78 protein-coding genes (2 of these 78 cut by a window edge) are annotated in these 115343 nt (G+C 36.7%); 35 read left to right on the forward strand and 43 right to left on the reverse strand.

What is annotated here, in order from left to right:
* Window positions 1-136, reverse strand: the beginning of a protein-coding gene (locus tag OLM58_RS19790; RefSeq protein ID WP_264530298.1) for an N-acetylmuramoyl-L-alanine amidase. The gene continues 782 nt to the left of window position 1, outside the view; the window shows 136 of its 918 coding nt (coding positions 1-136); the start codon lies at window positions 134-136; the stop codon falls past the left edge of the window.
* A gap of 950 nt (window positions 137-1086) precedes the next feature.
* Between OLM58_RS19790 and OLM58_RS19795 the strand changes: the two genes are divergently transcribed.
* The 5 genes from OLM58_RS19795 (at window position 1087) to OLM58_RS19815 (ending at window position 5115) form a co-directional block, all read left to right on the forward strand.
* On the forward strand, window positions 1087-2127 hold the full coding sequence (locus OLM58_RS19795) for a PD-(D/E)XK nuclease family protein (protein ID WP_264530299.1): 1041 nt from the start codon (window positions 1087-1089) through the stop codon (window positions 2125-2127).
* Between the two features lie 193 nt (window positions 2128-2320).
* Window positions 2321-2797 carry an ATP-binding protein gene (locus OLM58_RS19800; RefSeq protein WP_264530300.1) on the forward strand — a complete coding sequence of 159 codons (477 nt, stop codon included), beginning with the start codon at window positions 2321-2323 and terminating at the stop codon, window positions 2795-2797.
* A 48-nt stretch (window positions 2798-2845) separates the two neighbouring features.
* A complete protein-coding gene (locus OLM58_RS19805; protein WP_264530301.1) occupies window positions 2846-3412 on the forward strand; it encodes a hypothetical protein in 567 nt (188 codons plus the stop codon).
* Window positions 3413-3421: 9 nt separating this feature from the next.
* The gene (locus tag OLM58_RS19810) at window positions 3422-4330 is read left to right on the forward strand and encodes a DUF5655 domain-containing protein (protein WP_264530302.1); all 909 of its coding nucleotides are present in this window, start codon (window positions 3422-3424) and stop codon (window positions 4328-4330) included.
* Between the two features lie 113 nt (window positions 4331-4443).
* Window positions 4444-5115: a hypothetical protein gene (locus tag OLM58_RS19815; protein ID WP_264530303.1), complete on the forward strand. Its 672-nt coding sequence runs from the start codon at window positions 4444-4446 to the stop codon at window positions 5113-5115.
* 225 nt (window positions 5116-5340) lie between these two features.
* Here the strand turns inward: OLM58_RS19815 and OLM58_RS19820 are convergent, their stop codons facing one another.
* Window positions 5341-7662, reverse strand: coding sequence for a glycoside hydrolase family 20 protein (locus OLM58_RS19820; protein WP_264530304.1), 2322 nt, complete (start codon window positions 7660-7662; stop codon window positions 5341-5343).
* A 105-nt stretch (window positions 7663-7767) separates the two neighbouring features.
* Window positions 7768-8226, reverse strand: coding sequence for an RNA methyltransferase (locus OLM58_RS19825; RefSeq protein WP_017496800.1), 459 nt, complete (start codon window positions 8224-8226; stop codon window positions 7768-7770).
* 137 nt (window positions 8227-8363) lie between these two features.
* Here OLM58_RS19825 and OLM58_RS19830 point away from each other — a divergent pair, with 137 nt between their 5' ends.
* From OLM58_RS19830 to OLM58_RS19865, 8 genes are all read left to right on the forward strand, one after another.
* Window positions 8364-9053: a DUF4386 domain-containing protein gene (locus tag OLM58_RS19830; RefSeq protein ID WP_264530305.1), complete on the forward strand. Its 690-nt coding sequence runs from the start codon at window positions 8364-8366 to the stop codon at window positions 9051-9053.
* 207 nt (window positions 9054-9260) lie between these two features.
* The gene (locus tag OLM58_RS19835; protein WP_264530306.1) at window positions 9261-9815 is read left to right on the forward strand and encodes a DUF2975 domain-containing protein; all 555 of its coding nucleotides are present in this window, start codon (window positions 9261-9263) and stop codon (window positions 9813-9815) included.
* A 3-nt stretch (window positions 9816-9818) separates the two neighbouring features.
* On the forward strand, window positions 9819-10022 hold the full coding sequence (locus tag OLM58_RS19840; RefSeq protein WP_017496797.1) for a helix-turn-helix domain-containing protein: 204 nt from the start codon (window positions 9819-9821) through the stop codon (window positions 10020-10022).
* Window positions 10023-10157: 135 nt separating this feature from the next.
* Window positions 10158-10562 carry an HYC_CC_PP family protein gene (locus OLM58_RS19845; RefSeq protein ID WP_264530307.1) on the forward strand — a complete coding sequence of 135 codons (405 nt, stop codon included), beginning with the start codon at window positions 10158-10160 and terminating at the stop codon, window positions 10560-10562.
* Between the two features lie 74 nt (window positions 10563-10636).
* Entirely contained in the window at window positions 10637-12022 is a 1386-nt protein-coding gene (locus OLM58_RS19850; protein WP_264530308.1) for a TolC family protein, read from the forward strand.
* Window positions 12023-12032: 10 nt separating this feature from the next.
* On the forward strand, window positions 12033-15179 hold the full coding sequence (locus tag OLM58_RS19855; protein ID WP_264530309.1) for an efflux RND transporter permease subunit: 3147 nt from the start codon (window positions 12033-12035) through the stop codon (window positions 15177-15179).
* A gap of 3 nt (window positions 15180-15182) precedes the next feature.
* Window positions 15183-16271 carry an efflux RND transporter periplasmic adaptor subunit gene (locus tag OLM58_RS19860; protein WP_264530310.1) on the forward strand — a complete coding sequence of 363 codons (1089 nt, stop codon included), beginning with the start codon at window positions 15183-15185 and terminating at the stop codon, window positions 16269-16271.
* 4 nt (window positions 16272-16275) lie between these two features.
* The gene (locus OLM58_RS19865; protein ID WP_264530311.1) at window positions 16276-16710 is read left to right on the forward strand and encodes a hypothetical protein; all 435 of its coding nucleotides are present in this window, start codon (window positions 16276-16278) and stop codon (window positions 16708-16710) included.
* A 414-nt stretch (window positions 16711-17124) separates the two neighbouring features.
* On the opposite strand, the gene OLM58_RS19870 is transcribed toward OLM58_RS19865, so the two are convergent.
* The 11 genes from OLM58_RS19870 to OLM58_RS19920 all read right to left on the reverse strand — a co-directional run bounded on the left by OLM58_RS19870 (window position 17125) and on the right by OLM58_RS19920 (window position 36247).
* The gene (locus OLM58_RS19870) at window positions 17125-17346 is read right to left on the reverse strand and encodes a heavy-metal-associated domain-containing protein (RefSeq protein ID WP_264530312.1); all 222 of its coding nucleotides are present in this window, start codon (window positions 17344-17346) and stop codon (window positions 17125-17127) included.
* A 1132-nt stretch (window positions 17347-18478) separates the two neighbouring features.
* The gene (locus OLM58_RS19875) at window positions 18479-20899 is read right to left on the reverse strand and encodes a heavy metal translocating P-type ATPase (protein WP_264530313.1); all 2421 of its coding nucleotides are present in this window, start codon (window positions 20897-20899) and stop codon (window positions 18479-18481) included.
* An 84-nt stretch (window positions 20900-20983) separates the two neighbouring features.
* Entirely contained in the window at window positions 20984-21550 is a 567-nt protein-coding gene (locus tag OLM58_RS19880; protein WP_264530314.1) for a helix-turn-helix domain-containing protein, read from the reverse strand.
* Window positions 21551-21654: 104 nt separating this feature from the next.
* On the reverse strand, window positions 21655-22092 hold the full coding sequence (locus tag OLM58_RS19885; protein WP_264530315.1) for a hypothetical protein: 438 nt from the start codon (window positions 22090-22092) through the stop codon (window positions 21655-21657).
* Window positions 22093-22554: 462 nt separating this feature from the next.
* Window positions 22555-22920 carry a hypothetical protein gene (locus OLM58_RS19890; protein ID WP_264530316.1) on the reverse strand — a complete coding sequence of 122 codons (366 nt, stop codon included), beginning with the start codon at window positions 22918-22920 and terminating at the stop codon, window positions 22555-22557.
* 37 nt (window positions 22921-22957) lie between these two features.
* Window positions 22958-26542 (reverse strand): DUF6443 domain-containing protein, encoded by a 3585-nt coding sequence (locus tag OLM58_RS19895; RefSeq protein WP_264530317.1) that lies wholly within the window; start codon window positions 26540-26542, stop codon window positions 22958-22960.
* Window positions 26543-26585: 43 nt separating this feature from the next.
* Window positions 26586-31145, reverse strand: coding sequence for a DUF5977 domain-containing protein (locus tag OLM58_RS19900; protein WP_264530318.1), 4560 nt, complete (start codon window positions 31143-31145; stop codon window positions 26586-26588).
* Between the two features lie 28 nt (window positions 31146-31173).
* Entirely contained in the window at window positions 31174-32838 is a 1665-nt protein-coding gene (locus OLM58_RS19905; RefSeq protein ID WP_264530319.1) for a T9SS type A sorting domain-containing protein, read from the reverse strand.
* 389 nt (window positions 32839-33227) lie between these two features.
* A complete protein-coding gene (locus OLM58_RS19910) occupies window positions 33228-34775 on the reverse strand; it encodes a peroxidase, FMP-type (RefSeq protein ID WP_264530320.1) in 1548 nt (515 codons plus the stop codon).
* 169 nt (window positions 34776-34944) lie between these two features.
* Window positions 34945-35394: a hypothetical protein gene (locus OLM58_RS19915; protein ID WP_017495730.1), complete on the reverse strand. Its 450-nt coding sequence runs from the start codon at window positions 35392-35394 to the stop codon at window positions 34945-34947.
* Window positions 35395-35611: 217 nt separating this feature from the next.
* Window positions 35612-36247 carry a hypothetical protein gene (locus OLM58_RS19920; RefSeq protein WP_202703067.1) on the reverse strand — a complete coding sequence of 212 codons (636 nt, stop codon included), beginning with the start codon at window positions 36245-36247 and terminating at the stop codon, window positions 35612-35614.
* A 492-nt stretch (window positions 36248-36739) separates the two neighbouring features.
* Between OLM58_RS19920 and OLM58_RS19925 the strand changes: the two genes are divergently transcribed.
* Both OLM58_RS19925 and OLM58_RS19930 read left to right on the forward strand, forming a co-directional pair.
* Window positions 36740-37525, forward strand: coding sequence for a hypothetical protein (locus OLM58_RS19925; protein ID WP_264530321.1), 786 nt, complete (start codon window positions 36740-36742; stop codon window positions 37523-37525).
* A gap of 171 nt (window positions 37526-37696) precedes the next feature.
* Window positions 37697-38125: an META domain-containing protein gene (locus OLM58_RS19930; protein WP_264530322.1), complete on the forward strand. Its 429-nt coding sequence runs from the start codon at window positions 37697-37699 to the stop codon at window positions 38123-38125.
* A 181-nt stretch (window positions 38126-38306) separates the two neighbouring features.
* Here the strand turns inward: OLM58_RS19930 and OLM58_RS19935 are convergent, their stop codons facing one another.
* The 10 genes from OLM58_RS19935 to OLM58_RS19980 form a co-directional block, all read right to left on the reverse strand.
* A complete protein-coding gene (locus OLM58_RS19935; RefSeq protein WP_264530323.1) occupies window positions 38307-39176 on the reverse strand; it encodes a DUF4249 domain-containing protein in 870 nt (289 codons plus the stop codon).
* A gap of 5 nt (window positions 39177-39181) precedes the next feature.
* Entirely contained in the window at window positions 39182-41794 is a 2613-nt protein-coding gene (locus tag OLM58_RS19940) for a TonB-dependent receptor (protein WP_264530324.1), read from the reverse strand.
* A gap of 386 nt (window positions 41795-42180) precedes the next feature.
* Window positions 42181-43023: a FecR family protein gene (locus tag OLM58_RS19945; protein ID WP_264530325.1), complete on the reverse strand. Its 843-nt coding sequence runs from the start codon at window positions 43021-43023 to the stop codon at window positions 42181-42183.
* A gap of 12 nt (window positions 43024-43035) precedes the next feature.
* A complete protein-coding gene (locus OLM58_RS19950) occupies window positions 43036-43245 on the reverse strand; it encodes a hypothetical protein (protein WP_017495723.1) in 210 nt (69 codons plus the stop codon).
* 46 nt (window positions 43246-43291) lie between these two features.
* Window positions 43292-43813 carry an RNA polymerase sigma factor gene (locus OLM58_RS19955; protein ID WP_202703073.1) on the reverse strand — a complete coding sequence of 174 codons (522 nt, stop codon included), beginning with the start codon at window positions 43811-43813 and terminating at the stop codon, window positions 43292-43294.
* 399 nt (window positions 43814-44212) lie between these two features.
* Entirely contained in the window at window positions 44213-46039 is a 1827-nt protein-coding gene (locus tag OLM58_RS19960) for an alkaline phosphatase (RefSeq protein WP_264530326.1), read from the reverse strand.
* A gap of 302 nt (window positions 46040-46341) precedes the next feature.
* The gene (locus OLM58_RS19965; RefSeq protein ID WP_264530327.1) at window positions 46342-47877 is read right to left on the reverse strand and encodes a RagB/SusD family nutrient uptake outer membrane protein; all 1536 of its coding nucleotides are present in this window, start codon (window positions 47875-47877) and stop codon (window positions 46342-46344) included.
* Between the two features lie 21 nt (window positions 47878-47898).
* Window positions 47899-51288, reverse strand: coding sequence for a SusC/RagA family TonB-linked outer membrane protein (locus OLM58_RS19970; protein WP_264530328.1), 3390 nt, complete (start codon window positions 51286-51288; stop codon window positions 47899-47901).
* Window positions 51289-51476: 188 nt separating this feature from the next.
* Window positions 51477-52397: a FecR family protein gene (locus tag OLM58_RS19975; RefSeq protein WP_264530329.1), complete on the reverse strand. Its 921-nt coding sequence runs from the start codon at window positions 52395-52397 to the stop codon at window positions 51477-51479.
* 220 nt (window positions 52398-52617) lie between these two features.
* Window positions 52618-53175 carry an RNA polymerase sigma-70 factor gene (locus OLM58_RS19980; protein ID WP_264530330.1) on the reverse strand — a complete coding sequence of 186 codons (558 nt, stop codon included), beginning with the start codon at window positions 53173-53175 and terminating at the stop codon, window positions 52618-52620.
* 757 nt (window positions 53176-53932) lie between these two features.
* Here OLM58_RS19980 and OLM58_RS19985 point away from each other — a divergent pair.
* Entirely contained in the window at window positions 53933-54487 is a 555-nt protein-coding gene (locus OLM58_RS19985) for a phage tail protein (RefSeq protein ID WP_264530331.1), read from the forward strand.
* Between the two features lies 1 nt (window position 54488).
* On the opposite strand, the gene OLM58_RS19990 is transcribed toward OLM58_RS19985, so the two are convergent.
* Window positions 54489-55508, reverse strand: coding sequence for a hypothetical protein (locus OLM58_RS19990; protein ID WP_264530332.1), 1020 nt, complete (start codon window positions 55506-55508; stop codon window positions 54489-54491).
* An 87-nt stretch (window positions 55509-55595) separates the two neighbouring features.
* Between OLM58_RS19990 and OLM58_RS19995 the strand changes: the two genes are divergently transcribed.
* From OLM58_RS19995 to OLM58_RS20020, 6 genes are all read left to right on the forward strand, one after another.
* On the forward strand, window positions 55596-61691 hold the full coding sequence (locus tag OLM58_RS19995; protein WP_264530333.1) for a T9SS type A sorting domain-containing protein: 6096 nt from the start codon (window positions 55596-55598) through the stop codon (window positions 61689-61691).
* A 53-nt stretch (window positions 61692-61744) separates the two neighbouring features.
* Window positions 61745-62596, forward strand: a complete 852-nt coding sequence (locus OLM58_RS20000; protein WP_264530334.1) for a PorT family protein — start codon at window positions 61745-61747, stop codon at window positions 62594-62596.
* A 511-nt stretch (window positions 62597-63107) separates the two neighbouring features.
* Window positions 63108-64025 (forward strand): bestrophin family protein, encoded by a 918-nt coding sequence (locus OLM58_RS20005; protein WP_264530335.1) that lies wholly within the window; start codon window positions 63108-63110, stop codon window positions 64023-64025.
* A 30-nt stretch (window positions 64026-64055) separates the two neighbouring features.
* Window positions 64056-64739, forward strand: a complete 684-nt coding sequence (locus OLM58_RS20010) for a response regulator transcription factor (protein ID WP_264530336.1) — start codon at window positions 64056-64058, stop codon at window positions 64737-64739.
* Window positions 64740-64954: 215 nt separating this feature from the next.
* Entirely contained in the window at window positions 64955-66322 is a 1368-nt protein-coding gene (locus OLM58_RS20015; protein ID WP_264530337.1) for a HAMP domain-containing histidine kinase, read from the forward strand.
* Window positions 66323-66616: 294 nt separating this feature from the next.
* Complete coding sequence (locus tag OLM58_RS20020; RefSeq protein WP_264530338.1) at window positions 66617-69832, forward strand: TonB-dependent receptor; 3216 nt, start codon at window positions 66617-66619, stop codon at window positions 69830-69832.
* Window positions 69833-70261: 429 nt separating this feature from the next.
* Here OLM58_RS20020 and OLM58_RS20025 read toward each other — a convergent pair whose 3' ends face one another.
* The 8 genes from OLM58_RS20025 to OLM58_RS20060 all read right to left on the reverse strand — a co-directional run bounded on the left by OLM58_RS20025 (window position 70262) and on the right by OLM58_RS20060 (window position 82335).
* The gene (locus OLM58_RS20025) at window positions 70262-71695 is read right to left on the reverse strand and encodes a glycosyltransferase family 2 protein (RefSeq protein ID WP_264530339.1); all 1434 of its coding nucleotides are present in this window, start codon (window positions 71693-71695) and stop codon (window positions 70262-70264) included.
* Between the two features lie 12 nt (window positions 71696-71707).
* On the reverse strand, window positions 71708-72529 hold the full coding sequence (locus OLM58_RS20030; RefSeq protein ID WP_264530340.1) for a hypothetical protein: 822 nt from the start codon (window positions 72527-72529) through the stop codon (window positions 71708-71710).
* Window position 72530: 1 nt separating this feature from the next.
* Window positions 72531-73745 (reverse strand): YaiO family outer membrane beta-barrel protein, encoded by a 1215-nt coding sequence (locus OLM58_RS20035; protein ID WP_264530341.1) that lies wholly within the window; start codon window positions 73743-73745, stop codon window positions 72531-72533.
* Window positions 73745-74110 (reverse strand): response regulator transcription factor, encoded by a 366-nt coding sequence (locus OLM58_RS20040; RefSeq protein ID WP_264530342.1) that lies wholly within the window; start codon window positions 74108-74110, stop codon window positions 73745-73747. Before OLM58_RS20040 ends, OLM58_RS20035 begins: the two co-directional genes overlap by 1 nt.
* Before the next feature lie 88 nt (window positions 74111-74198).
* Window positions 74199-76187, reverse strand: a complete 1989-nt coding sequence (locus tag OLM58_RS20045; protein WP_264530343.1) for a GAF domain-containing hybrid sensor histidine kinase/response regulator — start codon at window positions 76185-76187, stop codon at window positions 74199-74201.
* 172 nt (window positions 76188-76359) lie between these two features.
* A complete protein-coding gene (locus OLM58_RS20050) occupies window positions 76360-77490 on the reverse strand; it encodes an efflux RND transporter periplasmic adaptor subunit (RefSeq protein ID WP_264530344.1) in 1131 nt (376 codons plus the stop codon).
* Window positions 77491-77494: 4 nt separating this feature from the next.
* The gene (locus OLM58_RS20055) at window positions 77495-81874 is read right to left on the reverse strand and encodes a CusA/CzcA family heavy metal efflux RND transporter (protein WP_264530345.1); all 4380 of its coding nucleotides are present in this window, start codon (window positions 81872-81874) and stop codon (window positions 77495-77497) included.
* An 83-nt stretch (window positions 81875-81957) separates the two neighbouring features.
* Window positions 81958-82335, reverse strand: coding sequence for a hypothetical protein (locus OLM58_RS20060; protein WP_017495700.1), 378 nt, complete (start codon window positions 82333-82335; stop codon window positions 81958-81960).
* 694 nt (window positions 82336-83029) lie between these two features.
* On the opposite strand from OLM58_RS20060, the gene OLM58_RS20065 reads away from it, so the two are divergent.
* The 8 genes from OLM58_RS20065 to OLM58_RS20100 all read left to right on the forward strand — a co-directional run bounded on the left by OLM58_RS20065 (window position 83030) and on the right by OLM58_RS20100 (window position 94275).
* Window positions 83030-83662: a nitroreductase gene (locus tag OLM58_RS20065; RefSeq protein ID WP_264530346.1), complete on the forward strand. Its 633-nt coding sequence runs from the start codon at window positions 83030-83032 to the stop codon at window positions 83660-83662.
* 32 nt (window positions 83663-83694) lie between these two features.
* Window positions 83695-85215, forward strand: a complete 1521-nt coding sequence (locus OLM58_RS20070; RefSeq protein WP_264530347.1) for a pyridoxal phosphate-dependent decarboxylase family protein — start codon at window positions 83695-83697, stop codon at window positions 85213-85215.
* The gene (locus OLM58_RS20075) at window positions 85193-87634 is read left to right on the forward strand and encodes a GNAT family N-acetyltransferase (protein WP_264530348.1); all 2442 of its coding nucleotides are present in this window, start codon (window positions 85193-85195) and stop codon (window positions 87632-87634) included. The genes OLM58_RS20070 and OLM58_RS20075 overlap by 23 nt, the downstream gene beginning before the upstream one ends.
* A 17-nt stretch (window positions 87635-87651) precedes the next feature.
* Window positions 87652-89004 (forward strand): lysine N(6)-hydroxylase/L-ornithine N(5)-oxygenase family protein, encoded by a 1353-nt coding sequence (locus tag OLM58_RS20080; protein WP_264530349.1) that lies wholly within the window; start codon window positions 87652-87654, stop codon window positions 89002-89004.
* A gap of 22 nt (window positions 89005-89026) precedes the next feature.
* Entirely contained in the window at window positions 89027-90859 is a 1833-nt protein-coding gene (locus tag OLM58_RS20085) for an IucA/IucC family protein (protein WP_264530350.1), read from the forward strand.
* Window positions 90859-92265: an MATE family efflux transporter gene (locus OLM58_RS20090; protein ID WP_264530351.1), complete on the forward strand. Its 1407-nt coding sequence runs from the start codon at window positions 90859-90861 to the stop codon at window positions 92263-92265. The genes OLM58_RS20085 and OLM58_RS20090 overlap by 1 nt, the downstream gene beginning before the upstream one ends.
* 361 nt (window positions 92266-92626) lie before the next feature.
* Window positions 92627-92869: an acyl carrier protein gene (locus OLM58_RS20095; protein WP_173964189.1), complete on the forward strand. Its 243-nt coding sequence runs from the start codon at window positions 92627-92629 to the stop codon at window positions 92867-92869.
* A gap of 17 nt (window positions 92870-92886) precedes the next feature.
* Entirely contained in the window at window positions 92887-94275 is a 1389-nt protein-coding gene (locus OLM58_RS20100; RefSeq protein ID WP_264530352.1) for an AMP-binding protein, read from the forward strand.
* A 380-nt stretch (window positions 94276-94655) separates the two neighbouring features.
* On the opposite strand, the gene OLM58_RS22100 is transcribed toward OLM58_RS20100, so the two are convergent.
* Window positions 94656-97043: a TonB-dependent receptor gene (locus OLM58_RS22100; RefSeq protein ID WP_319802355.1), complete on the reverse strand. Its 2388-nt coding sequence runs from the start codon at window positions 97041-97043 to the stop codon at window positions 94656-94658.
* A gap of 456 nt (window positions 97044-97499) precedes the next feature.
* Between OLM58_RS22100 and OLM58_RS20120 the strand changes: the two genes are divergently transcribed.
* From OLM58_RS20120 to OLM58_RS20130, 3 genes are all read left to right on the forward strand, one after another.
* On the forward strand, window positions 97500-98606 hold the full coding sequence (locus OLM58_RS20120) for a PepSY-associated TM helix domain-containing protein (protein WP_264530353.1): 1107 nt from the start codon (window positions 97500-97502) through the stop codon (window positions 98604-98606).
* A 211-nt stretch (window positions 98607-98817) separates the two neighbouring features.
* Entirely contained in the window at window positions 98818-99378 is a 561-nt protein-coding gene (locus tag OLM58_RS20125) for a hypothetical protein (protein WP_264530354.1), read from the forward strand.
* Window positions 99379-99692: 314 nt separating this feature from the next.
* A complete protein-coding gene (locus OLM58_RS20130; RefSeq protein ID WP_017495688.1) occupies window positions 99693-100277 on the forward strand; it encodes a helix-turn-helix domain-containing protein in 585 nt (194 codons plus the stop codon).
* Window positions 100278-100666: 389 nt separating this feature from the next.
* On the opposite strand, the gene OLM58_RS20135 is transcribed toward OLM58_RS20130, so the two are convergent.
* The 7 genes from OLM58_RS20135 to OLM58_RS20165 form a co-directional block, all read right to left on the reverse strand.
* Window positions 100667-102349 carry a DUF4983 domain-containing protein gene (locus OLM58_RS20135; RefSeq protein WP_264530355.1) on the reverse strand — a complete coding sequence of 561 codons (1683 nt, stop codon included), beginning with the start codon at window positions 102347-102349 and terminating at the stop codon, window positions 100667-100669.
* Between the two features lie 199 nt (window positions 102350-102548).
* The gene (locus OLM58_RS20140) at window positions 102549-103229 is read right to left on the reverse strand and encodes a phosphonatase-like hydrolase (protein WP_264530356.1); all 681 of its coding nucleotides are present in this window, start codon (window positions 103227-103229) and stop codon (window positions 102549-102551) included.
* A gap of 173 nt (window positions 103230-103402) precedes the next feature.
* A complete protein-coding gene (locus OLM58_RS20145; RefSeq protein WP_264530357.1) occupies window positions 103403-104560 on the reverse strand; it encodes a TIGR03364 family FAD-dependent oxidoreductase in 1158 nt (385 codons plus the stop codon).
* 129 nt (window positions 104561-104689) lie between these two features.
* Window positions 104690-105973: a DUF5690 family protein gene (locus tag OLM58_RS20150; RefSeq protein ID WP_264530358.1), complete on the reverse strand. Its 1284-nt coding sequence runs from the start codon at window positions 105971-105973 to the stop codon at window positions 104690-104692.
* 147 nt (window positions 105974-106120) lie between these two features.
* Window positions 106121-108997, reverse strand: coding sequence for a TonB-dependent receptor (locus tag OLM58_RS20155; RefSeq protein WP_264530359.1), 2877 nt, complete (start codon window positions 108995-108997; stop codon window positions 106121-106123).
* A 942-nt stretch (window positions 108998-109939) separates the two neighbouring features.
* Window positions 109940-110299 carry a YegP family protein gene (locus OLM58_RS20160; protein WP_017495681.1) on the reverse strand — a complete coding sequence of 120 codons (360 nt, stop codon included), beginning with the start codon at window positions 110297-110299 and terminating at the stop codon, window positions 109940-109942.
* Between the two features lie 59 nt (window positions 110300-110358).
* Window positions 110359-111873 (reverse strand): sensor histidine kinase, encoded by a 1515-nt coding sequence (locus tag OLM58_RS20165; protein WP_264530360.1) that lies wholly within the window; start codon window positions 111871-111873, stop codon window positions 110359-110361.
* Window positions 111874-112326: 453 nt separating this feature from the next.
* On the opposite strand from OLM58_RS20165, the gene OLM58_RS20170 reads away from it, so the two are divergent.
* Together OLM58_RS20170 and OLM58_RS20175 are read left to right on the forward strand one after the other, a co-directional pair.
* Window positions 112327-113622, forward strand: a complete 1296-nt coding sequence (locus OLM58_RS20170; protein WP_264530361.1) for a hypothetical protein — start codon at window positions 112327-112329, stop codon at window positions 113620-113622.
* Window positions 113623-114084, forward strand: coding sequence for a hypothetical protein (locus OLM58_RS20175; protein ID WP_264530362.1), 462 nt, complete (start codon window positions 113623-113625; stop codon window positions 114082-114084).
* A gap of 442 nt (window positions 114085-114526) precedes the next feature.
* On the opposite strand, the gene OLM58_RS20180 is transcribed toward OLM58_RS20175, so the two are convergent.
* Window positions 114527-115177 carry a response regulator transcription factor gene (locus OLM58_RS20180; protein ID WP_264530363.1) on the reverse strand — a complete coding sequence of 217 codons (651 nt, stop codon included), beginning with the start codon at window positions 115175-115177 and terminating at the stop codon, window positions 114527-114529.
* Window positions 115178-115267: 90 nt separating this feature from the next.
* A protein-coding gene (locus OLM58_RS20185) for a sensor histidine kinase (RefSeq protein WP_264530364.1) crosses the window boundary here: on the reverse strand, window positions 115268-115343 show its 3' end. 1676 nt of this gene lie beyond the right edge of the window; only the last 76 of its 1752 coding nucleotides appear in the window; its start codon lies beyond the right edge, outside the window — the gene reads right to left on this strand; the stop codon is at window positions 115268-115270.

The following is a 115343-nucleotide window of genomic DNA, read 5'->3' on the forward strand; positions in this document are numbered from 1 at the left end:
CCGATGCTTTATCGCCTGCAGTATAATGTATGATTAAATATTTTGGCGAAATTTGATATTGAAAATTCGAGGTGGGGTCTTTTACTATTTTTTCTGCTTGGCTTTCCTGAACAAGCCAGTTTTTGTCAATTTTCATAAGGATTTGTTTTTTTAGGGTTTGAAATAAGATAGTTTTTAAACAACACCTTCAATTTGCATTTACGGATGATAAAATCACAAATACGAACCTCTTTACGCATAAAATCAATAGGCCGAAGTCATTGTTTAGGATTAAAAATGAGTAGTAGCGTTCGTTGCTTATCGTTTTATAAGCAACATCATTCAAAACATTAAATCCTATCAAATATACTGACAATCAATATTTTACAAGCAAGTGTTTATACGTGATTTAAGGAACGTATTTATCGCTGAATTAATTTGTGTTCTCATTTTACTTTTCAGGTAATTCATTCGTAATTCAGTTCTTTGCGGTTGGGCTTTTGCCCTTTCAGGGCGATATTTGTCATGAATTTAGATTATAGTGCGTTGCACTATACTATTGCTAAAGCTCTTTCAGAGCAATTAGCTGTGTAAATCGCAATTTAATACTAGTATGTACTTACTTCAAAGTAGTACCGGATTACAACTAAAACTCTAAGACCAAGCAGGCTGAAAGCCTAAAAACAATAGCATAGTGCAACACACTATCAATAGTGATTCGTATTGTTTTCGCCCTGAAAGGGCAAAAGCCAATTTAAATTCTAGTATGAAAACACTCCCTCTTCTCTAAAAATAAAAAAAAGGGTTGCCTAAAATGATTCTCAAATCGATACACAATGCGTATATATACTGGTTTTCATATTGCAACTTTTGCTTAGTTTTGCCACTCCATTTTTTTTAAACACACCAACAAATATAAGAGCAAATAACAGAATAAATCAATTTAACAATACGAGGATTCCAAAAACAATCGCTTCTCAAATCCTAACAGAAAGTCAAGCCAATAACAATGATGCTAACAGAATCTTTGCGTTAATCTAATTACTCTAAAGTCGAAAAAAAATCTGGATGCTTAATAACTAAGTTTTTGAATAATCAATATAACTAATGAAATATCAACCTAATATTTTCGATTACGCAACAAGCGAATTAACTCAAGACGCCTTCATTATATGGTTACTGCATTGGGCAAATCCAATTTACAAAACAGAAAACAAACCATTACATGAGTTAGGCACATCATTTTTACAATCTTTACTTGCTTTTAAGAACATCATAATTGGAGATATTTCTGAACTAGATATCAAACCACAATATCATAAAATAGATATATTTCTCAAATTTAAAATGAATAATTGCACTTATGGTGTTATCATAGAAGATAAAGTACACACAAATAATCGCAAAAACCAATTAGAAGTTTATAAGAACAAAATTATAGACTTAAAAATTTGTGATACTTTGGTTCTAATTTATTTCAAAACAGGGTATCAAGTTGATTTATCCCAAATCAAAGACAATGGTTACCATTATTATTCCATAAAAGATTTTTTGAAGATTATAGCTCAGGAAAAAATTACTCAAATAAACAATGATGTCCTATCGCAATATTATGACTATTTGTTAAAAAGAGAAATTGATTATGATATGGCACATATTGAAGCTAATAATTATTTAACAAAACCAGTAAGGTATTGGACCTGGTGGACTACCTCACGCTTTTTTCATGAATACAAAAAACGCTTTGATGGGAACTGGGGAGAGGTTCCTAATAATAGAGAAGCGTTACTAGCATTCTGGTTTGGAGGTAAAAAACTAACTTCAATTGATGAAAGAATAGGAATCTATATGGATATTACTTTTAAACATAACAAGCTTCACGTGAATTATAGGCTCTCTCTAAAAGACGAAGTAGAAATCAATATTCAAATCCGAAACGATATCTATAATAATTTTACTCTAATCCTACAAAAAAATGGAGTTGAAACACGCAAACCAAAATATTCTAAAGCAAAAGAATCAATGCTTTTAGCTGAAATTACAAACATAGACGATGAACTAAACCATATCGAGTTTGCAAAAAAAATTGATTTCTATCAAAGCGTACTTAACGAATATGTAGATAGTATAAACCCTATTTTGATTTAAAGACTAAACTTCCAAAAATAATTTTATGAAACAAGCCACTATAAAGTAATTCCTCTGTTGACATAATGTCACATGCTTACGTATGCAAACCACATCTCGCTGCGAAGTCGAGTTAATTTGCAAAATGAGTTTTGTTGAGGGAATGATGGCTTAGGAATAAAACAAATAAAAATAAAAATAAAAAACATAACTTATGAAATTTTTAGTCATTTCAGGCGCACCGCAAACAGGTAAAACTACTTCCATAAATAAAATTGCCGAATGGCTTACCACTGGTCTTACAGCAGATATAAATGGAAAACCATTTCCTTCTTTTTTAATAAATACCAAAGGAAAATACAACGATTTTTCTATTGTCATTAATCGACATGGAAGAAAGATTATCATTCACTCCGCAACAGACGATGAGCATTGTATGGATGATCTACTAGAGAAACTGAAAAAACATCCCGATACAGAGGTGGTGATAACTTCTTGTAGAGATATCGATAAGGAAAGGACGTATTTTACCACTCATATAAAACCTTATGCTACTTTTTTTCTGGAGTCTCCTCTTGGCAAAATTAACCGAAAAAATAAGGACAGGTCTCGTGCTTCCCATAAATGGTACGGAGACACCTTATTACTCTTGCACCAACATATTCTATCAAATAATCCCTATAATTTATAGTAAAAATATATTTGTTTACAGAAATTAAAAACAGTTTAACTACTTAAGATGAAGCAAAAAATAAATTCGATTTTCAAAAAAATAGCCGAAGTTGCTGAAAGGAACTCTGATGCATTTCACGAAAATCAACCTCTTATAATTAGTTCTACTGTTTTTAATAAAATGTATTGTGCAGATTCAAATGTTACACGTTGTGCGGAACAACAGCATATCTTTAGCGATTTAGTAAAATTAAAAAAAAGACCAGTTCTTTATTGGTTTTCAATTGACGACACTATTAGTAATGCCAAACATTTAAGAGAAGAATATGCCGCATTTAGAAACTCCCGACAGCCCAGAAGTACTGCATCCTATAAAACCTACTTCGATATAAATTCTAAAACATTGTATGTTGGTAAAGTAAAAGAAGGATTTCATTTAAGATTGGTAACTCATTTAGGATATTCTAAAAATCCAAACACTGCTGGCATGCAATTGTTTCATTGGTATTATCCTGAAGAATTTGGAAATCTTACACTTAACTATATGGTGTTTAATGAAGAAATGAGTGATTTGATAACGATTCTGGAAATGGAACTGGCTAGAGAATTAAAACCAATAATTGGGAAATATTAAAACTGTAATATGAATCTTTATCACTCTAAAAACACCAATAGTCTTAGCGTATTAAAAGAAAAACCTTTTAAACTGGAAAAGGAAATTCAAACCTTGTTTGAGGCTAATCTTTTTGATTTGATGGGTTTAGAAATGGTCAAATCAGAATTTGTAATTAAAGGGAAGCGCATAGATACGTTAGGATATGACCCACAATCGAAAGCATTTGTTATTATTGAGTATAAAAGAGATAAAAATATAAGTGTCGTCGATCAGGGTTTTACTTATTTAAGTTTAATGCTCGAAAACAAGGCCGATTTTGTTTTAACTTATAACGAAACCTTAAAAAAAGCCATTCACAGTACTTCGGTAGATTGGTCGCAAACAAGAGTTGTTTTTGTGTCTCCCGGCTTTACCGAAAACCAGCGTTTGGCTACTAATTTTAAAGATATAGCCATCGAATTATGGGAAGTGAAACACTATGAGAATGATTTGATTAGCATTAATCCCATCAAAAAAAACAAATCGGCCGAAAGTATAAAACCTCTAACTAAACAAAGTACTGTTATTAAATCGGTAACCGATGAAATTAAAGTTTATACGGAAGAAGATCATTTAAACGGCTCATCGGAGGAAATCATTGAATTGTATGAAAATTTTAAAAATGCTATTTTAAACTTAACCAATGACATCGAAATTGTTCCTAAAAAGTTATACATCGCTTTTAAAAAGAATAAAAATATAGCGGATATGGTTATTCTAAAAAAAGGAATTAAAATTTTTATCAATCTGAAAAAGGGAGAACTAGACGATTCTAAAGGTTTGATGAAAGACGTTTCGGAAAAAGGCCATTGGGGGAACGGAGATTACGAGATTATCGTAAGTGATACTCATAACCTCGAGTACATTATGAGCTTAGTTAAACAGGCCATTCAGTAATTAAAAACATCGAAAGACTAAACCCCAAAAGAAATCCGTCAATAGGTTACCATTCAGTTGAAATTTTTAATTCGATGATCGTATTGCATTCTTACCAATAATAAAACCAAACTATGAACTATTACGCACCATTTATAACTTTACTAATTGCACTATTAGTATTCCATTTTTTATTGATCAAATATTTTCCTCAAGGAAAGCGATTTTGGAAAAAAGTTGATTATGCCTGGGTTTCTTTAGGAATAATTGGAATATTTGGTGCCACTTTTTCATTAAACAAGGAATACTTTACTGCACTTACACCCTGGCATAAAAAATCACTGGAATTGGTATATGCTGAATATATGGAAAGGCTTGAAAATAAGCGAGACTATTTCTTAAACAAGAATGGCTTTGACTATGAAAAATTTAGTAACCAGGAACAAGCGAAAAGATTTATTCAGGCAGGAAAAATTTATGATAGTCTTTTAAAACTGTCTCAGAATTATCGAGACAAAATACTGGTTGAAGAAGAGTTTGCTTATGTTGATACTCTTTCCAGAAAGCACAATAATGCCTTTGCAAATATCTCTGATAAAGATGGGTATTTAAAAAGAAATCATGAGTTATCTACTATGATGGTAGATCGAATAGTGGAAGAATCCAAAGAAATATCGGTGGCTAAAGAGCAATCTAGAAGAGGTACCTTTAGTTGGATGTTATTGTTTATCTCTCCGTATCTTTTTGCATTGGCCATAGCAATCAGAATTACAAAAGTTACCGCTGAGTTAAAAGAAATTAAATAACAATTACTATTACCCTACTATACGAAGTCGAGAGGCTTCTAAAAGGGAGATTTTAGATTGAAGATTAACGATTGTAGATTTCTGATTTGGTATTGGTAAATACCGGGATTGCCTATTCTATACATCTGAAATCAAAAATAGTTAATCAAAAATCAGCAATCCTTTGAACTGTTTCTCTTAACTTAATGACATGATTATTCTATACTTCAAAATAAATAAAACAGCTTAATCCACCACAATTTCGTCTACAAACAGCCACGAACTTGAACCAGTTGGGCTCTTTTTTAAATTCGTAGCGATTACTTTTACAAACCTAACCTCTTGTTTTTCAAAATTGATTTTAAAGTCTTTCAACTCCGAATTGACATTCACCGCAAATGGGCGTAGTATCTTTCCAGCTTCTTTGTAATTAGTTCCGTCCTTAGAGACTAAAATGGTTACTTGTATTGGAAAATAAATTCCGGCGCCCTGACTTTCTAAAGTCCCAACGCTCACTTTTCCGATGTTTTGTTCTTTTTCAAGATCAATCACAATTTCCATGTCCTTGACCAGCCATGCCTGCCATTGACCGTCATGAAAGTTTTTAGACCCTCTGATGGTATTGACCATTCCGAGAGGTCCGTCGCCTTTGTAACTGTCATTATAAGGGGTTACATAATTGACCTTATGCCCTACTGCTTTATGAAATACGATCGTATCGGTAAATATTCTTCCAACCGGTTTATTATTCTGAAATAGAGACGCTTTTAGAATCGTAGTTTCCTTAACTGCAATAGGTTTTGTATATTTTATGGCCTTATCGTCTGTGTTTTTATCTCCTAAAACATAACGAATATCGGAATTTGGAAATTCATTTTTAAGCGTAACGTTAATCACCTTTTTGTCTAAATCAGCCACAGCCGAAGAAGTAACCAAATAAGCGCTTTTGGCGTAATTGATCCCTAAATAATCGTAGCGTTGCAACAAAGAAGGTAATCTGGACGTAAAATTATTCCAATCGCGATTTTCTTTTGTACTCCACAACACTTCAGACAAAGCGGCCAATCGCGGAAAGATCATATACTCTGAAGCTTCTGGAGTGGTGATATATTCTGCCCATAAATTGGCTTGTCCGCCTAGAACATGGCTGGCTTCTTGTGGAGTCATGGTATCGACAACAGGGTCAAACGCGTAGACTTTGCTTAACGGATTAAAGGCATCAAAAGCCAAAGGCTCTTCGTTTTGAGGGCCCTGATAAAAATTAAAATAACAAGGTGATTCGGGCGACATGATGACGTCATGACCTTGCTTTGCGGCTTCGATCCCTCCTACTGTTCCCCTCCAGCTCATTACTGTAGCTTCGGGAGCTAAACCGCCTTCGAGTATTTCGTCCCAGCCAATTATTTTTTTGCCTTTAGAATTGATGTATTGCTCCATTCTTTTTACAAAATAGCTTTGCAGTTCGTGAGCGTCTTTCAATCCATTGTCTTTCATTCGCTTCTGGCAATTCGGGCATTTATCCCAGTTGGTTTTGGTAGCTTCATCACCTCCAATGTGAATGTATTTCGAAGGGAAAATTTCAATAACCTCCTCTATTACATTTTGCAAAAACTCAAAAGTAGTTTCTTTTCCGGCACAATAAATATCCGTAATAGGCCATAATCCACCCGACGGAACTCCGATTCTCTGATTGAAACAAGCCAGTTCAGGATAAGCCGCAATGGCAGAACTCACGTGTGCCGGCATTTCGATTTCGGGAATGATTTCTATATTTTTTGTGGCGGCATATTTTACAATTTCCTTTAGCTCTTTCTGAGTCAGAAAGCCGCCATACGTTCCTTTTTCGTCCGGATTGGTTAGCTGTCTCGCGTTCCAGGGTGCATTTTCCTGATCGACTCTCCAGGCACCTACTTCGGTCAGTTTTGGGTATTTTTTAATTTCGATTCTCCACCCCTGATCGTCGACCAAATGCAAATGCAAAACGTTCATTTTAAGCATTGCCAATCGGTCGATAGTCTCAAGTATATAGTTTTTATCAAAAAAATGACACGATAAGTCCAGCATTAGTCCTCGCCATTGAAAACGGGGTTCATCAGTAATTGTAAGAGTTGGAATCTCCCATTTAACCGGTTTAATTCTGCTTTTACTTTCAATACTTTCGGGTAGTAATTGTCGGATGCTTTCTAAACCATAAATAAAACCTGCATTCCCTTTTGCCGTAATTGTGATGTTTTCTTTATTTACCGCCAACAAGTAAGCTTCGTTCTTTAAAGTTGCATCGACTTTAAACTGAACGTAATTACTTTTGGGAATCTTATTTGAAATTTCAGGGCGGAATCCTGCTGCACTTCCGAATTTGTTTATTAAAACCGTAGCGATTTCTTTTTGAGCGTCATCACTTACCACAAATTTAGTCGTTGCAGAAAACTGAAAATTACCTTGTTTAAGAACCAATTGTTTTGGTTTCGGAATGATTTGAATCCCTTTTTCTCTATTTACTTTTTGACTGTAAGCATTGCTTAAAAGGGTCAAAAAAAACACAATAACAACTGGTTTTAGTATTCTCATTCTTTATTTATTTTAAAAAGGATAACATTTTAAACTGATAAAGATAACCTTTGTCTTTAGTAAATCAAACTGAAGAATCGTGTCGTAAAACAAGCTATCTGCGATTTAAGATCGTGGTTTCGGTAAATTTCTGTCGTACATAATGATGGTTCCTGCCACTGCAACATTTAAACTCTTCACCGATTTAAATTTTACTAAATGATGGCATTTCTCCATTACTTTTTTGGACAGTCCATGATCTTCTGCACCCAATAAATAAACGCAGCGTCTTGGATGTTCGTAAGTCTCTAAGTCGGAAGCATTTTCGTTTAGTTCAACACCCACTAAGCGCGCTCCTTTAGGCAAATTCTCAAGAAAAGCTTCAAAGGTATCGTAATGAAAATACGGAATTGCTTTTACCGCATCGTGGGTATCACAGGCTTGCTTGGCATATCGGTTGCCAATAGTAAATATAAAAGTAGCTCCCAGATTTTGAGCGGATCGCCACAGTACACCCAAATTCTCAGGCGTTTTACCATTTTGTATTCCTATGCCAAAATATTCGTTTGTAAAATTATCATTCATAAGGGCAAAAATACAAACTGAAAGTACATGAATCAATTTTTTATTGCGATGAAATAAAGCCTCTATGTCAATTATTAACTAAAACCAATTGTAACAGAATCAAATAATTGTCGTCTTATTTTAAACCCAAAACCAAAATGACGACAAACCAAAAAACAGCCCGAATTGCAGGTTTACTTTATTTAGCAGTAGTCCTGACCGGAATATTTAGTTTAGCCTATGTTCCTTCAAAATTGATTGTATGGGATGACTTAGCCACAACATATCATAACATCAAGGCATCAGAATCGCTTTTCAGACTTGGAATTGTAGCCGGATTATCCTGCTATCTTTTCTTCCTTTTCTTAGTACTGCAACTTTACAAACTATTCGAACCTGTCGACAATGGTTGGGCAAAAGTGATGGCACTATTAGCTATTCTAAGCGTACCTATTTATTTTTTGAATGCTCAAAATCAATTCAATGTGCTTTCTCTACTAACAGATAACAATCTTGGTTTATCATTGGAGCAAATCAAATCGCAGGTTATGTTAAATCTCAATCAATACGATAACGGCATGCGAATAGTACATATCTTTTCAGGACTTTGGTTATTTCCTTTTGGTTATCTGGTTTACAAGTCCCGTTTTTTGCCCAAATTTTTCGGCATTTTACTGATGATGGGATGTTTTGGGTATCTGATCAACTTTTTAGGCAACACTTTAATTGCAGATTATTCAACTCTTGGAATTTCTAAATACATCAGCATGCCTGCCACATTTGGAGAAATTGGAATTTGTTTGTGGCTATTAATTTTCGGTATAAAACAGAAACAATCCGGGAGATGAAATAGAGCAAACATTGCTAGAAAAAGCTTTTTTTATAAATACAATATCCTCAACGGCAAAATAGTTGGGGATTTTTTTATTCTAGAAGCATTAATTTGATTAGTCTTTAGAAATATTTTTCTTAAAATTAATTATTTCTCAATATTAATTTATTGTTTATCAATAAATATTTATTATTTTAGCATTGAAATTTTTAAACTTAGAACCATGGAAATTAAAATTAGTACCACAACCATTCTGAAAGTACTACACGTGCTTTCGTGGATTATTTTTGTTGGATTATGTATCGAAGCCGGAGGAATACTTACCAAAACAATTGCTACGCTAACACTGGATCCTGCTGATGCCGCCAAATTTTGGAGATCGATTGATTTAACTGAAGTGTATCAGTTCAATCAGAGCCGATACATCACCCTTAGCAGTGTTATCATTATTGTTGCTTTATTAAAAGCAATATTGTTCTACTGCATTATAAAAATTTTCATGAACAAGGACCTCAACTTTTCGGCGCCCTTCAATAACCTGTTCAGAAATTTTATTCTTACACTGGCTTATTTATCCTTTGGCATTGGTTTCTTTTCTTCCTGGGGAATAGAATTGGTAAAGGTTTTGTCCGATAGCGGTCTTAAACTACAAAACATTCAACAATTGCAAATTGCCGGTGCAGATGTCTGGTTGTTTATGGGGGTAATATTGCTTGTTGTTGCTTATATCTTCAAAAAAGGAATCGAATTACAAGAAGAAAACGAATTAACAATATAAATTATGGCAATCATTGTAAACCTCGATGTGATGATGGCAAAACGAAAAATGTCATTGAATGAACTTTCCGAGAAAGTAGACCTAACCTTATCCAATCTTTCGATATTGAAAACCGGAAAAGCAAAAGCCATAAGATTCAGCACCTTAGAAGCCATTTGTAAAGTACTGGATTGCCAGCCAGGGGATATCCTTGAGTTTAAAGAATAAAAAACACCCTGAGTGGTGAAAACTCTTAAGCAATTAGCCTCAAAAAAATCAAGGGAAGATTTATAAATTTTACAAATTTCATCCAAAATTTTGCAACAGGTATATGGCAAAATAAGGTCACCTTTGCAATTGATTATGAGAAAAGCACTTCTACTACTTCTTTCTGTTTTTTATCTGGTACTGTCGTCAGGCTTTACCACGATAACTCATTTTTGCAAAGGTGTACCACAAGAAACCAATCTGTTTGGTGATATTCCGGTTGGTAAAGTTTGCCCAAAATGTGTGGCGAAAAAACAACAAAAAAACAAAGACTGCTGTAAACATAAAGCACAGTTTCATAAAGCGACCGAAAAGCTACAACAAACAGCTCCCGGTGACTTAGTTCCTAAATTCTTTGGAATTGCAGTACCTTTTCATTTTTACGAAACTGTTTTCAACTCTTATACTTCTAAGGAAAAGAAAACCGAATATTCTTTTTTCCCCTTTATTCCTATTCGGAATAATCCCCTTTATATTTTCTACTGCGTTTACCGTATTTGATTTTAGACAATTGATCGAACTGTAGCATTTAAAGATGCTATGCGATTTCTATTGTTTAATTTTAAATACATCCTATGAAAATGCAATATTTTGCGTTGGCTATGTTCTGTATGGTTTCCGGAAATCTCTGGGCACAAACGGTAACATTATCCAATGCTCTTGAACGCTCTATTCAAAATTTTGAAAAAATAAAAGCCAAAGAAGCCATCCTCAATGCTTCGAAAGAGAACACTACCTATCAAAAAAGCCAGTACCTACCTGACTTCACCTTAATGGCACAACAAAGTTATGGTACGATCAATGCGCAAAACGGTCCTTTGTACAGTTATGGCGGACTGGGCAGTGCTGCGACCTCAATGCCCTTACAAGATCAAAACTGGAATGCCGCTTTTGGGTCCTTGTATCTGGCCAATATCAATTGGAATCTTTTCACTTTTGGCAAAATTAAAACACAGGTTGCCATTGCCAAAGCTGACGAAAATGTAGCCCAAAAAGATCTGGTACAAGTAAAATTTCAACATCAGGTAAAAGTAGGTGCTGCGTATCTGAACTTACTTGCTGCTCAGCGCATTAAATTTGTGCAGGACAAAAATCTGGAACGTGCCCAAGTGGTGGAAACTACAACCAAAAGCCGTGCAGAGAGCGGTTTGATTCCGGAGGTCGATTATTCTTTAGCAAAAGCCGAAGTAGCCAATGCTAAATCGGCTGTGATAAAAGCTTATGATATGGAACTGGATCATTCTAAATCACTTGCTGTAATGTTGGGTGAAGAATATCAGGTGTATCAACTCGATAGCGTGTTTACTACTAAAACACCTGTTATTCTTTCGGAAGCTGTAACAGAAACAAGTCAACATCCTATACTGGAATGGCGAAAAAGTGATATTCTGAAAAATGAGCAGCAGGAAAAATTACAGTCTGCACTGGCTTTACCAAACCTATCTGCTTTTGGAGTCATGCAGGGACGCGGTTCGGGTTTTGACTGGAATTATGTACAGGACAATACTGCTTTCTCAAAATCGTATGCCGATGGTGTTGGAATCGATCGCAGCAATTATATCGTTGGAATCAATTTAAGTTGGAATCTAACCAATATCTATCGTCAATCTTCTAAAAAGCGGGAACAAAAATTTGTTACCCAATCGCTTCAAAACGAATATGAATACATGAATCAGGAATTGATTGCCCAGCAAAAACTTGCGAATGACAAACTGAAAAATGCTTTTGAGAATTTTAAAGAAACCAAAACACAGGTAATCGCTGCTACCGACGCTTATCGTCAACACACTGCTTTGTATGATAACGGCCTTACCACTATTGTTGATTTAACACAATCTTTCTACACCCTTAACCGTGCAGAGATTGATTATGAAATTGCCCAAAACAACATTTGGCAAGCCTTATGGATTAAAGCTGCTGCCACAGGCAATCTAAACATTTTACTCAACGCGATACACTAAACCCGGAATTATGAATTTAATACGTTTTGCCTTGCGCAGGCCCATCTCTATCATGGTGATGGTGCTGGGGCTTTTATTCTTCGGGATTAAAGCTTCAAAAGAAATAAAGGTCGACATCTTACCTGATATGAATCTTCCTGTGGTATACATTGCCCACTCCTTTAATGGTTATACCCCTCAGCAAATGGAAGGTTATTTTACCAAAATGTATGTCAATATGATGCTGTTTACGAGCGGTATTGAAAGCATTGAAACCAAAAATACTCAAGGGCTTACCTTAATGAAAATTAATTTTTATGAAGGTACCGATATGGGGCAGGCAATTGCCGAAATCAATGCGCTCTCGAATCGTTCACAGGTATTTTTACCACCGGGAGCTCCGCCTCCGTTTATCATTCGGTTTGATGCGTCCTCTCAGCCTGTTGGTCAGCTGGTCTTTAAAAGTAAAACCAAAACCAACAATGAGCTACAGGATATCGCCAACTTTACGGCACGTCCGTTTCTTATTAAAATACCCGGTTTAACGACAGCTCCGCCATTTGGAGGAAGTCCGAGAACCATCGAAATCAACATCGATCCGAATAAACTGCGTACCCATCAGCTAACGCCGGAGCAGATTGTGGAATCGATTAGCCGAAATAACATTACATCACCATCAGGTAATATTTATGTGAATGATATCAACTATCTGACGCCTACAAACAATACTATTAAAGAGGTGGCCGATTTCGGAAATATTCCAATTTTTAAAAACGGGGTCGATAATGTCTACATCCGTGATGTGGCTACCATAAAAGATGGTGCCGATATTACTACCGGTTATGCTCTTATTAATGGTACGAGATCCGTATACATTAACATTGCAAAATCGGGTAATGCTTCTACCTGGGACGTGGTAAAGAATCTTAAAAAAGCGATTCCTGCCATTCAGAATAATCTACCGGATGATGTTGCGATTTCCTACGAATTCGATCAGTCTGTTTATGTAATCAATGCTGTTAAAAGTTTAATTACAGAAGGTGTTTTGGGAGCGATGTTAACAGGATTAATGGTGCTTTTATTTTTACGTGATCGAAGAGCCGCTTTAATCGTAGTACTTACCATTCCGATCTCTATTATTTCGGGAGTATTGTTCCTTAAATTGTTTGGGCAAAGTATCAACATCATGTCGCTATCCGGACTGGCATTAGCGATTGGAATTTTAGTGGATGAGAGTACAGTTACGATCGAAAATATTCACCAGCATTTAGCCATGGGCAAAACGAAAGCCAAAGCCATTCTGGACGCCTGTCGTGAAATTGCGTTTCCTAAACTACTGATTTTGTTATGTATTCTTGCGGTTTTTGCACCTGCCTTCATGATGACCGGTATACCTGGATCATTGTTTATGCCCTTGGCTCTGGCTATTGGTTTTTCTATGTTGCTGTCTTTTATGCTGTCACAAACGTTTGTGCCTGTAATGGCCAACTGGTTAATGAAAGACAAAGAAAACCATGAGCATATCGAAGATAAATTCGATGGATTCAAAAATCGTTTTGTACAGTTTTTACAATCGATAATGAGTAAACGCAAACCAATTTTAATTGTCAGTTTTATTTTGGTTACCGTTGGAGCATTTTTAATGTACAACAGTACCGGTAAAGACGTATTGCCGACTGTAAATTCAAGTCAGTTTCAGGTACGTATTAAAGCGCCGGAAGGTACCCGTATCGAAAAAACGGAACTCAAAATAAAGCAGGTTTTAGGCGAACTGGAAACTATTATTGGTAAAGATCATATTGCCATATCGTCGGTATTTATTGGTCAGCATCCCTCCTCTTTTGCAGTGAGTCCAATTTATTTGTACAATGCAGGTCCGCATGAAGCCTTGATGCAGATTGCCTTAAAAGATTTTGACGGAAATACCAATGAGCTGAAAGAAATCATCCGCAAGCACATGAAGGAAAAGATGCCCGAACTGCATTTCTCTTTCGAGCCTATCGAACTTACAGAGAAGATTCTGAGCCAGGGAACCAATACTCCGATTGAGGTTCGCTTTTCGGGAATGATGAAAAAAATGAACGTGATGTATGCCAATAAACTTTTGGCCAAGCTAAAAGAAATTGATTATTTAAGAGATCAGCAAATTCCGCAATCCTTAAACTATCCGGCATACGAAATAAATATCGATCGAATAAGAGCGGCACAACTGGGTATCGACGCACAGGATATCGCTCGCTCTTTGGTTCCTATAACGGCCTCTTCACGCTACACCAGTAAGAACATGTGGGTTGGCGGAATGATGGGAATTGCCTACGATGTACAGGTACAAACACCACAAAACATTTTAAACAGCAAAGATGAGTTGATGAATGTTCCGTTAGGAAAAAACTCAGACCGACCTGTTCTGGGTGATGTAGCGACAATTACTCCCACAAAAGTATTGGGTGAAAGTTATAATCTGGGAACCATGGGTTACACACCGGTAACGGCAAACATTCATAATACTGATTTAGGAAAAGCACAGAAAGACGTACAGGCTGCTATCGATTCGCTTGGTGAATTGCCTAAAGGGGTCAATATTCAGGTATCCGGAATGGTTCCGGTGCTCGAGGAAACCATGAATAGTCTGGCAACAGGTTTACTAATTGCAGTTATTGTTATTTTCTTAATGCTGACGGCAAATTTTCAATCGTTTAAAGTGTCCTTAGTGATTCTGACTACTGTTCCTTTTGTAATTCTGGGTTCATTGATTTTAATGAAACTAACGGGTTCTACCCTGAATTTACAATCTTATATGGGAATTATTATGTCTGTCGGAGTTTCTATTGCGAATGCCGTTTTGCTGATTAGTAATGCTGAGTCTCTGCGTTTAGAAAATGGCGATGCCCTTAGTTCAGCTATTCAGGCAGCCGCTTTGCGTATACGTCCTATCATTATGACCACACTGGCTATGATTGCGGGTATGCTTCCAATGGCTATCGGACACGGCGAAGGCGGTGATCAGGTGGCACCATTAGGAAGAGCTGTAATTGGCGGACTAATTGCGTCTTCCTTTAGTGTATTGATCCTATTGCCTCTGGTATTTGTGTGGATACAAAACAAAACCACTACCCAATCACCATCCTTAGATCCTGAAGACGAAAACAGTATTCATTTTATAACGTTAGAAAAATAAACCATGAAATTAATCTATTATATCCTTATCGGAATTGCAGTTGCATCTTGTAATTCAGAAAACAAAAAAGAAGAGAAACCGGCAGCCATGCCCATGATGATGATGCAGAATTTTGAAACGGTTTCTCTGAAAAAGAGCAATCCGCTGGTTCCTCTGAAACTTGCCGGAGAATTGGTTTCCGACAAAGAAACGGCCATCTATGCCAAAGTAAACAGCTACGTAAAAAAACTGTATGTCGACATAGGTTCTCCTGTAACTGTCGGACAGATCATCATGGTTTTGGAAGCACCCGAGATTCAGGCGCAGCTGGCAGCGGCAAAATCCAAATGGAAAGCACAGGAAGCCATTTACATTGCTACCAAATCGAATTATGACCGAATGTTTAAAGCCAATGAAACCAAAGGCGCTATTGCGAAGGATGCCTTAGACCAGATCACAGCCAGAAAACTATCCGACCAGTCACAACTAGAAGCTGCAAAATCTGCTTATCAGGAAATACAGGCCATGAATGATTATCTGATCATCCGGGCACCTTTTAACGGAATTGTTGCCGAAAGAAATGTAGATCCGGGCTCTTATGTAGGTCCAATGGGCAAAGGTTCCGACAAACCTTTACTGGTACTTCAGGACAATAAAAAACTGCGCGTTTCACTTTCTATTCCGGAGGCCAATACTCCCTATTTAAACTTAGGCGATTCAATACATTTTAAAGTAAGCTCGCTTCCGCAGAAAAAGTATATGGCTAAAATTTCGCGTAAATCGGGAGTTTTAGATTTCAAATTACGTTCAGAGCGCATAGAAGCCGATATTATGAAAATACATCCCGAACTGAAGCCTTTGATGGTGGTGGAAGCAATGCTTTCGTTACAAGCCAGTGAAGCTACCTTTTTTATTCCCAAAACTGCCTTAGTAGAAAGTAATATGGGAATGTACATTATTCAGGTGATCGGGGGGAAAACCAAAAACATTCCCGTTGCGAAAGGACGTGCGCTGATGGATCAGATTGAAGTGTTTGGTGCACTAAAGGAAGGCGACAACATTTTAATGAAAGCCACTGAAGAAATAACAGAAGGAACAAAAATTAAAAAATAAAACAATGAAAATACTTGGCCGCTATTTCCTTATTGCCGCAATGGCTGTAGTAATGATCTCGTGTAAAGATCAGGAAAACAAACCGCAGAATGAGGTATCAGACCAAAAGGAACTAACTGTAAAAGATAGTAATATTGCATCAAAAGGAACTCCTGTGCCCAATGATGAAGTTTGTATGGTAAATGATCTGCACATGGGTAAAAAACAAATAGAAGTTCCGTTTGACGGAAAAATGTATTATGGCTGCTGCAACATGTGCGTAGAACGTATCCCAAGCGATGAAAGTGTCCGTCAGGCAATTGATCCACATACCGGAGCAAAAGTTGACAAAGCTTCGGCATATATCGTTTCACTGAACAAACAGGGAAATGTAGCTTACTTTGAATCCGAAAAGAATTATCATAATTTCATTCAGGCCAACGAAGAACTGAAAAAATAAACTCTGAAAAAACAGATTCACTTTTCGAGTGAGCGTACCAAAAGGGCTGTCCGAATTATCACCGGACAGCCCTTGCTTTTTTAAGCTAAAAATTACTTTACTATTTTTCTTAAAACAAAAAAATAGTTTTTTCTAAAATCTAATATCAAAATTTAATATCTATTCAATTAATCGAGAACATAAATTAATAAAATACAAGTTATTAAAATACTTTATTTTAACGATTAATTCAACTAAAAATCACCCTGTTTTTATTAGTAATCAACCATATACACGATAATCATTACTATCTTTTACTTAAAGTATTACTTTTAAAAAAATAAGCCCGATAAAACATCGGGCTTACTTTCAATTCGGTAACGATAAGCATTAACTTTTGTTTAAAATCTGTAATCCAACAGAAGTCTTAAAGGATTAAATTTCTAAAGGTTCTGCTTTAAATCCTTTCGCTTTAATAATTGCAATTATTTCTTCGGCAGTAGCACCATCCGATTGAACGGTAAGTATTTTATCTGCATTAGTAGTGTCTACATTCCATTCACATATCCCTGCTGCATTGTCCAGGTCTGATTGTACTTTAGAAACACATCCACCGCAGTTCAGGTTTGTTTTAAATTGAAAATCTTGCTTTTCCATTATGTTGATGTTTTAATTGTTATTTTATACTACAAATTTCCGTCAATTAAACCGTAATCCTTATACACTATTCTGTATTAGATTTATGAAATTTACTGATTGCAGTATCTTGTTTTACTTAATTCATTCATTCAAATTGCCAGTTGGCAGGTATAAAAAAAAAAACACGCGGATTAAACCGATTCGCCAGGCGAAAACACAGATCAGAACAGATTTTTTTATTTACAGGCGTGGAAATTGCTATTGCCCTTTCAGGGCGGTATTTACTTTAATTTAACACATAGTGCTTCGCACTATGCTGATGCTTTTGCTCTTTCAGAGCAATACTCCTCATACTACTCTATTAATTATAGATAAGAAGGTTTCTTTCTTTAAATATTCTCTTTATCACAGACTGCGTTAGGGATGAAAGCACCTTGCTGATGCTTTTGCTCTTTCAGAGCAATACCCCTCATAATACTCTATAAATTATAGATAAGAGGGTTTCTTTTCCTTAAATATTCCTTCTATCGCAGACTGCGTTAGGGATGAAAGCACCATGCTGATGCTTTTGCTCTCTCAAAACAATACTCCTCACACTACTCTATAAATTATAGATAAGAAGGTTTCTTTCTTTAAATATTCTCTTTATCACAAAATGCGTTAGGGATGAAAGCATCTTGCTGATGCTTTTGCTCTCTCAAAACAATACTCCTCATAATACTCTATTAATTATAGCTAAGAAGGTTTCTTTCTTTAAATATTCTCTTTATCACAGAATGCGTTAGGGATAAAAGCACCATACTGATGCTTTTACTCTTTCAGAGCAATACTCTTCATAATACTCTAATAAATTATAGATAAGAAGGCTGTTTTCTTTTTAAATATTCTCTTTATCGTAGACAGCGTTAGGGATGAAAGCGGTATCCTTTTGTGATTCCTGTTATTTTTATGCCAGACAAAAAATCTCTATCGCAAAAGATTTAGCGGACAGCCCGACCCGGAGGGGAACGCCATAATAATTAACCAGAAATCTGAATTAATTAGTCTGATGCCTTTTCCAGGGATTAAAATGATTTCAGTCAAATGATGTACCTATAAAAACGGCGGCCCATAATCTTTGGAACCGCCGTTTGACAAACGCATCAAGAGTTTATTTTTTCCATTTCAGACGCAAGCTGTTGCTCACTACGCTCACGCTGCTCAAAGCCATGGCAGCTCCTGCAATCATAGGGTTTAGTAAAAATCCATTTATCGGATAAAGTACCCCCGCAGCAAGTGGAATACCGATTAGATTGTAAATAAATGCCCAAAACAAGTTCTGTTTGATTGTTGCAACCGTTTGTTTAGACAGGCGAATCGCCTGAGGTATTTTGGTCAGATCAGAGGAGATAATCGTCATTTTTGCTACATCCATTGCAATATCACTTCCCTTGCCCATCGCGATACTGACATCGGCAGTTGCCAGTGCTGTACTGTCGTTGATACCATCACCTACCATTGCCACTGTTTTACCTTGTTGTTGTAATTCTTTTATAAAATCAGCTTTGTGTTGTGGCAGCACCTCTGCTTTATAATGTTTGATTCCCGTTTGTGTGGCAATCGCTTTTGCAGTCGCTTCGTTATCTCCCGTCAGCATATACAGCTCAATATTCATCTCCTGCAATTCTTTGATCGCCTGAACAGAGGTTTCTTTGATTTTGTCGGATATCGCAATAACCGAAAGTGCCTGCTTGCTATTGGTAAACCAAATCACAGTCTTGGATTCCTTACCCCATTCTTCTGCCTGAATCAATAGTGATTCTGCAATGACAATGCTATTTTCTGCCAGCAGTTTTTTGTTCCCCACATAATAAGTTTCATCGGCATAAACCGCTTTCGCACCTTTACCAGTAATACTGTCAAAATTGGATAAAACTACACCTGACACTCCTTCCAGACTTTTCACTACCGCTTCTGCTAGCGGATGTTCTGATTGTTTTTCAATACTTAGCAGAATATCTTTGGTAGTGTCCACGTCTTTTAGCCATTTTATACCGGTCACTTGTGGTCTTCCTTCGGTAATGGTTCCTGTTTTATCGAGTACAATAGCCGTTACTTTTCTGGCCAATTCTAAACTCTCAGCATCTTTGATTAATATTCCGTTTTCGGCGCCTTTACCTACACCTACCATAATCGCAGTTGGTGTGGCCAGACCTAAAGCACAAGGACAAGCAATAACCAATACGGTAACCGCTGCCATCAACCCTTGCACTACAGCGTTGTCTCCACCCAAAACCATCCAGGCTATAAAAGTAAGAAGTGCAATAACCATTACAATCGGGACAAATATACCTGCAATTTTATCGACCAATTTCTGCACCGGAGCTTTACTTCCCTGAGCATCCTGGACCATCTTAATAATCTGGGCAAGCATGGTTTCTTTACCTACTTTAACGGCTTTAAATTGAAAACTTCCTTTTTGATTAATGGTTCCTGCAAACACTTTTTCGTTTTCTTTTTTCAGTACGGGAACCGGTTCACCGCTTAACATACTCTCATCCACATAAGAATGACCCGAGATAACCATACCATCGACCGCAATTTTTTCACCCGGCTTTACCAAAATAACTGCTCCCGCATTTACTTCCTCAATAGCAACTTGTTTTTCAGTCCCGTCGGGTTGAATAACGATCACGGTTTTAGGCTGCAGTCCCATTAGTTTTTTAATAGCCGATGACGTATTTCCTTTTGCTTTTTCTTCTAATAATTTCCCTAGCAAAATAAACGCAATTACTACTGCCGCAGCTTCAAAGTATACGTGCGCATGCAATCCGCGCTGGTGCCAGAAATCTATGAATAACATATTAAAAACGCTAAACAAGTAAGCAATTCCGGTACTCAGAGCTACCAGCGTATCCATATTGGCCGAGCGATGTTTGGCCTGCTTCCAGGCATTTACAAAGAAGTCTTTCCCCAGCCAAAGAATTACCGGCGTTGAAAAAAACCACATGATCTCATTGGCATAAGGAATATTCATGAAGAACATCCCTATCACCACTACAGGCAATGACAATACCACAGCCCAGATGGTTTTGTTTTTTAATCTTTTGAAATTTTCCGCATGAATAGTCTCTAAAGACTCTTGTTGTTTCGCTTCATCTAAAATAAGCAAGTCGTAGCCAACGCCCTGAACTGCTTTTTGTAATTTAGAAGCATCTGTAAGGTTGGGAAGATATTCAACAGTAAGGTTTCCTGTTGCAAAGTTTACCGAAGCATCCACTACTCCCAATTCATAAGTTACAATACTTTCTGCACTGCTGGCACAAGAGGCACAGGTCATTCCCAGAACTGGGAACGTATTTTTTACGGTTGGTACACCATATCCAAGGTCTTTAATAGCCTTTACAGCGTTACCAACAGTTTCATTACCTTTAACCGTTATCGCGGCCCTACGGTTGTTAACTTCCACCTTGTGAGTTTCAATTCCCTTAACCTCTGCCAATCCTTTCTCTACGATTAATGCACAGTGCTCGCTGTTTACATCTTCTAACGGAATGTAAATTGTCTCCTTATTATTATCAGTTGTTGCCATAATTCAGTTGTTCTTTTATACCTGCAAAGTTGGCAAGAATAGCGCTGAATTGTATTGTGGAATTATGGATTTGATTTGTAATATTTACTTCACCTCATCCAGAGGTTTTCTTTTCTCAGCCCGAATTTGCTTGAAATAACTTGGAGTCAGGCCGGTTACTTTTTTAAACTGATTGCTCAGATAAGCCACACTTGAATAATTCAGGCGTAAAGCGATCTCGCTAAGTGATAACTCATCGTAAACCAGAAGTTCTTTTATTTTTTCAATTTTTTGCGCAATAAAATACTTCTCTATTGTAGTTCCTTCTACTTCAGAAAATAAATTGGAAAGATAATTATAGTCATGATTGATCTTTTCGCTCAGGATATCCGACAGGTTATTTTTGGTATCATTATCCTGATGGTGTACCAAATCAATAATGATGTTTTTAATCTTTTCGATGATTCTGCTTTTTTTATCGTCGATCACTTCAAATCCAAGAGAAACCAGTTCCTGCTCCAGTAAAGTTCTTTCTGTGGCACTCAGTTCTTTTGCCAAGGTAACCTCCCCAAGCTTTATGTTGCTAAATTCCAGTCCAAGTTTTTCAAGTTCGTTCTGAACCACCATAATACAGCGGTTGCAAACCATATTTTTAACAAATAATGTGCTCATAATCTCGTTTAATCAGAATTTTTAATTCAGTATGCATCTACAAACTTAGCATTAAAATTCAATTAACCATACATCCAAAGACCTAACAAATGATATACAACAAGCTAAAGAAGATTATAAATCGCGATAAAGAAAAAAATCACACCTAATCCAAATGAAATTCCGCTTAGAACCAAGAAAATATTTGACAACTTTAATGCTCTATACATACCTTTCCTTTCTTTATCTATTTTAACAATATCATCATTCTTCTGAGTTCTTAATAAACTAATAAACCAACTCATTGAGTCTGTGGCAAAAAACCTGTGACACATACAAGCGCCTGAACAAAAAACAAAACATACTAGCGCGATAATAAATCCGGAGTAATCCAATTCAGCCCCAAATCCTTCTCTTTTCATTTTCGCAACGAGTAGTGTACCAAACCCTCCAATGGCTAACAGAGAAAGCCGAAGTAATTCCCCCGTAAATTTGATGTAATTTTCAGAAATTATGAAGTCCGCTTTATAATCCGATTCGTCAACTCCGTATACTTTTACCATAATAATTAATCGTTAATTGGTTAATCTCTTTCTTTAAACTTATCGCGACCAGCTGTCAATACTGAAATCAAGAAGTAAAAAACAGATCAAATATACCAAACCCAAAAACATAAAAATCAAGTATTTATACTTGATTACTATAATCATAACACCCTACTCGCTGAAGTATAATCAATCTGTTATCTTTTTTAACAAAAACAACATTTATAACGCTGATTTCCGTTAGATTGAAATCCATTTTTTATGCATTCGCCATTGCAGCAATTACACTTTATCTTAATGACCTAATTTGAAACACTAAGTTAAAGTAAAAGCATTTTAAGGCTTATTAAAAGACAAAAAACAAAAGAGACGACCAACCGATCGTCTCTTTTTCTATTCAAAAATTAAAGTTTATATTCTTTTTCAGATCATTACGTCATTATTTTATAAAAACACCTAATCTGTAACATTAGCAAATAATTAATTGTTTTTATCGATGATAAATTTAAAGATATTGTAAAAAACGTGCCAACTATTTTCTTCTAAAAACAATTTAAATTGATTAGAATTTGTAAACAAGGTTAATTCAGTATTTTCCATTTTTGATAATGGATTATTTTTAATATTTGGAAAATCAATTTTTGTCAAATCTGATAAACTAATAAATTTATTTTCAACAGGAATAATTAACCTCATGTTTGTTAGGTACCAGCTATAATTATTGTCTCTAGTAAAATAAATAATACATTTTTCATTTGCTTGAAAAACAAACAAATCTTTTGGATTAACTTGATGCGAATTTTCGTCAAATATAAAAGTTGATTTAAAATTTAAACCACTTCTCATAAATTTAGCTTTTATTACCGATATACTTAACATAATTTTACAAATTTTTATAAATTCTTACGGAGTGTTGTTCAATCCTCTCAATAGTATAGCCAAGTCTTTCCCAAGCTTTAGCATTTAATAGTTTTGTTTCAACTACTCCCTTTCCTTCAATTATTAATTTTGTAGCTCCTGAGGCTTTAGCTTCAGCTTCCATTGTTTTTAAAAGCTTTATGGCACTTCCTGCCGAAGGAGCTTCATTTATCAATGTACCTATTTGAATTTCAATTGTGCCTCCTTTAACATATGTTTTAAACCACATCCAAAAGCTTCCAATTTGAGTACATCTAAATTCTGATGCTAAAGGATTACCAACATACCAAGGAAGTTCAAGCATAATTGGTTTTGCTGGTTTATTAAGGTATTTCATATTTGCTATTCCGTCAGAAAATAAAACATTATAATTAGTTAAATCAGCCTGAACGATTTTGTTACCTACTTCATACTTTACACCTAGACGTTCTTTACCAACTATTTCTCCACCACGTTTATTTAAATATATATTATCATCACCATCATCCTTGTAATCAATAATTTCTCCTCTCCTATTTACTACAGTAGATGCTAAGTAATTTGAACTCTCTGGAGCTAGTCCTGTTGGATCAGAATAAACTACAGGATTATTATTTGAAAAATTATAAGGTGAATTTACATAAAAAATTTCAGACAACTCATCCATATTACCCCAACGACCAACATCTGGCATATAATTTCGGGCTTCCATGTCATACATGTTAAGCCCCAGCTCGTCTTGTAATTCTTTCCCGTTGTACTTATACTTATTATTAGTAGCTACATAATCATTATATCCTTTATGTTTCAATCCAAAAGAATAATAATTACTCTCTTCAATAATAGCAAGAACTTGCGTTGCTGGATTTTTAGCATAACTCAATCGTATGTTCCCCAAATGATCCTTGTACTGATAGACATACTTTTTGCTTATTTTATCATAATAGCCTTCTGCTGTCGGTAAAAACTCCAACGTTGGTCGCGACGGAACAGCCTGACTTGACGACTGTACTGCGAAGGCACTGAAACGATTGGCTTCCCCTGGTGGATCTTTTACAGGATCTGTACCATCAATAGGTGGATCGGTATTTCCCGGATCATCCGGTGCAGGAGGATCTCCGCCGTCGTCATTGCCTCCACCTTGATTTCCACCGTCCTGCCCCTCACTGTACTTATACTGGAAACCAACCAGGTAATCAGTATGAACTGTACCGCTCGTCTCTTTTACAATTTTCTCCAGTTTTTGACCCGCTGCGTTGTAAATATACTCAATCCTACCACTTGTTCCAAATGTAATTTTCTTGGGTAAATTGAGTTGGTTGTATTGTATTTCGGTGATGTTTTTGTTTTTATCCGCGATCATGTTGCCATTGGCATCATAGGTAAAATCATCCCCTGTTTTGTTTCCATCTTTAAAGCCTTCGTTGTCATTTCCGGCAGGACCGTCAGTTACTTTAGTCAAACGGTTCGAGTTTTCATTCAAATACCCGTAAGTCAAATCGTCGGTCTGAAAAACAATAGACGGAGCATCACTGGCACCATAGCGCTGTAAGAACTTGATGTTTCCATTTTTATCGTAACTCAAACTTTCATTATACGCCCCCGATACCGGAATGGCATCATTGGGCTTACTGTAAATTGCACTGGTCAGACGATTTAGATTGTCGTACTGATAGCCATAAGAACGCTTGGTCACATCGGTGTTGGTCTTCCAATAGGTCTCGGAAATATTTCCGTTGTACAAGGCCTGAACCTGTGAGTTGCCCGGCTGTTTTTCATAATTAATTTTAAAGGCAAACAGATCTTTCGGATCTGTGTCCTGCTGTAGCTCTTCGACATTGTTGATTCCGGTTAGCCATCCTCTGATGTTATAGGTATACTGTACTTTCTGCAAAGGATTTGCCGCGTTGTTCCCTACATTTTTAACGATCAATTGGCCCAGATCATCATAGCTGTTCTCTGCCAAAAGCTCTACTTGACCTCCGTTGACCTGATGCGTATGCGTCAGCAAACGGTCTTGTGGCGAATAGGTAAAATCTTCTCTTACGATTAGCTCGGTATCTCCTAAGGTTCGCTTGTGTTTGGTGATGGTATAGAGTGACTTTCCAATAAAATCAAGTTTACTATCGGTACTGGTATAACCGCCCAAATGATTTTGAGTTCGGGTATTTATGGCTCTGGCTTTTCTGTCATAAAAAATAGTAGAAGTTTCTCCAAATGTTGCCGTTGCGGTGGTTAAGGCTCTTGTCCAGCTTCCGGTCATCAAACCTTTAACGTTGTCTAAAACGGGCTGATCTTCAATAGCAGCAGGTTTCGCAGGCGCATTGGGATAGCTATAGTCGTCGTAATAGGTAACCGTTAAAAGTTTAAAATTGGTAGGAGCAATATTGTTGCTGTAGTTTACCAATATATTGTCTATGCTTCCAGAGGTCTGTTTCGTTTCAAATATAACATTGGCTGTATTTTGAGCATCCTGTAATGCTTTTCTGGTGACCGCATTGGAAGGCTGACCGTTCCAGCCGGTATAAATGGGTCTGCTAAAAGCATCGTATTTGGTAATCAGCCAGCCTTCGGCAGTTTCGTCTTTAAAAGGCGAGAAAGCGGGTCCTGTGGCTACAGGGCGATCGAGTTTATCGTACACAATAAACTCCCATTGTTTTCCGGGCAGTTTTTTCTCGGCCAGACGGTTGCGGTTGTCGTATTTGTATTGATAACATAACCCTTTTAGAACTTCATCATCGACAACAGCCGGTACTTTTGGAGGCAATACATAAGTCAGATTGCCATAAATGTCATAAACATAATACGTATCGTGTCGATTGCCTGAATTGTAAGTTCTCTTTAAAACAACCTTACCTTCGGTATTTTTAAATTCTACTGTAGCACCGGCACTTTCACTTGGATTTGCTGTTGTATTCTCGTCGTAGGTCACCGTTTTATACAATTTCCCTTCAGCATAGGTTCCTTCATCTAAAAAACTAATGTTGTACAATCCTAAGCCTGCCTGCCAAATAGCATTGGCTTTGTACTTTTTTACGGCATCGGCTGTAGTATTGGTCTGATAATCGATTTTGATTTCATGGCCTTTACCCATTTCCCATGAAGCTCCCGGAGCAGCTTGTTTGAGAACACGGTTTAGAGGCGATGGTTCAAATGCTTTCTGTGAGAAAGGATTAGGAGTGTTGTCATATTTTGCAGCGCTATAAATGCCTTTTGCGGTAGCTATGGCTGTATTGGAGTCAATTCTGGGATAACTGCTGCCTCCATTAGCAGCCGGATAGGGCAGGTATTCTTTTACTTGTCGTCCAAAACCGTCATACTCCATAGGCGTTACAAGGTCTTGTCCGGCTGCTCCCTGACCAATGGCAATGGTTTGTATCGGGCGTCCCAATCCGTCAAAATACGTCACATTCTGACTCATTTCGTCTTTCGTAAGCGAATTTAAGTTTGCTGCCTTAACCTCTTTTTTGGGGCTAAGGGTGTACACAAAATTATCATTGCTAAGGGTTTGGGCTTTTAGATCTATACTTGCTAATAACAAAAGAGCTATAATTAGTATGTTTTTTTTCATCTGAATCTCTTTTAAAAATGATTTAATATCTAAAATCTTTGTTTTACTCCTCTACCTCTCCGTGTCTAAGACATATTCCATTGGCATTAGCGTATGCCTGCGCATTAGCACTAACATCTACCCACGCTTTATTATCAGCATCTACCTGTGAAATTTCTGAGTGATACTTTCCTTGCTCCACAATATAATAGACGTATGGAAAAGTAGTGCCGGGCGGGCAATAATCATCTTTATAAATTTTGTAAACTACTCTCTGACTTAAATAAGTACAAGTACCTCCATATTCTGCCTGCACCTTTCCGTAATAATTAAGCTGTTCTAATGCCTCGGCATCTGCTTCTGCCTGAGAAACTTTTGATTTTCCTGCCCCATATCCAAGAGAATAAACATCAGTGGAACCAATCCCTCCGGGTGGACAATTGGTCTTTGTAAAGCTTCCGCTTATGGGGGCACTGTAGTAAAAACATTCCCCTACTGTGTTAGCATGATTTGGTCCATCGGTATTGAATTTGACAGCCGCAAGTTCATCAGCATTGGCTTGTGAAATTTTAGAAGTTACAGCCCCTCTGCTCTGCTCGAAATAAATAGGACCAGATGTGCTGACTGTTCCTGCAGGACAGCTATTTTTTAAAAAATATCCCCCTAAAGGTGCACTATTAAAAACACAACTACCTGCGGTATTAGCATAGATTTGTCCCTCTGCAAGAAATCTCAAGGCTGCTTTATGATTTGCTTCTCCCTGAGAAACTTCTGATTTCTCTGCCCTGGCTGCCAGAGTATAATAATGACTCGTCCCCGTTCCAGTTAATCCACATTCATCATTTGTAAAAATATCGCTGTAAGCAATACTATAAAAAAAACATTTACCATTAGCATTGGCATAAGCCTGCCCCTCTGTATTAAATTTAGCTAATCCCTTACTGTCGGCTTCTGCCTGTGAAGAAAAGGAACGTTCAGCTCCATATATTTGGCTATAAGGAACACTAGAGCCTTCTCCGCCCACGGCGCAATCATTCTTTGCAATTGATCTGCTTATTGCTGCACTATAAAAAGTACAATAACCATCTGCATTCGCATAAGCCCGCCCGTCTGTATTAAATTTATCAAGCCCATGACTCTCTGCATCAGCCTGAGAAATGGTCGAGATATATGCCCCAGCAGCTTGACTGTAAGGAACACTTGAACCTGTTCCTCCCGCAGCACAGTTATTTTTGGTAAACACCCCACTTCTGGCGGCACTTTTATAGAGGTACTCAGCGGTTGACGTATTATCACTGCAATCAGCCTGCTGCCCTTTATAGTTGTAGCAGTACTTTTGAAGTATATTTAAGTCCTGATCTTTTATAAATTTTAGTCTGCCAAAGGAATCGTACTCGTAATAAGAGGGTATTCCTTTTGAGTCTGTTACACTTGTTACACCAACCAGTGGATTGTAAGTATAAGTGGTAATAAAAGCATTTTGAAAAGTATTTCGCAATGTATTCAATTCATTTCTCAATAATTGTTCCGTACAATTCTCTGACATACAATTGTCATCGTCTTCATTTGAACGGCTTTGCAAATTACTGATGATTCCTGCTGAGATTGAATTATAAATAACATTCTCAATCTTGGCTATAGGCTGTGTTTTATTATACCCCCAAATGATCGATACGGGAGTACCACTTTCTACCGTATATTGCAAAACATTGCCTTTTTCATCATATTGATTATAGGTAATTTTCTTCTCTAAATTCCCAATATTGGCTAAATTTTGCAAATCATTCGGGAATTTTGATGAATAAATCTCTTTTGGCAATAGCAAATTACCTGTTGTTGGATCTTTAGTATAAACCGTTTTATTTTTTGAAAGAAGCGTACCATCTTTGTATCGCTCTGCAATGATTGGTAGGCTAATTCGGTTAGCCACTTTTAATTCAACCATAAAAGGCTCATTTAATAAATCATCAGGATAGTAATATTTGGTTTCTAACTCTTTCTCTTCATTTAAGTTTAAAATACTTTCTGATGTTAGCTGTAGATGAGCATTATTAGTATAATCGTATAAGGTTGTTACTGACACAGGATTTTGCCCCATAATATCAAATGAGGATACTATTTTTTTTGATAAATAACTAAACCTGCTTGTAATCGAATATTGATTTATTACATATAACACGAAATTTTTAGCGCTATAATAAGGTATTCCTACAAAATTATTTTTACTGTACTCTAACTCCGGTTTAACATCATAAAAATATTGTTCAACTGATATATTTTTTACTAAGCCATTTTCTTTTTTAAAGATTTTCTTCTTTACTGGTTTTCCATTTAAATGAGAATTAGAATAATTAACATTTCTAATAATTTCCTGACATAGCATTATTGGTTCAATATCGCTATTAACATCAAAAATATTTTCTATACCTCCATTTTCGAAATGATCTCCTCCCCAGCTTTCTACTACAGAACGATATCCTATTGCTGTTCCATCAAATGAAGTAAGGGAACTTTTTGGACTGGAAGTTACAGTGAAGGTTCTAACAAAATCTCTAGTAGATACATCTCCTGTATACTGCCCTAAGTCGATTAAGTCTACATCCGAAACATCTATATTCTCTGTTATGTAGGGATCAATTGTCGTAAATGCCCCTGAAGATGTTGCCAAATTGTCCAAAGTACCGTAATAATATCTTTTTGTATTGGCAGTTCCATTATTATCATAATCTGTAGTACGCATAACTCGTACCCCCGCCATTGGAGTTTCTTTATTTTCCCAATGGGGTTCCATTCCTGTTGGAAAGAACTTAATAGATGCATTACCAAAAGAACACTTTGAAGCTTTTACTGTAATTTTATACCACCCTGCTTCAAGACATACTTCTTTATTTATCACCCTTTCCTGGGTATTATCGAACGAATACAAAATAGCATCTGTAGACGCATCGAGAATTTTAACAAAAACTTTTTGCCCTGTTACGTGATGTGGCGCTGCAAAATAATTTTCACAAAGTCCTTCTTCATCATCCATTCCAACATTACCAGAAATAGCAACAATCTGCCTCTTACCTATTTGGAAGGGAATTGAAACACCTGTAGTACTATTTTGACAATCCACCGTGACAGTTGAAGTATTTTTCCCTTTCATAAAAACATTTGCAACGAGTTTATTTGATTCGTACTCCAAAACTGTCTTTCCTTTAGTTGGGTAATAAATAGATTTCAACATCCCGAAGTAGGTATATAAATCATTAGGGGCTCTCAATGAGCCAATACTTTTATACGCACTAAATAATGGAGAAAAATTACATTCATTTCCGGGAGCTGTGCTAGTAGAAATATTATTAAAAATAAGGTCATTTACTCCATTACCTCCATTAAAATAACCGTATAAATCTTTTGCAAATGAATGCCTTGCCGGAAGTTTTTCGGGCTGATAATAATCAAAGGAGTATTTAACAAATTCAGCGGATGAACTTTTTCCTTGTTCACGTACCTCTTTTAGAAATATTAATTTCTGGTCAATATCGGTATACCCATTAGCTCCAATATTGGACGGTGTTATTTGATCGTAATTAAAATCGATTTTTTTAATAAGCGAGTTTGCTAAATTGATAGTGTCATTATAAACCTTAATAGAAATTAGTTGTTTTGAATTATGACTCTGAAATTCAGCCGGAGGATTTTTATAATCATAATCAAAAATTATTTTCTTATTATTAATTTTTATTTCTTTTAACAATGATGTTTTATGATATTGTTTATTCTTATAGGTCTGAGTTCTTGGTTGAGAAATACTACTCATATAACCAGTACTACGAATATTCTGTTGGGTTGATACTGATTTTTGAAAATAAGAGCTATAGAATCTCATCCATTCTTGAGAATAGGAAAAAATTACCGGTGATACCCCACCTGTTTTTTGAATTTTAGTAAGATACCAGGCTGTGTTGTAATGTACTGGAGGAACGGGACCTGAAACTCCTTCATTTCTGCTGAGTGACTCCTCAACAGCATTCATTCCTCCAAAAGTATATACAGTTCCATCGACGTCTACAACAGTAAAAAAACCACCTTCGTAAACAATTTTAATTTTACTCTGTTCGATTTGTATTGTATTTCTTCTATCATCTGCTAATATAAATTTGACAGATAACCCAAATGCATTCAGATTAAAAACATCTTTTTCCGTATCAACCTGATTTGAGCCTCCTATATTCTTTGCTGTATCATTTGGACTACAATCAATCAATGAAGCATTAGCATCATAAAAAGATATTTCTTCATCCGGCTGATCCATTACACTTCTCGTAATTACCCCAGTAGCAATTAAATTCCAATCTATACCAAGTTGTCTGGGTATTGCGTCTACTTGAACCCCATTCGAATTATAAGACATCGATAGAGGAATTGTATTTCCACCCTCTTTAAGTGTATATAATTCTAAATTTACTGCAGGTGAACCTGTAAAAAGTCCAACAGGAACATTACCATAATTCCCTAAATCAGCAGTTCCAGGATAGGGAGGTGTAATTTGGGGTTGCATAATAGCATCATTCTGTGCTGCTGTTTTCGAGATACATAATAAAACGAAAATCAAAAAAGGAATGAAGGATTTTTTCATTTGCATATCTTATTGATTTTTTGATTATTTAATTTACCGATTTAATCACTTTTACAGATTCTGTTTTCACATCTGTCCTAACTTTAATAATATAGATTCCCTCAGGATATTGGCTTAGATTCACCGGCACAGTCCTGCTGTTGATGTCAAATTCCTGCAAAGTACGTCCGGCGATGTCGATCAAAGTGGCCGTACCTTCTTTAAAATCATAGCCTATGATAATATTGGTGTAAGTGGATGCAGGATTCGGAATGGCTTCGATACTGGATTTTACTTTTTCTACTTTTGTTTTGTCTTTGAGCTTTACCACCCAAAAATCATTGCCTCCTATACTGCCGTTTTTATCTCTTGAGGCAGTCGAATTGGAGGTTCCTGCCATGAGATACCCTCCGTCTCGGGTTTCGATTAACTTCCTGAGAATATCTTCTCCGGCACTGCCTACGGTTTTGTTCCAGATTTCTTCTCCTTTATCGTCAATTTTCATCGCGATATAGTCGTTGATACCTTCTTTTTCTTTACTGACGGAGTTAAGTGCTTTGGCCACGATCCCTTCACGCGGACGCCTGCTTTCGCTTTGGGCGTAACCGCCTATGAGATAACTCTGGTCTTTGTTTTCTACCAATGAGGTCAGGATGTCTGTTTTTCCGAAATCATAGGTTTTACTCCATACCACACCTCCGTCTTTATCGAGTTTCAGAATCCAGTAATCGGTTCCGTTCCCAACTATACCGCCCATAGTGGTCAGGGCATTTTTACTGTTGGAGTTTCCGCCCGCAATATAACCGCCATCGGCAGTCTGATGGATCACATAGGGCTGATCGTCTCCTTCGGCTCCATAGGTACTTTGCCATTGAATTTCACCGGTATCCGTTATTTTAAGAATCCAGTAATCGCCTATTCCTTTGTTGTTTTCTGTTTTGTCACCTGAAACGGGTGAGTTGGAATAGCCCGCCAGAATATAGCCGTTGTCTGTGGTCTGCTCCATACTTCTCAGTACGTCGCTATAACTTCCTCCATAAGTCTTTTGCCATTCGACATCACCCTGTTTGTCCAGTTTGACAATCCAATAGTCCATGTTGCCACGGCATTTCTCTGATTTATTAAACTGAGCAGCTTTTGTGGTGGGTTTGGCCATTCCGTTTGTAGCAGCAAGTGCATTACCGGAATAATCAGAACTTGAGGAGCCTCCTAACATATAACCTCCATCTTTGGTTTGAAAAGCACATAAAAGTTCGTCCTTCCCTGCACCTCCAATCGTTCTCTGCCATTGCTCACTGCCCGAAGCATCTAATTTGATAACCCAAAAATCAGTAAGGCCTTTGCATTTTTCATTCTTTTGAAAACCTCTTCCTGAACTAGAAGTTCCTGCAAGTATAAATCCGCCGTCTCTGGTGTTTTTAATACTCTGGAGTAAATCAAAGCCGCTTCCTCCAATGCTTTTCTGCCAGACCAGATCTCCTTTTTCACTCATTTTCCAGATCCAGTAATCCAAATCTCCATGATTATCGTCGTCTTTGTTTCCGGTTTTGTCAGACAAAGAACTTCCTGCCAGAATAAAACCGTAATCGGCTGTGGGTTGTGCGTCAAACAAATAGTCGGCATGCTGTCCGCCGTATGATTTCTCCCAGAGAATGTCCTGAGAATGGGCAAAAATGGGTACCATCAATAAAAGTAACAGGTAATTCTTTTTCATAAGATATTCTGGTTTAATCTTTTGGGTAATTTAATTGTGGCGCCAAATCTAATACTCTGTTTTGTATTTTCTTTACGTCTTTCCACATTGCACTAATATTTACGCAAAAATTATCCCAATAAAACAAACTATTATCAGTAAAACCAACAACTGGCAGTATAATGTAATAAATACCTACATATAGATAATACTTGGTAGTATAGTAAGAAAAATGCCACATATTAGCTCCAAAATTCTAAACAACAGGAAAGTTTTATAACTCTTTAAGCTCTATTTATCCCACAAAAAAAGTGCAATGATTAAAAATCATTGCACTTTCTAAACTGTAACGCCCTACGGCACTACCCTATCTTTTAATTCATTTATTGCTTGTCAAAATTTACAGTAATTTACTCTTTATGATGAGGACAGCCCGAAGTCTCCCCGGAAGATCCCATTTTATAAGTACCCGGAAACTGTTCTTCTATTAATCGTTTCTGCTCAGGTGATACATCTTCCATTTTACGGAGTGTATTGACCTGAATATGTGGCCAGCTTGTAGTACCGCCATCATCTCCGAAATCAAACTCGAAAAATATGACCTGTTCGTATTGCAACTGAAGAATTTCTTTTTTGTTTTCGACAACGGTTTCAATCCACATTCTCATGTTCATTTCGACCGTAGGAACAAAACGATTGACAAACGGAACATTTAGTATTCCTCCCTGTGCTCCGGTTTTATTTTTAGAGGACATCTCGATCACTACATGATTTTTTACCACATCACTTTTAAGTGTATCACGAAGACGTAAATCTGGTCGTACCGAATATGGATATAAATGATGCGCTAATATTCGTTGCGTATAAATTTTATTTTCACGTTCATCGTTTTTATCATCCAATGTCTCAAATACCCAAGGTGGTGGAGGTGCATCCAGATTTATAGGCTCATTGCTCGCATCTGCTCCCCCCATTGTTTGCGAAATAGCAAGATGTTTATAGTCCCAGGCCGCGAATCCTTCCGGGTACTGTGGAGCACCACTAATCAAATAACCTGATTTATTTGGCTTTAAATCTCCCAGTAATGTAATTGTACTTCCATGCGGAATTACGCCACTTCTCGAAATCGAATAATCGGGTATAAAATAAGGTCCGGTTTGTCCTGCTCCTGCTTTAAGTTCTTTTGAAGCAATAATCTCGTAATATTTTCTTCCGTTTAAGTTTTCCAGCGTTACATACTCTTTGTTTCCCTGATCGTTCATGATTAAAAACAGGGTTTCATCCTGATAACCGCTTTTGTATAAATCTTTATTTGGATTGTTGGGTGATATGGCATGAATACCACGGTCTTCACTAATCGTTTTTTCTGTCGCTGCATAGTTAAAGATATCACTCAGCCACAAGTACATCCCGTTCTCTTCGTGAATTGGAGTGTATTGCAAAGCGTCCTGACCGGTTACACGGTTTACACTTTTGATGCTTTGTTCGTATTTCACTGCTCCGCAAAATTGCTCGTTTGCACCGCCACGGTTTCGAACACCACCCGGCACCAGATTAAAAGTAAGTTTTTCGATATATTCTTCACACTCAAAACTGTATTTTCCGGGAATGGTTCCTGCGTTGGTTCCCGGCGAAGGCATGATGGTGGTATGGATACCGCTGCCAATCAATTTTTTCTGACTCTGATCGTCACTGTTATTATTGTAGCTTACCCAGGTACCTTCTAATACCTGTAAAATACCATAATCTACATTTTTTACAATTTTTTGAAGGTCTTCTTCATAAAAAGGTCTAATCGGATCTTCAATCAGAACTTTTTGATATCCGGACATCAATTTATCCAATACACCATTCTCTTCCTGAAGTGCTTCGAATATGGCCTCATTCGCCTGTTGAGCAAAACCAGTGGTCAGCTGATTTAAATTCCCTTCTTCATCAGGGTTTTTACGTTTTAGCATGATAAACTTTTTTTAGCGTTAATAACTTGTGCAATCAAAGTAACCCAATTTATGGTGATTGCATACCCGTATTAATACCCGTTTTATACTGTTAAAACCAAAAAAAACCTCCAAAATCAAATGACTTTGGAGGTTTGTATTTTTTCAGGAGTAAGATCCTGCTAATTTTTTAGTTCATGATATCATTGAACTCGTGTAATGATTTCAATGTGCTTTCGTAGAATAAAATTGCAGCAATTAAATTTCCTTTATCTGAGTAAGGCATCATTTTTCTTTGAAACTCTACAGTAGTATCCAAAAATACTGTTGTTCCTTCTGCCTGACCGTCTAACACTTTTTTGTGCTCACTATCGTCCGGAATACCTAAGTCTGCCATAGTAACACCTGGTTTAGTAACCAAAGCGATATAAGGAAGTGTTTTTACTAAAACTTTAATACGCTCGATGTATAATTCCAAAAGCTCCCCTTTTTGCATACCGCTCAATTCTTTTTGATCATGGTATTTGCGGATAATAGCTGTTGTACTGATTATACTTCTTGGAGCATTTTTTGCCTGTGCTGAAATAGCCCCAGTTGCAAAAAAGAAAAAGAAACTTACTAGAATTATTTTACTTTTCATTTTACTAATGTAATTGGTTGTTTGAGGAACACAAAAGTATACAAATTAACTTAAGCCACAACTTTAATGATTCCTTTTTTTAAAAAAAAAATAACATTTTATTTTATGTCAATCTATAAGACAATTCTGAGGTACTGGAGAGCACATTTCAGGAATTTAATGATGGTTCGTTTTTTTATAGAAATGCAGATATTTCGCAGTAAATCTTTACTTCTGCTTACGATTTAATGACTCTGAAACGTCCCGGATACTTGATCCAGATGCTTTTTTTATTGCCATAATAGTCCATGAAATCTTCACAAACGAAAACGGCATGTGCAGTAGACCACGCCACAACTCCACAGTATTCACTTCCGGATTGTCGTTTTAGCTTTAGTACTTGTTTACCTTCTTTGAATCCTAAATATTTGTAAATGGTAGGAGTATATACTGAACCATCTTCTAAATCTTCTAATGCTTTATCAAAAGTATCGACCTTATCAATAATTTGTTTGTATTTTGCCATTACGGCATAGGTCAGTATCGCATAATCGGTAATTTTTTCACTTTCGGGATTGTCCTTAATATAGATAAAACCGGCTGATATTTTAGCTTTACTGATTTCGTCCTCCTGCAGATTGAATGATGCATTATTTTTTAAGGTGATTTTATGAGTGTTTTCACCTGTCTTTTCGTTTACAAAAAGATTGTCTAATCCATAGACATTTAAAGAGGCTTTAATAAAGGCAATCGACGAACAATTGGTCCGTTCTCCCTGTTTAAAACTTTCGAATATTTTATCTGAGCTTAACTGTGAATAAGAATTTGAGTAGACAAATATTAAAAATAAAAATAGTGAAGTAACCGCTTTCATTGTCTTAGTATTTTATAATTAATCCCAATCCATTTTTGGGCATATATTGATTCTACAAATCTATAAAAATCAACGCAAAATTGTTTTTTACTTCTTAGTTTTTATCAAAAAATGTTGCGAATACTCTAAGTAAATCCTTTTGAAAGGGTTACGATTGCATTACCTTAAAACTTTTCTGTTTTCTAAAAAATGAAATAGAACTGTTTTTTCCTTCTGACGACTTTAACTCTACATTTATAACTTTCGCACCTATGTACTCTTATAAAAAACGACTCCATACCTTCTATCATCGTTCGATACCCGTTTCTTTTTTCAATAGCCAATACTCCTCTTCGTATTTTATCAAAAATAATCCTGACCACCATTCCACAAACAAGTATAAACACCTGTTTTTAAACACCTTAAAACAAAAATAAAGTTTTTTAACTAACTTTATACTATCTAAATCTAACGAATCAGTTGAATAGAACTCAACACTAACAAACTATAATTATGGCAACAACAGTACCCCCTGACAAAAAAAACAATTACGAAAAATTGTTTGCATCCTGCGTCATAAAAGAAGCTAAATATCCTGAAATTGATGCATTGATAGCTAAAATAGTTTCAAACAAAAGCAGATATCAGTCTGTTGGTGATCCCTTAAACATTCCCTGGTACATGATTTCTATTATACATTGTATGGAAGGAAGTCTGAACTTTACTACTCATTTGCACAATGGCGACCCGCTTAATAAGCGTACAGTTAACGTTCCTGCAGGCCGCCCGAAAGCAGGAAATCCGCCATTTACTTGGGAAGTGAGCGCAAATGACGCCTTGATTTACGACAAGCTAAATTCATGGTCGGACTGGAGCATTGCCGGAATTCTTTACAGACTTGAACTTTTTAACGGATTAGGATATTACAAGCAGGGAATTAACTCGCCTTATTTATGGAGTTATTCTAATCAGTACACTAAAGGTAAATATGTTCAGGACGGCAAATATGATCCCAATGCGGTTTCGAAACAATGCGGTGCCGCTGTTCTGCTGCGCCGTATGATGGAACAGCATCTAATTACACTGCCCAACACGCATATTGTAGAACAAATCATAGCGCAGGGAAACAAAACTATGTATTATTCCGGGAAGGTTACAAACGAAGCTACCGAGCTTCAAAAACTTCTTAATACTGCCGGAAGTGTTCTTAGAATTGACGGGAAAGCAGGAGAAAGAACTTCAACCGAATATTTTAAATTTAGTAAAACTTACTTAAAAGGAGATCCAAGAAGGGTTTAACAGGTAAAGTAAATTCCTGATTTATGTTTTGCTTTTTAAAATACAATCATGATTCCGACTGTTTTTTCAAAATATTACTGTATGATAAAGCTTTAATTTTTTAAACTAAGTTCTATCCTAAAAATGATTATTCTAACCCAAAACTTGTTAATTTTATCTTCAAAAAAACATATGAAAAACTACGTAACACTACTGCTTGCTGCAATTGCTCTATTTTTTAATTCCTGCACCACTACAAAGGATACTACAAAAAACACCGCTCTTTTTGACACTACCTGGGAACTGGAATATATTTCGGGTCCGAGAATTGCTTTTGAAGGTTTGTATCCCAACAAAAAACCTTTTATCAAGTTTGACCAGAATACCGGTCAGGTTTTCGGAAATGCGGGCTGTAATGGGTACAGTGCTCCTTATACTTTAAAGGGAAAAACGATCAGCTTTGGCGAACAGGGACCTACCACGATGATGTTTTGCGAAGGCGGCGGTGAGCAAACTTTTACTGAAATGATCCGAAAAATCACCTCTTATAATATTGATAAAGAAGGTAAACTAAACTTATTACTTAACGATGTTCCGATGATGCGTTTTAAAAGAAAGTAGTCCAATAACTTCTTGATTCGTCTAAATCTTAGTTAAAAACAGCTGCCTCTTGTATCGAATTTAAAAAAAGGATTTTAACAAGATCCTTTTTTTTATACCCTAAAATTACTGCATAAAAAAACATCTGACATAACTATTTATATGCCAGATGTAGTCACAAATCAACCTTCAATTAAAATTTTTACTTTCCCGGATACACAACATTATCGTTCTCTTGTACGGTATAGGAAAAGGTATCTGCTTCACAAAGCCTGAAATAACCAAAAGCAAAATTATTAGCATTTGTAGTGTTTACAATATTACCTCTGATATTTCCGGGAGGAATAGAAAAAGGACTTCCTCCATATATCTCTAAAATTAAACTCATATAGTTGTAAAAATTCTTAGAAATACCTCGATTTATAACCGAAAGACTTTTTCCCGGTTTCAAATCGGGATCTGAAAATCTCGGATATATTTCATTTCCATTAAACAATTCATCATCTAACAACGTGTATGAAGGAAGACGAAAAACATCACTCTTATAATCTGTAAGGTAAAAATTGACCTGATCCGCCGGGTCTTTAAAATAAAAAGATATCTCATACAGATCGTCTCCGGCTACATCCGGAACTCGCTTCTGCTCTATTCTATCAATAGGTGATACTGAAATTAACTTTTCGGCAGCCGTAAAAGTTTGCCCTTCTGCCTCCACAGAAAGCACATAATCCATGTTGATCACAGGTACAAAATTAGTACATACATAAAGCCCTGGCCCTGTTTCATTAAAAGTAAAGACATCTCCTTTGCTATTCGTCACTTTTACTTTAGCTCCTGAGACTTTTGGAGTTTTATCGTTGTAATAAGGAGCCGTTTTACTCACCTTGATGACCTGCTCACTACCGGACGTTCCTTTTTTCCAGATAATTTCGGCGTCGACTACGATTCTCGTTTCACCAGTTTCTAAATCAAGTTTTACCACATCATCACAAGAGGAGAAAAACAGTACCAAAACAAAACCTAAAATAGCTATTGTATTCTTCTTTATCGTTTTTATATCAATCCTTTGCATATTCATTAAAATTTAAAATTATAAGAAACTCCCGGTACTACTCCAAAAATAGAAAGCCTTTTAGTCTCATTCATCCCTGTATCTTCATTTGTTGCAAAAGTCATCGCAGCTGCATTCTTTCGGTTGTACACATTATAAAGACTAAATACCCAGTAGCTCTGCCATCCTTTCTTTTTATCCGGTTTTGGCGTATAAGTTGCTGCCAGATCCAGATGGTGGAAAAGAGGCAATCTGTTTTCATTCCTTAAGGAGAAGTTCGGAACATTAATACCTCCAAACTCATAATACCCATTAGCATACGTTACCGGCTGACCTGACTGCAAACTGAAATTTGCATTAAAAGACCATTTTTTACTGTATTCATAATTTCCTACAATACTCAAATTGTGCAGTTTATCATACCCTGATAAATACCACTTACCATTTGCGACTCCGGGTTCTTCGGGTGTTCTGCCAGGTGTTTTTTGTTCAGCTCTGGATAAGGTATACGAAACCCAACCGGTAAATGCTCCTGTATTTTTTCGCAACATTAATTCCATACCGTATGATCTGGCTTTACCATTCAAAATCACCTGTTCTATATTGTTATTGGCCAAAATATCGGCTCCGTCTATATAATCAATACGGTTTTTGATTTTTTTATAAAACAACTCTCCTTCGAAAGAGTATTCATTATCTTTAAAGTTCTTAAAATAACCTACGGCATACTGATCCAAAAGCTGCGGTTTTGTAAAAGGACCGCTTGGTGTCCAAATCGTTGTTGGCAAGGGAAACTGCGTATTCGACAACATGTGAATGTACTGTGCCATTCGGTTATAACTCGCTTTTACCGAAGTAGTCTCATTAAAAGCATACGATACTGCAGCACGAGGTTCGAAATTATCAAACTTACTGATGGTCGCTCCTTTTTTATAAGTGATACTCCCCGTTGGAGTTCCTTCTTCGTAAATTTTATACAACGGATTAAAAACTACTGCTTTCCCATCTTCATAAGTATTGATTTCTTCCCCACCTAAACGATAAAACATACTGTAACGAAGTCCGTATCGAAGGTTCAGTTTTTCTGTAATCTGATGCTCAAAGTCCAGATAAACAGAAGATTCAAAAGCATACTTTTTATCCAACTGTTTGTAGTTAAACTGTGAAGTTGTGTTGGTAGGCTTTACGGTTCCGGGATTAAAATCGTAATATTGACCGTCTATTCCGTAATTCAGTTTTAATTTTTCTGATACGTTCTGACTCCAACCATATTTAAGGCCATAAGTCTGAATGTTATTGTTCCATTTAAAGCCTTCTCTATCCAGATCCAGATTAAACTTATAATCACTAAAGTAAACGGACAAGTTGGTATTTAAATTCTCGGAAAACTTATGCTTCCAGCTTAAAATCCCCATTGTATTTCCGTAAGTACTATTAAAAAAATTATTAAGATCAAAAAGGTCATTCCCAAAATACCCTGAAAAAGACAATGTATTATTGGCTCCTAAACGATAATTGAACTTAGCATTTAAATCATAAAACATAACGGAGTTTTTGCTATCAGCCAGTTTCATGAATAAATGGGCATACGAAGCACGTCCTGCAATAATAAAAGATCCTTTTTCTTTTTGAATAGGTCCCTGCACCAACAAGCGACTTGAAATCAAACCGATACCTCCGTTAACTTTGTACTTTTCAAAATCCCCGCTTTGCTGTGTGATATCCAGAACAGAAGAAACTCGTCCTCCATATTTAGAAGGAATTCCTCCTTTATATAAATCTAATCCACTCACAATATCAGGATTAAAAATTGAGAAAAAACCAAACATGTGAGAATCAGCATAAACCGGACCACCATCTACGAGAATCAGGTTTTGATCGGCCGCACCACCGCGGACGTTAAAACCCGACGAAAGTTCTCCGGCGTTGGTTACTCCGGGTAATGTCAATATCGATTTTAAAGGATCAGCTTCTCCCATTGCAACCGGAATTCGTTTGATCTCGGCCATCGAAAGTTTGTTTACACTCATTTGAGTATTTTTAACATCCACAGCCTTATTGGTGGTTACTACTACCTGCTCCAGCTCATGACTGTCTGAATCCATATAAAAATTGATTCTTGAATCGTCAGAAACTACAATTTGTTTTTCGTTGTTTTTCAAGCCCAGATAGCTGATCAATACGGTGTAGTTTCCTTTATCCAGTGATATCGAGAATTTTCCGTCTGCATCAGTTGTAGCACCGGTAGAAAGTTCTTTTATGAAAATATTTGCTCCAATAACCGGCTGCTTGTTCTCGTCAAAAACCTGACCGCTCAGCTTATTTTTTTTTTTAGGTGCTTTGGTTACTTTTTGCTTTACAAAAATATTATTGCCAACGATAGAAAACTGAACCGCTGCGCTTTTATTAAGTTCATTGACCAATTCTTTTACGCTGATATTTTTATAAGTCTTTGTTTCGGTAAAATACTTTTGATTGGTATTGATTTGGTCTGTATGCGCAAATTTGAAATCACTCTGACTTTCAATTTGTTTAAAGAATTCTTTTAGTGTTACTGATTTATCAACAGTTATGGTTACGTTTTGAGAAAACACTCCCCAGCTGAATAAAAAAAAGCACGCTGAAATTATATGCTTCATGAAATTTTGTATTTTTGATATTATTAAATGAGATAGTTTCCTGCTATCCTGATCATGAGGAGGATGTTTAGTTTCGCGGCTAGTGCATCCTTTTTCTTTTCTATTGAAAAGTAATTACTTTTAATTCTTCATTTATTTCAAAGTTTAGGTTATACATTTTAGATATTAATTGAATTGTTCTTTTAAAATCCTCTTTTTTATTAATTCGTATAGTAATACGATGGTCATAATATTCCTTTGGGAATTTCAATGTATAACAAAAACATGCTGAAATGATATGTTTCATAAAATTTTGTATTTTTGAACATTATTAAATTGGATAATTCTTGTTATCCTGACCATGAGAAGGATGTTTAGTTTCGCGGCTAGTGCATCCTTTTTCTTTTCTATTGAAAAGTAACTTCTTTCAATTTTTCATTTATTTCAAAATTTAGGTTATACATTTCGGAAATTAACTGGATAATTATTTCTAAATCTTCTTTTTTATTGATTCTCAATGTAATGTGCTGATCGTAATATTCCTTTGGAAATTTCACCGTGTAGCCATAGTTTGTTTTAATGTAGGCGGCAAGAACGGTTAACTTTTCATTTTCAAAATCGGTAAATCTTTCAAATTCAGACACCTCAACAGTATTATTGGCATACGTAAATTTTTCACCGGGTACGAGTATCCATTTTTGAGTCTGGTCTTTTACGCTCATCTCAACGCTTCCTTCAAAAAGGGCTACCGAGACTTCCTTTTGGGTGTATCCTTTTACTAAGAAAGATGTTCCTAAAACAGTGGTTGTCGTTTCATTGCAAAAAACCTGAAAGGGATGTTTTTTATCTTTTGTTACATGAAAGTAAGCTTCTCCTTTAATCTCAATTTTACGGTTAGTCTTAAAATTATCGGCATACTCGATTCTGGAATCAGGACTTAACTCCACTTTAGAACTATCCGGTAAAAAAATCGTTTTTACAATTGAAGTAGTATTTTCAATTACGTTTGAAGTCAATTTAATTTCCTGCTGGTTCTGCTCTTTATTAAAGAAAAGTCCCACTCCGATAAACGCAAAAAGTAAAACGGCTGCCGCTGCGGCATAATGCCATGCTTTAAATCTTTGTTTTTTTGAAGGAAAGGCTTTGGATTGAAATGCTTCCCACGAAGCCTCTTTTTCTTCATCAGAATGCGAAATGGGGACATCATCCCAAATCTTCTTCAATTCTTCTTCTACTTTTTTATCATTCATATCTTTGGGGCGTTAAAGTTTCTGACAATAAAATCCTTGCTTATTAAAAACACCATACACCATATCCTTAATCTCCCTGTTGGTTTCGATTGTCAGAACATGATTTTTGTCTTCTACATCAAAATTCATGATACAATCAGAAATAACAAATTGAAGCAGCGCTACAACAAATTTTGCTTCTTCCTTTGTGGTAACGTCCGTTTTATAAGTTTCAATATTCATTTTATGTTCTCATTTTTATAGATAACAAACGAGAACAAAAAAGTTCCTAATGGTTTTCGACTTTTTTTCGAATAAATTTACTAGCGAGATAAATATGATTGGCTATGGTCTTTTCAGAAAGATCCGTTAAAGCTGCAATCTCCTTATAACTAAGGTTTTCCAGTTTATGTAAAGTATAGATTTTTTGCTGTTGTTCAGGAAGCTCATTTATTAAATTATTTAGTATTTCCTGTCTTTCCTCAAAAATTTCATGATCGTTATCCTCTTTTTCCATCACAACATGTGAAGGTTCGAGTTGTACTATTTTATTTTCTCTGTTGAGATGATTAAGGATGATGTTTTTGCAGATCACAAATAATTGTTTGTCAAATAAAACATCTTCATGAAGTAATTCTCTTTTATTGTATACTCGTAAAAAAGTCTCCTGAACAAAATCCTGTGGGGTAAGTACTGTAAAATTAAAGCGTTTGGCAATGTTTATCAGTTTATCGTAGTAATTAAGGTATGCTTCCCTGAAAGCGGCCTCATTCCCTTTTTTTAAACTTAAAATAAACTTCCTGTTATCCATAACGCAAATATGATAATTAGTCTAAACTCGATGTCTAAAATAATATTGTGGTGTCAACCGAATCACTTAAGACTTATTTAATCTTTTTCTTAAGCAATCTTAAGGTACAAAGAACAGCAATTTTCTTGTAAAAGTTTTTAACAGAAAAAGAAATTAATCCTAAAGAAATGCTAATTTACTACATTTAAATTTAATCTTATTTTTCTTATAACAAAAAATTAACAGAAGCCAAGCCAAGCAAAATCAAGACTTTATAATCCTGACAAAAATATTGTTCTTTCTCAAAATTTCACTTTTAACAAACGTGACGCTTACACTTGTTAAAAATATAAAAGCAGCGACAAAACATTTTGTCGCTGCTTTTAGTATATCTCAACTATCAAACTAAAGTGGTATCTGTTATTTGATTAAAAGCGCTTCGAGTATTTTAGAGTAGATTTCTGTGTTTTGATAGACTCCCATAAAATTGGCAGCTCCGGGTCCATATGCAAAAACCGGAACAGGTACCGCTGTGTGATCGTTTGTACTAAAACTGCCCTGTACATAACCTTTTTCGATGCTTCCATCAATTAAGGAAAGTCCTCCGGTTTCGTGATCTGCTGTTACGATTAAAAGTGTTTCCTGGTTCTGATCGACAAATTCCATGGCTTGTCCTACCAGTTTATCAAAATCAAGCATTTCACGAACCACATATTCCAGGTCATTTTTATGTCCGCCATAATCAATTTGTGCACCTTCAGCCATTACAAAAAAGGGATTTTTTGTTTTTGAAAAAACGGTTGTCGTCTTCGCCAAAGATTTTGCTAAAAAATCACCTCTTCCCTCTTTCATCGAAACTACCGAAGCATCATCTACTACTATAAATCGTGAATTTTTAATGGTGTCCAGACTTTTAAACTGATCTGAAAAAGTATAGCCTTTCTCCGTTATCATTTTAGACAGGTCTCTACCGTCTTTTCTGTTATTAAATTCTTTTGTGCCTCCTCCAATCAAAATATCAGACGGATTAGCAAGAAAATCTGCAGCAATTGGTTCACTTAAAGTTCTTTCAGATTGATGCGCGTAAAAAGCTGCCGGGGTAGCATCCGTAATATTTCCTGCCGAAATAATAGCCGTTTTATACTTTTTCCTGGCCAGTTGCTGAGTGATTAGTTCCAACCCTTTTCCGTTTTCATCGACACTGATAAATCGGTTATTGGTTTTATGACCTGTTGCCATTGCTGTAGCTCCCGCAGCCGAATCGGTAATATAACTGTCTGACGATTTAGTGATCGACAATCCCTGAGTCGGAATATTAAAAAGGTTCAGTTGTCCTTTATTGGCTGTATAACCGGCGTAAATCTGAGTAAGTCCCATTCCGTCGCCAATAAGCAGAATTACATTTTTCGGACGGCTGTTTTTAGAAAATAAAGCTGTATTCTTAGGTTTATAGGCCTGATAAAATGACGTGTTCTGATAAAAAGTAGTTTTTATTTTCTGAATGAACTGTGTCAATGCCGGCACATTATCAGTACCTATATAATCGACTTTTAAATTCATTAAAGTCATCCAGGTGTTTACATTATCGGATGTTGACCAGAACCTGATTTTTTTATTCTGTGCATGAACTTTTTTAATGACCGACTGTACTTTTTCTAAATCAGCCTGGGTCATTACTCCTTTTCCGTTCCAAACGGTGAGTTCTTTTAAATCTTCGCTAATCATTTCGACACGTGACAATTGCTCCGGAGAATAGGTTTCATTTCTTCTTCCGTCAAAATAGATAAACTCAGGATATTGATTCCAGTTTAATGGTTCAGGTCTGTTTCCTGAAATAACTACTTTTAGATTTTTGTTTGAAGTCAAATCGGGATACGTTTTAAGCTGTTGCACAATCACTTTAAGTGTAGTATCAGCTTCTGATTTTATATCGATCATTAGGATTAAAGGCTTATTCTCAGGGTAAACTTTACCTTCTAAGTTTTTTATCTTCTTCGACAAAGGGTCCAAATAAAGACTTCGCAGTGTATTGTACGTTTTGATTTCGGCTGAAGTATGTGCTACCAAAAGCTCATTATTGCTCAGAAAAACATCCGCTTCGATAACGCCGGCTTCATTGGAATAGGCTTCATAAAAAGGCAATTTACCTGCATTATCATTGTGCGAATGAATATTAGCAGAACTGTATTCCTGTGCCTGCGCAAACAGAAAAAAATGAAGGCTAAAAAGTATAATTATTTTTTTCATTACAAATAAAATTAATTCAATTCTAAAATGGTCTTCAAGAATTAGAAGATAAGCCACAGATTAAAAAGATCTCCACAGATTTCTTTAACCCGTTGCGTGTACTTAATACAAAAATCATTTAACACATCGTCCCGATGCATTGGGATAGGTCTATAAAAGAATATAAGAAGAAGCGTGTTTCGTACACATAGCTTTAAACCTAGCTAAAATATGTAGATTGTTTGCATTTTCTTTACAACTGCAAGCTCCACAACTGAGCCTGCAGCGTAAAAAAAAATAAACAAACAAAATGAAACTATTACTTACCAGCCTTTGTTCTGAAAAAGGGCTCCTTTACTCACGGCAATTTCATCCGGCGGTATTGGCCACACATGATGAATGGCAGGATTAAAATTACGGGCAGGATAAATCACTGTTCCGTTGTAATGGTGTAAAGGTTTTGCATAAGTCGCCTGAGCATCGCCCCAGCGTACTAAATCGAAATGACGGTCAGTCCATTCTCCTGCCAGCTCACAACGTCTTTCTTTTTTCAGATCTGTTAGTGTGGCTCCTCCAATGCTTGGTAAACCGGCACGATTTCGAATCATGTTTATTTCGGTATCAGCACTTAGTCCTTTCATTAATTTTGCCTCAGCCAACATCAGGATTACATCCGCATAACGCAAAAGAGGCAGGTTTAAAGCTGTTGAAGGTTTGTCTCCGTTTGCATTTACATAACGAATATCAATTCCGCCCGAAGTAGTTTTTGGATAACCGAAGGGCTCCATGTATTTTTTAAACTGATAACCGGTTCTGTTACTTGAACTGACAATATATTTTCCTTCATTAAAAGTGGCTAATTCACCAAAGTACATAAACTTGTCTCCTTTTTGAAGAATTGTGGCACTTCGTCTTTTATCAGCAGAATCATACGTATCGAACAATTCTTTAGTAGGATAAAAATTTCCCCAGCCGTTGTAAACTCCCCAGCCTTTATCTTCCAGACATACTCCCGGAAAAATAGATCCTAAGCTTGTGTTTTCGGCACTCGAGGTTACGGACCAAATGTACTCTGACGACCAGTTGTTTTTAATTTTAAAAACATCTTCGAAATTATCCAGTAATTTGTGTTTTCCACTGTTGACAATCATATTAGCATACTTAATCGCATTGTCCCAGTCTTTTGCATACAAATAGGTACGCACCAAATATCCCCATGCTGCAGTTTTATGAGCACGTCCGTAATTGTCTGAACTAAGTTCACTGAAATAAGGCAATAAATCGGCAGCTTTAATGAGATCGGCAGCGATATAGGCGTAGTTTTCGGCTACGTTTTTAGCACGCGGCACATATACATTGGTTGGATTTTCTCTGTCCTGAATTGGAATCCCGGCACGGTCATCTCCGTAGTGATAGGCCAATTCCAGATGCATTACAGCATGATTGAAGTAGGCTTCTCCCAACATCATGTTTTTTGTTTTATCGTCTAAAGAGATTTTCGGAATATTGCGAATCACATCGTTACAACGTTTCATTACTTCATAGTGAAGTCTCCAAATGTCTTTGGTATCTGATTCTGCTCCGTCTACAATAAAATTTTTGATTCGTTCCGCATTTTGTCTTGGTTTCGTTCCGATATCATCACTTGCATTGTTCAGCCAGAAAAATCCGCGACCGTACATATTATCATCTGAATAGAGTGCATAAATCGCATTCACTCCTGCTTTTGCATCAGCAGGTGTTTTCCAGAAATTACCACTTGAAGGTGCTCCCTGAGGTACTAAATCAAGTTCATTTTCGCAAGCCGACATGCTCATTAAAAGCACAAAACTCCATAGTAAAAGACTTAAATTTTTCATTTTATAGGTATTATATTTTTTTTAAAAAGTTGCGTTTACACCCGTCATATAAATACGGGATAATGGATATTTTCCTAAGTCTAAACCAAAATTCTTAAGTCCCACTTCCGGATCCATTCCTGAGTAATTGGTAATGGTAAAAAGGTTTTGCCCCGAGATAAAAAATCTAAGTTTTGCTTTTCCGTGCAGCCATTGTTCTTTCACTGTATATCCAATCGAAACATTTCTTAATCTCAGGAAAGAAGCATCTTCAATATAAAAATCAGAGATTCTTCCGAAATTATTATTGTTGTCTGTTGACGAAAGCACCGGAATATTGGTATTGGTATTCGTAGGTGACCACGCGTTTTTAGAATCGGCTAATAAATTATAACCCGGGAAAGAAGCATTCACACCTGTATATTTTACGGCATTAAAAACTTTGTTTCCGGCCGTTCCGCTAAGGAAGATGTTCATATCAAATCCTTTGTATCTGAAATTGGTGTTTAAACTGAAGGTGGTTTTCGGAAAAGGACTTCCAAGCACTACTCTGTCACTGTTATTGATTACACCATCGCCATTTACATCTTTAAATTTAATGTCTCCGGCAACTGCATTGGGCTGATACACTACTCCTTTATCATTTACATAGGCTTTTGCTTCGGCATTACTTTGGAACAATCCGTCTGTCGAATACCCGTAAAATGCTCCAACAGGACTTCCTACCTGATAGATATTAGCCAAAGGCAAACTACGAACACGGCTAAGGTTTAAAGGTTCTAAGGAAGTTAAATCGTCTTTGATCGAAACAATTTTATTGCTTAAGAAAGCTGCATTTGCTGTTACATCAAATTTGAATTCGCCACGTGTTTTCTGATAGGTCAAACTTGCTTCAATTCCTTTATTTTCAACATTACCCGAATTTACGATTCTTCCTAACGGAGTTCCTGAAACTCCCGGAAGCTGATCGCGAACCAACATGTCCTTATTGGTTTTAATGTAAGCATCTACAGATCCTGATAAAGCATTGTTAAACATGGTAAAATCCAATCCTACGTTACTTTGTTCTGAACTTTCCCATCTTAAATTAGGATTCGACAATTCGCTCTCAGAATAACCGTAAGAGATTACCGGACTGTTTCCAATTAAAGCTTGTGTCTGCGTTAAAGGCACACTAAACTGGTAAGGTCCAAGATTTCCTAAGTTTCCAATCTGTCCCCAGCTTGCACGTAATTTTAAGTTGCTTACTAATGGGTCTATGCTTTTCATAAATCCTTCTTCCGAAATCAACCATCCGGCAGAAACAGAAGGATATACTTTCCAGCGGTTGTCTGAAGTTAGTTTTGAAGTACCGTCACGGCGTATAATTCCTGAAATCAAGTACTTTTGATTAAAGTCGTAATTCAGCCTTCCTACATAAGAAGAAATGATTTCTTCCGACATTCCCGCTTCTACCTGCTGTACTAACTTGGCATTTAACAAATAACGCTGTGATGGATCTTCATTATCAAAGCCTGTTCCCTGTACGGTATAAAAATCTCTTTTGGTTTGCTGATAGGTATATCCGGCAAGTGCTTTAAAATTGTGCTTTCCTAATGATTTTTCATAAGAAAGCGTCTGCTCACTTAATAAATCAGTTGTGGTGGAAGAAGATTTTGTTAATCGGTTAAAGTCAAATATTTTACCCGGCTCTGTTATTTTTACCGCAAAATCGGTTGCGTTGTTCTGAATTCTGGTATATCCCCAGTTCGATTTAAATTTTAAACCTGATACGATTTCCCATTCTGCATAAGGATTAATCAAAACAGTCGAAATCGGATTGCGGTTGTCCAATCTTTTTAAATACGCCACCGGATTGATTACGTCTCCATAAGAGCCAATATATTTTTCAGGAACACCTCCAAACTTTCCTGAACCGTCTTCTCTATAGATAGTCGCATTTGGCGGATAAAAAATCGCTGCTAAAATGGCTCCTGTATAACCACTTGTTGTATTGGCTGCCTGACCGTCTGTTAAGGAATACGACAGATTTTCACCCACTGTAAAATTAGGTGCCAGTTTAAAAGAGGAATTGGCTCTCGCCGTATAACGGGTTCCGTAGGTGTTTAACAATATTCCTTCGTTTTTGCGGTAACTTCCGGAAATAAAGAAATTAGATTTCTCGGTTTTACCATTTACCGAAATAGACAAATCCTGAATTTCGCCGGTACGGAAAATTTCATCCATCCAATTGGTCTTTGTGGTTCTGGCTGTTGGTTCAAATGCGGGGTCAAAAGCCGGAATTCTCGGCATACCTGCATTGTCTCTGGCGGTGTTCATCGCATCTGCATATTCAGCTGCATTTAAAACGTCTAACTTTTTAGCTACGTTTTGAAAACCTCCCTGATAATTTACATTAATATTAATGCGTTCCGAAACTCCTTTTTTAGAAGTAATTAAAATAACTCCTCCTGAAGCTCTTGCTCCATAAATTGCTGCAGAAGCCGCATCTTTTAAAACGCTTATCGAAGCAATATCATTTGGGTTCAAGGTGTTTAAAGAACCGCTGTAAATAATTCCGTCCAAAACAATCAGTGGTGTTTCGGCGTTCAAAGATCCGATACCTCTGATATTAATTGTAGGCTCCGCAGTTGGATCACCCCCATTATTAATTACAGTAACACCTGCCACTGTTCCTTGCAGTAATTCTGCGGCACTATTGTAGGTTCTGCTTGATGTTTCTTTCATCGAAACGGTTCCTACTGATCCTAAAACTTCATTCTTTTTTACACTTCCGTATCCCATTACAACAACTTCCTGCAGTTGTTTCATGTCAGCCGCCAATTTTACACTTATGTTTTTATCTGATTGTGTCACTTTTACTTCCTGCGTCACATAACCTACATAAGAAAAAACAAGTACTGCCGCAGACGAATTGATTTCGATTTTAAAAGTTCCGTCGAAATCTGTTGTGGCTGTTGCATCCGAATCTTTGTCTTTGATTCCAACACCCGGTAATGGCATTCCGTCATCACCGCCAAAAACAGTTCCCGAAATGCTTATTTTACCCTGACCGACGTCTGAAACTTTTATGCTTTTCTTAATCACAATATTGTTGCTGACAATTTCATATCTCAGCAACAAATTGCTGCATATTTTATCCAAAGCCTGTTCCAGAGGTACATTATTGAGTTTTAAACTAATCTTTTGATTGGTATTGACCTGATTGGTTTCGTACATAAAATGCACGTCGATTTGTTTTTCAATCTTCTGAAAAACACTCTTTATACTTTCATTTTCTACTTTTAAAGTTACTCTTTTACCGATATCAAAAGGAGCCGCTTTTACGGTTAATCCGATAAAAAATAGAGCCACGAAAAGCAGTGCCTTCACTAGTACCGATTTTTTAATGCTCTGAGCCTTTACGACATACCGCATTTGCTTTTTATTCATGATTGTGTTTTTTTTAATTGTTTTTGATTGTGGAACGGTTTTCTACGTAGATTTTTTAATTTGATTTTTAAGGGAATTGTATTTCAGCTGATCGAAACAAGAATTAGAGATTTTAAAAATTCTCCTAACTCTGTCAGTCCGCATTGCGCTATGCGAACTTTTTTTCTCTCCGCTGTATTTTTTAAAACTTAACGGATGACATAAGTCCCCGATTCTATTTTGTAATCTGCATTGATAATATTGCACACTAAAGCAACGACTTGTCCTGCCGGAAGTTCTTTGAAATAAGCACTAATTTTTAAGTTGTTTAAATTTTTGTTTGCAATCTGAACCGTTACGTTATAATTTCGATTGATCGTTGCAATGACTTCCGGTAAAGGGGCATCTTCAAAAACGATAATATGCTTTCGCCATAGTGAGATTGAGTTCATTGGGATATCCTTAAACGCCTGAAGTTTGTTACTGTGCGATTTAAAAACCACTTTTTGTCCCGGAGTTACATATACATTTTCTTCGGTCACAGTTGATTTGACATTCACTCTTCCTGTCAGTACCGAAACTTCCTGAGTAGTCTGATCCGGATAAGCCTGCACGTTAAAACTCGTTCCCAGTACTTTGGTGTCCATTTTATCGGTATGAATGATAAAGGGATGTTTTTTATCTTTGGCTACATCAAAAAAGGCTTCTCCGGTTAAATAGATTTCTCTTGTATCCCCTTTAAAAGTAACCGGATACTTTACGAGACTTCCTGCATTAAGCCATATCTGAGTTCCATCACTTAAAACTATTTTAGCATGTTCTCCCGCTCTTGTTGCATATTGTCTGGTAATGGTTTTTAGCGAGGATAAATAAATGAAACAGGACAAGCTAATTGCAAATAACAAAGAAGCTGCTACCGCCCAATTTCTATTTGGAAGAGAAATAACCTTGTTCGTTTTTTTTATGTTTTGAATTTCCTTTTTTAACTTCGATCGGTCTGATGTGATCAATGCTATCGTGTCGAATATTTCTTCGGGATGATCGTACCAGTTATTCCATAGTTCTTCCCCATTTATAGAGGGCTTCCCTTCTAAAAAAAGTTTTATATCTTGATGTAATTTTTCAGGCATTATAATGTGTTTATCTCTTTAATAGTATGTCTTAGAAATAGTAATTTCAGGTAGGTGCTTAAGGTTACGCTTTTGTTAAGAAAAAATGCGTAATCTTAAATTATATCAATTTTACTTAAATTTTAGTCCGATGCTTTCTGATATAATGCCGATGTAATATGAAAATAGTACAATGCAATTGGACTATATTGAATATACATTCGGTATTAGCGATCTGTTATTAGTTAAATTCGCCCAGGTAGTTTCGCATAAACTTTAATGCGTAGGCAATGTGATACTTTACAGTTTCGTGCGAAACATTAAGTTCTTCGGCTATTTCTTTGTTGGTGTAATGTTTGATTCTGCTGAGAATAAAAACTTCTTTGGATTTTTTAGGAAGCAATAACGCAGCCTTATCAACGGCTTCCTGTAGTTCTTCATAATAAATAGAATCTTCGGTGGTGTTGCTGCCGTCGCAATCATTGGTGTTTCTGTCTATAACCTCTCTAACATATTGATCGGTGATGGTATGCAATTTTATATAATCTAAAGTGGTATATCGAACAGAGGTGTAGATATAAGCTGAAAATTTCTTTTGAATAACCAAATCCTTTCGTCGTTCCCAAATCGTTGTAAAAACTTCCTGAACAATCTCTTCGGAAACCGGAACCGACTTCATTCTCACATAAACAAACCGAACCAATACATCCCGATATCGGAAATACAATTCATCAAACGCTTTATCTTTTCCTTGTCTCAATAACTCAACAAGCTCCTCATCTGTAAACTTCTTATACATGAGGCACCTTTTTTGAATGATTTGGCGAATGAAGTGTTCGAAATAAGACTTTCGATTCAATCTTTATACAGCGATGTATTCTGATTTTAAAAAATGACATATACTACAATTGTGTTGTTTATAATATGTCTTCAAAATTAAAGCTGAGGGTAGGTCTGGAAGGTTACGTTTACATTAATAAACTAACCTGGTTATAAAACATTATATTAACATCTGATGCTTTATGTTACGTCAATATTGATAGGAGATCTTCTTAGGTATCAGCTTTGTAAAGTGTCACTTGTTAAAGCAAATGATACCGCAAGTAATTGTGAATTTGATACAATATTTTTTTTAGTGCAGAAATTTTTCTCCTTATTTTGATCATAATGTATCAACAGAATACTTAAGCTGTACTATACCTCCTACAACTATCATATTTCTACCGTAAAATCGTGCAAAACACCAATAAACATAAGATGTGGCTCATTTTTCTGCTCCCTGTGATTTATCTCACTCATTAATTAGTGTTTCTGACACTAAAAGGATATTTCATGACAATAAAAACCTTCCTCATGACATATTTTTCAGTTTCGGTGCCTAAGATGTTTAGTTTTAACCTGTTTTAGAAGAGAAAAACAGGTAGAAACACCTGTTTTTGAGAGTTTTATATTTTATATCTTAGTTGAAATATAAAAATTATCCTTTTATTTCTTAGTAAAAAACACTAGTAATATCAAAAACAAATATAAACACTAACCTATTAAAACTAAACACTATGGAAGAATTCATTGGAGTTGTAAAACTATTTGCGGGAAATTTTGCCCCAAGAGGCTGGGCCTTTTGTAACGGACAAATATTGTCAATTGCACAAAATACGGCATTATTCTCAATCCTTGGTACAACCTATGGAGGAAATGGTCAGACTACTTTCGCTTTACCAAATCTACAAGGTGCAACAGCTATTGGACAAGGAACTTCACCTGGAGGAACTTACGTTCTTGGACAAGCTGCAGGTACACCAAACGTTTCAATTTTAACAAGCAACCTTCCTGCTCACGTTCACGCAGGACCAGGTAAAATTTCTGTGAGTGCAACAAATGCATCAGATTCAACACCGGTAGCCGGAGCATCGATAGCGATACCGGGGGCTGTTGTATCCAGAGTGTTCACACCAACATTAGGTTTTGCAACAGCAACTCCAAGTGTCGATTTATTGAGCAATGTAACCACTGGTGCCACTGGTAGTAATCTGCCTATCTCAGTAATGCAGCCTTATGTAGCATTATCTTATATTATTTGTTTAGAAGGAATTTTCCCTTCCAGAAATTAATCTATTTAAGAGCATTTTTTACATTATAAGACCATTTGGGTATATCGCTGAAGTCGTATAAAAACTGAATTTCAGAATACTCTGTAAGATTGTACAACGAAACAAGACAAAAAGGGTTTGTGATATAAGACTCCGCAGTTTTTAATTCGATGTCTTCAAATATCCTGATTTCAGTAAAAATACACACATCGGGATGGTTGCTAAAATCATCAGGCAGCTTATAAAAGTCACTTTTAAATTCTAAATCCTGACTTGCATTGCCAAAAAGTTCTTTGCTTATTGTAAATAATCTATCTACAAATACACTATGAGGATAGGGCTGTATTTCGTTACGGCCCTTAACCTCTGATTTAGCATTTTTTAATGATGGCTCATGATCGGAATACGTATAAGTCAAATCGATCTTGATTTCTTCGGGAATTAAAATTCCATGCGAAGACAACTGCGAAACAATGTTTCGTGTAATCGCCACCTGCGGCTCTCGGGTAAGAGCATAATGCATCGTTTCGGAGATCGCCAGATCAATTGCAAAATCCTCAGGTTTTGTATACGTAATGGCATCTGTTTCGATTAATTCTAATGAATAATCGTTTAAACCAGTAGCCGATAAAATATGATGTACAGATGCTATTGAAGCAGTATTGATATCCAGTAAAATGGCTTTAATTCTATCTTTATGAAACAAAGGAAGTAAAGGAAGAATTAAAGTTGCATAAGGGCCACAACCCGCATAAAGAACATTAATACTTCTCTCTGGAAAATCAATACACAATTTTGTCAGAGCCTTATAAACGCCTTTTATGAAATAAACCGTGCGTAAATAATCGTCAACACAGTCTGCCGCACCAGAGCTTGACAAAGCAACACCGCCTTTCACAAAAACTTCATTGTTCTCAAAATGGTTAACTGTTGCGATTTTTTCATAAAATTCTGAAAGGTTTCGCGCACATGTGGTGTGTTCATCAATAGTATTTGACGCAATGATAGATTGAACAATAATCGTAAGCTCTTGTTTATACATGATACTCAATTTTAGTTAAAGCTTTAAAGTTTGAACTGGAAAAACAAATGTAAGAATACAAAATGATAAATCTAATATCAGTTAATTATGAAAAAACTCTACCTATTACTCATTCTACTGTTTTTTACGTTGCAGCAATTGACTGCACAAACAGTAGAGACCTTCGAAGCTCAGGCAATTAACCAGCCTAACTTTACCAGCAATGGTAAGACCTTTAACCTGACCAATACCTATATTTCTTTTCAGGTAGTTGCGTCGAGCGGTTTTGGTTATAACGGTTCCAATAATTACATACAAGTTGCGGATGGTCTAGCATCACAAAGTTTAGGACAAACCGGATTCATTACCGCTGCTTCAGGAAGCTTTAAGATGAATAGTTTATTTATTTACCTCACAGGTGATTCTACTCAGAATCCTAATGTTACCTCAAATGGTGCTCCGGGTTCCGTTACCTTAACCGGAAAACTTGGAGGTGTAACACAATTCTCTATTGTAAAAAACACTACCGGAGTTAACATTGGTGTTGCCCTACCTAACAAAGGTTTTATCCCTGTTAACTTCGCTACAGACGGAGTTTCTAATTTTACCAATATCAACATTGACCAGCTTGAAATTCAGCTAAGTGCCAATTACGATTATTTTGCCATTGATAATTTTACCTGGGTTGACGGTGTAAGTTTACCAACAGTAACCACAACAACAGCAACAAATGTTGGTTCAACGAAAGCAATTATTGGAGGAAATGTAACTGCAGATGGCGGAGATGTCAATGTAGAAAGAGGAATCGTTTGGGCAACAACAGCAAGCCCAACTATCGCAAACAATAAATTTCAGATTGGAACCGGAACGGGAATTTTTAGCAATACCGTAACAGGGCTTACTCCCGGTTCGACTATTTATTACAGAGCTTATGCAAAGAATACTGCCGGGACAGCTTATGGTGCCGAATCAACATTCGCAACATCAGCAGCTTTAAGTACTTCTTCTACCTCAAAAACAGATGTGGCTTGTAACGGAGGAACTACCGGAGCAGCCAGTGTTACTGTAATTGGCGGAGTTACTCCCTATACTTACTCATGGTCTCCTTCAGGAGGTACCGGAGCATCGGCAACCGGACTGTCTGCAAATGCATACACCGTTACAATTACCGACGCTGAATTGACACAAATTACCAGAAACTTTTCTATAACACAACCAACAGCACTAAATGGACTGCCTACGACAACGGCTGTTTCCTGTTTTGGAGGCAGTAACGGTACCGCAACAATAACTCCGACTGGTGGTACACCGGGATACACCTACTTATGGTCTACCGGAGCTTCAACGCAAACTATAACAGGCCGTATAGCCGGAACATACAGCGTCACCATTACAGATGCCAATGGATGCCCTAAAACCATAAACAACATTGTTATAGGTCAGCCGGTAACCGCTCTTGACGGAACTGCTACTACTACAGCCGCTTCTTGTTTTGGAGGATCAAATGGTACAGCAACAGTAACTCCAAGTGGAGGTACACCTGCATACACCTATTCCTGGTCGCCATCAGGAGGTACAGCCGCAACGGCTACAGGACTTGCTGCCGGAACTTATAGTGTTACTATTACAGACGCTAACGCATGTTCAAAAACGATAACGGGTATTGTTGTCGGACAACCAGCAGCTGTTCTTGATGGAACTACTTCCACCACAGCAGTTTCTTGTTTTGGAGGATCAAATGGTACAGCTAGTGTTGTTGCATCAGGAGGAACTCCAGGTTATACGTATTCCTGGTCTCCATCAGGAGGAACTGCAGCAACTGCTTCAGGGCTTCAGGCTGGAACTTACAGTGTAACGATTACGGATAATAACGCATGTTCTAAAACCATTACCGGCATTGTTGTCGCACAACCGGCCGCATCACTTAACGGGTCTATAAGCACAACTTCTGTTTCTTGCTCTGGAGCAGCTACCGGTTCTGCAACCGTAAGTGCTTTTGGAGGAACTCCGGGTTATACTTACTCTTGGTCTCCATCGGGAGGTACTGCAGCAACTGCATCAGGACTTACAGCAGGAACATATAGTGTTACCATTACTGATGCTAATTCATGTATGCGTACAATCAATAATATTACAATAGGAACGGCTACAGCTATTAATGGAGCTATATCTACAACAGCCGTTTCTTGTTTTGGAGGATCTAACGGTTCAGCAACAGTAACACCATCAGGAGGTGTTCCGGGATATACTTATTTATGGTCTAACGGAGCTACAACGCAAAGTATAACAGGACTTATAGCAGGAACTTATAGTGTTACTATTACAGACACTAACGCATGTTCAAAAACGATAACGGGTATTGTTGTCGGACAACCAGCAGCTGCTCTTGATGGAACTGTGTCTACAACAGCAGCTTCTTGTTTTGGAGGAGCTAACGGTACAGCAACAGTTACACCATCAGGAGGTACTCCGGCATATACTTACTCTTGGTCACCTTCAGGAGGTACAGCCGCAACAGCAACAGGACTTGCTGCAGGAACTTATAGTGTTACGATTACAGATGCTAATGCATGTCAAAAAATTATAAATAATATAGTTATCGGGCAACCAGCTGCTGTTCTTGACGGAACTGCTACTACAACTGCCGCTTCCTGTTTTGGAGGAGCCAACGGTACCGCAACAGTAACTCCTAGCGGAGGTACTCCGGCATATACCTATTCCTGGTCTCCAACCGGAGGTACTGCTGCAACGGCAACCGGACTTACTGCCGGAACTTACAGTGTTACTATTACTGACGCTAACGGATGTTCTAAAACAATAACCAATATTGTGGTAGGTCAGCCTGCTACAGCTCTTGACGGAACAATAGCTACGACAGCTGTTTTATGTTTCGGGCAAGCTACAGGTTCAGCAACAGTAACTCCATCCGGAGGTACACCTGGATATACCTATTCATGGTCTCCATCCGGAGGTACGGCCGCAACGGCAACAGGACTTACTGCAGGAACTTATAGCGTTACTATTACAGACGCAAATTCTTGTTCAAAAACAATAAGCAATATTGTGGTAGGTCAACCTGCAGCTGCTCTGGACGGAACGATAACTACAACAGCCGTTTCTTGTTTTGGAGGAGCCAACGGTACCGCAACAGTAACTGCTAGCGGAGGAACTGCAGGATATACCTATTCATGGTCTAACGGAGCTACAACTCAATCCATAAACGGACTTATCGCAGGTACTTATAGTGTTACTATTACAGACGCAAATGCATGCGCTAAAACGATAAATAATATTGTTATAGGACAGCCTGCTGCGGCTCTTGACGGAACTGCTGCTACAACTGCTGCTTCTTGTTTCGGAGGAGCCAATGGTACGGCAACAGTAACTGCAACTGGAGGTACACCTGCATATACCTATTCCTGGTCTCCAACCGGAGGTACCGCTGCAACGGCAACCGGACTTCCTGCCGGAACTTACAGTGTTACTATTACTGACGCTAACGGATGTTCTAAAACAATAACCAATATTGTAGTAGGTCAGCCTGCTACTGCTCTTGACGGGACTGCAACTACAACAGCTGTTTCTTGTTTCGGAGGAGTTAATGGTACTGCAACAGTAACTGCAACCGGAGGTACAGCTGGTTACACCTATTCATGGGCTCCTACAGGTGGTACAGCTGCAACAGCAACAGGACTTCCAGCAGGAACTTATAGTGTTACCATTACAGATGCTAACGCCTGTTCAAAAACCATAAACAATATTGTTATTGGACAACCGACTGCTCTTAACGGAACTTCATCTACAACATTAGTTTCTTGTTTTGGAGAAGCTGATGGTACTGCAACTATTACTCCAACAGGAGGTACTTCGGGTTATACTTACTTATGGTCTAATGGAGCAACAACGCAAACCATAACTGGTCTTGTTGCCGGAAACTATAATGTGGTCATTACAGATGCCAACTTATGTACAAAAACGGTAAATAATATTATCGTATATCAGCCAACTGCTATAACAGTTGTCCCTGCACAAATCAATGTGACTTGTAACGGAGGACAAAACGGACAAGCCTCGGCAACCGTAAGTGGTGGAGGTGGTAGCTATACCTATTCATGGTCGCCATCCGGAGGTACAGCTGCAACAGCAACAGGACTTTCCGCAGGAACTTATACTTTAACAATCACAGATGGTAGTGGCTGTACTAAAACTCAAGTTTACAACATCTTAGAGCCAACTGCAATAGCAACTACAATTACAGGAACAAATGTTAGCTGTAACGGAGGAAGCAATGGTTCGGCTACTGTTAATGCAACAGGTGGAACAGGTGGCTATACTTACGCTTGGTCTCCAACCGGAGGAAATTCAGCAACAGCTAGTGGTTTACCTTCAGGAAATTATTCAGTAGTTGTTACTGATGCAAACGGATGTACCAAAACTGCCAATATTGTTATCAACCAACCGGCTTTATTAACTGCCGCCATTGCAACTCAAACAAACATTTCCTGCAATGGATTAAGCAATGGAGCGATTACCACTACCATAACTGGCGGTACAACTCCATACACTTACTTATGGTCTAATGGAGCAACAACTAAAGACATCAGCGGATTAACAGCGGGAACCTATACCCTGGCAGTTACAGATGCTAATGGTTGTACTGCGCCACTATCGGTAACTTTAACCACTACTCCTGATGTAACACCACCAGTACCAAATGTGGCTACTCTTCCTGTAATTACAGGCGCTTGTGCTGTTTTATCGGCTCAGATTCCGGTTCCAACTGCAACGGATAATTGCAGCGGTAGTATCACGGCAACAACAACAAACCCGTTAAACTACAATACTCCTGGAACTTACACAATAACCTGGACGTATACTGATGCTACTGGAAACACAAGCACACAAAATCAGACCATTACAGTTCTTACTTCGTCTATTCAAGCAGTAACTTTTAGCAATGCTACGGTAACATACAACAAAAACCCACAAGCATTACAAGTTGCTAATTTACCAGCTGGAGCCTCTGTTGCTTATACAATAGCACCCGGATCTACTGGAAATTCAGCTACAAATGCGGGTACGTATACGGTAACTGCGGTAGTAACTCCTTCAGCAAGCGAACCTAATTGTTCTCCAATTACGCTTACTGCACAGCTTACTATTCAAAAAGCAGCGCAACAAATTACTTTCGCAGCTTTAGGAGTAAAAACTCTTGGAACTGTAAATACTTTCAATCTGGGGGCTACTGCCAGTTCAGGTTTAGCGGTAAACTATACCTTTACTTATAAAACTGCCTTACCTCCTGCTACTGTTGCTCCGTTAACTGGTGTAGTAACTATGTTAAGACCAGGAGAAGTAACAATTGTAGCCGCTCAGGCCGGTGATGCGAATTATTTACCTGCTCCGGATGTTACACAGCTTTTGGTGATCAAAAACAATGACATCACTGTTACTCAAATTACCGTTGGTACTAAAGTTTATCCAAATCCGGCTAAGACTATTAATTACCTGATGGCATGTGGTGAGAACAATGTAAATGTGGCATTGACCAATACAACCAATGCAACCTTTACACCTGCAGCTAATTTTACGATCAATACACCTAAACCTGGAATTTATACGCAAAACGTAACGATTACTTCTGAAGACGGAAGTGCTAGCGCTACTTATGCTATAACTGTAGAAAAACCATTTGGATTCTATGATATTGTACACCAAAAATTCAATAATGTACTTATCGTAAACAACAATCCTCAAACGAATGGAGGTTACGAGTTTGTTTCGTACCAATGGTTTAAAAATGGACAAGTAATTGGAACTAATCAATACTTTTCGGCAGGTGAAGCGCAATCCAATACATTGGATTTAACAGCAGACTATAGTGTAAAAATGACTACTAAAGATGGTAAAGTGCTGCAAACATGTCCTTCTAAAATAAAGACACAAAAATCACTTGAGGTTAAATTGTATCCAAATCCGGTTGAAACAGGAAAAATGCTTACTGTAGATGCTGATTTACCAGAAGGTGATTTAGAAAACATGCAAATAAGTCTTTACTCTGTTACAGGTAAACTACTTACAACAATGAAATCATCTACTGCTCAAACACAGGTACAATTGCCTCCAAGTACTGAAAGTAATATGGTTCTTGTCGTTATTGAGTCAGGCAATATCAAAAAGTCATTCAAAGTAATTGTAAAATAATCAAAATCATGCCAGTACCACTTCAAAATGGTACTGGCTAATACAACTTTAAGATGAAAAAATATATCAGTACCTCTATAAAATCTATAGCTACAGTTACGGCGTTTTTAGCGATATGCCTCCAGGGCTATAGTCAGGACAAAAAACAGGAAATATCGATCTCCGTCGCAGGACCCGGTTCTTTTCTAAAGTACAGTGGCGGTGGTACTATCGTGCCCGGAAACGGAATTAGTGCAGGAATCAGATACTCCTATTATTTAAACGAAGGCTTGAGTATTGGAATTGGAGCTGAGTATCAATCCTACAATTCTGATGCAAAGTACGCTTCTTTTAGTGGACAATATGTTACTAAAGATGCCGAAAATGAAACCTTTCAGTTTAGATACAAAGCCACTAACTTCAGAGAAGAACAAAGCCTGAGTTACATAAATGTTCCAATCGCAATTCAATTTGAAACTCCGGGAACTACCCAATTGTATGTTGCTGCGGGGGCTAAAGTAGGATTTGCGATTAAAGGATGTTATCAGAGTACCTTTCAAAACCTTACTACAAGCGGTTACTATCCGCAATACAATGTAGAATTATTTAACCCTGCCTTTGCCGGTTTTGCAAGTACTAATGATGTAAAGACCAGCGAACAGGATTTAGATACTAAAGTGTCCTACTCTGCTACTTTTGAAACAGGTCTAAAACAAAAGATTGGAAACAGAACTTCATTCTATCTTGGTGCTTACATCGATTATGGTCTAAATAACATCTACAATAAAAATGGAGACAAAAGTCTGGTACAGTACAATCCGGAACTTCCTGTACAACTGCAATACAACAGCATATTGGATTCTCCATCCGTTCACAATGTCAGACTGGTTTCTTACGGACTTAAACTGAGATTTGCTTTACGTTAATTATCAAATAAAAAATATTAAATAACTACTTTTCCCGCTCGGGAAAAATTAAAAAAGTCGGTTTCTTGGGGGAAATCGGCTTTTTTTTATGGATTAAAACCTGTTCAATCGATAAAGGTAAAATACCTGTTTGCTTTTACCCTTTCAGGGTAATAGTCAACCTTAATTTACAGCATAGTGCGTTGCACTATACTGTTGCTTAAGCTCTTTTAGAGCCGGTTTGAAAAAGTAATACACTTTATATCAGACTGTATCGTAAAAAATATCGCAGCCTTGAATAATATTCTCAATACTTTTATTTAAATCTCAAAGATGAGCTGAAAGCCCAAAAGCAAAAGCATAGTACAACGCATTATGAAATAAATAAACCATCTATCAAAGCCCTGTAAGGGCGAAAGAGTAAACTCCAATCTATACGCCTGATCTCGTTTAATCCTTATATATTTCTATCATTTTTTGTTTGAGGCCACACTTTTAATTACTTTTATGGTATTAAATCTAATCAGCGTCAATGATTATAAAGAAAAAGAATACCTGGTTTAAAATGCTCTTTGAATGGCGAGGTTCCGTTTTGCCACAGCTTCTCCCTAGACTTTTATTATTACTGCTGTTTTCCTTTGTCGTCGTTTATTTTAAACCCTGGCTCCTTCAGTATAATCTGCACATCAATCCTGCTATTTTTACATTATTTGGAATTGCACTGGCCATTTTCCTTGGTTTCAGAAACAGTGTGAGTTACGATCGTTTTTGGGAAGGACGAAAACTTTGGGGTGCATTACTCAATGATACCCGATCTCTTGCCCGACAAAGCATCACTCTTGTTCCAGACAAAGAATACGATGCCAAACGCGAAAAATTTACTAATTTACTTATTGCATTTGTATACAGTCTCAAACATCAGCTTCGGGAAACCAATTCTGATGCCGATATGAACCGATTACTCCCCAAAGAGTTTGCCGACCAATTAAAAGAAACTCGCTATAAACCCATACTTATCTTAAGAGAATTGGGACTTTGGGTAAAAGACGCCAAATCTGAAAATAAAATAGATAGTGTTACACAACTGGCTTTTGAAGAAAATCTAAATAAACTGTCCGATATTGTTGGCGGTTGTGAACGAATTGCCGGTACACCTATCCCCTATACCTACAGTGTATTATTACACAGAACGGTTTATATTTATTGCTTTTTATTGTCTTTTGGTTTTGTCGAAACTATGGGCTGGATCACACCGTTTATCATTGTTTTTATTGCCTATACTTTTGTGGCGTTGGAAGCCATTGCAGACGAACTCGAAAATCCATTTGGTTTGCAGCCTAACGATCTTGCCCTCGATGCAATGTCTGAAATGATCGAAAACACCTTATTAGAATTAAACGATAAAAAAATAAATCCGGCAACACATCATAAGAATTACTTTATTACTTAAGAGGTAGTACACCTCAATTATATTTCGAATATGAACAAAGTGTTATTAGTTGAAGACGATCCCAGAGTTGCATCATTTATCACAAGAGGATTAGAAGAACATTTGTATGAAGTTAAAACCATTGCCAAAGGTTTTGAAGCCATCAAAGAGGTTATGGAAAACGAGTACAATATCATTATTCTTGATATCATGCTTCCGGACATTACCGGCTTTGAAGTTTGCGAAGTTTTACGAAGCAGAAAAATTATAGTCCCCATACTTATTTTAAGTGCACTCGATACACCACAGGAAAAAGTAAAAGGTTTACAATCCGGAGCCGACGATTATCTTGCCAAACCCTTTTTGTTTGAAGAACTTTTGGCCCGAATTAATGCACAGCTTCGTCGTGCCGAATTCAGTACCGGAATTCTCGATTTTCAGTCCTATGCCGGAATCGAAATCAATATGAAAGAACAAAGTGCCACAAGAGATGGCAAAGAGCTCAACCTTTCGTCGAGAGAGCTCAAACTCCTGATTTTCTTTATGAAAAATCGCGAAACTGCCTTGTCAAGAGTTGCTATTGCACAAGCGGTCTGGAACATTGATTTTGACAGCACCTCCAATACCGTTGACGTGTATATTAATTATCTGCGAAATAAAATCGACAAGAACTTCCCTACTCCACTCATACACACCATAAAAGGAACCGGGTATATGTTGAAGCAGAAGAGCTGAAAAAGCAAAGAGGCGAGAAAATAGAACAAAGAACAAAGAACAAAGAGCAAAGAGCAAAGAGTAAAGAGTAAAGAGTAAAGCGTAAAAATCTGCTGAATCTGCTAACCCGAGCGATAGCGAACAGGCGAAGCAATCTGCGAGAGGAAATAAATACATCGCTATTCCCACTTATTTTGAATTATGTTCCCATATAGTAAAAACAGACCTAAAGCGTTATGAATCTTAAAAATAAATTAGCGGTAAATTCGACCCTGCTTTTTGCTTTTATCGTCGGATTACTCATGACCGGATCATTCCTGCTTTTCAGAAGCCATATGAAAGATCTTTATTATGACAATCTCGAAGATCATGCTTTAACCGCTGCTTTATTTTATTTTAAGAAAGATGAAATAAAAGAATTTACAAACGAACGATACCATCAGATTGAAGTTCAGTACCACCGAATCAACAATGAATCCATTCGGGTTTACGATGCCAAAACCAAAAAATTATACTTAAAAGATTCGATTGATATTGAGCTTAGTGACCATGAACTGAATACTATTGTAAAAAATAAAATAGAATCGTTTACCATAAAAAACAGGCAGTTTGTAGGGTTATTTTACAAAGACAATCAGGGCGATTTTATAATTGTAGTCTCTGGTATCAATCACACGGGTAACCGACAGCTTGAGATTCTGGGCCTAATGTTTATCCTTTTTTACCTGGCAGGCATTCCTCTAAACTATCTTTTGGGGACATTTTTAGCCAAACAAACCTTCCGTCCTTTTAAAGAAGTCATTGCAAAAGTAAATACCATCACCACCGAAAATCTGCATTCGAGATTAGAAGTGCAGCAAGCTCAGGAGAAAGATGAAATTAAAGAACTTGTCACTACTTTCAATTATCTCTTAGAAAGGCTTGAAACCGGTGTGATGACGCAGAAAAATTTTCTAAAAAATGCCTCACACGAACTCAAAACTCCCTTGACCATCATCATTGGTGATATTGACGTATCCCTCCAACAACCCAGGACCAACGAGCAATATGAAGAAATTTTAAAATCCCTTAAAAAAGACACGCTGCATTTAAAATCAACCTTAGATGGCCTTCTGGTATTATCGGGACTTCAGCTGTCTGAACCTCAGCAAATGGAAACCATAAGAATTGATGAAATACTATGGAATGTACTGGAGAAAAAAGCAATTGAATACCCTGAATCTAAAGTATCGGTAGATCTAAGTGCTTTGGCCGATCGTGAAAATTTACTTTCGGTTCATGCCAATAAACATATGCTTTTTATAGCCCTATATAATATTTTAGACAATGCGATTAAGTTTTCATCTCCTAAGCCGGTAAATGTTTTAACTTTCTCTGAGCACAATAAACTTTTAATACAAATTACAGATCAGGGTTCCGGAATTTCAGAACAGGACAAAGAATCTATTTTTGATCTTTTTTTCAGAAGCGATCATACCCGCCACATACAGGGCCAAGGTTTAGGTCTCTTCATTACTATGCAGATACTCAAACTGCATCATATTCATGTTAGAGTAGATTCTGAAGTTGGAAAAGGTACTTCTGTTACCTTGGTATTTCCGTAATTTGACTCGTTTCTCTATTGTTTTAGCAAGCCTTACTCCTGTCTGTTTTTGCAATAGGTAACCTTTACTTAACACTCTAATCTTTCTTTAATCTACTTTAAATACAACTCTAATCCATTTATTTCTAACTATTTACACAAATCATTGATTTTAAAGACCTAAAAGATTCTACAAACCTAACAGCTTGATAATTTTAAATTAACACTAACTATTTTTATCATTTTAAGTTAACAAAAGCGTTAAATCCGATCGGAACAAACTGAGTTTCTTTGTCAAATAAAAACTAAAAAATCAATGACAAAACTAAAACTCATTTTTTCGGCTGTAATGCTCCTTGTTATGGGAAACATTTTTGCTCAGATTACTACCTCTTCATTATCTGCAAAAGTTAATGATGGTACAAGTCCCCTAACGGGTGCAGAAGTTACTTTAACTCATTTACCTACTAATGCAGTGTACAAAGCTGTGACTGACAAACAAGGTAGATTTAGTTTCGAAAATTTAAATGCCGGCGGACCTTACGAATTAGAAATTAAAAGTTCTGCCACCAAAGATTATTCTAATGCACAAATACACTTAGCACTTGGCGATAATGACCTGCCGGTGATAGTAGTTGGCAAAGCAGACAACAATGTGCTGGAAGAAGTTGTGATTACAAGTTCTAAACCCTCTTCTAAAAATAATGGAACGAATATTAATGAAAAACAGGTCAATGGTCTTCCGTTAATCAATCGCGGGATTCAGGATGTGACAAAATTAGTCCCTCAAAGTTCCAACAACTCTTTTGCCGGTACTAATTTCAGATACAACAACGTCACGATCGACGGTTCGATCAACAATGATGCGATTGGTTTTAGTCCGTCTTTAGGAGGTCAATCGGGAACTTCAGGAATGCCGGGAAGCAGTACACGTTCCAATTCTATAAGTCTTGACGCTATACAGGATATTCAGGTTTATATTGCTCCTTACGATATTAAATTAGGTAACTTTTTAGGAGGAAGCGTTAATGCTGTTACCAGAAGTGGCAGCAACAATGTTACGGGATCGATTTACAGTTACGGAAGAAACGCCGCTATTACTGGCCGCAATAATGCCGGTGACGGTTCTAAAATGCCAAATTCTTTTGGTGATTATCAAATTGGTTTCCGATTGGGTTTACCGATCGTAAAAGATAAATTGTTCTTCTTTACGAATATGGAATATGCCGAAAGAACTGATCCTATATTTTACAATGCAGGACAAACCGATTCTAACGGAAAACTGACTTCATTAGTAGACAACACTACCGCACAGCAAATATCAGACTTCGTAAAAACTAACTACGGATTTGATACCGGAACTTTCGGCGGATACAACAACTTTGCAAAAAGTCAAAAATTCTTCAACAAATTAGACTGGAAAATTAACGAAAAACATTCGTTATCGTTGCGAAACAACACCGTGATCTCACAAGCTTCCAACTTAGAGCGTGATGCGGCAAACTTCAGATTCTCCAGCATGGATTTTACGCAAAAAAACCAATCTATCAGTACCGTTTTAGAACTTAAAAGTCATTTTAACAGCCAGTGGTCTAACTCGTTCATTGCAAGTTACTCGGCTATCAAAGATTATCGCGATCCAAAATCAGGTAATATCATGTTTCCACAAACCGAAATTGGATATAACGGAGGAACCATCTTTTTAGGGAATGATCGTGAAGCAACAGTATTCAACATGAAACAAAATACTGCCGAAATCACAGATAACCTTACCTACAAAACCGGAAATCATACCTTATTGTTCGGTACGCACAATGAATTCTACGACATCAATTACGGATTCGTAAATGCCCTTAACGGAAGAGTATCCTACAAATCTCTGGCAGATTTCTACAACAAACTTCCTACCCGTGTTCGCGGAACCTATCCTTTCGACGGTTCTTCAAGAGACCAAATCTTCAACAATCCTTATGCACAGTTCAAAGTAAATCTTTACAGTGTTTATGTACAGGATGAAATTAGAATTGGCAACAAACTTAAAGTTACTCCCGGTGTGAGAATAGACTACACAGACTTGCCTAATAAACCAAAATTAAGCCCGCAGGTACAAAACTCTCCGGCTGATCCAAATTACGGTAACACTTACTCCTACACTCCGTTAAGCCAGATTAAAAACAACTTTTTCAGTACGGCATTAGTTTCTCCAAGAATTGGATTTACATACAATGTAGACGAAGGCAAAACACTTGTTATTCGCGGCGGATCTGGAGTATTTACAGGAAGAATTCCATTTGCATGGCTGGGATATGCTTACTACAATGATGGTGTAGGTTACGGAAGTTATGACAAAAACAACCTTACCCCTGCACAAGTTGCTACAGCTGGAGATCCTTTGGCGACCAACGGATTAAACGGATATCACGATGCAACGCCAAAAGTACAGGCCGATCTGGTGGATAACAAATTTAAAATGCCGGCAGTGTTGAGAAACTCGCTTGCAATCGATAAAATCATCAACGGTTATAAATTTACTACTGAAGGTATTTATACCAAAGTGATTCGTGATCTGGAATTCCAACAAGTGAATAAGACTGATAACCCAACTTATTTTTCTTATGATACCAATCACCAGATGCCTATTTATGCAGCCAATATAAATCCTGCTTTTTCAAATGCTTATTTATTATCAAACACGAACAAAGGATACCGATACAGCATTACCGAAATGATCTCAAAAACGTATGATTTTGGTCTTAACTTTATGGTGGCTTATACCTACGGAAATTCTAAAGATATTACTAACGGAATCCGTAACTCCATGGAAAGTAATTTTCAGATGAACCAGTCGTTAACACCAAATAATCCTCAGTTAGCAACATCAAACTTCAACATCAAACACAGAATTGTTTCTAATGTTGGATATGCCGTAAAAGTGGCCGATAACAATACGTTCTCAGCAAATGTATATTTCAATGCTCAGTCCGGAAATCCGTTTTCATGGGGATTTGTAAACTCAACTATTGCAGGAACCGGTCAGGCAGCAGGATTGGCTTATATCTTCAAAGATGCAGCAGAAGCCGCGAAATACATTGGAGTAAATGCAGCAGGAGTTCCGTCGGCTACAGCAGCACAACAGGTAGCAGATTACGAAGCTTTTATTAATGGAAATGATTATTTGAAAAGCAGAAGAGGAAACTTCACAGAAAGAAACGGTGCTACTACCCCATGGAACATACAAGCTGATTTGAAACTAATGGATGAAATCAAAATTAATAAAGCAGGTGCTTTACAGCTTTCATTCAGCATTGCAAATATTGGAAACCTGATTAACAAGGATTGGGGAAGAAGCTATTTTGTTCCGAACACCTACAATTCAACAGCAAATCTTGGGTTAACAAAATCAGGAAACTTAGGCGGAGTTGCTACTGGCGATCCAACTTATACGTTCCAGAAACCTTCGACATCACCTTATACTGTAGATCAGTTAGCCTCAAGATTCCAAGGACAATTTGGAGTGAGGTATACGTTCTAAAGATTGTGTTTTATTTTTTTATTATCCCCCAGTTTCAGTCCCTTTTGAAACTGGGGGATTTTTTTTAAAGAACCTGAACTTCATTACGAAGACAAATCTAATGGTCATAAATTTAAGCGAGCCAAATTTTACCTTTTTGTAGTGTTTTATTAATTGAGATTAGGCTTTACACCCTTGCAGGGCCTATAAGTTCTTTTTTTTTATTCATAGCGCTCCGCACTATGTTATTCCTAATGCTCTTTCAGAACAAGATTAGGAATTTTTAATGGTATTTTTAAACGATTGTAAAAATAGACTGAATGCCTAAAAACATAAGCGTAGTGTATCGCACTACGGAATAAGTTAATCTCACGCATTACCCTGAAGGGGCAAAAGCAAATAATTCCAATAATTATTAAGCATCAGATCAAGAAGAATATACTCTATTTTCTATTCTTTTTTTGTAAAACCTTTTCGGGTCATTTCTCCCCAGCCTTTTGTACCTAAAATTTTTTCTTTATAACCTATCAAAGCAGCGTAAACCGCTAAAGGATGAAAATAAAAAGGTTCGATAAAAGCAGCCATCAAAAGTTTGAAAAAATCGGTTTGTTTTGGGTATTTATGATACGTTCTTTCTTCGCTGTACAAAGCAATAACCGAAAAGAAAATGGCAAAAGCATACACAAACAATAACAGTAAAAAGAAAAAATGCCAATTGAGCAGTCCAAATGCAAAAAATATAATAGTAATAACAAGACCTGTAAATTCAATACCGGGAGCTAAAAATTCAAACAAAGTCCAGTATGGAATACTCAGCATTCCTAACAATTTATATTTAGGATTTAAGAACATTTTTTTATGAAAACTTAAGGTTTCAATTGTTCCTCGCATCCATCGGCTGCGTTGTTTTTTAAATATTTTGAAATCTTCCGGAGCTTCTGTCCAGCAAAGCGGGTCGGGAATGTATCGCACGGAATACGGCAATTTGTTTTCGAGCATATAACGACGCATTCTTACGACAAGTTCCATGTCTTCACCCACAGTTTTTGTGCTGTAACCACCTGCCAGTAAAGCAATTTCTTTATCAAAAGCTCCAAAAGCTCCGCTGATAAGCAGCAAACCGTCTAATCTTCCCCAAGCCATTCTTCCTAAAAGAAAAGCTCTTAAATACTCTAAAACCTGTATTCTGGACAACATAACGTCCGGAACATTTACTTCAATCAAACGTCCGTTTTTAATAATACACTGGTTTGCAATCCGAACGACACCGCCCGTTGCAATAATACGCTGTTCGTTGGATTCTAAAAATGGTTTCGCCAGTTTAAGAAGCGAATCTTTGTCGAGAATACAATCCACATCAATACAAACCACATAGGGATTTTGTGCAATATTCAGTCCGGCATTAAGCGCATCAGCTTTCCCGCCATTTTCTTTATCCACTACAATCAGCTTTTTAAAAGCTGCATTTCTGGAAATGTAAAGTCCTTTGATTTTTTTTGTTTCAATCTGTTGATGAAAAGAAAGCTCGGTAAGAACAAGGTCGTAAGTATGAATTAAAACGTCCATCGAATTGTCTTTACTTCCGTCATTCACCACAATAACCTCATATTGATTGTAGTTTAACGAAAGCAGTGATTTTACATTCTCTTCAATAGTAAAACCTTCATTGTACGCGGGTGCAATTAATGAAAGTTTAGGAGCCAATCCACTCGTTAAGAGCACATCATAATCTATAAAACTGTTTCTTTTTAAATAATCTCTTAATTCCTTTGCAGAGAGATAGGCTAATATAAGGTAAGACGACATAATCAATATCGCATAAGCCAATATCAGAATTAAATAAGTATGGACAAAAAATGTTATTTCGTGATTAAAAAAAGTCATTCGCTGCGATTTTTAAACGGTTAATGCCAACATTACATGCTGAGCTCCATATTTCACTGATGTATTTGAAGTTCTTTCTGCTAACTGTTCTACATAAATTAGCTTTTGTGTCAATTTAAGTTCTTTAATAAGTTTTAAACCAAGTGTAACCACTGTGGTATTTTGTGATTCCAATAAAAGTTCGATACCCTTTGTATCTCCGATATCATGTTTTTTAAAGGCGTGAATAATATTTACCTGAGTCCATTCGTCGATAGGACTTGTATGCGCTGTAAGATGTACAATACCTTTTGTTCCTGCCAGCTTTATACAAGCGCTTATGGCGGTAATCTGCAACACTTTATTACGAGTATTTGAGAATGTTATTAGGGTATCAAAAGCATCGGCAACATTCATTTCTGCCAGTTCTGTGATTCCTTTACCTCTGACATCCCATTTTAAACTTTTCAGTTTTTTTAAAGAATCGTTTATAAGCCCGGAATCTTTATAAAACTGTTCTAGTTTTTGTGCATAAACACCTTGGTAGTTTTTATGAAGATTGATAAGAGATTCTGTAATGACTTCTCTAAAAAACTTACTTTCAGCCATTACTGTATAATCATTATTCTTCAAGACATCAGAAAAAGAAATATCTTCAAAAACTACAGAAAACAACAGTTTATCAATAAACGCATCATATTCTATTCTTCGCCTTTCTTCTTTAATTTTTCTATTACGGCTTTGAATAATTAAGAGGTAAAAGAATAGCGACGCCAATACAAACAGGCCAATTGAAAAGGTTAAAAATGGTTCAACCCATGTCCCTCTTTTATAAAATTCCCATAGATCAGTCATCTTAAAATCGTTTCGTGATAATTATTTGAGCGTTAAACCTGTTTCTGTATGCTGCCGGCAGATATTCTTCGTATTCATACAGAAAAATTGGACGCACAAAAAATGAATCACCCAAACGGTGCTGATACTGCACTCCTGCTCTATACGCTTTTAAAGGTTGTATAAAGTTGCTGTATAAATATAAATACGGCACATTTCCGTACTGAACTTCGAATCTTACTACACGTTCTTTTTCTTCATTTGCATGCTGAAAACTTAAAACATGAGAGAATAATGCATTTTCCGTATCATAATAAGGTCGGTAAGCAACTGCGTTTGCTCCTGTTTTATAAGAAATTTGTCCGGTAAGCAATGTCACATCATCGGTTTCAAAATGCATGTATCTCGCTCCCAAAGCATAGTCAAATCTTTTCTGAGGTCTGAAGTAATATTCGGCACCAAATTTTGCCACCGGAAATATAGTTTCACCTGTCGAAACTCCTGCATTTACATACAGATAATCTTTTTTTGAAAAAGTCTGATAATAATCTGCTTCAAACAATGCCTGAGTATCGTTCCCGATATGCCCCATATTAGCACGCCCTACAAGAGCTGATTTACTGAATTTATGTGCATATTCAACATAACCGTAATGCAATGGCGCCTGCCCCGGGTTTGAAGTCGAAATGTTTAAATAAGAAACCGAAACTGCATTTTTAGTCTTACGATCAATAAGTGTACGTAGCGCTTTAAAGGCCTGAGTACTATTTTCGTTTACGGATGCTTTTTCGATAATCTCCAGCGCCTCTTTGTCTCTGCCCAGTTTTTCAAGACAGGTCACTTTTATTTTTAAGACGTCAACATTCGTAGCATCAACTGCCAGATAGCGATCACAATACGATATACATTTTTCAAAATCTTCTGTCCAGTAATACACGTTTATAATGGCTAGCAGAGCATCCGGATTCGGGTTGACCCTGTCTGCCATTGGGGACAATGCTTGTATGACTGTTTTATACTCTTTTTTCCAGCTGTAAATACGTCCTGAAAAAGTTTTTATATCTTCATTTTCAGGATATTTTTTGAGCAAAAGATCAACTAATGATAATGCTTTGTCATAACGGCCCTGCTCTGCTTCGCTCCTTGCACTTGCCAGAGTTTCATCGATATTAATTTCCTGTCCCGCAGCAGTAATCGAAACAAACAACAGCACAGCCAAATAGTATACCAATTTCATTAAGCACGTACATTTAGTAATTTATTAATTCTTACCAAAAGTACGGCAGGGCTTATAGGCTTTGCAATAAACTCGTTTGCTCCAATGTCAAAAGAATCGAGCTCTGTTTGCTCAACCCCTGAAGAGGTAAGTATAATTACCGGAATATCTAAATTAAGAGTTTGCCTCACATACTGCGTAATTTCCATTCCGCTTATGCCGGGCATATTTATGTCTGTAAGGATCAGATCATAGCTATTGCTTTTAATAGCTCCGAGTGCGTCTTTACCATCAGAAAACTGGTCAACGTAGTATCCTTTAGACTCTAAGAAAAATGATAATGATTTGCGTAGGATATCATTATCTTCAGCTAAAACTATTCTCATAGGTTCAAAATTTGTCTTTGGGGGAAATTGATAATTTTATATTCTAAAATTAAAAACTATTGTAAAGCTACGGGATATTTCGCTTTTATCATAGTTCTTTTAAATATTTAATTACTTCAATTATGCCACAATGAAAAATATTTACCTTATCTGCTGCTTCATTTGTAAATTGTTCAATCCTGGCTTCTTCCTCGATTACAGCTAAACAATTACTGAGATCATCCAACATAAATAAGTCCAAACTGGATCTCATGTTATGGGTCAGGTTTTTTACTTTTAGAAAATCATTATTTTTAAATGCTTCCTGAAGCAAAACATCTTCATTTGGTATTTTTTCGATAAAAAGATTGATCATGTCCTGTCTGAAGTTTAAATCACCACATGCCATTTCATCAATAAAGGACAAATTTACTCTTCTCTTGCGAGTAACTTTATACTCCGGATTCATTACTGCTCTAATAGCTTCTAGAAGCACCGGCTGTTTGAACGGTTTCGGGACATAACCATCCATCCCTACATTATAACAACGTTCTTGTTCACCTACGAGCGAATGCGCGGTCATGGCAATAATCGGAATACTCGAATTCATTTCATTTCGAATATAATCAGTAGTCTGATATCCGTCTTTAACCGGCATTTGAAGATCCATCAATACCAAATCGTATTCATTTTTCGATAAAAGCTCGATGCCTTCTTCTCCGTTTTCTGCTATTTCCAATTCAAAGCCAAAATTATAGATGACACTTTTGGCCAGTTTCTGGTTTAAAACATTGTCTTCGCAAAGCAATATTTTTAGTTTCCCCAAACTTTCTCCTGATATTTCCTCGTCAGTTTCCTGAATATAATCTGCTTTTTTGTAATTAATAACAAAGAAAAATTCCGATCCTCTGTTTTCCTGACTTTTTACATTAATTTCAGCACCTTGTAATTCAATTAATTGTTTTACGATATTAAGTCCTAAACCAGTCCCTCCAAATCTTCTTGTGGTACTGTCCTCTGCCTGAGTAAAACGTTCAAAAATAGTTTTCAGTTTCTCGGAAGGAATTCCGATACCTGTATCTTTAATGGAAAATTTAAGCGAGTAATAATCCTCTGTTTGTTCCATCACTTTTACCGAGACCGTCACTTCTCCTTCCTGAGTAAACTTAAGTGCATTGCCTATTAAATTAACCAATATCTGATTTAATCTTCCTTCGTCTCCAATAACAATTTCCGGCATATCAGCATCCAGAAAAAGATTGAACTCTACTTCTTTAGAAGCCTTTATTTTAAGTAAATTATAAATATGCTTTAAAGTGCTTTTTAAATTGAAAGGCATGGCTTCTATGGTCAGATTACCGGATTCCATTTTAGACAAATCCAGAATATCATTGACAATTAAAAGCAGATTTTCTCCTGCTATCTGCACGCTGTTGATATAGTCCCGCTGAACAGTGTCGAGTTTGGTCTGTGCAAGAAGATCCGTAAAACCAATAATACCGTTCAAAGGAGTTCTGATTTCGTGACTCATATTAGCCAAAAAGCTGTCTTTTGCCAGAACGGCTTTCTCTGCAATCTTCTTCTGTTTGTCAAGCTCAATATTCTTTGTTCCCAATTCCAGCTGGCTGATTACGTGTTTTGCTACAATTCTGAGTGCATTTCGCTGATCTTCATTCAGTTCTTTTGTAACATGATCAATGGCGCATAACGTTCCAATATTATAACCGTCCGGCGTTGTCAGCGGTATACCGGCATAAAATCGAACTTTAAAACCACCCGTAACATTAGCATCGTCTTTAAATCTCTCATTTAAAAAAGTATCATTTATTTCAACCATTTTAGATTCTAAAATAGTATACTGACAAAAAGAAATTTCGCGAGGCACCTCAGAAACGCCGATTCCAATTTCAGATTTAAACCACTGTCTGTTCTCATCTATAAAGGAAATATGAGCTATTGGTACATCACAGATATAAGATACTAATTTGGTTGCATCATCAAAAGCATGATCAGGAAGTGTATCAAGTATATTGTAACGTTTTAGAGCAGCTAAACGCTCTGATTCGTTGACCGGTATTGGAAAGTTGGGAGTTTTCATTGCAGCTAGTGGTAAACTTGGATAAATATAAAAATAATTTGAGATAAAATGTTCTTTTTTTACGACCGATCGTTTGGATATGACGCATAAAATCAAATACCTTAATTTAACAAGCAATCACATATTAAATCAAAACAATACAAAAGGCAGCTTAAAAAAGCTGCCCTTTGTGTTACTGATCTCCTTTATTCATAAAACTCATTAAAAGTGTATAAGCATTTTTGATTACAATTTTCGAAGATTGATCTATAATTGGTGACTTTATCATTTGATATCCGTTAGCGGAAGATCCGGTTTCTACCGGAACCATCTTATAGATTCCGTTTGTACTTACCGAAAAAACAAAAAACTTCCCCTGCCATCGTACCACGGCATCTTCCGGAACCGTGATGGCTTTTTCGTTATTAAATTCTGCCTCTGCATTAATAAAAAGCCCAGGTATCAATGAACTTTCATACTGATTCACTTTACAAATCACCTCTGCTGCACGATCATCATTAAGACTTTGATTGATATAAGCAATTTTTGCTTTGTACTTTTTAGACGGATTCGCATTAGTGAAAGCTGTAACGGTTTGCCCTACCGAAAGTTGCTGTATGTCTTTTTCAAAAACATTCATGGTCAAAACAATATCCCTCATTTCAATCAGCTCAAAAAGCATGTCGGTCGCTGAAATGTATTTTCCCACATTCACGTTAATCTTAGCAACCAACCCATTTATTGGTGAACGAATCACAACCGTTTTGCTTATCGTTGAAGAGGTGAGTTTTTTGACATTAATCCCTAACAACCCCAGCTTTTGGGCTAACGATGACATATAAATGTGTTGTGTCTGCATCTCAGTTGCAGTCTGTTCAAACAGCTTATCACTACTTGCTTTCTTGGCATTAAGCTCCTTTTGTCGATTAAACTCACTTTGGGCCAACTGAAATTTTTCTTTCGCGGTAAGATAATCCTGTTGCAATTGTATGTATTGCATGTCCTCGACTACCGCCAATACTTGTCCCTTTCTAACATGCATACCTGCCATTAAATCCGTTTTTTTGATGTAACCTCCTAAAGGAATACTTACTGTAACCACACTCTTTGGAGGCACCGTTACGGTCCCCTGAAGCTGTAATATTCCTTTTACTGTTCTTTCTTCAGGATGACCAACAAGCAATTTTGCATTTTTGATCTGTGCATCGCTTAATTGAATACTGTTTTCAGGTGTTAATACTTTTTTACTTTGTGATTCTTTTTTGTCGCTCTGGCAGGAAACCAAGCATAGAAAAACAAAAATGATACTGCTATATATTTTCATTATTTTATAAATTATTAAGGGTTTGCCAATTAATTACAGCTTTGTTGTAATCATTAATTCGGTCTAAATATTCATTTTTTATGGTGATCGCCTGATTGACCACTAAAACCCATTGCAGGTAATCGATATCTCCATTTTCCAATTGACTGTTGGCTGTATCGATAATTATTGTCGCATTTTTTAATCCTTCGTTTTCATAATAGGAAAGGCTTTCTTTGTATTTTTCGATTTCATTTACCGCATTGACAATCTCTGTCTTCAATTCAATTTTTGTAGTTTCTGCCTGCATTTTGTACGCTTCATAATCTACTTTGGCTGCTTTATTACGCGCGGACTGACTGCCAAAAAAAAGAGGGACTGACAAACCGAAATTAACATAATTAAATCTCTGACTTCCATTGTAATAAACTTCCTGACCTACAGTGCTTGTTTGTGTTCCAATGATGCTTAAATTATTATAGCCAATGGTAATATCGGGGAGTATTTTGGACTGTTCCGTTCTCCATCTCCATTTTGCCGCTTCTGCTTCGTACATTGAAAGTTGTACCTGAGGAAGCTCTGCGGTATCTTTATTTTGATGTAATGAAACCATAAAATCATTTTTTACAGTCTGTGAAATGGGCACATGAACCATACTGTCCTGAAGAACCGTATTAAACGTTTTAAGTATGATGGAGATATCTTTATTTACCATTGCAAGCTGGTTCATATAAAACTGCCGTGCAGATTGAGAAGCTGTTTTTTCCAAAACATTAGCTTCTCCTGTTTTATAGCGTAGCTCTGATTTCTGTTCCATTAATCTGTAAATCGAATCGGCATAAGTCAGCAATTCCTTTTTACTGTTGAGCCAGATGTAATCATAAAATAAGTTTCTCACATTCGACTTAACCTGTTGCACTGTTAACTGCGATTCTGCTTTTGCGGCATTGTGATGCTCTCTCAATACTTTTTTCTGATTTGTATATACTGTTGGAAAAGCAAAAGTCTGACTAATCCCAAAACGGTTGTCGTTTACAGCGCTATTAAATTGACCATAATCGGCAGTAAAAGCTGTTTTAGGAATATCAAAAGCAGATTTTTCCAATTGTTCTTTCGATCTTTCATTCAATTGAGAAGATTTAATTCTTCTGTTGTGCTGCATCGCTATTGATAAAGATTCTTCAAGCGAGATAGGTGCATCTTGTGCCTGTACCGAAGCCGTAAGAAACAAAGCCAGCACTAGTAAAGTCAGTTTATCCATCTTATGTTTTTTATTTTTCTTAGAAAAAACTTTGCTATGATACGTCATTAAATAAATTGCCGGAAGTACAAAAAGTGTGAGTAGAGTTGCGGTAATGAGTCCGCCGATAACGACCGTGGCCAACGGACGCTGTACCTCTGCTCCTGCGCCATTGCTCAAAGCCATAGGTAAAAATCCTAAAGAAGCAACAGCAGCTGTCATCAATACAGGACGCAACCTGTTTTTGGTTCCGTTAATGATAATCTGAAGCGGATCGGTAATTTCGCCGTGTTTTTGTATCCGATTGAACTCGGAGATTAAAACAATTCCATTTAAAACGGCTACGCCAAACAGTGCAATAAAACCAACACCGGCCGAAATACTAAACGGCATATCCCGCAACGCCAGTCCAAAAACACCGCCAATTGCCGATAACGGAATGGCAGTAAAAATGATAATGCCTTCTTTAAAAGATCGGAAAGCAAAATACAACAGCGCCAAAATCATAAACAAAGCTGCAGGGACTGCAATTCCAAGGCGCGATTTGGCCTGTTGCAGATTTTCAAAAGTCCCTCCATAGGTAATGTAATATCCGGGAGCAAATTTGATCTGACTGTTTACTTTTTTCTGCAATTCCTCTACAATAGATTCAACATCCCGTCCTCTTACATTAAAACCAACAATAATTCTCCTTTTGGCATCTTCGCGCTGAATCTGGTTCGGACCTTCCACTTCTTTAACCGAAGCTACCTGATACAACGGGATCTGCATTCCGGAACGGGTTGCAATCAGTAAATTTCGAACATCCTCAATATCTTTCCGTCCATTAGCTTCCACGCGTACCACCATATCGAACTTTTTTTCTCCTTCATAAATACTGCCTGCTACAGCTCCTGCAAACGCGGCATTTACGGTTTGATTGATGTCTGAAACATAAATACCGTACTTCGCCATTTCTGCCCAATCATAGTCAATAACAATTTGTGGCATTCCGGTAACTTTCTCCACATAAAGATCTGTAGCGCCTTCTACAGTAGTGCTAATCGCGCCTAACTGCTCGGCATATTTTGCCAGTTTATCGAGATCTTCGCCATAAATTTTACAAACCAAATCCTGCTTTGCTCCTGTCATTAATTCGTTAAAACGCATCTGAACCGGAAACTGAAAACCAGTCGTAACTCCCGGTGCAACCTCTTTAACGGTTTGGGTCATTTGATCTGCCAATTCAGGAAACGAAGAAGCACTGGTCCATTCTGATTTATCTTTTAAGACAATAATCATATCACCTCCTTCTATAGGCATAGGATCTGTTGGAATTTCGGCACTACCAATTCTCGAAACGACTTTTTCCACTTCCGGATAGGTATTTTTTAATGCAGTCGAAATTTTCTCAATGGTTGCTGTCGTCGTTGACAAATTTGTCCCCAGTAATAAACGAGTTTCTACGGCAAAATCGCCTTCTTCCAGTTGTGGGATAAATTCACCGCCCATTCGGCTAAAAAGCAACAAGGCGATACCAAACAAAACGAAAGCTGAAATCACAATCGCTTTTCTAACCTGCAATGCTCGCGACAAAACTCTTTCATAATAAAACTCAAGATTTGTCATTATTCGATCCGATAAATTCGGTTTATGATTTATTTTTTTGCTAATGAACAAAGCACTTACCATAGGAACATAGGTAAGCGACAGTATAAAAGCTCCTAAAATGGCAAAGGCCACCGTTTGTGCCATTGGCTTGAACATCTTTCCTTCAATGCCTTCCAGTGATAATATCGGAAGGTATACAATCAGAATAATAATCTGTCCAAATACTGCAGCGTTCATCATGCGTCCTGCTGATCCCGTCACTTCCTTGTCCATCTCTTCTTGTGAAATAGAATCGATTTCTTTGTATTTTTTGGAGGAATGAATATGATGCAAAATGGCTTCCACAATAATCACCGCGCCATCGACTATCAAACCAAAATCAAGCGCACCCAGACTCATTAAATTCCCACTCACACCAAACGTATTCATCATGATAATAGCAAACAGCATGGCCAAAGGAATTACCGAGGCTACAATAAAACCTGCTCTTAAATTACCCAAGAAAAGTACCAACACCAGTACCACGATCAGTGCTCCTTCAATAAGATTCTTCTCTACCGTTCCAATAGCATTATCTACCATTTTAGTCCGATCTAAAAAAGGTTCTATTTTTAAACCTTTTGGTAAAATTTTCTCAATTTCAGCAACTCGTTTTTTAACCTTTACGATCACATTACTGGCATTCTCTCCTTTAAGCATCATTACAATTCCACCAACCGACTCGCCAATATCATCTGTCGTTAAGGCTCCGTAGCGTATCGCAGAAGACATTTTTACCTCTGCAATATCTTTAATCAGAATTGGAGTTCCGGCCTGTGTATTTTTGACAATAATATTCTGAATGTCTTTTATGTTTCGAGTCAATCCAACACTTCGGATGTAAAGTACCGTTGGCCCTTTTTCAATATAGGCCCCACCCGTATTTTCGTTATTACTGTTCAGGGCTGTAAAAACTTCTTTAATAGTCAGGTTCTGCGCTTTAAGCCGCGACGGATTAACGGCAACCTCATATTGCTTTAGTTTCCCTCCAAAAGTAGCAACATCGGCAATTCCGGGAGTTCCCAGAAGCTGTCTTCTTATCGTCCAGTCCTGAATAGTACGCAGGTCTTCCAGAGAATACTTCGTTTCATATCCGGGTTGCGGTTTCAAAACATACTGGTAAATCTCGCCCAGACCTGTAGTTGCGGGTGCCATTTCAGGAATACTCGCGTTCTCTGCAATTTCTACTTTTTGCAATCGTTCTGCCACCTGCTGACGTGCCCAATACACGTCTGTATCGTCAGCAAAAACAATCGTAACCAACGAAAGTCCAAAACGCGAAATACTGCGGCTTTCTTTCAGCTGCGGTATATTACTAATCGCCTGTTCGATTGGAAATGTAATTAAGCGTTCCACATCTTCGGCTCCCAAAGACGGAGCGGTTGTAATAATTTGTACCTGATTGTTGGTGATGTCAGGAACCGCATCAATAGGTAAACGGGTTACTTCAAACACGCCATAGATAATCCATAGCAACGTGAAGATCCCAATTACCAGTTTATTTTTAACTGAGAACTGTATGATCTTATTAAGCATAATTTAATTTATTTGAATATAGTAATGCCAGGGCTAAAACATCAAAAATGTCTTAACCACAATAAAAATTCTATAAAATCAAATTAGGCTACAGGAGGTCGAAATACCGAAAACAAGGAAGGATTTGAATACAAATCTGAGGTATAAGGAATTTTACCCGATGGTGAAAATCCAACGGTAAAAGGAATATAAAATACCGGTTTGTCCTGCGGAACAAACACCAGCTGTACGTAAGGTCCGGATATGTTCTTAAACGGAAGCTGCATATCACGATCAGAATCATTGTCTTTTAAATCTTCTCCCCAGTAATGCATTTCTAAAAAATCAAAAAAACTGATATCATGTCTTTGCTGATGTTCCTTAAAATGCTCCAGCAATATCGGCAATTTATAAAACTGCTGAAAGAACCCAATATTGGATACAATTAAAAAGATGAAAAGATATATAATGATTTTTCGCACTTCACAAATTTAAACGATGTCGCAAAATAATTTCATACTTAAAACAAGAAGCAAACAACTTTTATCATTTTACCCCATTAAAGCACTAAAAATTACAATTATCATATCAAAAACTAAAAATTAAATCATTTTATACAACCTAAAAGTTAATTCAAAACAACTATTCTCAATTTAAAATTAAGATGCTCCCTCCTAAGATATTTCAACTCAAAAAAAACTTCAAAATTCTAAAATTCATAACCCTTTTCTATTTCAAAATGGACGAGAATACTTCCATTAAAATTTTGCTAAAAAGTTCCTAAAACCAAGCTAAATGCTTCTTCCCTGCTGGTCTGGTCTCCTTATTTAACTTCTTGTAAGAATACAAAACAAAACAAGTATTTCTACCTCTTTTTTTAGCTGTAAAAATTACACGTAACTTCTTTTTTACAATTTAATAATAGCAGTAAAAAGACTTTAAACACAAAAACACAAACAGCTAACAATCAATATATTAACAAATAAAAATCAAAGAGTTTTAAAGTCAAGTGTACGTTCATTCGTATAAATTTTGAAAAAAACTTTTTTTTCTGTCAGATTAATTTATACTTTTGTTTCGAACTATTCTTATTCATTCTAAATAAGAATTACTTACAAATTTATTTTTATTTGGCCAAAATAAAAAAGAATTTTCTTAGAAAAATTTCCAAAATAAATGAAAATTAAGAACAACCCCAGCAAAATCAAGCTATCAGACTCTTCTTATAAATTAAACAAAATTTCGAAGAACATCCGTAACAGGAGAAGCGTCTATGCCAATCAGTTTATCAAGGGAGAATTACCGGATCAACTGCTTGAAGAAATTTTGACGAATGCCACTTGGGCTCCTACTCACAAAATGACAGAACCCTGGAGGTTTATCGTTTTTAGGGGCAAATATTTGAAGAAGTATGGTGAATATATGGCTCACTATTACAAAGATTTTTATACTGAATTATCTCCAGAAGATCAAAAACACAAGCTTTCTTATCTCGAAAATTATCCGCTCAATGCAGCCTGCATGATTGGAGTGGTCCTGGTGAAAAACACCAAAATTGACCTGCCCGAATGGGAAGAAATTGCTGCAGTCTCTTCTGCTGTACAAAATATTGCACTTACCTGCCATGCTCATAAAATGGGCAGTTACTGGAGTACCAAAGGAGTAGCTATCGATTATGTGGCAAAATTTGGTCTCTCAGAAAACGAAAAATCACTAGGGCTTCTTTATCTGGGGTATTATCCCGAAGCCTTAAAACCTTCCAAAAAAAAGAGAACCCCTTTATCTAAAAAAGTCGTCTACCTCGACTGAAAAATAACTTTAACCCTTAAAACAACTATTTTATGAATACCACATTGATTCGTACAGAAGTCACCGAAAAAGGAGTCCAGTCGGACCAGAATTTTTATAAAGATATTTTCCATCAAAACTCCGGAACAGAATACGCTCAGGCCATGAAATTAGCACAGGAACGCGTTTCGAATTTCCTAAAAAATAATAAAAAACCTTTCAGCGGAATCAAACCTGAAGAAATCAGAGCCAAAGTTGAAGAGATAGATTTTGACACTCCACTACCCGATTACGAAAGTCTGCTGAACGAAGTAGACGAGCTATATGTTAACCATGCTACAGCCTTCCACCTTCCGGAATATATTGCACACTTAAACTGTCCGGTTGTTATTCCGGCACTAGCTGCCGAAATTCTGATCAGTGCCATCAACTCCTCACAAGATACTTACGACCAAAGCGCCGGTGGAACTTTTATCGAAAGAAAACTGATTGACTGGACCAGCGAGCAGATTGGCTATACTCAGGGTGATGGTGTTTTTACAGCGGGAGGCTCTCAAAGTAATTTAATGGGGCTGCTTTTGGCAAGAGATTATTATGCTTTGCAGTATCAGAAATGGAATATCAAATTGGAAGGTCTTCCTCCTGATGCACATAAATACAGAATTTTTGTTTCGGACAAGGCGCATTTCAGCAATCATAAAACTACCTGGATTCTAGGTCTTGGAGAACAGGCAATCGTAAACGTCGGCGTTGATAAAAGATACCGTATGGATCCTGAAAAACTGGAAAAAGCAATTGCAGACGAAATTAGAAGAGGAAACATTCCAATTGCGATTACCGCAACAGCAGGTACCACCGATTTCGGTAATGTTGATCCTCTAAAAACCATTGCCGATATTGCCAACCGCTATAATTTATGGCTTCACGTAGATGCTGCTTATGGATGTGGATTATTACTGACAGAGAAACAAAGGTATTTATTAAACGGTATCGAACTTGCCGATTCTGTAACCATCGACTACCACAAATCGTTCTTCCAACCAGTGAGCAGCAGTGCTTTTATTGTAAAAGACAAACTTCACCTCAACATAATCAAGCATCATGCTGATTACCTGAACCCAAAAGAACAAAACTACGATGTGCTTCCGGCTCAGGTTAATAAATCGATTGTTCAGACTACACGCCGTTTTGATGCTTTGAAACTTTGGTTTACGCTTCGTTATATGGGTAAGAAAAAACTTGGACAATTTACTGAAGCCTTAATAGAAATCACTCAACAAACCGCTGCCTACATTGAAGCCGATCCGAATTTTGAACTGTTATGCCACTCTGATATTGGTATTTTATTGTTCCGCTATCTGGACGGACCCGTTGAATCAAACTCTTGTGACGTCAACAAATACATCAAAGAGAAGCTTTTCTATGGCGGAGAAGTACTGGTAGCCAGCACCAAAGTAAATGGAGAATTCTACCTGAAATTCACCATTTTAAATCCTCTTACCACCCTAAATGATATTAAAAACATTCTTAACCTCATAAAACAAAACGGAGATGAATACCACAGACTCAACTAATTTTTACCAACTGGCAGAACAAGTAAACTACAAATCCCTGCTCAACTGCTATTGCAGAGAATTTAGCAATTGGATCCAATACGAAGGTGTTCCGAAATACGACCCTGCTTTGGCCGAATTCATGAAAACTATCGACCATAGCTCTTTTCTTAAATTTGACTTCACTGCTATTGGTCAGGAAGTTTTTGCTCCCTTGGTTTATTTTTCTGAAAGTGGCGTACATGCTTTCGGATTTCCTGTAGTGTCACGCACTATTGCAACAGATACATTCAGGGAAATAAATCCAATCGAATTTACGGAACTTGTTGCTGCTTATTCTAAAACAGAAAACCCTGATATTGATCCCGTTCCTACGCAAAAACGCATGCAAAACAGCATCGAGAATCTGGCACTTTATCTGGAGCATTACAAAAACAGTGACCGTACAGCCAACAATCCGGAACAGTCCTTTATAGCTTCTGAACAATCTTTAATCCTGGGACATACTGTACATCCGTTGCCAAAAAGCAGAGAAGGATTTACAAAGGACGAATTGGTTCAATATTCTCCTGAAACCCAAGGACAATTCCCGCTCCACTATTTCCTGATTCACCCGGAAAATGTAGCCGAAAAAAGTGCCGAAGACTATTTGATCACCGATTATTTGAGAAAAGAGGTTTCGCAATTTGCTGATAAAAATGCCAAAGAATTACTGGATTTCTATTCGCAATACAAAATAGTACCAGTTCACCCTTGGGAAGCGACTTATTTATTGGAGCAAAAAGAGGTTAAAGAAATGCAGTCTAAACAGCTTCTTTTCAGTTTGGGGCAATTTGGACCTTCTTATGCAGCGACCTCATCTGTTCGTACCGTTTACAATGCCGACAGTGAATGGATGTATAAATTCTCTTTGCATGTAAAAATCACCAATTCCTTCCGTGTCAATTACCTACACGAACTTAACCGTGGTTATGATGCAGCGCAGTTGATGAAAACAGATTGGGGAAAAGGCATTCAAAAAGATTACCCACAAATTCAGCTTATTACTGATCCTGCGTTCATTACAGTGGTTTATGAAGATCAAATTATTGACGGTTTCAGTACCAGCATTCGTCAAAATCCTTTTCATGGAGCCAACGCCAATAAAAACGTGACTCTGGTAGCTTCTTTGACACAGGATAACATTTTGACTGAACTGCCAAGAATCGTAACTCTGATTGAAGAATCGGCCAAAAGACAAGACTTAACAGTAGCAGACACCGCTATTGCATGGTTCAAACAATACCTGAATATTAGCCTTACGCCTTTAATTGGTATTTTCAACAAATATGGATTTGGTTCAGAATTTCACCAACAGAATGTAATGGTTGAATTCGATGAAAATCTTTTCCCTTCAAAATTCTATTTCAGAGACAATCAGGGATACTTTTTCCGTCAGGGACAGGTAGAAGAACTGGAACGTTTGATTCCGGAATTTGGTAAAGACAGCCGTTCTTTTATTGCCGAAAAAAGAATTATTGATTTCTGGGGGTATTATTTCTTAATCAATCACTTGCTTGGAATTGTGAGCGCTTTGGGTAAAAACAAACTTGCCGACGAAAATACGCTGCTTAACCTGATTTACGAAGCGATCAAAAAAGAAGGAGAATCAGATGTTACAGGTTTAGTCTCTCATTTCACCGAAAGTGTCAAATTAATCGTAAAAGGAAATTTACTAACCAGTTTAAACAATATGGATGAAGCCAGTGCGCCAAGAACCAATCCGGCGGTGTACAAAACTTTTCCAAATCCTTTAAACAGACACTTTTTCTCTAAAAAACTAATTCAGCCAAAAGCAAACACTACTGTTTTCAGCCGTTATTTTGAGAAAGAAAATGTAACAATCACTTTGCGTCCGGTAGATGTAGACAAAGATTTGGAGATGCTTCACGAGTGGTTTCACCGCGAACATGCTTTGAAAATCTGGCAGATGAACTGGCCAATTCGCGATTTGGAGGTGTTTTACCGTACGCTGCTTCCGGGTGGTCATTCGCACAGTTATATTGGAGAGGCTAATGGTGTTCCTACTTTTAATATCGAAGTGTATTGGGCGAGCCGTGACATTGTGGGAGAATACTATGACGTACTTCCGTCTGATTATGGAACGCACCAGTTTATCGCACCAACAGATCCGAAACTAAAATACGGTTCTCCGGCAACACAATCTATGATGGATTTTGTATTGAGCGAATCAAAAGTAGGCAAAATGGTAGGTGAAGGTTCTGTAGATTCTATCGCTTCGATGATGAACAAAGCCCACGTTGGATTTAAAATTCAAAAAGTAATCGAAATGCCTCATAAAAAAGCCAATCTGAACTTCTGCTACAGAGAATGGTACTGGGCTAAATTCCCGGCTGCCGAAGAGTTTCAAAAAAAAATCGTTTCAGCCTCACAAGTTTAATTCATAAAATAACCACAATGAATACAGAAAAAATATATTCGGTAATCGGAATTGGAATTGGTCCTTTCAACCTTGGACTTGCCGCACTTATCGAACCCATTGAAGATTTACCTGCACTGTTTTTTGATCAGTCGGAAGGCTTTGACTGGCACCCGGGTTTAATGTTAAACAATGCCACTTTACAGGTTCCGTTCTTAGCCGATTTGGTTACAATGGCCGATCCAACGAATAAATACAGCTTCTTAAATTACATCAAACAAAGCGGACGTGCTTATAAATTTTACATCCGTGAAAATTTCTTTATCTACAGAAGAGAGTACAATGAATATTGCAAATGGGCGGCGGCTCAGTTAAGCAACCTTAAATTTTCGCACAAGGTGATTTCAATTGACCCTGTTGATGATGTGTACAAAGTTACGGTGATCCATACTCAGACCTGTGTTACGACTGTTTATTATACGCATAAAATAGTTTTGGGTACGGGAACTTCACCACATGTCCCTGATTTTATTGACACCGAAGCTCTTCCAAATGTGATTCATGCCTCTCAATATTTATATTTCAAACCTCAGATTCAGAAAAATGCGTCGGTAACAATCATTGGTTCAGGACAAAGTGCTGCTGAGGTATTCCGTGATCTTTTACCGGATACGGAAGACGGATTGCAATTGAAATGGTTTACCCGTTCGTCACACTTCTTCCCGCTTGACAATAAATCTAAGCTGACTTTGGAGCTGACTTCTCCGGAATATGTAGATCATTTTCACAGTCTTTCGGCACAAAAAAGAAAACAGCTTTTAGACAGTCAGCACGGGCTATACAAAGGGATTGATCACGAATTGATTAACGAGATTTTCGACAGCTTGTACGAGATGAGCTTAGAAGATACGCCACTAAATGTGGAATTACGCTCTAACATGCGCCTGACTTCGGTAAAAGAAGATACAGATGGTTCGCATTTACTTGATTTTGTACAAACAGAACTGGAGCAGCCTTTCGAGGATCAAACCGATTATGTGATTCTGGCAACGGGTTACAAATACAAAGAACCTGCTATTCTTTCAGGAATTCAGGACAAAATTGGCCGACTGGAAAATGGCTTATTCAAAGTACATCGTAATTATACTATTGACAAAAACGGTACGGATATTTTTGTTCAGAATGCTGAATTACATACGCATGGACTTTCGACTCCGGACTTAGGAATGGGTGCTTATCGAAATTCGTACATCATTAACCAAATCGCTAATCGTGAAGTGTATAAGGTTGAAAAACGCATTGCTTTTCAACAATTCGGGGTACAAAGAGCAACTCCTGAATTTTCATCAGCGAATGTTATGGAATTAGTAAACGAGCAAGTAAACCATTAGATCATACTAAAAATCAACTCAGATGATAACCCCAGAAAATACCTTTAAAGACGCTCAGCACCTCAATGCCGATATTTGGAATCAGGTCAATCGAAACTTACTCGCTAAAAGTATTTCGGAATTGATGCGTGAAGACGTTGCAAACCCTCAAATAACCGCTAAAGACGAAGATGGTCTTACTCATTTCAGATTAGAAACCGACACAGAGAGTATTTACTATACTTTTTCGGCTTATCCGAGGTTTCTTAACTATTGGCATATCGTTAAAGACAGCCTTTGTAAAGTTGAGCATGAAGTAAAATTAGATCATATCGATGTCCCAAATTTCTTTATCGAACTTCAGGAAACTTTTGGCATCAACTCTTTTACCCTGGCCCATTATATCGAAGAGTTACTGCACACCTTATATGCTGATGCTTACATTCAGTCAAACCGCCGTGTGCCTGCCGCCGAATTAGCCGATGCTGATTTTCAAACGATCGAACACAGTCTTGATGGCCACCCGTGGGTAATTGTAAACAAAGGGCGTATTGGTTTTGACTCGGAAGATTATACGAAATACAATCCCGAGTCTGATCAAAGAACACGTTTAATTTGGATTGCTGCTCATAAAAACAGAGCTAATCTGCGTTTACAGACCAATGTGGACGATCAGGATTTTTATGAAAATGAAATTGGTAAAGAAAAACTGGATGCCTTTAGAAACAAGTTAGAGGCATTGAATGTAGATCCGTATGATTATGTTTTTATTCCAGTGCATGTATGGCAATGGCAAAATAAACTTGTGATGCAATTTTCTAATGATATTGCTTCCAAACATCTTATCCCATTAGAGTTAACCGAAGACATTTACAGCCCTCAACAAAGCATCCGTACTTTTTTCAACGAAAGTGCACCTCATAAACATTATGTAAAAACATCAATGTCTATTTTAAACACCAGCCATGTCAGAGGTTTGTCTCCTAAACAATTATTGATAGCGCCACGTTTGACAGAGTATCTGAAAAATGTTCTAAAACAAGACGAGCACTTGCAAAAAATGGGAGTTGTACTTTTAGGCGAAGTCGTTTCGGTTACCTATGCCCACCCTAGTTACAGTAAAATTGACAATCCCCCTTACCAGTACAATGAATATCTGGGTGCTATGTGGCGCGAAAGCCCTATAAATTCCCTTAGAGAAGGAGAGAATTTAATGACGATGGCGGCATTATTATATGTAGACAACACCGGGAAAAGTCTTGTACAAGAACTTATAGAAAAATCAGGTCTTTCTACAGAACAATGGCTCAAAGCTTATATGACTGCGTATCTTAAGCCCGTGCTTCAGATTTATTACCAGCATTCGTTATCTATCGATCCACATGGACAAAATGTGATTCTGATTTTAAAAGATTATGTGCCAACACGTATTGCCTTGCAGGATTTTGTGGGAGATATTTTAATTAATGAAGAAGCAAAGAAAAAATTGCCACAGGAATTTATTGATAACTTGTTTAATGCCTCTCCAAATCCGGAAAATGCACCGTTAACGATACTTATCGCCATTTTTGATGCCTTCTTCAGATACCTGAGTCACGTTATGATTACAAACGCTAACTATACAGAGAAGGAATTCTGGAATTGTGTTTACGATATTATCATCGAATATCAGGCAGAACATCCTGAGCTTCAGGAAATCTTCGACAAGTACAATATGTTTATACCTGAATTCAAACGTCTTATCTTCAATAGCCGACGTTTGTATAATGGTTATGAAGAAACGGCAGGATTTCCACACATGAAGAAAAGCGGTTTTGTACCGAATCCGTTACATCAGTTAATCAATGAAGAAATAGTAACGGCAAAAGAAAACTAATGAAAGAAGCACTTTTAAAAACACGCTCCTTCTTTGGTCTGTTAAGGCGTTCTCTTGCCGGAAGTGAAAAGAACTTCACTTCGGGCAGCATTAACAAAACCATTCTTTTACTGTCAGTTCCAATGGTGATTGAGCTTCTGATGGAATCACTATTTGTATGTTCCAATCTGTTCTTTGTTAGCCGATTGGGTACGAATGCAATTTCAATCGCAGGAGCTACCACTACTTTCATCACCTTTTGTTACTCCGTTTCCATTGGTTTGGGGATAGCGGCTTCAGCGATGATTTCCAGAAGAATTGGCGAGAAAAAATTCAAAGCGGCAGGTCAGACCACCATGCAGGTGATTTATGCTACAGTACCCATTGCTGCCCTGATTAGTATTGTCTGCACCATCTGGACCACCGATATTATGAGTGCCATGGGACTTTCTGATGCTATGGTTAAGGAAGGAAGAACTTACGGCATCGTCATGTTTGCTTCCAGCGGATTTTTGATTCTTAGAATCGTCGTAAATGGGATCTTCCGAGGTGTTGGAGACGCTTCGACTGCTATGAGAATACTGTGGTTATCCAATGCGTTGAACATTATACTGTGTCCGGTATTTATTTATGGCTGGGGTCCTGTTCCGGCATACGGTTTATTGGGAGTTGGACTGGCAACTTTAATTGCCAGAGTAATTGGAGTGCTGTACCAGGCCTGGTATCTGATAAGGGCCAAAACCATGTTAAAAATTGGTCTGGCACAAATGGTCTTTAATCTTGCTATTTTCAAAAGAGTACTGAAACTGGCTTTTGGCGGTACCGTACAATTCATCATTCCGGCATCAAGCTGGGTGTTCATGATTAAAATCATGTCGCATTTTGGCGAAAGTGCTCTTGCCGGATACATTCTGGCACAAAGAGTCACTTCGATTGCTACGATGCCGGCCTGGGGTCTTGGAAACGCCGCAGGAATCTTAACCGGACAAAATCTGGGAGCGAAACAGCCTGATCGTGCCGAAAAATCGGTTTGGAGAGCGGGAATGTTAAACATGGGATTTCTGGTTTTAATTGGAATTTCCTGGATATTCCTAGCTGTTCCGGTCATAAAAATCTTTACTGATATTCCTGAGGTGATCTCTTTTAGTACCATGTACATTCATCTAATTTCTATAGCCTACATATTATTAGGTTATACGATGGTGATTTCAAGAGCTCTTAATGCGGCCGGTGAAGTAAAAGTGGTGACGTGGCTATACATCCTGATGTTCTATGTCATACAGATTCCGCTTGCCTATGCTCTGGGAATTACTTTTGACCTGGGTTCCAATGGTGTTTTTACGGCCATCCTTGTTTCAGAAATTATATTGGCCGTGGCTTGTATCGTCGTCTTCCGAAAAGGAAAATGGAAACATACTAAGGTTTAAAACTAAACCGGTTCAAAATATGTCACCCCGTTGGGGTTTATTGAAACGATGTTTATCAATTTCTATAAATATTTTGCCCCGATGAGGCTTAACATTTATAAAAAGCTCCAAAGGAGCATCATATTTATAGAATTTATAACGCATTTTTTGCAAAAGCTCCAAAGGAGCCCCATATCTATAGAATTACATTCCGATGAGATTAACATTTATAAAAAGCTCCAAAGGAGCGACATATTTATAGCATTTAGAATGTTTTTTTTGCGAAAGCTCGGAAGGAGCGTCATATCTATTGCATATGAATTACATAACAAAACATTAAACAATAAATAAGAATATCAATTTAATATTAAATAATAAAACAATGAGTACAATAGAACAATTACACGGAGTATTTGCAAGAGCTTTTGAAATTCCTGTTGAGGCAGTAAACGACGGACTGGAATATCAGGCTATAGCCGAATGGGATTCAATGAGTCATTTGGTATTAGTAGAAGAACTTGAAAGTACTTACAAAATCTCGATCGAAATGGAAGACATTCTGGAGATGGGAAGTGTAGCAAAAATTAAAGACATCTTAAAAAAATACGGATTTGAAATCAATTAGAATAGACCACTAAACTTATGGAACTATACGATTTAATCAGAAAAAATGAAAAACTGACTTTTACTGACGCCAGTACCGGAGTTTCAAAAACTATTGCAGAAATGGATCAGTCACTGGAAATCGAAAACATCCGTTCAGTTGTTTTTATTTACAATGACAATCAGTTACCGGCTATTGAAACGCTTTTAAATTTTTACCAGAGCAGGTTTACGATTGCTTTGTTAGGAATGGGGTTACTTGAAAATTTTAAGGAAAATCTGGAACAGAAATATACTCCTTATTATATTTACGACCCTACGCGAACTGAAATAGAAGGCTACACAGCTGTAAATGCGTCAGAAACAATAGTATTGTTTAAACGAAACGTAAATTTAATTTACCCGATACATGCCAAAATAAAACTTTTGCTAAGTACTTCCGGAACTACAGGATCGCCTAAATTTGTTAGGCTTTCTGATGAAAACCTGGTACACAATGCAAAATCGATTATGGAATATATGCCTATCCGACCAGATGATGTAGTACCTTTAAATGTGCCGATCAATTTTGTGTATGGCTTGTCGATTTTTACCACCAATTGTATCAAAGCCAGTCAGATTGTTTGTACGGATAAAGATGCTTTTCAAAAAGAATTCTGGGCCGATTTCAAAAACTACGGATACTCTACCTTAGGTGGAGTTCCGTACTTCTATGAGATGCTGTACAGTATTGGATTTTTCAAGAAAGATCATCCTTCCTTACGTTACCTGACCCATACGGGCGGAATGCTGAATCACAAACTAATCGAAGCAATTTCAGTTTTTAGTGAGAAATTCGGCAAGCAATTCTTTGCACAGTATGGTCAAACAGAAGCTTCGGGCCGTATGGCTTATCTGCCTCCGAAAGATCTGTTGCGAAAAGGAACTTCTATCGGCTTACCCGTTAAAAATGGACGTTTTGAGATTGATAACGAAACAGAGGAACTGATTTATATTGGTCCCAATGTTTATGGCGGTTATGCCAATGTGAGAGCTGATCTTCAGTTTTATGAGGAACAGGAAAGACTCCACACTGGAGACAAGGCCCGACAAGACGAAGAAGGTTACTACTATATTGTAGGCCGAATCAAACGAATCGTAAAATTGTTCGGAGTACGTCTCAATCTTGACGAAACAGAATTGTTGCTGAAAGATGCATTGGGTGGACAAACGTTTATCTGTCTCGGAATAAACGATAAACACCTGGCCGTAATGTACACCGACGAAAATCTGAACAAAGAATTAATTCTGAAAGTGCTAAAAGCTAAACTAAATCTTCATGCCAGTTCTTTAAAAGTGATGCATATAGAAGACGTTCCACTTACACCAAACGGAAAAGTAAACTATCCTTTGCTTAAGGAATCACTGGAATTAGAAGGAGCTTTATAAGTTTTCAGTCGCAGTTTTCAGTCACAGTTTTCAGTTTTCAGTTTACAGTTTTCAGTTTACAGTTTCAGTGTTTACTGATTACTGAGACTGTAAACTGTAAACTGTGACTTTTTTTATCCTTCCAAAACAAAAAAGTCTCCTGACAAAACCGCGTCAGGAACCTTTAAATAAAATTAGAAGGAGCTTTATAGGTTTTCAGTCGCAGTTTTCAGTTTACAGTCGTAGTATACAGTTTCAGTGTTTACTGATTACTGAGACTGTAAACTGTAAACTGTGACTTTTTTATATCCTTCCAAAACAAAAAAAGGTTCCTGACAAAACCGCGTCAGGAACCTTTAAATAAAAAAACAAAATAATAACTATTGTTCAAAAGCTATCTTTTAGAAGCTATATCCCAGCGCCAAGTTAAATCTGGTACCGTTTCCTCTTGTATAATTGGCATTTGTACCATAAAATTGAGAAGTCGTTGGATAATAATCTGTATTGAATATATTTTCAATTCCAAGTTTAACACGGATGCTGTCCGTTACTTTATAAGCAGATGCCAGATTCCATAAATTGAAAGAATGAATTGGTCCTTCGCCAATTGCATAAGCTCCTTTGGCATTTGGTTTAAAAACATCACGATCACCAACATACATCCAGTACAATTCAACATTTAATCTTTTACCGCCATACTTTGCGTAACCCGCAATTTTAACCGGAGGAATTCGGTTTGATTTCAAATAAATATCGGTTGGCCCGTAAAAGTTCCCGTCAGAATCTTTATCACCTCTTCCCTGTACATTTGCATAGTTACCACCTACTGTCAATTCCTTAAGAATTTGGTAATCGGCCTGAACTTCATATCCCCAAACTCTTTCCGGCAAACGTTCTGCTACTAAAAATCCGTCCACCTGAATCAAATTGGTTCCTAATTTTGATGTACTCAAATAATAAGAAGCACTTAAATTGAATTTTCCTAACTGACTGCTAAAACCTCCTTCATAGTTGTTGACGATAATTGGTTCTGTCTCTAACTTAGAGATGGCATCCTGTTTTGCATTGGTTAAAACCCTTCCTAAATCAAATACAGAAAAAGCCTGAGAAAAACTCACAAACGGATTGAAGAATTTAAATCTTGAGTATCGAATACCTGTGTTAAAAACAAAAGCATCATAATTAAGCTCACCGCCTTTTACAGCGATACTTCCCGCTCCATTTGCACCGGTAGCAAGAGTATTATAATCGTCGATATTGATTTTAATGTTTTCTGCACGCAAACCTGCTTTTACATTCCAATCACCAAACAGTTGTGTTGATAACTGTGCATAAGGTGCCAGATTGACCATATCGATGTTCGGAACCCAAACACGTCCGTCAACCAGTTTTTGATTCGTTTTATCGTTCAATAAATCGAATCCGTAAGTCACATCACCCGTGAAGTTTGACGAAATTACAAAAGGAGAATTCAAATACACTCTTAACCCTTTTTTGGTAGATGCCGTTTGTGATTGTCCACTTCCATAGAAAAAAGTAGAGTTAGAAAATGCCGTCAGGAAATCCTGAAAATACAAGTTGGCTGTAAGTGAAGTGCTTCCAAAAATTCCTTTGTTTACATACTGAAGATTAGCGTTATGATTGTAACGATTTCCTTCATCTACGCCAGGTCTGTTACCCAATACTCCAATTGCCGGGCTTACTCCGTATACTCCATTTTTAAGGATAAAATCCGAATCCTGATTCGAACTGAAGTAATTGTACATGAAGTCAATTCTTTGCTTAGCAGTTAAATCGTAACCTACTTTGGTAAACACATTATACGTTTTAGTTTCTCCTAATCCGTATTCTGGAGAAATAACCTTCCCTCCTCCATCACGAAAAACACCCGTTTTTTCATAAGTTCCACCTACCATATAGTTGAACTTACTGATTTTTCCATAAAACTGCTGATTGAATCGGTATCCCAATGTGCTGTCACCTTTTATATTTCCGTTAGTTCCAGCTTCACTGTATCCGGCAAATTTCTTCTGAGTTTTACCCGACTTGGTGATATAATTAATCAAACCTCCATCAGCACCATTTCCATAAATAGCAGTCGCTCCTTTAATGACTTCTATACGTTCAATTACCGAAGGATCTATAGAACGCAGTTCACGTCCTGCAGATTTCAATGGCGTCGATTGCGGAATTCCATCAATCAAAACTAAGGGATTTCTTCCGCGAAGTGTCTGACCGTAATTCCCTGTATTGTTTGTACCCGACCCCAAACCCGGAACCGCAAATGCCACAATATTGGCTATATTTGGACTCACAATCGATAGATCCTCAATGTCTTTAGCATTGATCACGGTTACCGAAGAAGGTGTTTTCGATAAGGTTTCCACCTTTCTGCTCGCCGAAACGATAATTTCATCCAGTTGGTCACCATTTTCTGAAGAAGTGCTGGTTTCTTTACCATTAAATTTCAATTGCAAAGTCACATTGGCAGTTTCATTGTTTGCAACCGTAACTTCCTGTTCGATCGTTTCGTAGCCCGATAATGACGCTTGCAGTGTATAAATATTCTCTACAATTTTGTTCAGTCTAAAGCTGCCATCGCTATTTGAAATGGTTTTATATTTTGAATTTTTAAGTGTAATAATAACTCCCGAAGCCGATTTTCCATCAGAGGTTGTGATTTGTCCTTTAATTTTTCCACCATTTTGTTGTGCAAAAGAAGAAAAGACTGAAAATAAGAGGCTGATAATAAATAAAAACTTTGATGTTCTTAAACTAAGATATTTCATTGATTTTAATTTTTGGTTAGTGATTTTTATTCTTATTTAGAATTAATAAAAACAGCGCAAAAGTAAAGATTAATAATTGTTTAACAAGTATTATTTCGATTTATTCTATAGAATTTTAAATAATTCATTCGGCTTTGTCAGAAAATAAACCAGCTTTTTGATAAAAAAGCAATATTACAATAGCAACAGCTTAAAAAATTGTACGAATGCCATAAAACGATTCAAAATCAATCTGTAAGTTTTCTCCTCTCAAAGTTTAAGATTACTCCATTCAAAAGTTAATAAATGAGCATTTTTGAGGCTTTACGGCTCTTTTTTTTATCCAAAAAATAAAGATTTAGTCTAAATAAGTATAAATTTGCGACGCATTTTCTGCGGATTCAAGTTTAATTCTAACAGAAAATGACACCATTACGGTGTGAACCAGAGTGCCAATAAAACCAAATACGCTACTAAATGAAGAAAGGAATAAAAAAAACGGTCAGACAAATACATTTATGGCTGGGACTTGGCTCAGGTTTAATCGTTTTTATTGCGGCCTTAACCGGCAGTATTTTAGTTTTTGAAAAAGAAATTGACTCATTCTTACATCCTCAATACTATCAGGTTTCATCTGTAGGGACTACCAAAAAAACGATTGATTATTGTACAGACGTTCTTCAGAAACAATACGGCATCAAAAAAATCACCCGAATTTATACCTTCAATGATCCTTCGCGTACCTTCCAAATTCTGGCAAAGGATGCCGATAAAAAGGCACAGTTTTTTTCTATTGATCCTTATACCGGAAAAGTGCTCGCCACAACACCTCAGGAAAGCCGATTTTTTGTAGTAGTACTTTCACTCCACAGACAATTGCTAATGGGGGATGCCGGTCAGCTTATTATGGGATCTTCCTGTATTATTTTTGTTCTCATGCTGATCACAGGTATGGTGTTATGGTGGCCGAAAAAAATTAAAAATTTAAAACAGCGACTAAAGGTAAAATGGAGCGGTTCTTTCAAAAGAATCAATTGGGATTTTCATTCTACTTTTGGCTTTTACAGCTTTTTAGCTTTACTTATTATTTCGCTAACTGGTCTTTCCTTCGCCTTTGACTGGTTTCAAAATGGTCTTTATTTACTGGCCGATGGAACTACTGGTAAAAAAGTATCCTTAAAAGTAGAGAATCCGACAAAAATAGACCCTAAGCTCAACAATACCGCTTTTTATCAAAGCATTTACAATAAGACCGATAGTATTTTTCCTTATACCGGAAATATCCAAATTAGAATGCCGGTGGATACAATCAATAGTATTACGGTTCTGAAGGAAGATCTGGGAAGAATCATTCCACATCAATCCAGCTCGGCTTATTTTGATAAGTATACAGCGGAAAATATTGAAAACAGACCTTACAAATCCTATTCAAACGGTGACAAACTGAAACGTTTGATGTATCCTATTCATACCGGAAGTGTTTATGGATTAACCACTAAAATAATTGCTTTTTTGGTTTGTCTTTTTGCTGCGACATTACCTATTACAGGACTAATAATTTGGCTCGGTAGAAAGAAAAAGTAGTTTTTTGACGAAACAAATCGCTATATTCAGTTGTTGTATTTCTTTGGAAAAATTTTCTTACCTGTTGGGTAATTAGGATACTTTTACTCTGTTTTTCGAAATAAAAACAATCGTAAGTTGCTATATTTCAAAAATTTACTTAAATTTAGTCCCCCATTTCTAATAAATCTTTTTACGACTTGTTTAATCTGTTGGCTAAAATCTCAAAAGCATGAAATGGTTCAACACTTTAGTAATAAAAAAGTTTACGGAAAGACTTTCAAAACCCGTTTCTAATGATGGTTCTCTTCATCTGGAAAAGGGCAGACAGTTTTATTTGTCGAACCGGTTTCAGGATGCCCTGCTGCATTTAAACTGTGCGATCAATTCCGGATTTGATCAGGGGGTTTATGCCTTAAGAGGAACTTGTCTTCAAAAACTGGATTACCATTATAATGCCATTGAGGATTTCGACAAAGCCATTGAAACTGATCCTTTAGAGTTTTCTATTTACTACAATCGGGCGGTATCCAAAAGAGCAATCTTAGATTTTACAGGCCATATAGAGGATTTGCACAATGCAATCTATTACTACAAGAAACATTCAACTATCGAAAATCAGGTGCTCAGAGCGTTCGAAGCCCATTTACAGGCTGCTAAAATGGATATAGAGGGCCCAATTCAAAACAGACATGAAATTCGCAAAGCTCCATCACTAGAAATAAAATCGTTAATCAGGGATTCTCTCAACCTCATTAAAAAAGCAAAGGGTAGAAATGTCACTGTGAATTGATTTCTTCCCTATTTTAAAAAGCTTCTTTTTTGTTTTTAAGTGGCACTAAAAAAAGTAAGCGGATTCGTTTCACGAAAACGCTGATGAAAACGGATTTTTAGAAGAATAAAATACGTTATCGTAATAAAATAATCCTATCCCGGACAAAACAAAAAAAATCCGTGCAGATCCGCGTCTTCGCCTAGCGAATCCATATCATCCGTGTGCCATAATCCTAACTATAAAAAATACAAAAGTTCACACTAAGACTTCTCTTCTTTTGCAACTCACCCGCTAATTGTGTTATATTTACCATATTAAACCGAAGTTTTATTATGGAAGATTTTTTAATTGGTATTGGAAAGAGATTAAAAGAGATCAGGAAGAAAAATGCATTAACCATACACGAAGTAGCCAACAGAGCCGGAGTTAGCAACGGTTTGATTTCCAGAATTGAAAATGGAAGAACAATTCCTTCCCTACCCGTTTTGATTGAATTGATACAATCCTTAAATACGGATGTGAGTTATTTTTTTGAAGGCGTTGAAAATACCAAGAATGCGAAGTACATTCATATTAAAAAAGAAGATTATCAAAAGATAGAAAAAGAGGACCGTGCCGAAACTACCGGTTTTAACTATTATCATATTTTCAGTAAAAGCATTAATTCTATTGGTTTTGAAGCTGTAATTCTTGACGTGGAACCAAACTGTAAACGCGAAAAAGTAATTACAGATGCCTGGGAGTTCAAATACATCATTAAAGGAAGTGTGACTTATATTATTGATGATGCAGAAGTGGTTGTCAATGAAGGCGATTCACTATGTTTTAACGGAAGGCATCCGCACGTTCCCCAAAACCGAACAACAGAAAACTGTGTAATGCTGGTACTTTACTTTTATTCTGAGAGTAATAGCTAAACTTAACCATTTTTTTACCGCAAGGATCGCAAAGTTTTTTACAGGTTAGACCTTTTAAAAAAGATAAGGTTCGCAAAGCTCTATAGATAGAACTTTACGATTAAATAACTACTAAGCTTGTCAATATCGACCGAAGGGGGACTCGAAGGACAGTGAACAGGCGAAGCAAATCACACGTGGGATTCGAAAAAGATTGGCGACATTCTGTGTCGAGTTTCTAATGCGATTTCTCTCTTCGATCGAAATGACACAAAATGAGAAAAAAAACCTTTGCGAACTTTGCGTAGTATCTTAGCGTACTCTGCGGTTAGCCTCTAAACCAAAATTAAATCAAAAAGGCTACCTTCAAAAAAGAAGATAACCCTTTAAAAAACAAAAAACACAAATTTTTAATTCGCTGCCGGAAGCCATGAACGGCCGTCTAATGACCAGCTTGTATTGATGGGTACACCAAACCATTGCAATGAAGAATAGGCGATATCTACCATCTTTGGAACTGCTCCTGTTGCAGTACCACATTTTAAAGAGGCTGTACTGTTTATCCATGTTGGAGTATTTGGAAAAGCAAGATTTACCTGCTGAACGCTTGAATCGGTAAAACTGTTTCCTGATCCGTTATCTCCTTTCCAATATCCAATAAGATTGGAGTAATCCGGATGTGAAACCGTAACTGAAGAACAGGTATAATTTAAAATCGAAGCTTCCGATAAGGCTTTGTTCCATACGCGCACCTCAGCAATATTTCCGTTTACATTGGCACCATAGGTGAGCGTTCCGTCCTGTCCTATCGCAAAAGGCAGTCCAGAAGTCAGACTTCCGAAACTGGCGCCAATAGCAGCCTGCCCCACAAAAGCACCGTCCTGATACGTTTTAACCAATTTGGCTGTACGGTCTACTACAAGTGTCAAGTGATGCCATTTCCCATCATTGATTGTCCCACCAGAAATATCCACACGACTTTGAGTGTCCCCAATATTTACCTTCCATGTTCCTCCGGTATTGGCACAGATGACAAAACCTCGGTTTTTACCACTCACCCAGTTTTTATTCGAAACCAGCGAAGGATCACTGCTATATCCTGATGTTTTTACTCGGCATTCCACTGTAAAACTCGAAGTTCCGAAATTGTAAAGTGCATTGGCTGTTGAAGCATAAATAGAATTGGAATTAAAATTGACAAACTTACCCGTTATCGTTGTAGTGGGATCCACCGGTTTTTCGATTTTAGTCGACGTAAAGTTTTTATTGTTGAAAATGGTAAAGATGTTTCGTTCTTCGTAAGAACTTCCGCCATGAGATCCGCTGGAACCTGTAACAATCCCTCCGTGATCCGGCGCTACCACAACCAGCCAGTCTTCATTGGCATAATTAGGTCTGTTCTTTAAAGCCGTTAAGATTTCACCTATGTAACCGTCTGTGGTTTCGATTGAAGATTTGTATTGTGGCACATTAAGCGAAAATCCGTAGCTGTGTCCTGCATGATCCACATCATCAAAATGCAAAAACAAGGCATCCGGATTGTCGTTTGTAAGTGCTGCTACCACTTCATTTTTAACAGCCAAATCGGTAGTGAGCGTTTTCTCTACATCAATCCCATCCACAATGTAGGTATTGATCGGTGCCCAATGCACGATTGACATAGTTTTTAAAGCCGAATTATACGTTTCAAGTCTTTTTAAAAAACTAGGATACGAGGTAAAATTCGGACTCGAAAATGAATTATCGGTTACGCCATGTTTCAAATGAGTCACGCCGGTAAGCATCGTCGACCAGCCGTTTCCACTCCACGTCGGTGCTTCGGTCAATGCATCTAAACTGTAAACCGCATTGGGTAATAAAGCATGAACATTAGGAGTATTGGCTCCCATTAGGGCATCTCCACGACAGCCGTCGATTCCTATAATAAGCAATTTTCTGGTGCCACTGCTTAAAGCAGATTTGCCGGTTTTAGAGTTCGTTTTAGCATTTACTGCCTGTTCGTCTTTCGCAAGCGCTGGATCGTTGGTACAGGAAGTGACTAAAAGCACACTTGCAAGAATTGTAATGTAACTTAATCTAAAAATCTTTTTCATTGGGTTGAATTGTTTTATGGTTACTATTTATTTACTTGTTTGAAACTTTTCCTGCAGGGATATTATTTTTACTAATTATTAATTGATAATGGTTAATTGTTAATTGTTACTTCTCACATCTTACTTCTCACATCTCACTTCTTGCTTCTTGCTTCTTGCCTCTTGCTTCTTGCTTCTAACATTATTCACATCAAACACCTCACTTCATAACACTATAAAGTGATGCCAGCGAATTTAATATATAATCCGGTTGGGCTGCTTCAAGCTGCTGTCTGGTTTGTGCGCCGGATAAAACACCAATAGTTACACCGCATTTGGCATTTTTACCTTCTTCAATATCTATCGCAGAATCTCCCGCTTTTAGTACTTTTGAAGCGTCTGTAATCGCAAATAATTGCATGGCTTTGTATATCATATCCGGAAATGGACGTCCCAGCACTACATCATCAGCGGTGATTAAGGCATCGAATTGGTTTCCTTCCTTCCAGTTCAGTTTTTCTAATAAGGTATTCGCAACGTGACTGCTGTAGCCTGTGTTTAGTACCACTTTTACACCATCCTTTTTTAAATTTTCAAAAACATTTTCGACACCTTCAATAGGTAAAACGGAAGCTGAAAAATATTCATTGTCCAGTGTTTCTTTAAAATATTCGAATATTACATCTGATTTATTCCCGTCTGTGATGTTATTGTATTCTAAAATATCCCTAATCGCCTGATGTTTTTCTTTTCCCGCTCCTAATGACAGTACCAATTCCAGAGAAACCCCGATCCCGAAGTTATTGATAGATTTATGCAATGTTTTGTAAACTATGTTTTGCTCATTAATTGTTGTTCCTGCCATGTCAAAAACAACCATTTCAATTTCATTAATTTTCATTTTGTATATTTATTTTAAAAAATTTATAGTTTTTGGTTGGTGGTTAATGGTTGATGGTCTAAAATCTATTGTTTATTGCTCTAGAAAGCACCATAAATGTAGATTATAAACTATGATGAATAATTTTCCTCATAACACATAACTCATAACTCATAACTCATAACTCACAATCCCTATGCATTAAAAATCATATCAATATTGTGTTTGGCAAATCCTGCGCTTCCCGTCATGCCCTTTCCTCCTATTCCGGTTATAATGTGAATATTTTGGTCAACAGTGTATTCGAAAATATCTTTGGTCTTGCATTGCGAGTACATTCCAAACCATCTGTTTTGGATTTCATAAGTAGGCAAATCGATTATCTTTTTGGCTTCTTCAATCATAAAATGATCAATGTCCATATTTAGATCAAATCCCAAAGAATCAATATCTTTTGCGGGAGCATACTCATGAGAATCTCCTAAAATCACTGAACCGTCAAGGGCTTGCTTGAACAGGATATGAACGCCGTACTTCTTCTCAAAACTATCCGGATTTTCTTTTGCTTTGATGGCCTGATACGATTTACATTCTTCAAACGATTCATATCTTCTGATCGTCAATCCCGTTAAAATAGAGCCGTCCAGTCTGTAATTATTCTGAGGTTTCGTCTGCAGCATCTGTAGTTTAGAAACAATCAGATCGCTGTTGTTGTAAATCTCAGGATATAATATTTTGAAATCACTTCCGTTACAAATAATAATTTTTGAAGCTTTGTATATTTCACCTGCAGCAGTTCTTGCTATTACTTCATCGTTTAGGTCCTGGGTTTCTACAACCGTAGTGTTTACAAACAAATCAAGTCCAAGATTGGCTGTCATAAACTGATGCAATTTATGAATCATTGTGGATGGTTCAACGGTAACTTCCTGCGGAAAAAACAATCCTCCTTTACAATAGTCAGCACGTAAACCGTCATATTTATTCAGACATTGCTCTTTGGTCAGCAAATTAGATTCGTAATCATTCGAAATATTAATCTGATGGAGTTCTTCAATCAATTGCAATTCTTCTTCATTTGAAGCCAGATAAACAGTTCCGTTCTGACGAAGATTGATCTCAAACTGCGATTGAATATCTTTATAAATCTTTAAACTTTCTTTTCCAAAATTCTGCCATTTTCGATCCATTCCGGACGGTACAACCTGTCCAAAATTTCTAACGGTCGCGCCTTCGGGTTTACTGTTTTTTTCCAGAATGGCAACCGACATTCCTTTTTTCAGGGCATGGTAGGCGTGAAATGTGCCCAGAACTCCTGACCCGACAATTATTAAATCATACTTCTCTTTCATGTTTGTGTTTTTATTTGTTTTTGGTTTATGGTTTGTTGTTTCAGGTTTCAGGTTTCAGGTTTCAAGTTTCAGGTTTCAGGTTTCCCACGGCGTCTCAAATCTTACATCTTGCATCTTGCATCTCATAACTCACATCTCATAACTCATAGCCGCATGAATTTTAGCAGTCTTTCTAAACTTCCTTTTAAAATAGTTAAAGGACATGATGGTAGTGATGATCCCAACAAAAGAGAGCAGATAAATACAGTTGGTAAAAAAGCTTAATAGGGAAATATTCTTGTCGCCAAAATTTTTGAAAAACAATACCAATACGCTTCCTAAGTAACCAAAAGCATCGGCGATGTAAATTAAAAATCCGGTATTTCCATCTATCTTGTAAGTGGCAATCATACGGTCAAAAAACAAACCGTTGAACGGAATGTAGCAAACGTACATTCCAAATCCGGAAATCATCATCCACAAAAGTGGCGACATTAAGTGCTTTTGAAACAATAAAGTTGTGATCCCTATAAGTACAGAACCCAGAAGCAATACCAAATGATAATTTTTGAAGGCTTTGTAGTTGTTTTTCATGCTTCCTAAAAATCCTAAAATGACCAAAACAGATATCGCAATAGGAATCTCGGAATACATATAAATTGAAATACTTTCTTTGTATCCCAAAGAATCCCATAATTCTCTTGCAAAATTATCTCTGAATTCACGCATTGCCGTTAACATGGCATAGAAAATAATAAGTATGGTCAACGGAAAAGCAAATTGTCGGAATAATAATGCACGTTCATTTTTATCTAAAGGTCTGCGTTTGGATCGCAGCGCTAAATCTTCGTCATCCGGATTTGGGATTTTTTCCAAAAACAATGAAAATACGATTAGCGGAACAATAAAAAGCAATCCCGAAACAAAAGGCATCCAAAACTCATTGCATCCCAAAACCTTCAGAACAAATACTCCGACAGATTTTGCCGCTCCTGAAGAAACGATAAAACTCGAGCATAAAATTACTCCCAGTAATTCAGTTGTTTTTCGGCCTTCGAGATAAGAGAAAACGATTCCCCAAATCATTCCTAAAGGCAATCCGTTGATGAATAAAAATAGAATGTTGTAAGGTGCTGGTACCAAAGCAAAACCCAACAAAGCCAGTTCTGAAATGGCTATAAAACTGATTAAATATAAAATTCTCCTGGCCGACTTTAATTCGGATATGATTTTGATTCCTAAAAATTTAGAAAAAGTATAGCCTAAAACCTGTGCTAAAATGAGTAGAATTTTATAATCTATTCCCCAAAAAGACAACTGATAGAAAGTAGCGACCGTAAAAGGTTTTCTAAAGGCGTACATACAAAAATAAGTACCGAATGCCGCTATGGACGTTTTGAGTATGAACCTGAAATTAGACGCTTTTTTAGACATTAGTTCTTAAGTTTTAACGTGATGGTTTTGTGATCAATGTAAAATAGGTACGGTCGTTTTAGAAACCCGTTGATTGCAGCAGATTTAAAAAAAAATAAACTGTAAAAATAAAATCTGCCAACATCCAACGGGTTAACTTATAGTTGTCTATAAATTATATTTTAAACCAAGATTAAACTTCATTCCGTAATATTCTACCTGTTTTGGGCGGTTTGGTGTTTCTCCAAAATGGTACATCAAAGGCTCGTTCAATACATTGTTTACATCACTGAAAATGGTAAAATGATCTCCGATTTTATAGGAAGCAGAAAAATCAAGCGAGTTGTATTTACCGTAATAAATATCATTCATATCTGTATTTTTAGCATTGGCATCAAAACTTGTGGCATAAGCCCCTTTGTGGTTAAAGGCAGCTCTCACATTCAGTTTACCACTCTCATAAAACAGTTGCAAATTGTATAATTGTTTTGCCTGATAAGGTGTTGATACTTTTCTTCCGTTAGGATTGTTAGCATTTTTTCCTAAAGTCATTTCAGAGTCCATAAGAGTTGCATTGATTTGAGTTCCAAAATATTTCAGGAATCCCGGCAAGAAGCTAAATCTCTTGGTAATTCCAAATTCAACTCCACCAATCCATGCATTTCCTCCGTTAGCAGGTGAACTGATTTCTATATCAGGAATTCCGTTAATAGTACCCTGATAAGTATCGTCAAATATTGGATCTGTAATCGATTTGTAGAATACTCCGGCGTTAATGATTCCCACTTCGTCAAGGAAATACTCTCCCAACAAATCAAAGTTCCAGGAATAGGTTGGGTTCAAATTTGGATTTCCTCCTGCATACTCTCCGTCAATCGTGTTTAATGAACCTGCCGGTGAAATGTCTCCAAAATTAGGTCTTGCAAATGTTCTGGTTGTTGCAAAACGTAGGTTCAAATTCTCAATCGGAGTGTATTTTACGTGCAACATTGGAAGCACTGACGTATATGTTTTAGTATTCTCAGCATCTACCACCACATTGTTTTCTACTGTTTTACCGGTTACCTGTGTTATGGTATTGGTTACACGCAGACCTCCCAAAACAGTCCATTTATTTGATAGATTATAGGTTGACATCGCATAAACAGAAGAGGTTGTCTCCCCTACATTAAAGTTTCTTCCTAATCCTTTTCCCAATTCCGGAATCTGCGAATCAGCAGGATTTAAAACCAGATTTGCTTTTGAGGTATTGAATAATTTTGTCATTCCGTCCGGAGATAAAACCGGACCGAAACTATTTCCAATCAAAGTACCTGTTTCTTTCCTTAAGTAATCTGTACCTCCCGGTTGAAGAATTAAATCAGAAGCATAGTTGGATAAATAAGGAGTTGGAGAACCTGTCCAGCTGTAGTATTCGTCTCTGAAAGTAGCGATACGATCTTTATCTGTTACTTTCGCTCCGAACTTCATTTTAAGATTCTCATTAAAATTGTGCTCGTAGTTTACAGCCGCAATAATATTATCTCTTTCTACGATATTGATTTTGTAAAGTTCTAAAGTAGAAAACTTCATTTTTGTCGGATCTGTTTTGAAATTTGGGTCGGAATAAAAATCAAATATTGACTTTGGATTGCTTGGATCCATAATTCCGCCATCAGCAGCCCAATACGCTCTCGGACCTCCCGCTCCACCGTTGGCAAGTGGCACTGTTTTTAAGTATTCAGGTTTAACACCTACTCCGGTTTGGTTGAACTGAATTAAAAAATAACTGTTGTCTTCTGCATTTGGAATGTTGCCATACTTAAACCTGTTTCGGTAAGAAGCAAGACTCCAGTCTAATTTTCCGTTCGCTAATTGATGTTTCCCTCCCAAATCAAGACCTAAAAATTGTGTCATTAACTGGTTGTGAATATCTTGCTGTTCCACTGTTAACGCATTTGTTGTACCGTTGAATTTATCAAATCTGATTCGGTGTTTGTAATGTGTTTCTTCATCTGTAAGTCCGCCATAAGTTACTTTCAGAAAAATTTTATCTCTCGATGAAGGATTAAACTCCATTGCACCATTTAAACCTGTGGTTTTTCTAACTCCGGTGTAATCTCTCAACTCCAATCTGTAAACGCCCTGATCACCTTGTCTTCTTGCCTCGTAATTATCGGTAGCCCAGTTTCTGTCCCAATATGTACCATTGATAATATATCCGAACTTTCCGTTTTTACTTTTGTCACCTATTGTAAGCGATCCACTATAAATTCCTTTATCCGATTTTTGATTGTATCCGCTAAAAACACTTGCTTTAATTGTTCTTTTCGTTGGAGCGGTTTGTGTAGTAAAATTGACGCTTCCGCCAATCGCATCACCATCCATGTCCGGTGTAAGCGCCTTAGTAGCTTCAACATAGGCGATAAGATCTGAAGGAAAAAAATCAAATGCGGTAGCTCTCGAAGTCGTTTCTTCTTCGGCAGTTGGAATTCGATTTCCATTAATTGTAGTCGACGACCAAAATGGCGGCAATCCTCTCACCGATACGAAACGTCCTTCACCCTGATCACGCTCTATCGAAACTCCCGGCATACGCTGTACGGTTTCGGCGGCATTACGATCCGGTAGTTTTCCTATCCCGTCGGCCGCGATAACGTTTACAATGCTCATCGATTTTTTTTGCATGTTCAGCGCTCTCGCTTCACTATTTCTTTGAGCCATTCCGCTCACAACAACTTCATTCAGTTCTTTGGAATTGGTTTGCAGTTGAATGATTCCTAACTTTAACTGTTGATTGTCTTTAATATCAATTTTTATATTCTTTACCTCATATCCTATATAGGAGATCTGTAATTCAAAGCTACCCGATCCTACATCCTGAATTGTAAAATAACCACTAAAATCAGTTGTTGCTTTTTGATTATTAGACAGTACAATAGTTGCGCCCGGAAGTGGGGACTGCGCATCGGTAATCGTTCCGCTTATTGTTGCCTTTTGGGCGGTCATGTTTTGAGTAAAAAGTGCAACCGAAAAAATTAAAATTGCCTTGTAAATTGTTTTCATGGTTAATTTGTTTACAAATATTAAATTTATACAAGCAAATAAACAATGATTTTTATAAATAGTAAATAATTGAAAATTATCTAATTGTTAAAGAAAAGAAAATTAAGGGGTGTAATTTGTTAAGTATTTGTAAAAAAACAGCTTTATAATCCTTGAAATATTGACAGAATAGTGCTTGATTTACATCTTTAAAGTGAGGAAATTCAAGGAAAGTAGCTAATAAAATAATGCGCGGAGTATAAGTTAAGTATTGATTAAGCCTAACTTCCCTGGAAAGTCATTTTTTTACTATTTGTAAAATATTAATCTCTTTTTTTACCAAAAACAATAAAAAAAAAGTAATAAAATAAAACGGACAAGTAACAAAAGACGCAAATGTTTTTCAGCTTATAGCAGATCAAGAACAGAAGTTGCGAAAAAAAGGGCTGAAAGCCTGAAAAGCAACAACATAGTGCAAAGCACTATGTGTTAGATAAAGATACAGAATTGCCCTGAAGGGGCAAAAGCAATTTTCATCCCCAACAAATTCCAATAAAAAAATTGCATTCTTAAAGAATCTTATACAAAATATGTGGGATGCCTTCCTTTTCGATCAGGCTTTTGCCCTTTCAGGGCGTGACCTATAATTGCCATTATCATTCATAGTGCTGCACACCATGTTAATGCTAAAGCTCTTTCAGAGCAAATCTAACCAGATTTCTTCCTGGTAGATTATCTAAACTTTTTGTTTAATTGTCAACTTTACAACTGATCCATTTTTTCGGCCTTTAACTTATAACTTGAGTTTACTAAAAACAAAAAAGACCGCAAAAGCGGTCTTAGACGTGTAATATACCAATTAAATTATCTAAAAAACGATTCCGTTATTACAATCCGGAAAACGACAAAAGTTCATTGTTTTATAAAATCAAACCGAATGGCAGACGGTTTTATTGAATAACTCTAAAATGCTGCACTCTCAGCCAATACTGTATTAGAGTGATCTTCTACAATAGCATGTGGTGCATATTTTCTAAATTCCAGTATTCCTTCATCGCGGGAATCTCTGTCTTTAAATATTTTACTTGTTCCGATAATCTTTCCGTTAAAAGCTTTAAGATTAAAGTATCTTTCATCTTTTGAATTTGTTTTTCGAAAGAATTTCGTATTGTCCTGTGAATTAACTTTTACCGATTCAATCCCTTTCATACACATGAATTTCCGGGTATAATCGCCACTGCTTAAAATAATTTCACCATTTTTATTTACAAATTCGAATTGAAATTCTCCATTGGCTTTTTTAATAACGATAAATTTTTCCATTCTAAAAATAATTATTTATGTAATCTGAAATTCTATTTATAATGCTGAACGCAGCACCTTTAATCTTTAAAAAGGATTTTAAAAGTTGTACCCTCTCCTACCTGACTTTCTACTGTAATGTTTCCATTCATAGATTCGATCTGATTTTTTGTAATGTATAAGCCCAAACCGTTTGCTTTTTCGTGCTTATGAAATGTTTTATACATTCCAAAAATTAAATCTCCGTGTTTCTTAAGATCAATTCCCAAACCATTGTCTTTTATGGTGAATACTTTTCTTCCATTTTCTCTGAAAAAATTAAATTCAACGATCAGTGGTTTCTTAGGATCAGCATATTTTATAGCATTGCTACTTAGATTTTGTAATACACTTTCAAGATATGCCGGATTAAAATGAACCACTGCTTCAGGGGAAACGTTGTTAATTATCGTAACATTATTCTTGTTGTTATAGGCATTAACAATGTTGAGTACCCTGTTTAGATAACTGTTTAAATTCAGCGCCTCGATATTAATTTCGGTATTGTTTTGAACATTTACAATTTGCGACAAATCTTCAATTGTTTTACTAAGATCTCCGGAAACCGCACGCAGGTATTTTAATGTTTCAACTTTTTCATCAAAACCTTCTTCTGAATCGATCAAGTCCAAAAGAACTTTAAAATTACCTGCGTGCGAGTTTAGGTTATGAGAAACGATGTGCGAAAAATTCAACAATCTGTTGTTCTTTTCTTTATACACTTCCATTTCTCTTCTTAACTCAAGCTCTTTCTCTTTTTGAAAAGAAACATTGCTGTAAGTTCCTATTACTTTTAATGGTTTTCCCTCAAGATCACGCTCGGTCACCATTCCCTTACTGAGAATCCATTTGTATTTTTTATTTGAAGTTAACACACGTTGAAAATTTTCGTAGTAAGGAGTTCTGTTATCAAAATGATAGTTAAATGCCTTTTGACAATCTTCAATATCCTCCGGATGTATCATTTTCTTCCATCCCTCGCAAGTATGAGAAATATCAGACGCTTTCAATTCCAATATATTTAGGGCTTGCGGCGAATAATAAATTCGATCAATGGTTAGATCCCAATCCCAAATACCTTCATTTGAAGTCATCAGCATAAACTTAAAACGTTCTTCCGTTCTTCTGAGTTTTAACTCCTGCTCCTTTAATTCGGTAATATCAGTTATACGACCATAAAATTCCGTGCTTCCGTCTTTATTGACTATTCTTTTTGAAGTCACCTTAAACCAGCTTAATCCGTTGAAAGGCAATTCTGCCCTGAACACAACACTCCATTTCCTTCTTTTTTTTATAGCATCGAATAAAGAGTTTTTCACCCTTTTTTTATCATCCTGATGAATTCGGTCGTATATAGAAAGTACGGTATTGGTAAACATCGTATTGGATAAAACTTCAAACATTTCGTAGGTGGCATCATTTATAAATGGCATTTCATAATCGTTATCTGCCGAAATCGTAAATACGAAAAGAGCGTCATGAACCTCATCAAATGCTTTAGACTTAAAAACATTCACATTTGCTTTCTTCTTTGTTTTGTAAAAGTCGAATTCCATAGCCTTACTTTTATACATTCCCTTTCTATTAACTGTAGTTTTCTTTAGCATTAAAATTTGCATTAGATTTTAAAAGCACTATTTGTTGATCAGACGGCGATCTTCTAAAAAAATAAAAATTGACCTGACTTTTATAACCCAAAAAACAAAAACAAAAAAAGCCGTCCGCAACAACAAAAGAGTGTCTCTTAATACAGGAAGCTAGATGCTGAAAAAAAATAATCCATTCTGCTACAAATCCATCTTATTTATAAAGTTCCAGCAACTGCGTCTTCCTGACAAAACAAAAATACATGCAATAAAATCAATATGTTATAGAACATGGAACGTCTTGTTGTAGAATTATTTCTACAGAAAATACATCACAAAGAAAATTTCTTTTTTAACACAAAAACATTTTTTATAGCTTTTTTCTTATATCTTTGTTTTAATTACTATTGAACAATGAATTTTATGGAAAAGAAAATTAAAAGCCACGTAAAAAGAGTACTACTATTTTGTTTGACATTAGCACTGTTTAGTTGTCAAAATGAAGAGCATTCATCAGATCAATTGCAAAGTAAGATTGAGACCGTACCTATAAATGAAGCAAAAGACTTTCTGATGCATTCAAAAAGTAGTTCTTCTGCAAAATCAACGAACAACGAATTAGACAATGTTGAACTCGACGAAATTACACAGGAAAGGATAAAAGGAAGTGATCAGTTATTGACAGTAATTCCTTTTAAAACAAATAGTAAGTTTGAAAATAAGAGGATTCTGCTATTAAAAATTAATAACGAAATTAAGAGTATCGCTTTTAGTATGTATCCTGATGAAAATTCTTTTAAAGGAAGTTTTTCGGGAAAAATATTTTCTCATACCTTAGATGGAAATTTCATTACTGGTTTTAGGGCAGAGAACGGGATTATTGTAAGTCAGTTTGTTGAAAATAATAATGCTATTAAAACTGACACAGAGAATGCTAAAACATCCAAACTAACAAGTCGATCAGCAGAAGCATTAAGAGAAGTTATCCTTCAGAACAATTATCGCAAAACGGTTCATGCCTTAGATATGTTTGGAAGTACCGGCATGTACGGTGATGGGATTTTTGGTGGTGGGATTGGTAATTCTGGCGGCCGCGGTTATTCTTGGGATGTTGGAGATGGTGGAAATAGTAGTGATGCCACCACGATTTATATTAATATCGAAGGGAAAAAAATTGATCCTAAAGAAGAAACTAAATGTTTCGATAAGTCTAAATCGGCTGTATTGACCATATACATTCAACAACCCAATGAAAACACAAGAGATAAAATGGGAGCAAATAGTGTTGGACATACTTTTGTAGGAATTCAGCAAGGAGGGATTCAACGAGTTTTGGGATTTTATCCCGATAGTCCTAATGCTTCACTTATATCTTCGCAAAATAGTGAATTGCATGATAATAGTAATACACTGTATCATGTAAGCATTTCAATCGAAGTTGATGCCGTTAAACTGGTAAATATTATTAATTATATTAATAGCTACCCTAAAACATATGATTTAAATAATTATAACTGTAGTGATTTTGCAATAGGTGCCGCAGCTAAAGGTGGATTAAACTTACCTAAAACTACAGGTACTTATGACGCAGTAATTGTTAATTTTAAAGGGCGTAATCCAGGAGATCTAGGTCAAGACATAAGAAATATGAGTGTACCCAATGGAGCGACAATAAGTGCCACTAAAGGGAATGCTCCGAAAAAGAAAGGAGGTTGCTAAATGAAAATAAATAAACTTATCTTTTTAATTATAATACTACTGTTAACAACAACAACTATTATAGGTCAGAGTAAAATACATGAGCCTGATATGTTAACCAATTTTGTAAAATCCGTTTTCTTTGAAGATAAATCAACGAAGTTTATTGCAGATAATTTTATCTATTTTGAGACAATAAATAATGGTGCGAAGTATACCATTGATGATCGTACAAAAATACTTAGTAAACATTTGAAAAAAATAAGAAAAGAGAAAAAGATACTCCTAAATTCAGAAGATTTTTATGTCATAAGTTATAAAGATTATAATGGTGATAAAGTATTTTTTACTGGAGAAACGGACAACATTTTTATTCTAATAAGTAAGGAGAAACCCGTATTATATTTCTATACCATAAACCATAAAATACTCTCTTTCGATTATATTCTTAAAGGAGATGAGGGCGTATTTATATCCTATTAGCTATTTATAATTACAGAGTCTGTTCATTTACTTAATAAGAGAATCTACATTTTTCAACGCATTCTTTTCAGATGAATATTATACAAGATTATGAAATATACTATTTACACCTTTTTAATTTTAGGTAATAGGATTATTGATCTACGGTTATATTTATCCAACTGAATATTGTTTGGACATCAATTTCATGATACCTATTATTTGCTTACCTATACAGCAATAGCTACAGCTTTACTGTTACTTTCTTTACTGCTCTATCTCATATATTTTTTATACAAAAAAGTAAAGTTTTTTAAGTCAAAGATATAGCTAATAATAAATTACAATCTCAGTGTTTGAACTGCTCAATAAAAGAGACCGACCCTTTTTCCGGCTGGCCTTATCTTTTTTATAAGTCAAAAAAGGTATTACAGATATGTAAGACCTTTTACTTATCTGTTGATCAATCCGCATACAATTGAAAAACTTTGATCAAATCGGCCAGATTATCAATTTCCAGCTTTTCAAAAATCCTGTTTTTATAGGTGCTAACCGTTGTTTTCTTAATGTTCAGGTGTTCAATTATTTCGAGATTGCCATAGCCTTTAATTAAAAGCTGTGCCACTTCGATTTCTCTGTTGGACAATACATCTAATGGATTTGTTGGTTTCTTTGAAATATAAGAGTCCAGAATCCTGTCTTTAAGATTCTGCGTAATATATTTTCCGGACAACATCATCGAACTGATTGCATTTTTCATTTCTTCCTCCGAAGTTTCTTTGTTCAGATATCCGGATGCTCCCGCATTCAAATACCGCATGGCATAGATATTCTCATCATAAGCGGAGAAGATCAATATTTTCACTTCGGGCCGGATGGATTTAATCTCTGTTATGATACTGATACTGTTTCCATCAGGAAAATTCACATCTAAGATTAATAAATCTATACTTTGTTCTTTTAAAATAGTAAGTGTATCCTTAAAATTTCCTGCTTTATGAATTAAAGCATTCGAAAATAACTCTTTTATCATCAAAGAAACGCCTTGTCGAACCACACTATGGTCATCAGCTACTAAAAAGCTATAGTTATTGGATGGGGATTTCATTTTCATTTACCTAATTTAGGATTGTTTCAGCGCTTTTCTCTAACTAATTGCCTTTTTATTGTCAATATACAAAAAGTATATTAATTTGGTCTTATTTTAAACTAAACTTATAAAGAGGTTGAAAATAATCGTTGTCCCTTTGCCTTCTTCGCTCTGAACATCTATTTTTCCA

Origin of the sequence: Flavobacterium sp. N502540 (genome assembly GCF_025947365.1) — a bacterium.
Lineage (GTDB): Bacteria > Bacteroidota > Bacteroidia > Flavobacteriales > Flavobacteriaceae > Flavobacterium.

Coding starts and splice junctions, on each gene's coding strand:
- OLM58_RS19795 (WP_264530299.1), top strand. CDS start 1,087: ATGAAATATCAACCTAATATTTTCGATTACGCAACAAGCGAATTAACT.
- OLM58_RS19800 (WP_264530300.1), top strand. CDS start 2,321: ATGAAATTTTTAGTCATTTCAGGCGCACCGCAAACAGGTAAAACTACT.
- OLM58_RS19805 (WP_264530301.1), top strand. CDS start 2,846: ATGAAGCAAAAAATAAATTCGATTTTCAAAAAAATAGCCGAAGTTGCT.
- OLM58_RS19810 (WP_264530302.1), top strand. CDS start 3,422: ATGAATCTTTATCACTCTAAAAACACCAATAGTCTTAGCGTATTAAAA.
- OLM58_RS19815 (WP_264530303.1), top strand. CDS start 4,444: ATGAACTATTACGCACCATTTATAACTTTACTAATTGCACTATTAGTA.
- OLM58_RS19820 (WP_264530304.1), bottom strand. CDS start 7,662: ATGAGAATACTAAAACCAGTTGTTATTGTGTTTTTTTTGACCCTTTTA.
- OLM58_RS19825 (WP_017496800.1), bottom strand. CDS start 8,226: ATGAATGATAATTTTACAAACGAATATTTTGGCATAGGAATACAAAAT.
- OLM58_RS19830 (WP_264530305.1), top strand. CDS start 8,364: ATGACGACAAACCAAAAAACAGCCCGAATTGCAGGTTTACTTTATTTA.
- OLM58_RS19835 (WP_264530306.1), top strand. CDS start 9,261: ATGGAAATTAAAATTAGTACCACAACCATTCTGAAAGTACTACACGTG.
- OLM58_RS19840 (WP_017496797.1), top strand. CDS start 9,819: ATGGCAATCATTGTAAACCTCGATGTGATGATGGCAAAACGAAAAATG.
- OLM58_RS19845 (WP_264530307.1), top strand. CDS start 10,158: ATGAGAAAAGCACTTCTACTACTTCTTTCTGTTTTTTATCTGGTACTG.
- OLM58_RS19850 (WP_264530308.1), top strand. CDS start 10,637: ATGAAAATGCAATATTTTGCGTTGGCTATGTTCTGTATGGTTTCCGGA.
- OLM58_RS19855 (WP_264530309.1), top strand. CDS start 12,033: ATGAATTTAATACGTTTTGCCTTGCGCAGGCCCATCTCTATCATGGTG.
- OLM58_RS19860 (WP_264530310.1), top strand. CDS start 15,183: ATGAAATTAATCTATTATATCCTTATCGGAATTGCAGTTGCATCTTGT.
- OLM58_RS19865 (WP_264530311.1), top strand. CDS start 16,276: ATGAAAATACTTGGCCGCTATTTCCTTATTGCCGCAATGGCTGTAGTA.
- OLM58_RS19870 (WP_264530312.1), bottom strand. CDS start 17,346: ATGGAAAAGCAAGATTTTCAATTTAAAACAAACCTGAACTGCGGTGGA.
- OLM58_RS19875 (WP_264530313.1), bottom strand. CDS start 20,899: ATGGCAACAACTGATAATAATAAGGAGACAATTTACATTCCGTTAGAA.
- OLM58_RS19880 (WP_264530314.1), bottom strand. CDS start 21,550: ATGAGCACATTATTTGTTAAAAATATGGTTTGCAACCGCTGTATTATG.
- OLM58_RS19885 (WP_264530315.1), bottom strand. CDS start 22,092: ATGGTAAAAGTATACGGAGTTGACGAATCGGATTATAAAGCGGACTTC.
- OLM58_RS19890 (WP_264530316.1), bottom strand. CDS start 22,920: ATGAGAAGTGGTTTAAATTTTAAATCAACTTTTATATTTGACGAAAAT.
- OLM58_RS19895 (WP_264530317.1), bottom strand. CDS start 26,542: ATGAAAAAAAACATACTAATTATAGCTCTTTTGTTATTAGCAAGTATA.
- OLM58_RS19900 (WP_264530318.1), bottom strand. CDS start 31,145: ATGAAAAAATCCTTCATTCCTTTTTTGATTTTCGTTTTATTATGTATC.
- OLM58_RS19905 (WP_264530319.1), bottom strand. CDS start 32,838: ATGAAAAAGAATTACCTGTTACTTTTATTGATGGTACCCATTTTTGCC.
- OLM58_RS19910 (WP_264530320.1), bottom strand. CDS start 34,775: ATGCTAAAACGTAAAAACCCTGATGAAGAAGGGAATTTAAATCAGCTG.
- OLM58_RS19915 (WP_017495730.1), bottom strand. CDS start 35,394: ATGAAAAGTAAAATAATTCTAGTAAGTTTCTTTTTCTTTTTTGCAACT.
- OLM58_RS19920 (WP_202703067.1), bottom strand. CDS start 36,247: ATGAAAGCGGTTACTTCACTATTTTTATTTTTAATATTTGTCTACTCA.
- OLM58_RS19925 (WP_264530321.1), top strand. CDS start 36,740: ATGGCAACAACAGTACCCCCTGACAAAAAAAACAATTACGAAAAATTG.
- OLM58_RS19930 (WP_264530322.1), top strand. CDS start 37,697: ATGAAAAACTACGTAACACTACTGCTTGCTGCAATTGCTCTATTTTTT.
- OLM58_RS19935 (WP_264530323.1), bottom strand. CDS start 39,176: ATGCAAAGGATTGATATAAAAACGATAAAGAAGAATACAATAGCTATT.
- OLM58_RS19940 (WP_264530324.1), bottom strand. CDS start 41,794: ATGAAGCATATAATTTCAGCGTGCTTTTTTTTATTCAGCTGGGGAGTG.
- OLM58_RS19945 (WP_264530325.1), bottom strand. CDS start 43,023: ATGAATGATAAAAAAGTAGAAGAAGAATTGAAGAAGATTTGGGATGAT.
- OLM58_RS19950 (WP_017495723.1), bottom strand. CDS start 43,245: ATGAATATTGAAACTTATAAAACGGACGTTACCACAAAGGAAGAAGCA.
- OLM58_RS19955 (WP_202703073.1), bottom strand. CDS start 43,813: ATGGATAACAGGAAGTTTATTTTAAGTTTAAAAAAAGGGAATGAGGCC.
- OLM58_RS19960 (WP_264530326.1), bottom strand. CDS start 46,039: ATGAAAAAAATAATTATACTTTTTAGCCTTCATTTTTTTCTGTTTGCG.
- OLM58_RS19965 (WP_264530327.1), bottom strand. CDS start 47,877: ATGAAAAATTTAAGTCTTTTACTATGGAGTTTTGTGCTTTTAATGAGC.
- OLM58_RS19970 (WP_264530328.1), bottom strand. CDS start 51,288: ATGAATAAAAAGCAAATGCGGTATGTCGTAAAGGCTCAGAGCATTAAA.
- OLM58_RS19975 (WP_264530329.1), bottom strand. CDS start 52,397: ATGCCTGAAAAATTACATCAAGATATAAAACTTTTTTTAGAAGGGAAG.
- OLM58_RS19980 (WP_264530330.1), bottom strand. CDS start 53,175: ATGTATAAGAAGTTTACAGATGAGGAGCTTGTTGAGTTATTGAGACAA.
- OLM58_RS19985 (WP_264530331.1), top strand. CDS start 53,933: ATGGAAGAATTCATTGGAGTTGTAAAACTATTTGCGGGAAATTTTGCC.
- OLM58_RS19990 (WP_264530332.1), bottom strand. CDS start 55,508: ATGTATAAACAAGAGCTTACGATTATTGTTCAATCTATCATTGCGTCA.
- OLM58_RS19995 (WP_264530333.1), top strand. CDS start 55,596: ATGAAAAAACTCTACCTATTACTCATTCTACTGTTTTTTACGTTGCAG.
- OLM58_RS20000 (WP_264530334.1), top strand. CDS start 61,745: ATGAAAAAATATATCAGTACCTCTATAAAATCTATAGCTACAGTTACG.
- OLM58_RS20005 (WP_264530335.1), top strand. CDS start 63,108: ATGATTATAAAGAAAAAGAATACCTGGTTTAAAATGCTCTTTGAATGG.
- OLM58_RS20010 (WP_264530336.1), top strand. CDS start 64,056: ATGAACAAAGTGTTATTAGTTGAAGACGATCCCAGAGTTGCATCATTT.
- OLM58_RS20015 (WP_264530337.1), top strand. CDS start 64,955: ATGAATCTTAAAAATAAATTAGCGGTAAATTCGACCCTGCTTTTTGCT.
- OLM58_RS20020 (WP_264530338.1), top strand. CDS start 66,617: ATGACAAAACTAAAACTCATTTTTTCGGCTGTAATGCTCCTTGTTATG.
- OLM58_RS20025 (WP_264530339.1), bottom strand. CDS start 71,695: ATGACTTTTTTTAATCACGAAATAACATTTTTTGTCCATACTTATTTA.
- OLM58_RS20030 (WP_264530340.1), bottom strand. CDS start 72,529: ATGACTGATCTATGGGAATTTTATAAAAGAGGGACATGGGTTGAACCA.
- OLM58_RS20035 (WP_264530341.1), bottom strand. CDS start 73,745: ATGAAATTGGTATACTATTTGGCTGTGCTGTTGTTTGTTTCGATTACT.
- OLM58_RS20040 (WP_264530342.1), bottom strand. CDS start 74,110: ATGAGAATAGTTTTAGCTGAAGATAATGATATCCTACGCAAATCATTA.
- OLM58_RS20045 (WP_264530343.1), bottom strand. CDS start 76,187: ATGAAAACTCCCAACTTTCCAATACCGGTCAACGAATCAGAGCGTTTA.
- OLM58_RS20050 (WP_264530344.1), bottom strand. CDS start 77,490: ATGAAAATATATAGCAGTATCATTTTTGTTTTTCTATGCTTGGTTTCC.
- OLM58_RS20055 (WP_264530345.1), bottom strand. CDS start 81,874: ATGCTTAATAAGATCATACAGTTCTCAGTTAAAAATAAACTGGTAATT.
- OLM58_RS20065 (WP_264530346.1), top strand. CDS start 83,030: ATGAAAATTAAGAACAACCCCAGCAAAATCAAGCTATCAGACTCTTCT.
- OLM58_RS20070 (WP_264530347.1), top strand. CDS start 83,695: ATGAATACCACATTGATTCGTACAGAAGTCACCGAAAAAGGAGTCCAG.
- OLM58_RS20075 (WP_264530348.1), top strand. CDS start 85,193: ATGAATACCACAGACTCAACTAATTTTTACCAACTGGCAGAACAAGTA.
- OLM58_RS20080 (WP_264530349.1), top strand. CDS start 87,652: ATGAATACAGAAAAAATATATTCGGTAATCGGAATTGGAATTGGTCCT.
- OLM58_RS20085 (WP_264530350.1), top strand. CDS start 89,027: ATGATAACCCCAGAAAATACCTTTAAAGACGCTCAGCACCTCAATGCC.
- OLM58_RS20090 (WP_264530351.1), top strand. CDS start 90,859: ATGAAAGAAGCACTTTTAAAAACACGCTCCTTCTTTGGTCTGTTAAGG.
- OLM58_RS20095 (WP_173964189.1), top strand. CDS start 92,627: ATGAGTACAATAGAACAATTACACGGAGTATTTGCAAGAGCTTTTGAA.
- OLM58_RS20100 (WP_264530352.1), top strand. CDS start 92,887: ATGGAACTATACGATTTAATCAGAAAAAATGAAAAACTGACTTTTACT.
- OLM58_RS22100 (WP_319802355.1), bottom strand. CDS start 97,043: ATGAAATATCTTAGTTTAAGAACATCAAAGTTTTTATTTATTATCAGC.
- OLM58_RS20120 (WP_264530353.1), top strand. CDS start 97,500: ATGAAGAAAGGAATAAAAAAAACGGTCAGACAAATACATTTATGGCTG.
- OLM58_RS20125 (WP_264530354.1), top strand. CDS start 98,818: ATGAAATGGTTCAACACTTTAGTAATAAAAAAGTTTACGGAAAGACTT.
- OLM58_RS20130 (WP_017495688.1), top strand. CDS start 99,693: ATGGAAGATTTTTTAATTGGTATTGGAAAGAGATTAAAAGAGATCAGG.
- OLM58_RS20135 (WP_264530355.1), bottom strand. CDS start 102,349: ATGAAAAAGATTTTTAGATTAAGTTACATTACAATTCTTGCAAGTGTG.
- OLM58_RS20140 (WP_264530356.1), bottom strand. CDS start 103,229: ATGAAAATTAATGAAATTGAAATGGTTGTTTTTGACATGGCAGGAACA.
- OLM58_RS20145 (WP_264530357.1), bottom strand. CDS start 104,560: ATGAAAGAGAAGTATGATTTAATAATTGTCGGGTCAGGAGTTCTGGGC.
- OLM58_RS20150 (WP_264530358.1), bottom strand. CDS start 105,973: ATGTCTAAAAAAGCGTCTAATTTCAGGTTCATACTCAAAACGTCCATA.
- OLM58_RS20155 (WP_264530359.1), bottom strand. CDS start 108,997: ATGAAAACAATTTACAAGGCAATTTTAATTTTTTCGGTTGCACTTTTT.
- OLM58_RS20160 (WP_017495681.1), bottom strand. CDS start 110,299: ATGGAAAAATTTATCGTTATTAAAAAAGCCAATGGAGAATTTCAATTC.
- OLM58_RS20165 (WP_264530360.1), bottom strand. CDS start 111,873: ATGGAATTCGACTTTTACAAAACAAAGAAGAAAGCAAATGTGAATGTT.
- OLM58_RS20170 (WP_264530361.1), top strand. CDS start 112,327: ATGGAAAAGAAAATTAAAAGCCACGTAAAAAGAGTACTACTATTTTGT.
- OLM58_RS20175 (WP_264530362.1), top strand. CDS start 113,623: ATGAAAATAAATAAACTTATCTTTTTAATTATAATACTACTGTTAACA.
- OLM58_RS20180 (WP_264530363.1), bottom strand. CDS start 115,177: ATGAAAATGAAATCCCCATCCAATAACTATAGCTTTTTAGTAGCTGAT.